This window comes from Streptomyces hilarionis (assembly GCF_024539675.1).
Lineage (GTDB): Bacteria > Actinomycetota > Actinomycetes > Streptomycetales > Streptomycetaceae > Streptomyces > Streptomyces hilarionis.
On record NZ_JAHHIT010000041.1, the window covers coordinates 1 to 109,398 of the forward strand.

Here is a 109,398-nt window from a genome sequence, read left to right on the forward strand (position 1 = left end):
TCATTGGTCTTGTAGTCCACATTGCACTGAACACCCGCCGCCTGCGCGGGAGTCGTACCGGTACTCAGCATGGCGAGGGGCAGGGCCAGTGCGGCGGCCGCGGCGGTCCACACCCGCCGAACGGTTCTGCGTTTGCGTCCGGGATCCATGAACTGGTTCCTCCTAGCGGCATACGGCTCAGGGAAGGACAAGTCTTGGCCAGTGGGAGCGCTCCCATAATGGGGACGCGGGTGGCGGCGGTCAAGCAGCTTGAAGAGTCGAAAGCACAGAAGCGTTTAGTTCAAAGGAAGTTGAGCGTTCCCTCTGGGCAACCGGGGCACTTGGCGCTAACTTCCTTCGCACCAGTGGGAGCGGTTCCATTCAGTGACGCGCCGGTGACGGCGCGCGAAACTGCGAGGAGTCGCTCATGCGACACCCCCCACCCTCACCTCACCCGCTCGCCGCAGGTGTGGACGTGGCCGCACGGGCCAGGCCCGGCACCGCGTTCACGGCCGGCGACCCGTCCCGCCGGGACGCTCCGTCGAGCCGTCCCTGACCCCGGGCCACGAGGCCGCACCGGCCTCGTGGGCGCCGAGCTGCGCGAACACCCCTGTGTGATCGATGACGTGTGCGCACCGACGTGTGCTGAACGACGTGTGCTGAACGACGTGTGGTCGACCACGTGTGCTCGACCAGTGGAGAGATCCCCAGAGCAGAAGGAACCCATTCTCATGAGTCGCACCAACATCTCGTTGCTCGCCGCGCTGGCGCTGTTGACCGGAGCCTCAGGAGCCGCGCTCCTCACGGCGCCGGCCGGGGCCGCCGCCGCTTCCGCGCCCTGCACGGTGGACTACAAGGTGCAGAACCAGTGGGACACCGGCTTCACCGCCGCCGTGACGGTCACCAACAACGGTGCCGCCAAGTCGGGTTGGTCGGTGGCATGGTCGTACGCCGGCAACCAGCGGATCACCAACGGCTGGAACGCGAAGGTCGGCCAGAGCGGGACCGCCGTGACCGCGGCCAACGAGAGCTACAACGGCACATTGGGCACCGGCGGTTCCGTCAGCTTCGGTTTCCAGGCCGCCTACAGCGGGACCAACGCCGTCCCGGCCGCCTTCAGCCTCGACGGCGTGACCTGCAACGTCGACGACGGAAGCGGATCGGGCGGCGGCACCGGCGGAGGCACGGGCGGGGGTACCGGAGGGGACACCGGCGGTGGTACGGGCGGGGGCACCGGGGGCGACACCGGCGGTGGTACGGGTGGCGGCACCGGAGGCGACGACGGCGGTGGCACGGACGGTCGCGTCGCCAACCCCTTCGTCGGCGCCAAGGGGTACGTGAACCCCGAGTGGTCGGCCAAGGCCGCCGCAGAACCGGGCGGCAGCCGCATCGCCGACCAGTCCACCGCCGTCTGGCTCGACCGCATCGCCGCCATCAACGGCGTGAACGGCGGCATGGGCCTGCGCGCCCACCTGGACGAGGCGCTGAAGCAGAAGGGCTCCGGCGAGCTCGTCGTCCAGCTGGTCGTCTACGACCTGCCGGGCCGGGACTGCGCCGCCCTGGCCTCCGCCGGCGAACTCCGACCGAACGACCTGGACAAGTACAAGAGCCAGTACATCGACCCGATCGCCTCGATCCTGTCCGACCCGAAGTACGCCGGCCTGCGGATCGCCACCGTCATCGAGCCCGACTCGCTGCCCAACCTGGTCACCAACGCCGGCGGCACCAACACCACCACCGACGCGTGCGTGACCATGAAGACCAACGGCAACTACGAGAAGGGCGTCTCCTACGCCCTCGACAAACTCGGCGCCGTCGCGAACGTCTACAACTACATCGACGCCGGACACCACGGCTGGCTCGGCTGGGACACCAACCTCGCCCCGTCGGTGCAGGAGTTCGCCAAGGTGGCCACCAGCAACGGCGCGAGCGTGCACGACGTGGCCGGGTTCATCGTCAACACCGCCAACTACAGCCCGGTCAAGGAGCCCAACCTCAAGATCACCGACACGGTGGGCGGTCAGACCGTCCGCCAGTCGAAGTGGATCGACTGGAACCAGTACGTGGACGAGCAGTCGTTCGCGCAGGGGCTGCGCGACAAGCTCGTCGCCGCCGGTTTCGACTCCGGCCTCGGCATGCTGATCGACACCTCCCGCAACGGCTGGGGCGGTTCGGCCCGGCCCGCCGGCCCCGGCCCGACGACCTCGGTCGACGCCTACGTCAACGGTGGCCGGACCGACCGGCGCCTCCACGCCGGCAACTGGTGCAACCAGAGCGGCGCCGGACTCGGTCAGCGGCCCACGGCCGCCCCGGCCGCCGGCATCGACGCCTACGTGTGGGTGAAGCCGCCGGGGGAGTCGGACGGCAACAGCGCCGCCGTCCCCAACGACGAGGGCAAGGGCTTCGACCGCATGTGCGACCCCACCTACGGCGGCAACGCCCGCAACGGCAACAACCCCACGGGCGCCCTGCCCGACTCGCCGCTCGCCGGGCACTGGTTCTCCGCGCAGTTCCGGCAGCTCATGCAGAACGCCTACCCGCCGCTGCCGTGAACCCGCTACCCGGTGACCCCCGTTACACGGTGACGTGGTGACGCGGTGACGCGGTGAACGTCCGTCGGGTCGGGCCCTCGCGGAGGACCCGACCCGACGGAACCAGACCCGTCCGGGCGCCGCGGACGCGGGGGGAACGCGGGCGCGGGGGACCGTGGGCGCGGCTCCGCCGGGGACGGCCGGGGATGCCGGGGGGACTCCTGGAGGCGGCGCTGGAAAAGGGTTTGAGCGCGGTCAAGTCCCCCTGATACTTTCGCGGCGGACCGTGAAATCGTCGTTGGGAGGTGAGCCCCGTGAACGCAGTTACCCGTGGGTGCTCCCTCAACCCGTCACGGTCCGGCGGCTGACGTTCGGTGTCGCCAGGAGCGCCTGAGATCGAGGCACTCCTGGAAAGGGACTCCGATGAACACACCCTCCTTCACCTCCAACCTGAGCGACGACGCGGTGACGATCACGCGCGTCGCGGAACGGCACTGGCACGCGCTCGACGACGACCTGGTCGTCGGCCGCGGGCATGCCGAACACCGGCCCGACGGACGCCTGTTCGTCACCGTCGACGCCTGGCACGAGGCCGTCTTCGACCGGCTCGCCGAGGCGATGCTGGCCGACCTGCCGACGCCGCTGTACACGATCGTCGACGAGGCCGACGCCGAGCTGACGGCGGGCTGGCGACGGGCCGGATTCTCGACCCGGCGCCGTGAGCGGGAGTACGTCGTGCCGACCGACCCACGGGTCACGGGGCTCGAAGGGGCCGTGCCGCCCCCGGGCGTCACGATCGTGCCCGCCGGGGAGACGGACGAGCGTCTGCTGCGTGCGGTGGACCGCGCGATCCGTGACGAGGTCGAGGCGACCGTCGGCTGGCAGTCGATGCCGGCGGAGGTCGTCCCCCGTCCCGCGGGGGAGACCATCGTCGACCCGTCGAAGTACGCGGTCGCCGCGGCGCCGGACGGCTATCTGGGCCTGATCCGGGTGGTGAGGGTGATCAGGCCGCGCATCGGGCTGGTCGCGGTCCGCTCCGGTGAGCAGCGACGCGGCATCGGCCGGGCGCTGCTCGCCCACGCGCTGGGGACGCTGCACCTCTCCGGGGCCGCCGCGGCCTGGGCCGAGGTCCAGGAGTCCAACCGAGCGGCCTGCGCGCTGTTCGAGGGCATCGGCGCCCGGCCGGCGGGCAGCAACCTCGAGCTGGTGCGGCGATGACGAAGAACAGGAACGTCATCGAGGTCGAGGGCAGGGTCGTCGAGTGTCTGCGCAGCGCCATGTTCACGGTGCGGCTCGAGAACGGCCACCAGGTGCTCGCGCACATCAGCGGGAAGATCCGCAAGAACTACATCAAGATCATGCTGGAGGACAGGGTGCTGGTGGAACTCCCGCCGTACGACCTGACGCGCGGCCGCATCGTCTTCCGCTACCGGAACTAGGGCGTGTTTAAAAAGTCCCGACCCGGCCGACAAACGCAGCCCCTTGCGGCCGGCCTGATCCGGACGAAAGACCCTGGCGGCGTCGCGGACCAGGCGGTGAGGCGGCGGGGAGAGGGCGGTGCTCTCCACCCGGAAACCGTCACAAGACCGCCCGCAGCCCGGGCCGCACCGGCCGTGACCGGGGCGGCCCAGGCTGTCCGCGGCCTCAGTGGCAGACTGCGACACGACGGGGCCTACCCTGTCTGGATCGGCCGCACCGATGACGGACAGGCCGGTTGCGTCGTCGTCGACTTCCAGCTGCGTTCCGCCGACGGGTGAGAGGAAGGAGCCGCCGACCACCGGCCCGGGGCGGCGCGCCCGGGGCAGGGACCACGCTGCCCCCGCGGTGCGTCCGGTGATCGAGCGGCGATCGAGCCACGTCGTGCGCAACGCCGCCCGGCGGCGATGCGACTTACCTCGCCGGACGGGAACAGTCGGTCCGCAGGGCGTTGTTGCCGCTGGAGAGACCGGCGGCGCGGACGGCGGGCATGGTGATCGACAGCACGTCCCGACGTGCTCCGGGGCCGGTCCGGTAACGCCCCGTCGTCCGGCGTCTGGTAGTGAGGGGCGACCCCTTCACCCCGCCGCGGACTCGGACCATGCCCTTTTCCCACAGGAGGACTGACTCATGAACGACTCGCCCTTGACGCTCATGGCGGTGCACGCCCACCCCGACGACGAGGCCACGGGAACCGGAGGCGTGCTCGCGCGGTACGCGGCGGAAGGCGTGCGCACGGTGCTCGTGACGTGTACCGACGGCGGATGCGGCGACGGGCCCGGGGGCGTCAAGCCGGGCGATCCGGGACACGATCCGGCGGCCGTCGCCCGGATGCGACGAGAGGAACTCGCCGCGAGCTGCGACGTCCTGAAGATCGACCACCTGGAGATGCTGGACTACGCCGACTCCGGGATGATGGGCTGGCCGACCAACGACGCCCCCGGATCCTTCTGGCGGACCCCCGTCGAGGAGGGCGCCGCCCGCCTGGCCGAGCTCCTGAGGCGTTACCGGCCCGACGTGGTCGTCACGTACGACGAGAACGGCTTCTACGGTCATCCCGACCACATCCAGGCCAACCGCATCACCATGGCGGCGCTGGAGATGACGGACCTGACGCCGAAGGTGTACTGGACCACGGCCCCCCGCTCGATGATGCAGCGGTTCGGCGAGGTCATGCGCGAGTTCGGCGGGGAGACGCCGGAGCCGGATCCCGCCGAGGCCGCCGCGCTGGCGGAGATCGGGCTCCCCGACGACGAGATCACCACCTGGGTGGACACGTCCGCCTTCGGCGGCCAGAAGTTCGACGCGCTGGCCGCGCACGCCAGCCAGGGCGAGAACATCTTCTTCCTCAAGATGGGCCAGGAGAAGTTCACCGAGCTGATGGGCGTCGAGACGTTCGTCCGGGTCCAGGACGCCACCGGCGCGCCCGTCCCCGAGAACGACCTCTTCGCCGGGCTGCGTTGATCCGCCGCCCCCCCCGGGCGCCCGAGGGAGCTCACGGTCCTGAGCTCCCTCGGGCGCCTGCGTCCGTCCTGCCGCCCCCCCGCGCGCCCGCGTGCTCCGGTCCGGACGCACGCGGTGCCGCTGACGACCCTCCCGGCGTCCGCTCGTCACGGGTGCCGGCCCACCGAGACGGTCCGGGGGGGTAGACCGGGCCCTGGTGGGTACTTGCGTGCGGCGTGCCTCGGTGACCGGGGTCCCGCCGCACATGGTGTTCCGAAGCATGAGGAGATGGAATGAGGCTCCGCGAGTCGGCGCTGGCGCTGGCCTCCCGGTGTACGGCCGAGGTGCTGTCCGGCCGCTACCGCCTGGACGCCCGCATCGGATCGGGCGGCGCGGCGGACGTCCATCGCGGTTACGACCTGCGGCTGCGGCGGGCGGTGGCGGTGAAGGTCTTCCGCTCCGGCGCGGGGGGCGAATCGGACAAGGGCTTCGAGAGCGAGGCCGTGATCCTCGCCCGGCTCCAGCATCCCGGGCTGGTCACCGCCTACGACGCCGGACGGCACGACGGCCGCGCCTACCTGGTCATGCAACTGATCGACGGCAGCACGCTCAAGGCCCGCATCGCCGAGGGCGCCCTGCCCTGCCGGGACACCGCGGCCCTGGGCGCCGACCTCGCCCGGGCCCTGGCCCACGCCCACGAGGCGGGGATCGTGCACCGCGACGTCAAACCGTCCAACATCCTCCTCGACGCCGCCGGCCGCCCCCATCTGACCGACTTCGGCATCTCCCGCATGGTCGACGCCACCACCCGCACCGCCACGGGCGTCCTGGTCGGCACCGCCGCGTACCTCTCCCCGGAGCAGGTGCTGGGCCATCCCGTCGGCCGCCCCGCCGACGTCTACGCCCTCGGACTCGTGCTCCTCGAATGTCTCACGGGCCGGCTCGAGTACGACGGCGGCCCTCTCGAGGCGGCGATAGCGCGGCTCCACCGGGCCCCGGTGCTGCCCGGCGGCCTTCCCGGCGAACTCGCCGCCCTGCTGCGGGACATGACCGCCCTGGACGAGCTCACACGTCCCACGGCGCTCGACTGCGCCCGCACCCTGGCGGCCTTCGCGGATTCGCCGCGCCCCGAGCCCGCCGGACCCACCGCGGCGACGACGGCGATGAGAGCGAGGACGCCTGCGGCCAGGGCGGCGGGGCCCGGGAGGACGCCGTCGGCCGGTGCCCCGGCTCTCCTGTCGGCCCCGGCGCCGAGCCGGAAATCCGTGCGGGGCGACGAGGCGACGCACCGGGGCGGGACGCCGGCCACGGAGCGCCCCGCCCCGGCGACCGTCGGCGCACGGCGCCGGGTGCTGGCGGGCGGAACCGTCGCCCTGGCCACGGTCATGGCCGCCGCCCTGGCGGTCACCGACGGCTTCTCGGAACAGGGCGGCCACGGGATCACGGCACGGGCGGCCGGCCGTCCTGCCGGGCACGGCGATCCGCAGTCGGGCTCCTCCGGCGGCGACAGCGCCTCCCCGACACCGGGGAGGCCGCCGGCCTCGGCCGGGGGCGCCTCCCACCAGCCCTCGCGGGAAGCCGCTTCGGCGCGCGGCAGCTCAGCCGCATTCGCCGGCGCGCGTCCGGACCCGGCAGGCCCGACCGGCGGGCCCGCCGACCGCGCCCAGGCCGGGCGGACGGCGGCGGCGCCCGGCCCACGGTCCGGCAAGGCGGCGAAGCCCGGAAAGGAACGGGAGGCGAAGGCGGCGCCGAAGCCCGCGGGGAAGAAGCAGCGGACTCCGGGCACGACCGACTGACCGCGTCCGGACCGGCGCGGGACGATCCGGTCCGGCGCGGGACGATCCGGTCCGGCGTCGGCCGGTGCCCGGCGCCGGCGCTCCGTCCCCCTGACCGGATGCGTCAGGCGATCCGGTCACTGACTGGCAAGGGACCCGGTAGGAAGATCCAGTGCTCCGGCGCACTCGATACATCCTATGTCTAGCGGGTTTCGCCGTCGGTGTGCTGATCTCTCCGACTCGCCCTCCTCTCGAGAATCGCCGATTTCCTGCCAGTCCAGGGCCATGCCGGGACCGTGTGGTGCCTTGCGGGGAGAGGGGCAATCTCGTCTCGGCTATAGACGCGGCGGTCGTCGATCTCCTATAAATCCATCCGATGTCTTCTCGCGTTCACGTGAGGAGACGCGGAGTGCGGGCCGCTGGGCCGGCGTTCCGGTCCTGGCGTTCTGTCATCCCCCACCTCCGACAGATGGAGCCGCACCATGTCCTCCGACGCTCTCAGCAGACGCTCGGTGATGAAAGCCGCCGCCCTTGCCGGAGGGGGCGTCGCCCTCGGGCTGCCGCAGGCCCTGTGGCCCTCCACGGCCGAGGCCTACAGCGTCCCCTCGAAGATGGACTGGTGGTACCGGGCCAGGTTCGGGATGTTCATCCACTTCGGGTCCTACTCGCAGCTCGGCCGGGGCGAGTGGGCGTTCGACAGTCAGCGGTGGAGCAAGGCCGACTACCAGGTCCGGGTCACCAAGGACTTCGCCCCGGCCCGGTTCGACGCCGACGCCATCGCCGAACTGGCCGAGCACGCCGGAATGAAGTACCTGGTGATCACCGCCAAGCATCACGAGGGCTTCGCGATGTGGAACTCCGACGTCCCCGGCTTCACCGACACCACGGGCGCCGAGCAGTACAACCTGCACGACTACAACGGCTTCCGGGGCGACCCGCTCATGGACCTCAAGTCGGCGTGCGAGAGCCGGGGGATCCGGTTCTGCCTGTACTACTCGATACTCGACTGGAACCACCCCTCCCAGACCGACCGTCACCAGGGCGGTCTCACCACGATGGCCTCGCAGGCCGCCCGCACCGCCTACATCGCGGACATGAAGGCGCAGCTCCAGGAGCTCCTGGACCGGTACGACCCGGCCCTGCTGTGGTTCGACGGCGACTGGTTCGGCGAGCCGGCCGACCCCACACTGGAGGACTGGTGGCTGTCGTCGGACGGCGTCGGCCTCTACGACTGGCTGATCGCCCGCAAGCCCGGCCTCGTCGTCAACGAGCGGGTCAAGCGGGACCACGGCCTCGGGGACTACGCGGTCGCGGAGTTCGGGATACCCGCGGAGCCGATGGGCCGCCCCTGGGAGCGGTGCTCCACCATGAACGGCGCCTGGGGCTACGACGCGTCCCGTGAGAACTCCTACCGGCCGGTGAAGGACGTCGTCCAGGAACTCGTCACGGTGGTCTCCCGGGACGGCAACCTCCTGCTGAACATCGGCCCCAGGGGCGACGGTTCGGTCACCCCGGGAACCCGGACCGTCCTCGACGGCCTGGCCGCGTGGATGTCGACGCACGGCGACAGCGTGCACGGGACCAGCGGCAGCCCGTTCGCCGCCGAACCCTCGTGGGGGAAGATCACCAAGAAGGACGGCAAGCTCTTCGCCCACGTCTTCACCTGGCCTGCGGACGGCCGGCTGCGGATCCCGGCGATCGACAATGCGATCAGCCGCGTCCATCTGATGAACGACCCGTCGGTGTCCCTGCCGTACACGGTCACCGACCAGATCGTCGTCACCGTGCCGGCCGCGGCGCCCGACGCCGCCGACTCCGTGGTGTGCGTCGAGGTCGAGGGGATGCCCGTGCGGGTCGCGGCCACGGTGTTCGGGGACGTCGGCTACGGGGGCGCCCGCGCCGTGCTGCCGCTGGGCGACTACCGGGCGTCCCAGCTGTCCGCCGCCGGTCTCGGGCCCGCCATGATCTCCTCCCTCCTGCTGCCCGACGGCTACCGGGTGACGGGCTACTCCGGCGACGACTTCACCGGCACCGCCTGGACGTTCGCCGCGGACACCCCCGACCTGCGGGCGACCGGCACCAACGACGCCATCGTGTCGCTGAGGGTGACGTTCGGCCCCGACAGGTACTTCCGCCTGGCCAACGTCACGAACCACCTGGTGCTGGACAGCGGCGGCAAGGTCGCGGGCGGCTCCCCCCTGAAGCAGTGGGAGGCGGTGGAACACACCAACCTCCAGTGGCGGGCGATCGAGCTCGGCAACGGCTACTACCGGCTCGTCAACCGCACCAACGGCATGGTCGCCGACGGCTGGGGCGCCACCGCCGACGGAGACCCGGCCCGGCAGAAGGCCTGGGACGGCGGCGACACCCAGCAGTGGCTGATCACCGACCGAGGTCAGGGCCGGTACTCCATCGCCAACCGCAGCACGGGTCTCGTCCTCGACGGCGGCGGCATGGTCGCGGAGGGGACGGTCGCCAAGCAGTGGACGTGGCAGCAGAGCACCAACCTGCTGTGGACGTTCCGTCCGGTGGCCTGACCCGCGCCGCCCCGCGGCCGCACGGCCGAAGCCGCGGCCTGCGGGCGCGCACGAGTCGGTGGGCGCCCGCCATGCCACGGCGGACGCCCGGGCCGGTCAGCGACCGAGGGCGTGCGTCAGCTCCTGTTTGTTCATCGAGGAACGACCGCTGATGCCGCGCTTGCGCGCCTCCGCGTACAACTGGTCCCTCGTCGGCCCCTGCGCGCCCCGGTGCGAGCGCTCACCGCCGCGTCGCGACGCGGACTTGGGGTCCTGGACCGACGTCCTGCTCGCCGTCCTCGACTCCCCGGAGCGGGCCCGTTCCTTGTTGACGGTGCGCGCCGCGATCTCCTTGGCCCGGCCCTTCGAGGCGCCGCGCTTCTCGGCGCCCTCCTTGATGTGCTCGTACTGGCGCTCGCGCTTCGCGCTGGAACCCTGGGGCATGACGGTCTCCTTTCGGGCGGGTGCGGCCGTGGTCGGCCGCACCCGCGTCCCGGCTGACGTTCGCGTCCCCGCCGTCCGGCGCCCGGCGCCCGGGCCGGGAACGCGCTCACCCCATCTCACGCAGGGGCCCGCGGGGTGTGCGAGCAGGCAGCCACCGAACGGATGAAGGAGCCAGGCGCCGCCGTGCGCGCGTCCGGCCCGGGCCCCGGGAGGGAGATCGGCAAAGGGGGCGCTGACCAGCCGAGACGTGACCCGTCGGGCGTTGTCAGTACACGACGGCGAAGGTGGCGTCCGCGCGGTCGGTGGCCGTGGCGATCGGGTCGATGCGCAGGACGTAGTCCGCGTGCCGGATGTAGCGGGTGGGGAAGTTGTGCGAGCGGAACGACGCCCACGTGGAGTCGGCGAGGCCGGCCTCCTGGTGGAAGGTGGCGTCCTGGGCGAACGTCCCGGTCCCGTCGTTGACGTCCAGCCTGAGCTGGTAGCTGTAGTGCCGCAGATAGCGGGTCGGTTGGGTCAGGGACTGGAAGGACACCCCGGACCCGTCGGCCAGGCCGGGGACGAGCTTCCACTGGGAGTCGGTGAACGGGTCGAAGGGATAGGCGTCGATGCGGCCGACGTAGTCCGCGTGCCGGACGTAACGTCCCGGGAAGTTGTACGACTTGATCCTGTTCCACGCCGGGGCGCCCCACTTGGCGACCATGTTGTCGTACACGGTCGAGGAGATCGGCTGGATGCCGCAGTGCTTGGAGTTGAGCGGCTGGGTGTAGAGGCGCTGGTCGAGGGCGGTCCAGGAGCCCGCCGCGAGGTCGCCGCTCTGCCAGGCGTAGAAGACGCCGTTGGGCGTGTACGTGTCGCCCCACAGGTACCAGGATCCCGAGGTGAGGGACCTGACCAGGGTCGGAGCCTCGGTGCCGCCGTGCGAGACGGCGGTGCTGAACGGCGTGAAGCTCCCCGGGTTCAGCGACGTGGAGCGGGCGCCGACGAGCGTCCCGTTCTTCTTGAAGTACAGGTAGTTGACGCCGTTCACCCCGACGGCCATGTCGCCGTCGATCACGTCGTAGCCGGGGTCGAAGAAGACCTGAGGGGCCGAGGCGGTGACGAAGTCGGTCGTGTAGTTGACCATGATGACGTTGTGACCGCTGCTGTTGACGGCGGAATAGATGAGCGCGTACTGGCCGCGGCCCGCGTCCCAGAACGCCTCCGGCGCCCAGCTGTGGGTGTTCATGTCGTGCAGTTTCAGCCGGTGGTAGCCGGTGAAGGTGCGCAGGTCGGTGGAGTTCCAGACGTGGACGTACTGGCTGACGTAGTTCCAGTCGGTGCCCTTGAGGTCGGTGGCGAGCACGACGAAGGTGCCGTCCTGCTTGCGCAGGATGAACGGGTCCCGCAGGCCCAGGGCGCCCTCGGTCGGGGTGACCACCGGCTTGTTCTGGTTCAGCGGCGTCCACTGCAAGCCGTCCCGGCTGACGGCCAGGTGCAGGCCGTAGTCGGCTTCCAGCATGGTCGTGGACTCGGTGAAGTACGCCATGGCGTACGCCGAGTCCGCGGCGTGGGCGGCGCCCGCCCCGAAGGACAGGTCGGCGGCCACGGCGGCCAGGGGGACACCGGCGGCCATGCCGAGGAACCGTCGACGGGACGGCGGGGAGTCGGGCCGGGGACCTGTGCTCATCTGCTCTCCAAGGGAGCCGTGCGGACGGGCGGAAAGCGTGTGCTCGTCCGGTATATCGGACATGGTTCGGCAGTTCGGTCAGAAGGTAGGGGTGAGGAAGGAGTGGGTCAATGGTTCTGTCGTCCGTCGCCGGACTTTGTGCCGGCGGCCCGGGACACGGAGCGGCCATTCGCCCCGCCCGCCCGGCCCCGTCCCGCCCCATCCCGTTCCGGGGCGCACCGTGTGGGCGGCGCGCGGGCGGCCGCCCGTCGCTTCTCTGGCGGTGACAGCGGGAAACCCGCTCGACCCCGGCGCCCGCCGGACGTGATCCTTGGGCATGGAGTTCTTCTGTCACCACCGCGACCGGGCCGGCTCCCTGGGACTACGCGACGAACTGCTGGAAGCGCACTGGGCCTATATGGACGGTTTCGCCAACGAGTTGATCGCCCGCGGGCCGACCTTCGCCGACGACGGCGACACGCCCACCGGCAGCGTGCACATCGTCGACCTGCCCGATCCCGCGGCGGCCCGCGCCTTCGCCTTCGACGAGCCGAACCACCAGGCGGGCGTCTACCGGGACGTGCTGCTGCGACGGTGGCGCAACACGCTGGGGCGCACCATGTGGGACTTCCCCGGCGGCCGGACCGGCGGCAACCGGTATCTGGTGCTCGGCCTGGGGGAGGGGGAGCCGGTCGACCTGGAGGCGCCGCCCGGCCGGGACGACCTGATCGCCCATGGGCCCCTGCTCTCCGACGACGGCGCCACCTGGCTGGGCACGGCGGTGCTGCTGCGGGCCCCCGACCCGCGGGCGGCGCGCGCCGTCCTGACCGTGGACCGGTACGCCGAGGTGGAGGTGCACCACTGGCAGTTCGGCGGGCGGCCCACCTGAGGAGGGACGCCCGGGCCTGCCGGGGCCCGGGCGACGTCGTTCCGTAGGTTCGGGCGCCGCCGGCGGCGCGTCGCCGGTGACGGCAGCGCTCTGCCGTTATACCGTTGTGATCAGCAGTCGTGGTTCCGAAGTCCCGTTCGCCCGTGATTGCCGTCACGGGTGTTCTTGCTGTTCAGCGTCTCTCCGGACCAGGGCGATCACCTCCCGGTCACGCAGGGTGCGTGCCGGTCTTCCCTCGAAGGAGACGGTCATGGCCAAAGGCACTGTGAAGTGGTTCAACAGCGAGAAAGGCTTCGGGTTCATCGAGCAGGAGGGCGGCGGCCCCGACGTCTTCGCCCACTACTCCAACATCGCCAGCCAGGGGTACCGCGAGTTGCAGGAAGGCCAGAAGGTCGAGTTCGACGTGACCCAGGGCCAGAAGGGCCCGCAGGCGGAGAACATCCGCCCCGCCTGACGCCCGGTTCACCAGGCCCGGCGCCCCGCACGGGGACGCCGGGCCTTCCCGTGCCCGGCGTCGCACGACGAGCGGGCGGGCGTACTCAGCCGAGGTGAGTACCCGGCCCCATGCCGGACGGACCCTCCCGACGCGAGGATCGGTGCAGCGGCGCGGACCACACGCGCCGACCGGATCCCGTTGTGACAGTTGCGGAGAATCTCATGTCCCGACGCATGGCCCTTTCCGTCGCCGCCGGCGCCGTCGTCCTCGTGGGCGCCGGCGCGTACGCCCTCGCCTACGCCGGCGAGCAGCCTCCGGCGCTGACCCACGCCACCGCCCGCTACACCGCCCCCGAGGGAGGCCGCGACGGCTCGCTGACCTTCACCGCCTTCGTCACGGCGTCCTCCGGCGTCAAGGACGTGAAGGTGCTGGCCTGGCCGCAGAACTCCTCGCTCGGGCGGGACGAGCCGACCGCGAAGGACATGGCCGCGGCGGAGCCGGCCGTCTGCAAGCCCTTCAAGAAGCACACCGCGACCTGCACCTACACCGTCCCGACCACCGCTTCCGACGCCGAGTCCGCACCGCGCGGCGTCTGGCACGTCGCCGTCCTCGCCACCGCACGCAACGGCACCATCGCCCTCGACGCCCGGGCGGCCGACTTCCTCGTCAAGTGACCGCAACGGCACGCCGCTTCGCCGGGGCGACCACGAGGGCGGGCGGTGGGGACGCCGGCCGGCGTCCCCACCACGGCGGACCGTGCTCAGCGGGTGTCGATCCAGCGCCGGACCGCGTCGTTGACGGTGTCGTCGAGGACGCTCAACGCCTCCACCGCGTGCAGGTCCCCGGCGGCGGGCGCGACTCCGGCCCGGATGAGTGCCGCGTGCAGTTCCAGACGTCGCCGGTCGGCGGGAGCCATCGCCGACGGCAGCCGCCGGCTCGGGTCGGGAGCAGGCCACAGCGGCTCCTCCTCGGCGGCCCGCCCCTGCGGCGGCACCCGCCAGTCCTCGTCCCCCCACTCCTGCGCCGACTCCGTCCCGCCCAGGGCCTCCCGCGCGTCGACACCGCAGCGGTAGGGGTCCAGGATCAGCCCGGGCACCGTCACGGCGGTCGGTGAATACTGCCAGTCCCGCATACAACCTCCAGCGTTCGGCGTTCGCTCGCAGTGCAGGAGGCGCTCAGGCCGGCCGGCAGTTGCGGGCCCGGCGGTGAACCACCCGAACGCCCCCAAACGCATCTCGTCACATCACCACGCCGCCCGGCGTCGCCGATTCGCCGCGCACACCCCGTGCGAGACGGGGAAGAAGGGCGGGGGTGCGGGCTCCCCGCCGCCATCCCCACCCCCGGTGGGGCGGCGCCGGGGGAAGGCCGCATACTCGGTGATCGTCGCGGGGCCGTGGGGCCCCGCACGCCGTGCGGTGCGAAGGGTGCTGGGGGACATGACCGACGTGAACGAGTTGGCCGCGGTGGACGTGGCCGAGGATCCTGCCGCGCCGAGACGCCAAGGCGGGGCTCTGGCGCAGTGGTTGCTGCGGCACAGGGTGCAGGCGGTCGACCCCGCGGCGGAGACCGGCGCCGGCGAGTCCCACGCCTGGTGGAAGGTGATGTGCCTGACCGGCGTCGACTACTTCTCCAGCCTGGCCTACGTACCGGCCATCGCCGCCCTCGCGGCCGGCGCGGTGTCTCCGCTGGCGACGCTCCTGCTCGTCCTGCTGACGCTGCTGGGGATGCTGCCGATGTACCGGAGGGTGGCCGGCGAGAGCCCGCACGGCGCAGGGTCGGTGGCGATGCTCGAGGACCTGCTGCCCTTTTGGCGGGGCAAGCTGTTCGTCCTGGTCCTGCTCGGGTTCGTGGTGACCTCGTGGATCATCACGATCACCCTGTCCGCGGCCGACGCCTCCGTGCACCTCGTGGAGAGCTCCTACGCCCCGCACGCCCTCCAGGGCCACGAGGTCGTCATCACCGTGACCCTCCTGCTCCTGCTCGGCGGGGTGTTCCTGCTCGGGTTCAGCGAGGCCGTGAGCGTGGCCATCCCCCTGGTCGCCGTCTTCCTGCTGCTCAACGCGGTGACCATCGGCGTCGGCCTGGTGGACGTGTTCACCGACCCGCACGCCCTCTCGGGCTGGACCGACGCGCTCACCCAGGGCCGGGGACTCGGCGGTCTGGCCGGCCCCGCGGTGCTGGCCTTCCCGCTGCTGGTGCTGGGACTGTCCGGGTTCGAGACCGGGGTGAGCATGATGCCGCTCATCTCCGCCGAGGGCCGGAGCGCCGAGCAGCGGCTGAAGTCCCGCATCCGCAACGCGCGCAGGCTGCTCACGACCGCCGCGCTCGTGATGAGCGTCTATCTGCTGGCCGCGAGCTTCGTGACCACCGTCCTCATCCCGCACAAGGAGTTCGAGGCGGGCGGCGCGGCCAACGGCCGGGCGCTCGCCTGGCTGGCCCACGAACACGTCGGGGAGGCCTTCGGCACCGCCTACGACATCAGCACCATCCTGATCCTCTGGTTCGCCGGAGCCTCCGCGATGGCCGGGCTGGTCAACATCGTCCCGCGCTATCTCCCCGGATACGGCATGGCCCCCGAATGGGGGCGTGCGGTGCGGCCCGTCGTGCTGGTCTACACCGCCCTGTGCGTCATCATCACGATCGCCTTCGACGCCGACGTCGACGCCCAGGCCGGCGCCTACGCCACGGGCATCCTCGCGATGATGGTCTCCGGCGCCTTCGCCGTCACCGTCTCCGCGCTGCGCCGCCGTCAGCGCGCCCTGTGCGGGGTGTTCGGCGTGCTCACCGCCGTCCTCCTCTACGCGCTGGTGGCCAACGTGGTCGACAAGCCGGACGGCATCACCATCTCGGCGATGTTCATCGTCGGCATCGTCATCGTCTCGCTGATCTCGCGGATCTCCCGCACCACCGAACTGCGCGCCGACGCGATCGAGTTCGACGAGACGGCCCGCCGGTTCGTGGCCGACACTCTGGCCCACGACAACGCGATCAACATCATCACCAACCGCCGCCAGGCCGGGGACGCCGCCGAGTACGCGGACAAGGAGCGCGAGCAGCGTGACACCAACCCGGTGCCCGGCCTCGCCGACGTCCTCTTCCTGGAGATCGACGTCGTGGACCCCTCCGACTTCAGCGAGACCCTCTCCGTCCGGGGCGTCGAGGTCGACGGGCACCGGATCCTGCGGGCCGAAGCCCCCGCCGCGCCGAACGCCATCGCCGCGATCCTGCTCACCCTGCACGAGACCACCGGCGTGCGGCCGCACTGCTACTTCGCCTGGGCCGAGGGCAGCCCCCTGACCCACATGTTCCGCTACTTCCTGCTCGGCCGCGGCGACACCGCCCCCGTCACCCGCGAGATCATCCGCCGGCACCAGCCCGACCCCGCCCGCCGTCCGGGCATCCACGTCGCGGGCTGACGGCGACGGGCAGACGGCGACCGGCAGACGACGGGGCGGGCGGCACCGCGCGGTGCCGCCCCCGGCGGAGAGGCCGGACCGGGGGCGCGGGCGGGCGCTACTTGCTGACGGCGAAACGCATCAGGGCGTGCTCGTCCCCCTGCTTGATCTTGCCCGTCACGTTGACCACCTCGAGTTTCCAACTGCCGCCGATCCGGACCGCCTTGGCCACGGCGCAGCCGTTGTCCTGGGTCAGCAGGCTGGGCCATATGTCGGCGACCTGCTGGGAGCTGCCGCCGGTCGCGTCGTAGACCTTGAAGCTGATGTTGCGCGCCTTCTGGAAGGAGCTGCCCTTCTTGTAGGCGGCGGCGACGAACACGATCGACGTGATCTGGGACGGGATCCGTGCGAACTCGACGGTCACCGTCTCGTCGTCCCCGTCGCCGTGGCCGGTCTGGTTGTCGCCGCTGTGCACGAGCGAGCCGTTGCCCATCGGGTCGAGCGAGTCGAGACCCGCGAGGCGCACCGGATCGCCGCCCTGCATCGCCACGGCGATCAGGTCCAGGTCGGTGCCGGACTTGCGGCGCAGCTTGCCCAGCACCCCGCCGCTGCTGCCGGCGGTGGGATCCCAAGAGACCCCGATCGTCAGGCGCGTGACTCCGTCCAGGTCGGCCGGGCCGTCTTCCTTGGTGAGGGTGATCATGTGTGGCTCATCCTTTTACGTGAAGGGACTACAACACGCAGAGCGTGTCCGAGGCCTTCCTGGTTCCCACCCCGCCCCCGGGACCGGGGGCTGTGCGCAAGCCGGATCGTCGCCGTGAATTGTCCGAATCCCTGCGTGTCCTGATCCGGGATCCTATGCTGATGTGAAATAGGACGATCTGGGGGGTTGCCTGATGCAGGCAGCAGGCAAGGCATTGAAGTCCGGGGCCCGGCGGCTCCTCGGGCGCGCCGGGTTCGACATCGTGCGCAGCGGCGACAACCGGGGCGGCGTCGACGACTTCCTCCCGTTCGAGGCCACGATGCGGGCCGCGCGGTCGTCCGGCATGTCGGTCGGCGACCACATCGACGCGGTCATGAACGGCACGCCCGGCGCCACCCAGTCGACCATCGACGAACTGCGCGCGCTCGGGGTCTACGCCGACCACCCGGCCGCGGTGCTCGAGATCGGTCCGGGGTCCGGGCGCTACCTGGAGAAGACGCTGAAGGAGTGCGCCCCCGAACGCTACGAGATCTACGAGACGGCGGCGCCCTGGGCGGGCTACCTGGTGGAGACGTTCGGCGTGGTCGCCCGGCCCACCGCGGGGTGCAGTCTGGCCCCGACGCCCGACGCCAGCATCGACCTCGTGCAGGCGCACAAGGTCTTCAACACCGTGACCTTCCTCTGCGCCTCCCGCTACTTCTTCGAGATGGCACGTGTCACGCGCCCGGGCGGACGCATCGTCTTCGACGTGATGACGGAGAACTGTCTCGACCCGCAAGCGGTGCGCGCGTGGGCGACACGGGGCGGCGAGGGCCACGGCTCCTACCCGGCCGCCATGCCCCGCACGATGTGCGTGGACCTCTTCGCGACCCTCGACTGCACCCTGGAGGCCGGTTTCCTGGCGCCCATGGGCGTCGCCTCCACGGAGGTCCTCGTGTTCCGGAAGGCGGCCTGACCCACAGCGGGGTCGCGGCCGGGACCGCCCGGCCGCGACGGGCCCACTGTGGGTCAGCGCACCCTGCCCCGGGGCTTCAGCGGCACCGAAGGGAGTTCCGGGGCGCGCAGCGGACTTCCGTCGTAGCCGGTGACCTCGCCGAAGCGGTTCCCCTTCGTCCAGTCCTCGCGGGCCTGTTCGATCTCGGCCTGGGTGCGGCCGACGAAGTTCCACCACATGACGAGCTCCTCCTCGAACGGCTCGCCGCCGAGCAGCATCAGACCCGCGTCCGACTCCGCCCGCAGGGGCAGTTCGGTGCGGCCGCAGCCGAGGTACAGCAGGGAACCGGGGAGCACGGGGACCCCGTCCACGTGCACCTCGCCGGACATCGACAGGACGCCGTACTCGAAGTCGGGCAGCAGCGGCAGCCGGACGTCGGCGCCCCGGGCGAGGGCGAGGTCGGCGCCGACGATGGGGGTGTACGCGGTCCCGGGTGACGTGGAGCCGTCGAGGTCGCCGAGCAGGACCGTCGCGGTGAGGCCGGGCGCCTCGACCGTGGGCAGGTCGGCGTGGTGCTCGAAGCGGGGGTCGGTGTGCCGGTGCGCGTCCGGCAGCGCCACCCACAGCTGCGCGCCGTGCAGGAGGCGGGCGTGCGCCCGTGGGCTCTCCTCGGAGTGGCTGATGGCGCGGCCCGAGGTCATCAGGCCGAGTTCCCGAGGCCGGATGGTCTGTAGGCTGCCGGTCGAGTCGCGGTGCAGCACCTCGCCCTCGTGCAGCCAGCTGACGGTCTGCAGGCCCATGTGGGGGTGCGGCGGGACCTGCATGCCGGGTTCGTCGGCGATGTCGTCGGGCCCGTAGTGGTCGACGAAGGCCCAGGCGCCGATCATGCGGCGGCCGAGGTTGGGCAGCAGCCGGCGCACCTCGGTCGACCCGCCCAACGTCAGACGGCGGGGGCTCAGCAGCTCGCGGACGGGTTCGGCGACGACGAATCCGCGGCCGCCGCACACACTCGGCACCGGCGAGCGGTCAAGGTTGCTCATGCGGTCAACCTAGCGCTCGTGCGGGGGTGCGCGGGACGCGGGAGCCGCCCGGCGGACCCGCGGGATCCGCCCGTCGGTTCCTGCGGACGCCCGGTCGCGGGGATGCCCAAGGCGGGGACGGTGTCCGCTCGTGCGGCGTCCGAGTAAGGGGAGCTCCGTGACGCAGCGCCCTGTCCACGGCCGCCCGTCGTGCGGCCGTCCGTCGTGCGGCCGTCCGCTGACCGGTCAGTCGGTCAGGGCGGCCGCGAGTTCCGTGCTCGCCCGCTTTATCTCGGTGTCCGGCTCTGCCAGAAGCTGGCGCAGGACGTCGCGCTGGTCGCGGACGGCGCGGCGGGCCGCGCGCTCCCACGCCACGTAGTTGTCCGGGTGGTGCAGCAGTTTGGGGTAGGCGACGGCCGTGGTCTCCCACTGCCGGGCGTCCGCGATGCTCTTCAGCAGACGCAGGATCTTCGCGCGGCAGGTGACCTGGGGGAGGCGGACGAGTTCCCAGAGGAAGGGCACCGTCGCCGCCGTTGCCTCGTCCACGACGAAGCCGAACTGGCAGATGCGCCGCCGGAGTTGACCGAACGCCGAGTCGGCGCTGTCGGCGTCGCCCCGGGCCAGGATGGTGAGCAGGACGGGGATGCCCGCGGCGGATCCGGTGGAGTCCTTGATCTCGGGCCACGGCACGTGTCCCAGGTCCGCGAGCGGTGCGGTTCTCTTCGTGGCAGTCATGTCCGGTGTCTGGTGGAGGTCGGGGATCAGGGCTGGTGGCGGGTCGGCAGCATGGCCCAGACGGTCTTGCCCACCGGGCAGCGACGGGTCCAGCCCCAGTGCTCGGAGAGGGCCTCGACGATGTGCAGTCCGCGGCCGTGCTCCAGGAGGTCGTCCCCGGTGCACGGGTAGACGGGCAGGCTGTCGCTCGGATCGGTGACGGCGCACACCAGGTGCGAGCGGCGCAGGGTGAGCCTGAGCCGTACGCGGAGCCGGTCCGCCGAGGCGTGCGGCAGGCCGTGCAGGACCGCGTTGGCGGCGAGTTCCGTGACGACGGTGACCGCGTCGTCGCGGCAGTGGTCCAGGGACCAGCAGCCGAGGGTGCGGTGGGTGAAGTCCCGTGCCCGGGCGAACTCCTCACGGCTGCCCACGAGCTCCAGGGCGGCGGTTCTGGGCGAGTCGCGGACGGAGACGGACTCGTGGCTCCGGAGCTGCGCTGGTGAGGGCACGGGGCATCTCCCTGAGACGACGTCAGGACAGTGGGCCGGAAGTGCGGTTGACGGCATGGCTATTATCCACGCTGAAGAGGTCCTCGTGCAATTTCACGGGAAATTGCGCGTACGAAGCGAGGAGAGTGCAATGCCTTCAGTGCCGAACGGAGTGCGGGCGAGCTCGCTGGGCGTCCGCTGGCTCAAGAGCAGTCACAGCAACGCCGAGGGCAACTGCGTCGAGGTCGCGGCCTTGGAGGGCGGGGGCGTCGCCCTGCGCAACTCCCGTGACCCCGACGGCCCGGCGCTGGTGTACACGCCGGCCGAGGTGGCCGCGTTCGTGGCCGGTGCGAAGGGCGGGGAGTTCGACCATCTGGTGTGAGCTCCGGATGGAGCCGCCGCGAGGGTCCGGCAGGCGCCCCGCCGGTCCGGCGGTCCCGTGCCGCCCCGAGGGGGCGCGCAGGAGGAGGGCCGGGCGCGAGGGTGTCCGACGGGGCGCGTAGGTGCTCGACGGAACCTCAATTCCCCTGCCGCGTGCGGCCGGAGGGGTTCGGATGCGATACTGCGGTCTGTCGTCTGCCGGTCCACGGGGAGTCAGGATGTCTGTCGAGTCACCTCGCGTGTCCCGCCTCGAACCGTATCTGAACCGGGCCGAGCCCGCTCCGACCTTGCTGAAAATGCTGGTCGGCGTACAGCTGGCCGGCATCCGCGAGGACGCCGGCTACTCGCAGGACCAGGCCGCGCGCGCCCTCGGGTTCAGCCCGGCCAAGCTGTCGCGGATCGAGGCGGGCAAGGGGCGCAAGCCTCCCGTCGAGACCGACGTGCGCGCCCTGCTGTCGCTGTACGGAACGGGCGAGCACGAGGCCTCCGTCCTGATCCAGCTCCTGCGGCAGGCGGGCCAGCCGGGGTGGTGGCAGCGCTACGACAAACGGCTGATGCCCGAGTGGTTCGACCGGCTGGTCGGTCTTCAGGAGGCGGCCACGGCGATCCGCACCTTCGAGATCCAGTACGTGCCCGGCCTGTTGCAGACTCCCGCGTACGCGCGTGCCGTCGTGGAGCGCGGGCTCCCGACGGCGACGGCACGCGAGGTCGAGCGCCGGGTGGAGCTGCGGACCCGGCGCGCCGAACTGCTGCGCCGACCGGACGCCCCGCAGGTCTGGGCCATCCTCGACGAGTCGGTGCTGCTGCGGGTGCTGGGCAGCCGTGAGGTGATGCGCGAGCAGCTCACCCACCTCGTGGAGCTGGCCGCGCTGCCCCATGTCACCGTCCAGGTGGTGCCGTTGGACGTCACGCACGCCTCGGCGCCGGCCATACCGGTCACCTACCTCCGCTTCGGCGGCGCCGATCTGCCCGACGTCGTCTACCTGGAGCAGATCCGCAGCGCCACCTTCCTGGAGGACCGGGACGAGACGGAGGAGTACCGGGTCGCGCTCGACCGGCTGGCCGACGAGGCGCTCAACCCGCGCGAGTCCGTGGCCCTGCTGGAGAAGGCCGTGCACGAGCGCTACCCGTGACCGGGCGGCCGTGCGAGCGCTGCTCCTGACCGGGCGCGCGAGCGTGGCCGCGGCGCGAGCGGCCGGACGCGGCTAGCCCAGGCGGCCCACGCCGCCGAACTCGATCCACTCCTGCGTGAGTTGGCGGGGCGCGACCTCGGTGTCCGGGCGCCAGGTGGAGACCTCGACGAGCCCCGGTTCGAGGATGTCCAGGCCGTCGAACAGCTCGGCGACGTCCTTCTCCTGGCGGACCCGGCCCCAGTGGCCCTGGGTGGCCTTGTCCATGAAGTCGGTGACGAACTCCCTGACCGCCGGGTCCTCGCTCACGAGCTGGCACATCAGCACGAAGCTGCCGGGCGCGAGGCGCTCGGTCACCCGGCGCACCAGCGCCTGCGGCCCGTCGGTCTCGCTGTCGGGGATGCAGTGGAACACCGAGTTGAACAGCACGGCCACCGGCTGGGAGAAGTCGATCAGGCGCTGCGTCTCCCGGTGCCCGAAGACGGTCTCGGTGTCCCGCATGTCGGCGTGGATCACGGTGGTCCGCTCGTCCTGCTGGAGCAGGGCGCGCCCGTGCACGAGGACCATGGGGTCGTTGTCCACGTAGACGACGTGGGTGCTCGGGTCGATGCGCTGGGCGACCTGGTGCACGTTGTCCTGGGTGGGCAGGCCGGAGCCGTGGTCGAGGAACTGCCGGATCCCGTACTCCTGGCTGAGGGTGCGCACCGCCCGCTGGAGGAAGCGCCGGTTGTTCAGCGCGAGGGCGCGGGTGCTGGGGACGACCTTGTCGAGCTCCTCGCAGGCGGCGCGGTCGGCCGCGTAGTTGTCCTTGCCGCCCAGGTAGTGGTCGTACATGCGCGCGGCCGTCGGCACCGTGGCGTCGATCGACGTGGACAGCTCATTGCCAGGCTGCATCTCTTCCCCCAGACCCCCGCCGTGCCACGGGCTGGCCCGACCGGCAACCCATCCTAGGGAAGCGGCAATTGACGGCACCACCCCTTGATCGACGGTTCCCCCTCCCGGTGTCCGCCCCGGGGCCGGTCCGCCGCACCGGCGTCAGTCCATTGGACTGCATGTCCAGCCGCTGGACTCCTGGTCCAATCGCTGCTCTAATGGCGCCATGGAGGCCACAGCACGGAGCCGGGGCGGGGAAGCCGAGCAGGACGCGATCCTGCGGGCGCTGACGCCGCTCGTCGAGGGCATCGCGGCGACCTTCGGCCCGCTGTGCGAGGTGGTCCTGCACGACTACCGGCGACCGGAGCGGTCCGTGGCCGCCGTCGCCGGAGCGGTGACGGGACGGGCGGTCGGCGGCGCGATGAGCGAGATCGGGATGCGCGTCCTCGCCCGCGGCGACGACGCGGCCGACGAGCTGAACTACGTCACCCGCACCGGCGGCGGCAAGCTGGTCAAGTCGTCCACGATGGTGCTGCGCGACTCCGGCGGCGCGGTGTTCGGCGCCCTGTGCGTCAACGTGGACGTCACGGAGGTCGACCGGGTGCAGGGCCTGCTGGCCGCCCTCGCGGGGGCGGCCGGAGCGCGGGCCGAGGCGCCGGTGACCGCTTTCGGCGACGACATCGACTCCGTCGTCGACGCCCTTCTCGACGCCCATCTCGCGCGGCAGGACCGGACCTGGGCCGCTCTCGACGGCCCGGGCCGGCTGGCCCTCTTCCGGGGGCTGGACGAACGCGGGGTGTTCGCCGTGCGCCGCGCCGTCGAGCAGATCGCCGCCCGCCTCGGCATCTCCCGCGCCTCCGCCTACACCTACCTGTCCCGGTCCAGGGCCGTGCGTGACGCCGACGGCCCGGACGGCACACCCCAGGGAGCACACCCGTGACGACCACACCCCCGCCGATCACCCTCGACGACGTGCGCGACGCGGCCGTCCGCCTCAAGGGCGTCGCCCACCGCACGCCGGTGCTGCGCTCCCGGACCCTCGACCGGGCGGTCGGCGCCGAAGTCCTGCTCAAGTGCGAGAACTTCCAGCGTGTCGGCGCCTTCAAGTTCCGCGGCGCCTACAACGCGGCCTCCCGGCTGACCCCCGAGCAGCTCGCCCGGGGCATCGCCGCCTACTCCTCCGGCAACCACGCCCAGGCCGTCGCGCTGGCGGCGCGCGAGCTCGGCGCCGGCGCCGTGATCGTGATGCCCGAGGACGCGCCGCGCTCCAAGCGGGCGGCGACGCAGGGCTACGGCGCCGAGATCGTGACGTACGACCGCTACACCGGCGACCGGGTGGCGATCGCCGAGGCACTGGCCGCCGACCGGGGCCTGACCCTGATCCCGCCCTACGAGCACCCGCACGTCATGGCGGGTCAGGGCACCGCCGCCCTGGAGCTGCTGGAGGAGGCCGGGGAGCTCGACGCCCTGCTGGTGCCGGTCGGCGGCGGCGGACTCCTCGCCGGCAGCGCCACCGCGGTCAAGGGCCTGCGTCCGGGTGTGCGCGTCGTCGGCGTGGAGCCGGAGCAGGGGGACGACACCAAGCGCTCGCTGGAGGCGGGCCGGCGCGTGGAGATCCCGGTGCCGCGGACCATCGCCGACGGCCAGGCCGTGCACGTCCCCGGAGAGCTCACCTTCTCGGTGGTCCGGCGGCTCGTGGACGAGATCGCCCTGGTCACGGATGACGAGATCCGCTCGGCGATGCGCTTCGCGTTCGAGCGCCTGAAGATCGTCACGGAGCCGAGCGGGGCCAGCGGCCTGGCCGCCCTGCTCGCGGGCCGGGTCCCGGTGACGGGCGGCCGGATCGGCGTCGTCGTCTCCGGCGGCAACATCGACGCGGCGCGCTTCGCCGAGCTGTGCGGCGACGCCGACTGAGGCCGGCGCCGCCCGGATGGCGGCCCCCGGTGGACGGGCGGACGATGGGGGCGTAAGGGCGCGGCTCCACCGGTGACGTCCAGGTCCGCCGGGGAGACCGGCCGCGGCCGTGGTCGAGCACGGCCGGAAGGGAGGAGCGTCATGATGGAAGTGAAGACGCTCGAAAAGCCGGACGAGCGCCGCGATTTCCCCCGCGGCCACCTCGAGGCCGTTCACATGACGGGGCTCGACTTCGCCGTGGCGACCTTCGAGCCCGGCTGGCGCTGGACCGAGTCGCTCGCGTCGATCGCGGGCACCGCCACCTGCATGATCCATCACAACGGCTATGTGGTCTCCGGACGCATGCACATCACCATGGACGACGGCGGCGAGGCCGAAGTGGGCCCGGGCGACGTCTTCGTGGTCCCGCCGGGCCACGACGCCTGGGTGGTGGGCGACGAGCAGTGCGTCGTGTACGACTTCGCCGGGGCGATGGCGAAGGACTACGCCAAGGCCGACTAGGGCGCGGGCGGCGGCGCGGCGGGCCCGGCCGGACGGGGGCGGCCAAAACTCCGCGCGTCAGACGGGAAGCAGGCGGCCGGTGAGCTCAGCGAGCTGGCGGGCGTTGCGGCACTCGTGCATCGCCACCAGCTCGGCGTACTCCGGCGCCGCCGAGTCGCCGGTGCCCCACAGTGAGCGCGGCTCCGGGTTCAACCAGTACAGCCTGCGGGACCGTTCGGCGATCTCGCGGACGGCCGCCAGGTTGGGGTCGCTCATGTTGGTGCGCGCGTCGCCGAGGACGAACACCGTCGTGCGGGGCCCGACGGCCGCGCCGTGGCGCTGCACGAACTCGCCCAGGGCGACGCCGTAGTCGCTGCTGCCGTGGTAGCCCGTCACCGTCGCCTCGGCCCGGATGCGGGCGCCGAGGCCCTCGGGGTCGGCGTGCCCGTGCTCCAGCAGGCGCGTCACCTCGTCGATCCGGTTGACGAAGGCGAACACCCTGACCTTGCTGAACTGGTCGTGCAGCGCCTGCACCAGCAGCATCGTGAAGTCGGAGAACCCCGACACCGAGCCCGACACGTCGCACAGGAGCACCAGTTCGGGGCGGGCCGGGCGACGGCGGCGCAGCACGGGCCGCATCGGCACCCCGCCCGTCGACAGGGAGCCGCGCAGGGTGCGCCGAAGGTCGATCGTGCCCCGGGCGGCCCGGCGGCGACGCGCCGCCATGCGGGTGGCCAGTCTGCGGGCCAGCGGCTGTACCGTCCGGCGGAGTTCGGCCAGCCGGTCCTTCCCCGCGTACAGGAAGTCGACCCGGTCGGCGGTCGGAGCCACCGCGCGCCGGGCGATCTCGTCACGGCCCCTGCGCTCCGCGACCCGGCGCCGTGCCTCCTGGGCGACGAGGGCGCGGAAGGCCTCGATGCGGCGCCGGATCTCGTCCTCCAGCAGCCGGTCGGCGAAGCCGGAGGCGCCGCCCCGGGACCGGACGTCGTCCCGCACGCGCGCCAACAACGTCTGCGGGCGCAGCCGTTCGAGGGTCTGGTGCGACGACCAGCCGTCCGTGCCCGGTGAGGTCCCGTAGCCGCCGAGGCCGTCGACCGCCTCGATCGCCAGGCGGCCGAGCAGCGCCTCGTCGTTCGCGGCGAGCGCGGCGGCCAGCCGGTCGCGCAGGTCGTCGCGCTCTCCCGGCTCGTCCTGCGGCGCGCCGACGCCGTAGGGGAAGTACAGGTCGAAGACGGTGTCGAACACCCGCCGCTGGTCCGGGGAGTGCAGGAGGGTCGCGGCCAGGCCTTCGCGCAGCAGGCCGCGGTCGGCGAACCCCAGGGCCGTCGCTGCCTGCGCGGCGTCGACCGTCTCACCGGTGCCGACCCGGACGCCGTGGGCGCGCAGCGCGGCGACGAAGCCGACGATACGGTCGGCCGCCTCGACGCTCATCCGGCGTCCAGGTCGAGCTTCGCGCCGGCCCTGAGGATGTCGTCCTGGTGCTTGAGGATCACGCCGAGGGTCTCGCGCACGAGGTCCTCGTCGAGGGCGTCGGCGCCGAGGGCGAGCAGGGTCCGCGCCCAGTCGATCGTCTCGGCCACCGAGGGCGCCTTGCGCAGGTCCATCGCGCGCAGCGCGCCGACCACCCGGACCACCGACTCGGCCAGCGCCGCGCCGATCCCGGGCACCTTCAGCCGGACGATGCGCCGCTCCAGCTCCTCGTCGGGGAAGCCGAGGTGCAGGAACAGACAGCGCCGGCGCAGCGCTTCGGACAGCTCCCGGCTCGCGTTGGAGGTGAGGACGACGAACGGGCGGCGGGTCGCGGTGACCGTGCCCAGCTCGGGGACGGTGATCTGGAAGTCGCTGAGCACCTCCAGGAGCAGTCCCTCCACCTCGACGTCGGCCTTGTCGGTCTCGTCGATGAGCAGGACCGTCGGCTCGTCGCCGCGGATCGCGGTCAGCAGGGGGCGCGGAAGGAGGAACTCCTCGCTGAAGATGTCGGTGCGGGTCTCGTCCCACGTCTCGTCACGGCCGGCGCTGATGCGCAGCAGCTGCTTGGCGTGGTTCCACTCGTACAGGGCGCGGGACTCGTCGACGCCCTCGTAGCACTGGAGCCGTACCAGCCGGGCCTGCGTCACCTGGGCCACGGCCTTGGCCAGTTCGGTCTTGCCGACCCCGGCGGGACCCTCCACGAGCAGCGGCTTGCCGAGCCGGTCGGCGAGGAAGACGGTCGTGGCGACGGCGGGGGAGGCCAGGTAGCCGCTGCCGGCGAGGCGGGCGCGGACATCGTCGACGGACGTGAACAACGGGGCCTCCGAGCGGTGGGCGCGGGCTGCGGACATGATCCGCTCACTATCTAAGCGCTTGTTCACCGGCTTTGTCACCCGATCGGGCGCCGTTGTCAGTGGCGGGCGGTACGTTGCGGATCATGGGTGTGTATCTGGTGAGCGTGGACGCGCGGGAATGGCTCGGGGAGCACGAGGGCGGGCACGGCGAGACCGCCGCCGCGCTGAACGAGGAGCTGCGGCGGCGCGGGCAGCCGCCGTACCTGCCGGGGGAGCTCTCGGGCTCCGCGAGCGGCTGGTTCGAGGAGAAGATGAGCCCCTCCATGGAGGGGTTCGCCGCGTTGTGCCGGGCGCATCTGACCCGGGCCGAGGAGGAGACCCTCTCCGGATGGTCGGTGCTGGTGCCGCTCTTCCTCGACCGGGAGATCGAGCTGCCCGTCGGCACGCCGTACAGCGACGAGACGCTGGTGGCGGGAGCGCCGCAGGTCCTCGCGATCGCCGAGCGGCTCGCCGCCGTCCTCGGCCTGCCGCTGGACGCGATACCGGCGACCGGCAACCTGGAACTGACCCTGTGGTTCCTGGACGGCGAGGGGAGCAAGGTCGCCGCCGCCCGCCCCGGACCGTGGGCCGAGGACCTGGACACCGCGTTCTACGTGGCGGTGTACCTGCGGGCCGCCCAGTACTCCCTGCGCCACGGGTGTCCGATGGTCTACTCCTGACAGGGCGGCCGGCCCGGCGGGAGGGGCTGGAGCGCCCCCGGCGCCGCGCGGTCGCGCCGGTGTCCGGCGACCATGCGCCGTCCCCCGGGACGAGGGGGGCAGCCGCACGCGGTATCCGCCCGGCGCACGCGCCCGGACTGCCCGGCCCGGGCCCCTCGGGCCGTGGTTCAGCCGACGAGGATCACCTCCAGCGTGCGCGGACCGTGCACCCCCTCCACCCGGTCCAGCTCGATGTCGCTGGTCGCCGAGGGACCGGAGATCCACGTCAGCGGGCGGCGCGGATCGAGCCGGTCGAGCGCCTGCGGCACGGAGGACACCACCTGCCCGGGCACCCGCACCACGCAGACGTGGTGATCGGGGACCAGGGTGATGCGCCGCCGGCCCTGGTCGGGCCCGGCGTCCAGCACGATCGTCCCCGTCTCCGCGACGGCCACCGCGCACGCCGTGACCACGCTGTCCACCACGTCGAGCTCGCGGGGGCCGCTCTCCGCCCGGTCCGCCACCCGCGTGACGTCCGACTCCGCCAGCCAGGCCGTGTCGAGGCCGGGCGGCACGAGCACGGTCGACGCCTCGCGCTCCGCGAGCAACCGGGCCAGCAGCGCCGGCAGTTCGTCTTCGTCGCACCGGTGCACGATCGCCCGGTAGTCCGCCAGGTTCTCTGCCAGGAGGTCCACGGTCTGCGCCACGTCGCGCTCGCCGTGCTCGCGCAGATACGTGCGCGTCACGGCGTCCTCGTACGGCGTGTCGTCCGCGGGGACGTCGGCCAGCGCGCGCCGCACCCGGCCCAGGATCAGTTCCCTGCTGCTCACTTCGCGGTCCTTTCCTCGGCGGAGCCGCCGTTCGTGCGCTGCCACCAGTCGCGGAACGGCTCGGCGGGCACGGTCGGCAGATCGCGTGCGGCGCTCCACGCCCTGCCGGGGCCGGGCAGGGTCCGCGGGTGCAGCCCGCGGGTGCGCGACGCCAGCCGCTGCCCGGCGCGCAGGGCGCCCGGGCGGGAGAACGCCCAGCGGGCCGCGCGCATCGCCGCGCGCTCGGCGCCGTGGCCCTTGGCGGGCTTCAGCACCACCCTGTTGCCGGCCCGTGTGACCGGACCGCCCTCGACCACGCGCTCGCGCAGATGCACCAGCACCTCCGGGATGTCGATGGCGACCGGGCACACGTCGTAGCAGGCGCCGCACAGCGAGGAGGCGTACGGCAGCGAGGCGTCGATCTCGCTCGCGGTGCCCCGCAGTTGGGGGCTGAGGATCGCGCCGATCGGGCCCGGGTACACCGAGCCGTAGGCGTGGCCGCCGGCCCGTTCGTACACCGGGCACACGTTCAGACAGGCCGAGCAGCGGATGCAGCGCAGCGCCTGTCGGCCCACCTCGTCGGCGAGGGTGTCGGTACGGCCGTTGTCCAGCAGCACGAGGTGGAACGTGCGCGGGCCGTCCCCCTCGCCCGCGTCGCCGTCCCCGGTGCCGGTCCACATCGACGTGTACGGGTTCATGCGCTCGGCCGTCGAGGAGCGGGGCAGCGTCTGGAGGAAGACCTCCAGGTCGCGCCAGGTCGGCACGATCTTCTCGATGCCGACGACCGAGATCAGCGTCTCCGGCAGGGTCAGGCACATGCGGCCGTTGCCCTCGGACTCGACGACCACCAGGGTGCCGGTCTCGGCGACCATGAAGTTCGCGCCGGAGATCCCGACCTTCGCCCGCAGGAACTTCTCGCGCAGATGCAGCCGGGCCGCCTCGGCGAGTTCGGCGGGCCGGTCCGTGAGGCCCTCGGGGGCGGGACGGCCCCAGGCGCCCATCTCGGCCCGGAAGACGTCACGGATCTCGCCCCGGTTGCGGTGGATGGCCGGGACCAGGATGTGCGAGGGACGGTCCTTGCCCAACTGCACGATCAGCTCGGCGAGATCGGTCTCGTAGGCCCGGATGCCCTCGGCCTCCAGCGCCTCGTTGAGCCCGATCTCCTGCGTCGCCATGGACTTGACCTTGACGACCTCCGACTCGCCCGTCTCCTTGACGAGCCGGGTGACGATCCGGTTGGCCTCGTCCGCGTCGGCCGCCCAGTGGACCGTGCCCCCGGCCGCGGTGACCGCCTCCTCCAACTGCACGAGGTAGTGGTCGAGCCGGCGCAGCGTGTGGTCCTTGATGAGCCTGCCCGCCTCCCGCAACTGCGCCCAGTCGGACACCTCGGCCACCGCCGCCGCGCGCTTGGCGCGGATGGTGTGCGTGGCGTGGCGCAGGTTGCCGCGCAGGGTGGCGTCGGCCACCGCCTCGCGCGCCGCCTCCGGAAACGCCGGCATCCCGACGAACGTCCCGCTCACAGCGCCGGCTCCCGTTCCGTGCTCGCCAGGATCTCCGCGATGTGCACCGGCCGCATGCCGGTGCGCAGCCGGGACATGGTCCCGCCGATGTGCATCAGGCAGGAGTTGTCGGCCGCGCACAGCACCTGGGCGCCCGTCGACTCGGCGTTGCGCACCTTGTCGGCGCCCATCGCCGCCGAGACGTCCGCGTTCTTCACCGCGAAGGTGCCGCCGAAGCCGCAGCACTCGTCAGCCCCCGGCAGTTCGACCAGCTCCAGGCCCTCGACGGCGCGGAGCAGCCGCCGGGGCCGGTCCCCGAGCCCCAGCGCGCGCAGCCCGTGACAGGTGGGGTGGTAGGTCACCGTGCGCGGGTAGTACGCCCCGACGTCGGTCACGCCGAGCACGTCCACCAGGAACTCGGTGAGCTCGTAGGTCTTCGGGACCACCGGGGCCACGGCGGCGGCCAGCGCGTCGCCGCGCCCCTCGGCCCGGGCCCGCTCGCCCATCCGCGGATACAGCTCCCGCACCATCGCAGCGCATGATCCGGACGGCGTGACGATGGCCTCGTACTCGCCGAAGACATCGGAGAAATGGCGGGCCAGCGGCTCGGCCTCGTGACGGTAGCCGGTGTTGTAGTGCGCCTGTCCGCAGCAGGTCTGGGCCATCGGGAAGTCGACCTCTACGCCCAGCCTGGTCAGCAGTTTCACCACGGCACGGCCGGTGTCCGGATAGAGCGTGTCGTTGACACAGGTCAGGAACAGGGCGACACGCATCGCGGCTCCTTGGGGTAGATCATCGGATGGGTGAAGGGTAGTCCGGCTCGGCGGTCCCGGGGAGACCCCGGCTCAGCGCGCGGCGAGCCGGGCCTCCGCCTCCCGCCATCGCTCGGCGTCCCCCCGGGGCTCGTAGCGGGTCAGCGGCTGCGTGCGGGCCAGCAGCCGGCGCATGTCGGCCCGGTCGCCGACCAGGCCGTGCGCCCGTGCCTGCACCAGCACGTTGCCGAGGGCCGCCGCCTCGGTGGGGCCGGCCACCACGGGCAGCCCGCAGGCGTCGGCGGTCAGCCGGCACAGCAGCTCGTTGCGGGTGCCGCCCCCGACGATGTGCACGACGTCGACGGGGTGGTCCGCCAGACGCTGGGCGTCGGTGACCGCCCGCCGGTGCGCGAGGGCCAGGGAGTCGAGGATGCAGCGGGTGATCTCCGCGGGCGTGCGCGGGACCGGCTGCCCCGTGGCCCGGCACGCCTCGGCGATCCGCTCCGGCATCCGCCCGGGCGCGAGGAAGACGGCGTCACCCGCGTCCACGACCGACCGCAGGGCCGGCGCCCGTGCCGCGTCCCGCAGCAGTGCGCCCAGCTCGGGGTGGCCCCAGGCCCGTACGCATTCCTGGAGCAGCCACAGGCCCATGATGTTGCGCAGGTAGCGGACGGTGCCGTCCAGCCCCAGCTCGTTGGTGAAGTTGGCGGCCCGGCCGGCCTCGGTGAGGACGGGCGCCGCGAGCTCCAGTCCGGCCAGGGACCAGGTGCCGGTGCAGATGTAGGCGAAGCGCTCGCCCGCGGCGGGGACGGCCGCCACGGCGGACGCGGTGTCGTGCGAGCCGACGGTGGTCACCGGCACCGGGCCGGTCAGTCCCGTCTCCTCCAGCACCTGCGGGCGCAGCAGCCCCGCCGGGTCGCCGGGCCGCCGCAGCGGAGCGAACAGCTCCAGGTCGATGCCGAGCCGCGCGGCGACGGCGTGGGACCAGTCGCCGGTGCGCGGGTCGATCAGCTGGGTCGTCGAGGCGTTGGTCCGCTCGGTGCCCTGCTCGCCCGTCAGCCAGTAGGACAGCAGATCTGGTATCAGCAACAGCCGGCGCGCCTGCGCCAGTTGGGCCGTGCCGGCCGCCGCCGTCAGCTGGTACAGGGTGTTGAAGGGCGCGTACTGCAGACCCGTCGCCGCGTACAGCTCGGCCGCCGGCACGGTGTTCCACACCTTCTCGGCGACGCCCTCCGTGCGCGTGTCCCGGTAGTGCACCGGGTTGCCGAGCAGGGCCCCGTCGGCGTCCAGCAGGCCGTAGTCCACGGCCCAGCCGTCGATGCCGACGGAGTCCACCGGCCCGGCGGCGCGCAGCCCGTCCAGCACGCCCGCGTACAGGGACAGCACGTCCCAGCGCAGGCCCTCGGGCAGCCGCACCGGCCGGTTGGGGAAGCGGTGGGCCTCGGTGAGCTCCAGCCGGTCCGGGCCGACGCGGCCGACCATGACGCGCCCGCTGGACGCGCCGAGGTCGACGGCGGCGTACGCCCTCACGGCCGTCACCGGAGGAACGCGGCCGCCACACCCGCGTCGACGGGGATGTGCAGTCCGGTGGTGTGGGTGAGCTCGCCGCCGGTCAGCGCGAACACGGCGTTCGCCACGTGCTCGGGCAGCACCTCGCGCTTGAGGATGGTCCGCTGGGCGTAGAACTCGCCCAGCTTGTCCTCCTCCACCCCGTACACGGCCGCGCGCTGGGCGCCCCAGCCGCCCGCGAAGATCCCCGACCCGCGCACCACGCCGTCGGGGTTGACGCCGTTGACGCGGATGCCGTGCTCGCCCAGCTCGGCGGCGAGCAGGCGGACCTGGTGGGCCTGGTCGGCCTTGGTGGCGGAGTAGGCGACGTTGTTCGGGCCGGCGAAGACGGCGTTCTTCGAGGCGATGTAGACGATGTCGCCGCCCTGCCTCTGGGCGATCATCACCCGGGCCGCCTCCCGGGAGACGAGGAAGGAGCCGCGGGCCATGATGTCGTGCTGGAGGTCCCAGTCCCGGGCGGAGGTCTCCAGCAGCGGCTTGGAGACGGAGATGCCGGCGTTGTTGACCACCAGGTCGACCCCGCCGAAGGCGAGCACGGCGGCCTCGAAGGCGCGGGCGATCTGCTCCTCGGACGTCACGTCGACGGTGACGGCGACGGCCCTGTCGGGTCCGCCGAGCTCCTCGGCGACGGCGGCGGCGTTCTCGGCGTGCAGATCGGCGACGACGACGCAGGCGCCCTCGGCGGCCAGCCGGTGTGCGATCGCCCTGCCGATCCCGCTGCCGCCGCCCGTCACCAGGGCCACCCGCGTGGCCAGGGCCTTCGGCTCCGGCATCCGCCGCAGCTTGGCCTCCTCCAGGGCCCAGTACTCGATGCGGAACTTCTCCGACTCCTCGATCGGCGCGTACGACGACACCGACTCGGCGCCCCGCATCACGTTGATCGCGTTGACGTAGAACTCGCCGGCGACCCGGGCCGTCTGCTTGTCCTTGCCGAAGGAGAACATGCCCACGCCCGGCACCAGCACGATCGCCGGGTCGGCGCCGCGCATCGCGGGGGAGTCGGTGTCTGCGTGCCGGGCGTAGTAGGCGGCGTACTCCTCGCGGTACGCGGCGTGCAGTTCCCCGAGCCGCGCGATCGCCTCCTCCAACGGGGCGGCGGGCGGCAGGTCGAGCACCAGCGGCCGCACCTTGGTGCGCAGGAAGTGGTCCGGGCAGGAGGTGCCGAGCGCGGCGAGCCGGGGGTGCTCGGCCCGCGCCAGGAAGTCGAGGACGACGTCGGAGTCGGTGAAGTGGCCCACCTGGGGACGGTCCTGCGAGGCGATCGCCCGCACGTGCGGGGCCAGCGCCGCCGCCCGCTCCCGCCGCTGGGCCTCGGGCAGCGCCTCGTGGCCTTCGAGGGCCGGCCCGAACGGATCGGCCTTCCCCTTCTGCGCGAGGAAGGCCTCGGCGGTGCGGATGATGTGCAGCGAGTTGCGCTCGCACTCCTCGGAGGTGTCGCCCCACGCGGTGATGCCGTGGCCGCCCAGGACGCAGCCGATCGCCTGCGGGTTGGCCGCCTTGACGGCGGCGATGTCGAGTCCCAGCTGGAAGCCGGGCCGGCGCCAGGGCACCCATGCGACGGTGTCCCCGAAGCACTCGGCCGTCAGCTTCTCGCCGTCGGCCGCGCAGGCCAGCGCGATCCCGGAGTCGGGGTGCAGGTGGTCGACGTGGGCGGCGTCGACGAGGCCGTGCAGGGCGGTGTCGATCGACGGCGCCGCGCCGCCCTTGCCGTGCAGGCAGTAGTCGAACGCGGCGACCATCTCGTCCTCGCGCTCGACGCCCGGGTAGACGTGGGCGAGCCCGCGCAGCCGGTCCAGCCGCAGCACGGCCAGTCCCGCCCCGGTGAGTGTCCCGAGGTCCCCGCCGGACCCCTTCACCCACATCAGCTCGACGTCCCCGCCGGTCACGGGGTCGGTGCCGGTGCCCTTGGCGGACGTGTTGCCGCCTGCGTAGTTGGTGTTGCGGGGATCGGCGCCCAGCCGGTGGGACCGACCGAGCAGAGCGGCGGCTTCGGGGTGGGTGGACATGGAGATTCCTTACTTTTCCAGGAGAGGGGGAGTGCGCCTTTTCTCAGGGGCGCGGGGAACTGCGCGGCCGGCCACGACGGGCCCGCAGTCCGTGACGGACAGGTGACGGCAGAGGCCTACGCCCCCCACCCCGCCTGCTCCCCGCCGACTCGCGAGGCGACGATCTTCTCGGCCCACCCGGACCGCCGGTACGCGGCCATCGGCTCGGGGTCCAGTCCCATCTCCTCGCGCACCTCGCGCAGCAGCGGACGCACGTCCGTGTTGTACGCGTCCATCACCACGGCGTTCGCCTCCAGGACGTCCCCCGAGGCCTGCGCGGCGGCCAGCGCGGACCGGTCGACGAGCAGCGCCTTGGCGGTGGCCTCCTGCACGTTCATCACGGACCGGATGATCGCCGGGATCTTCGCCTCGATGTTGTGGCACTGGTCGAGCATGAACGCCACCTCGGACGTGAAGCCCCCGCCGCGCACGACCTCGTACATGATCCGGAACAGCTGGAAGGGGTCGGCGGCGCCCACCATCAGGTCGTCGTCCGCGTAGAACCGCGAGTTGAAGTCGAAGCCGCCGAGCTTGCCCTCCCGCAGGAGCGTGGCGACGATGAACTCGATGTTGGTGCCGGGCGCGTGGTGCCCGGTGTCCACCACGACCTGCGCCTTGGGGCCCAGTTTGAGGCAGTGCGCGTACGCGGTGCCCCAGTCCGGCACGTCCGTGGAGTAGAAGGCCGGCTCGAAGAACTTGTACTCCAGCAGCATCCGCTGTCCGTCGCCGAGCCGCTCGTAGACCGCGGCGAGACCTTCGGCGAGCCGGTCCTGCCGCGCGCGGAGGTCGTCCTGGCCGGGGTAGTTGGTGCCGTCGGCGAACCACAGCTTCAGATCGGTGGAGCCGGTCGCGTCCATGATGTCGACGCACTCCAGCAGGTGCGCGAGGGCCTTGCGCCGCACCGCCGCGTCCGGGTGGCAGACGCTGCCCAGCTTGTACGCGTCGTCCTGGAAGGTGTTGGAGTTGATCGCCCCCAGCCGCACCCCGCGGTCCTCGGCGTGTTTCGCAAGTGCGGCGTAGTCCTCCACCTTGTCCCAGGGGATGTGCAGGGCCACGGTCGGAGCCACTCCGGTGAACGCGTGCACCTGGGCCGCGTCGTCCAGCTTCTCCTGCGGGGTGCGCGGCACGCCCTCCTGGGCGAACACCTTGAAACGGGTGCCTGAGTTCCCGTACGCCCACGACGGCGTCTCGACGGCCTGGGTCTTCAGCGCGGCCTTCACCGCGGCGAGGTCGGTCACTTCGGCTCCTGTGACATCGGTCCGGAACAGCGCCCGGATGAAACGATTCAGAACGGGAAGCTATGAGGCCGCCGGGACAGTGTCAACCCCTCCGGGCAGCTCCGTTGTTCGTGATCGCCGCGTGACCTTCGGCTATCGAAAACTTTTCGAGACGTACCCATTGACGTGACATGGCCGGGATGCCTAACGTCCCGGCAATCCAGTTGAAACCTTTCACGACGCCGTGAGGGCACGTCCCGGGCGTCGTCGAGGAGCCATCCATGACCCACCCGTCCGACGCGGGACCGGCCCCGGTGCTGGCGTTGAAGGACGTAGCCAAGTCCTTCGGCGCCGTTCGCGCCCTGCGGGGCGTCTCCCTGGAGCTGTTCCCCGGCGAGGTGCACGCCCTCGCCGGTGAGAACGGCGCGGGCAAGTCGACCCTCATCAAGACGCTCGCGGGAGTGCACCGACCCGACGCCGGTCGGGTACTGCTCGACGGCGAGCCCGTCGTCTTCCACGGTCCCGGCGACGCCCGCGACGCCGGCATCGCCGTGATCTACCAGGAGCCCACGCTCTTCCCCGACCTGTCGATCGCCGAGAACATCTTCATGGGCCGCCAGCCCCGGCGGGCCCTCGGCCGTATCGACCACAAGGCCACCCACGAGGCCACCGCCGCCCTGATGCGGCGCCTGGGCGTCGAGCTCGACCCCGACCGCCCCGCGCGCGGCCTGTCCATCGCGGACCAGCAGATCGTCGAGATCGCCAAGGCGCTCTCCTTCGACGCCCGCGTCCTGATCATGGACGAACCGACCGCCGCCCTCACCGGCAGCGAGGTCGCCCGCCTCTTCGGTGTCGTGCGCACCCTGCGCGAGCAGGGCGCGGCGGTGCTGTTCATCTCCCACCGGCTGGAGGAGATCTTCGAGATCTGCCAGCGGGTGACCACCCTGCGCGACGGCGCCTGGATCGCCAGCGAGCCGCTGGCGGACATGACCGAGGACGACCTGGTCCGCCGCATGGTCGGCCGCGACCTCGACGAGCTCTACCCCAAGCAGGACGTCACACCGGGCGAGGTCGCCCTCAGCGTCCGCCGGCTGACCCGCGAGGGTGTCTTCACCGACGTCTCCTTCGAGGTCAGGCGCGGCGAGATCGTCGGCCTCGCCGGCCTGGTCGGCGCCGGCCGCACCGAGGTCGCCCGCGCCGTCTTCGGCATCGACCGCTGGGACGCCGGCGAGGTCGAGGTGCAGGGACGACGGCTCACCAACGGAGCCCCCTCCACCGCGATGGCCGCGGGCCTGGCGCTGGTCCCCGAGGACCGGCGCGCCCAGGGCCTGGTGATGGACATGTCCATCGAGCGCAACATCGGCCTGACCGGCCTGCGCACGACCGTGAGGGCCGGTCTGATGGACCGCGGCGCCGAGCGCAGCCGCTCCCTCGACTGGGCGGTCAAGCTCCAGGTGAAGTACGCCCGGATCGCCGACACCGTCAACACCCTGTCCGGCGGCAACCAGCAGAAGGTCGTCCTCGCCAAGTGGCTGGCCACCGGCCCCCAGGTGCTCATCGTCGACGAACCCACCCGGGGCATCGACGTCGGCACCAAGGCCGAGGTGCACCGGCTGCTCGGCGAGCTGGCCGCCGACGGGGTCGCCGTTCTGATGATCTCCTCCGACCTGCCCGAGATCCTCGGCATGGCCGACCGCGTGCTGGTGATGCACGAGGGCCGGCTCGCCGCCGAGATCCCGCGCACCGAAGCCACCGAGGAAACCGTGATGGCCGCAGCCACCGGGAGGGCCGCCGCATGACGGTGACCACGTCCCACGAGGCACCCGTCGCCGAGACGCCGAGGTCCAGCGGCACCCGGCTGGTCGACCGCGTCTTCAGGATGCGCGAACTCGCCATCCTGGTCGTCTTCCTGGTGATGATCGCCGTCACCCAGGCGGGCAACAGCGAGTTCCTGTCCGAGCAGGGCATCAAGGACCTGCTGCTCAACGCGACCATCCTGGTGCTGGTCGCCACCGGCCAGTCCCTGGTCGTCATCACCCGCAACGTCGACCTGTCGGTCGGCTCCACCCTCGGCATCAGCGCCTTCGCCGCCGGCGCCTATCTGCACGGCGGCGGCAACCCGGTGATCGCGATCGTGCTGGCGGTGCTGCTCGGCATCGGCTTCGGGCTGCTCAACGGCCTCCTGGTCAGCCTCGGCCAGGTGCCCGCCCTCGTCGTCACCCTCGGCACGCTCTACATCATCCGGGGCATCGACTCCATCTGGGTCGGCTCACGGCAGATCACCGCGGCCGACCTGCCCGGCTCGTTCGTCGACTTCGGCTCCGGCGGTCTCTCCGCGGTGCCCTGGCTCGCGCTGATCGCGCTCGCCGTCCTCGTCGCCACCGCGTACTACCTCAAGCACTTCGGCAGCGGCCGCGAGCTGTACGCGCTCGGCTCCAACCCGGAGGCCGCCCGCCTGGCCGGCATCCCGGTCCGCAAGCGGATCCTCACCGCCTACACCTTCTGCGGCGGCCTCGCCGGCCTCGCCGGGGCGATGTACCTGGCCCGGTTCGGCAACGTCGACTCCGGCACCGGCAGCGGCTACGAACTGACCGTCGTCAGCGCGGTCGTGGTCGGCGGCGTCGTCTTCACCGGCGGCTCCGGCAGCGTCTACGGCGCGGCCCTCGGCGCGCTGCTGCTCACCTCCATCAACAGCGTCCTGCCCGCCCTCGGCGTGAGCTCGGTCTGGGTGCTCGCCATCAACGGCGTGCTGCTCCTGCTCGCCATCGCCGTCGACCGGGTCGTCGCCGTACGGGTGGCGTCCGCGCTCAAGAAGAAGTCGGCCGCGGCGCGCACCGCCGGCGCCCCCGCGAAGACCACCGCCCAGAAGGGAGACGCCGGCCATGCCTGAGTCCCTCACCCGCGCCGTCCGCTGGGACACGGTCGTCGGCGCCCTCCTGATCGTCCTGCTGCTGTTCTCGTTCACCTTCGTGGACGGCTTCGGCAACGCCCTCAACCTGTCCTTCCTGATCGGCAACACCCTGCCCATCGCCCTGGTCGCGCTGCCGATGACCCTGCTGGTCGTCTCCGGCGAGATCGACCTGTCGGTCGCCTCCACCGCCGGACTGTCCGGCGCGGTGATGGGCGCGCTGTGGAACCAGGGCATGACGATCGAGACGATCATCCCGATCTGCCTGCTGCTCGGCGTGGCGTGCGGGCTGGTCAACGGACTGCTCGTGACCCGGCTCGGGCTGCCGTCCCTCGCCGTCACCATCGGTACCCTCGCCGCCTACCGGGGCATCGCGCAGATCGTCCTCGGCTCCGACGCGGTCACCGACTTCCCCACCCAGTACCTGGACTTCGCGGCCGGCCGAGTGGGCGACAGCTTCCTCCCGCAGGCCTTCCTGCCCTTCGTCGTGCTCCTCGCCGTCGCCGTGGTCGTCCTGCACGCCACCCCCTTCGGCCGCTCGCTCTTCGCGATCGGCGCCAGCGAGGAGGCCGCCCGGTTCGCCGGCGTCCGGGTCAAGCGGCACAAGCTGATCCTGTTCACGGTGACCGGCCTGATGGCCTCCCTCACCGGCATCTTCTGGGCCCTGCACTACGCCAGCGCCCGCTACGACAACGCCACCGGCCTCGAACTCTCCGTCATCGCGGCCGTCCTGCTCGGCGGCATCGACTTCGACGGCGGCAAGGGCACGCTCGGCGGTGCGATCGCCGGAGTCTTCCTGCTCGGCGCCGCGCAGAACGTGATGAGCCTCCAGGACGTCTCCGCACAGTCGCAGATCGTCGTCACCGGCGTCCTGCTCGTCGTCTCCGTGCTCGGCCCCCGGGTCGCACGGCAGATCTCCGTCGCACGGGCCGGCCGCAGAGCCGCGGCCCCGACTCCGACGGCTTAACTCCGCCTCGCACACTCGTAAAGGAACCCCGTGATGCGCAAGTCATCCCTCCGTCGTGCCTGCGCGGCCCTGGCCGCCGTCTCCTCCCTCGCGCTCGCCGCCACCGCCTGCGGCGGCACGACCAAGGAGGACGTGAAGAACGAGAGCACCGGCGCCGCCGCCTCCGCCGGCAAGGCCGACCCGAACGCGGCCACCAAGAAGGGCCTGACCGTCGGCTTCCTGCCCAAGCAGGTCAACAACCCCTACTTCACCTCCGCAGACAAGGGCGGCGAGGCGGCCCTGAAGGACCTGGGCTCCGGCTACAAGGAGGTCGGCCCCTCCAGCGCCACCGACACCTCCAGCCAGGTCAGCTACGTCAACACGCTCACCCAGCAGCAGGTCGACGCGATGGCCGTGTCCGCCCAGGACCCGGGCGCCCTGTGCACCGCGCTCAAGCAGGCCATGAGCAACAAGATCAAGGTCGTCACCTACGACTCGGACACCAACCCCGAGTGCCGCAACGCCTTCGTCTCGCAGGCCTCCGCCGAGGACCTCGGCCGCACCGAGGTCCAGCTGCTCGCCGAACAGATCGGCTACAAGGGCGAGATCGCGATCCTGTCGGCCGCGCAGACCGCGACGAACCAGAACGTCTGGATCGACTTCATGAAGAAGGAGCTGGCCGACCCGAAGTACAAGGACGTCAAGCTCGTCAAGGTGGCCTACGGCAACGACGACGCCCAGCAGTCCTTCCAGCAGACCCAGGGCCTGCTCCAGCAGTACCCGAACCTCAAGGGGATCATCTCCCCGACCACCGTCGGCATCAAGGCCGCCGCCCAGTACCTGTCGGGCTCCAAGTACAAGGGCAAGGTCAAGCTGACCGGCCTCGGCACGCCCAACGACATGCGCACCTACGTCAAGAACGGCACCGTCGACGCCTTCGAGCTGTGGGACCCCGCGAAGCTCGGCGCGCTGGCCGCCCGGACGGCGGTCGCCCTCGTCTCGGGCCAGATCACCGGCAAGGAGGGCGAGACCTTCAAGGCCGGCACCACCACTTACACCATCGGCAAGGACGGCGTGATCAGCCTCGGCAAGCCGACCGTGTTCGACGCCAAGAACATCGACCAGTTCAACTTCTAGCCGCCGGTCGCCCCGACGGTCGCTTCCCCCCCCCACGAAGGAGCGGTACTTCATGCAGCGCGTCTGCTTCCTGCTCAAGGTCCGCCAGGACCGGCTCGCCGAGTACCGCGAACGCCACGCCGCCGTGTGGCCGGAGATGCTCCAGGCTCTCTCGGCCACCGGCTGGCACAACTACTCGCTCTTCCTGAGAGACGACGGCCTGCTCGTCGGCTACCTGGAGACCGAGGACTTCGCCGCCGCCCAGGCCGGCATGGAGGCCACCGGCGTCAACGCCCGCTGGCAGGCGGAGATGGCCCCCTTCTTCGAATCCCTCGACGGAGCCCGTCCCGACGAGGCGATGAAGCCCCTCACCGAGGTGTTCCACCTCGCCTGACGCTCCGGCACCGCCCCCGCCGTTCCCCGCTCCGACCGTGCCCCACGCACGCTCCCTTTCGTTCCCCGCTCTCGCAGACGATGGAGTCCTCCGAGATGAGACGACGCACCCTGCTGGCCGGCGCTCTGCTGAGCGCCGCGGCGTCCCCCGTCCTCGCCGCCGGCACCGCCCGCGCCGCCGACCCCGGCCCTTCGGTCACGAAGAAGGCCACCACGCAACTCGACGCCACCGCATTGTTCTTCGTGTCCTACGACGGCCTGGTCAACAACAACTCGTTCCAGAAGAACGGCCTGCTGACCTACAAGGGCCACCAGTACGCCACCTGGTACACCTCCACCAGGAACGCGGTCGTCGCCCGGCGCGTCCTCGGCGGCGCCACCTGGTCCACCGTCACCCTCACCCACCAGCTCAAGGCCAACGACTCCCACAACGTCATCTCCATGGGCGTGTCGAGGACCGACGGCCGCCTCCACCTCACCATGGACTCCCACAGCGACGGCTTCTTCTACGTCAAGTCCGTCGCCGGACTCCTCGACAACCCGGCGACCACCTCATGGACCTCGTCCGTCTTCGGCGCCGTGCAGACCACCCTCGACGGTCTCGCCCTCACCACGCAGTTCACCTACCCGCAGTTCGTCGCCACCCCCGAGGGCCGACTCCAGCTCGGCTACCGGGCCGGGATCTCCGGCAACGGCCGCAACGCCCTGGCCGAGTACGACGGTTCGACGTGGACGAACCTGGGGGAGTGGTCCGCCTCCACCGGCACCTACACCAGCGAGCACGGCTCCTCGACCGCCCGCAACATGTACCTGCACGGCATCGACTACGGCGTCGACGGCCGGCTGCACTCGTTCTTCACCTGGCGCGAGCAGAACAGCGCGGTGATGTGCTCCGGCGGCGGCATCACCAACCACGACACCGGCTACGTGTACTCCACCGACCGCGGCCGTACCTGGCGCAACAACGCGGGCACCGTGGTCGGCACCACCGGCAGCTCCGACACCGTCGCCGTCACCGACGCCGGACTCGTCGTGGACGCGCTCAACCCCGACCACTCCCTGATGAACCAGGAGAGCCAGGCCACCGACTCCGCCGGCCTGCCGCACGCGATCATCAGCTATGTCCCCGGCCGCTTCGGCCAGTGCACCACCGGCTACGTCGCCGACCGCACCGCCAACGGCCGCGCCTTCCACCTGCGCAAGAACTCCTCCGGGAAATGGCAGAAGACGGAGATCCCCGTCGTCCTCGGCTCCAGCCAGCGCACCAAGCTGGTCCTGGACACGTACGACAACGCCTACGCGATCTTCCCCTTCGGCCGGATCGCCGGTGCCTCGAAGGCCTCCGGGTACACCGACTGGACGGTGCTCTTCGACGGCAGCGGCCTCAACGCCTTCGGCGAGGTCGTGATCGACGAACTGCGCGTCAAGGCCGACAACACCCTGTCGTTCATGTACCAGGAGAAGTCGAGCGGGACGACCCCCTCGGCGCTCCGGGTCGTGGACTTCGCCCTGCCCGCATGACCCGTACCCGTACCCGTACCCGGACAGGGGTGCGGCGGGATGACGGTAATGTGAAGGCCGTCCCGCCGTGCCCCGTTCCCCTGGAGGTTCCCGCCTGATGGCCCAGTCGGTGGGTATCAAGGACGTCGCCCGTGCCGCCGGAGTCTCCGTCGGCACGGTGTCCAACGTCATCAACCGCCCCGACACGGTCGCCACGGAGACCCGTGCCCGGGTCCTGTCGGCGATAGACCGCCTCGGGTACGTCCGCAGCGAGTCCGCCCGCCAGCTGCGCGCGGGGCGCAGCCGGATCATGGGGCTGCTCGTCCTGGACATGGGCAACCCCTTCTTCGTCGACGTCGCCCGCGGCGCCGAGCGGGCCGCCCGGGACGCCGGCCTCGGCGTGATGGTCTGCAACAGCGCCGAGAGCGCCGGGGAGGAGGCCGAGTACCTGTCCCTCTTCGCCGAGCAGCGGGTGCGCGGCGTGCTGCTCACCCCGGCCGACGCCACCGGCCGCAACATCGCCTCCTTCCGCCGGCACGGCATCCCCTTCGTGCTGGTCGACCGGGTCTCCGAGGGCACGGCCGAGTGCTCGGTGTCGGTGGACGACGTGGCGGGCGGCGCGCTCGCCGTCCGGCATCTCGTCGACGCCGGCCACCGCTCCATCGCCTACGTCAGCGGCCCGCCCGGCTTCACCCAGGTCCGCGACCGCCGCACCGGCGCGCTGAACGCCCTCGCCGAGGCCGGCCTCGGCCCCGACAGCCTGCGCGAGCTGCCCACCGAGCGGCTCGACGTCGCCGCCGGACGTGACGCGGGCGCCCGGCTGCTCGGCCTCGCCGACCGCCCCACCGCCGTGTTCTGCGCCAACGACCTGCTCGCCCTCGGCGTCCTTCAGGCGATGTACGCGGCCGGCGTCAAGGTCCCCGACGACCTCGCCATCGTCGGCTACGACGACATCGAGTTCGCGGCCGCCGCCGCCGTCCCGCTCACCTCGGTGCGGCAGCCCGCCGTGACCATGGGCGCCCTGGCCGCCGAGATGCTGCTGGAGGAGACCGAGGAGGACGCCGCGGGCGCCGACGGCGAGAGGCGGACGCACGAGCACCGACGCGTGGTGCTCCAGCCGGAGCTGGTGGTGCGCAGGTCCAGCCTGTCCGCACGGTGAGAGCCGCGACAGGGCCCGCCCCGGCTGAACACCCGTTCAGCAGCGTACTGAGCCGCCGTTCAGCACGGGGGCGCGCGGCGGTTCTGCGCCTTTCATGATCCCCCGGGCTGTGGAGCCGCCCCGACATGTGCTGAACTGGGCCGCGGTCCGCACACCGATCGTCCCGGGAGCCCTCGTTGTCCGTCAGCTACCGTCAGCCCGGCGTCGTCCTCACCGACCGCCGGTTCACCGTGCCCCTCGACCACGCCGACCCTGCGGGGGAGACGATCGGGCTCTACGCACGTGAGGTCGTCGCGAGCGACAAGGCCGACCGGGACCTGCCGTGGCTGATCTACCTCCAGGGCGGCCCCGGCTTCGGCGCCCACCGGTTCGTCGGCCGGCCGGCCTGGCTCGGCCGCGCGCTGGAGGAGTACCGCGTCCTGCTCCTGGACCAGCGCGGCACCGGGCACTCCACCCCGGCCAACCGCCAGACGCTCCCGCTGCGCGGCGGGCCGGCCGAACAGGCCGCCTACCTCGCGCACTTCCGCGCCGACTCCATCGTCCGCGACTGCGAACTGATCCGCGCCGAGGTCACCGGCGGCGCACCCTGGACGGTCCTCGGTCAGAGCTTCGGCGGCTTCTGCGCGGTCACCTACCTCTCCCTCGCCCCCGAGGGGCTGGCCGCCGCCCTGATCACCGGCGGCCTGCCCTCGCTGGACGCCCACGCCGACGACGTCTACCGCGCCGCCTACCCGCGCATGGAACGCAAGGTCGCCGCGCACTACGCCCGCTACCCGCAGGACGTCGAACGCGCCCGCCGCGTCGCCGACCACCTCCTGCACCACGAGGTGACCCTCCCGAACGGATACCGGCTGACCGTGGAGGCGTTCCAGAGCCTGGGCATCCTGCTCGGCGGCGGCGAGGGCAGTCACCGCCTGCACCACCTCCTCGAAGAGGTCTTCGTGACCACCCCCCGGGGTCCTGAGCTGTCCGACGCCTTCCAGGAGGAAGTGCAGGGCCAGCTCTCCTTCGCGGGACACCCGCTCTACGCCCTCGTCCACGAGGCGATCTACGGGCAGGGCGCCCGTGCCACCGACTGGTCGGCCGAGCGGGTGCGCGCCGAGTTCCCGCAGTTCGACGCCGCCAAGACGCTCTCCGGGGACGGCCCGCTGCTGCTCACCGGAGAAACGATCCACCCCTGGATGTTCGACGCCGACCCCGCCCTGCGCCCGCTGCGCGAGACCGCCGAGCTCCTGGCCGCCCGGACCGACTGGCCGGCGCTGTACGACCCCGCGCGCCTGGCCGCCAACGAGGTGCCGGTCGCGGCCGCGGTCTACCACGACGACCTCTACGTCGACACCTCCCACTCGCTGCGCACCGCCCGCGCGATCCGCGGGCTGCGCACCTGGGTCACCGACGAGTTCGAGCACGACGGCGTCCGGGCCGGCGGCCCGCGCGTCCTGGACCGCCTGCTCGCCCTGTCCCGTGACGAGGTGTGACGCGGCGGTCACCCGATAGTCTGCGGGCATGACCGAGCCGACGACCCCCCAGCTCCAGCCCATGCCCGAGGACTGGCAGCGCGCCCTGGCCGTGGTGGCGCACCCGGACGACCTGGAGTACGGGTGCGCCGCGGCGATCGCCGGCTGGACCGACGCGGGCCGCGAGATCGGCTATGTGCTGGCCACGCGCGGTGAGGCGGGCATCGACACGCTCGCGCCCGCCGAGTGCGGCCCGCTGCGCGAGCGGGAGCAGCGCGCGAGCGCGGCCGTGGTGGGGGTCTCGTCGGTCGAGTTCCTCGACCACCGCGACGGCGTCGTCGAGTACGGTCCGGCCCTGCGCCGCGACATCGCGGCCGCCATCCGCCGGCACCGCCCCGAGCTCGTGATCACGCTCAACCACCGCGACACCTGGGGCGGAGTCGCCTGGAACACCCCCGACCACGTCGCCGTCGGCCGTGCCGTCCTGGACGCGGCCGGGGACGCCGGCAACCGCTGGATCTTCCCCGAACTCGCGGAGCGGGGTCTGCGGCCCTGGGACGGGGTGCGCTGGGTCGCCGTGGCCGGATCCTCGACGCCCACCCACGCCGTCGACGCGTCGGCCGGTCTGGAGCGTGCGGTGGCCTCGCTGCTCGAACACCGCGCCTACCTCGAGGCCCTGACCGACGAGGCGCCCGAGGCCTACGCGCGGGGGTTCCTGACGGGCACGACGACGGCGGCGGGGGAGCGGTTCGGCGGCCGGCCCGCCGTCGCCTTCGAGCTGTTCAACCGGTAGTCGGGCAGGTCAGTAGGCTGGCGGCATGCAAGAAGACACGGTGGACCGGGCCGACCTGCGCGGCGACTGCGAGAACTGCTTCGGACTGTGCTGCGTGGCCCTGCCCTTCGCCCGCTCCGCGGACTTCGCGATCGACAAGCCCGCCGGCAAGGCGTGCCCGAACCTGGGCGCGGACCACCGCTGCGGCATCCACGCGCGACTGCGGGAGTCCGGCTTCACCGGCTGCACCGTCTACGACTGCTTCGGCGCCGGGCAGAAGGTCTCCCAGGTCACCTTCGGCGGCCGGGACCGGGCCACGGCCCCGCGCGAGGAGGCCCGGCGCATGGCCGAGGCGTTCCCGGTGGTCCGCCAGCTCCACGAACTGCTGTGGTACCTCACCGAGGCGCTCGCCCTCCCCGCCGCCCGCCCGGTCCACGGCGAGCTGCGCCGGCTCCTCGACCGCACCGACGCCCTCACCCGGCTCTCCCCGGACGACCTGGCCGGGCTCGACGTGCCCGCCCACCGCGGGGCCGTCAACGCGCTGCTGCTGAGGACCAGCGAACTGGTCCGCTCCGGCGTTCCCGGGCGCAGGAAGGAGCGGCGGGGCGCCGACCTGGTGGGAGCCCGGCTCAAGGGCGCCGACCTGCGGGGGGCGAACCTCCGCGGCGCCCTTCTGATCGCCGCCGACCTCACGGGCGCGGACCTGCGCCGAGCCGATCTGATCGGCGCCGACCTGCGCGACACCGATCTGACGGACGCCGATCTGACCGGCGCGTTCTTCCTGACCCAGCCGCAGCTGAACGCGGCCCGGGGGAGCGCGGGCACCCGCCTGCCGGAGTCAGTCGCCCGCCCCGCGCACTGGACAGCCGGGCGCTGAGCCCGGCGTCCGGGGCTCCTCGCGCCCCTGCCGGCCCGGGCGGTCCGAGGGACCGCCGACCGGGTCACCGAGCGGGTCGCCGACCGGATCGCCGGTCGGGGAGCCGGCGGGGCCGCCGGCGCGGTCGTCGGCAGGGCTGCCGGACGGCGTCCGCGCGCGCCGCTCCAGACGCATCCGCAGGCCTTCCGGCATCAGCGTCAGCCGTTCCGTGACCCGCAGCCGGTAGGCGGGGTCCGGCCGCAGTTCGTAGCGGCGCAGCAGCAGCCCCAGCACCAGCACGGCCTCGTGCAGCGCGAACTGCCGTCCGATGCAGGCCCGGGCGCCGGTGCCGAACGGCTTGTACGTGTGCGGGGCCCGCGCGCGCACGGCCCGGGCGTCGAAGCGGTCGGGGTCGAAACGCTCCGCGTCGGGCCCCCACACCTGCGGGTCGCGGTGCAGCATGGAGGTGAGGACCAGCGCCCAGCCGCCGCGCCGCACCGGGTGCTCGCCCGCCAGCACGGTGTCCGCCCGGGCCTCGCGCGCGAAGGCCGGCGCCGTGGGCCACAGCCGCAGCGCCTCGTCGAGCACCCGGCGCACGAGGCGCAGCTTCGCGACCTGCTCGTAGCCGGGCACGGCGGCGTCCCCCCACACCCGGTCCACCTCGGCACGGGCCCGGGCCGCGAGGTCCGGGTCGAGGGAGAGGTAGTGCAGGGCGAACGAGAGGGCGCCCGAGGTCGTCTCGTGACCGGCCACCAGGAAGGTGACGACCTGGCGGCGCACGTTGAGCGCCGACAGCCGTTCGCCCGTCGAGGGGTGGGCGGTGTCGAGCATCCGGTCGAGCAGATCGCCCTGGCCGCCGCCCGCCGAACGGCGCGCCCGCACCAGATCGTCGACCGTGCGGTTGAGGAAGGCGATGTCGGCCTCGTTGCGGCGCGTGGCCCGCCGCAACAACGCGGGGGAGGGCACGGTGTTCAGGCGCTGCGCGTAGGTGAGGGTGCCCACCATCGCGGTGACGAACGGGTGCGGGCGGGCGCGTTCGAAGGAGCCGAAGTCGTGCCCGAAGCCGGTGCGCGCGATCGTCTCCAGCGTCAGTTTGGTCATGTCGCCGGGGACGTCCACCGCCCGGCCCGCGGCGAGTTCCGCGTCCCAGTGGCCGGTGAGCCGCTCCGCCACGTCGAGCATCATCGGGTGGTAGGCGGCCATGGCCTCCCGGCTGAAGCCCGGGGCCAGCACGTCGTGCGCCAACTGCCAGTTGGGCTCGTGGTTGTACGCCGTGAACAGCGCGTCGCCGACGACCGGACGCAGGTTGGCGATGCCCAGTCCCACGTGCTTGGCGAACCGCGTCTCGTCCGCCATGTCGGCGGCCAGTTGCGCGCCTCCGACGAACACGAACTCCCGGTTGAACACCTTGCGGCGGAAGATCGGCCCGAGCTCCGCGGCGTACCGCAGGGAGTCCTGCACGGGCGTGTGCCGGCTCGCGCCCAGGAGGTCGCCGAGCAGGGGGATCCGGTACGGCGGATGGGGTATGCGCCCCAGCTCGGGCCAGCCGAGCTCCGCGCTGCGGAAGCCCTTCGGCAGGGCGTCCGCGGGCGCCGCCCCGCCCACGGGGGTCGGCCGCGGAGCCGCCGTGCCGGGCGAGGACGCCGTTCCCGGCGGGACCACCGCCGCGCCCGCCGGCCCCGTGCTCCCAACCGGTCCCGCATGCCCGGCCGTGCCCGTCGTCCCCGTCTCCGCCATGACGCGATCTCCCTTGATGCAGCGGCAGGTTGAGCATGTTGTACGTGGGTTCAATAACGCGCCTCAGTCTGGTGCCGCCGTCGAACCGCCGTCAAGTAAGGTGCGGCCATGGCCGCGAAGCAGGGGGAGGGGCGCACCCGGCGCCGGCTCGGCACCGCGGAGCGCAGGGAGCAGCTCCTGTCGGTCGGGGCGCGACTGTTCTCGGAGAGCCCGTACGACGACGTGTGGATCGAGCAGGTCGCCGAGATCGCCGGGGTCTCCCGCGGGTTGCTCTACCACTACTTCCCCACCAAGCGGGACTTCTTCGCGGCGGTCGTCGAGCGCGAGAGCGAGCGGATGCTGCGCATGACGGCGGCGGTGCCCGGCGTCCCGGTGCGCGAACAGCTCGCGTCCGGCCTCGACGTCTACCTGGAGTACGTGGAGTCCCACGCGCACGGCTACCGGGCGTTCCACCGCGCGGACGCCGCCGGGGACCAGGCCGTGCGCAAGGTCTACCAGCGGGCGCTCGCGGCGCAGGAGCGGCAGATGCTGGCCGCCCTGGGCGCCGATCCCGAGTTCGGCCCGGTCTTCGAGGAGCGCCCCGACGTGCGGCTCGCGGTGCGCGGCTGGCTGGCGTTCACCACGGCGGTCTGCCTGGAGTGGCTGCGCGGATCGGAGCTGTCCCGCGAGCAGGTGCGGGAGTTGTGCGCCAGGGCGCTGCTGGGGGTCATCACGCCCGCGGGGTGATCCCCCCCCCGCGTCCCTTGTGGGGGGCGGTGTGGTTGGCGCGACCCCGGAACTCCGATAGGTTAGGCAAGCCTTACCTTAGGAGGAGTTCGGATGGGTGACAGCCACAGCTGGGCCGCCGTGCCCGCCGCCGCCGAGCGGGCCCGCTCGGTCCTGGCCACCGCATGGTCCTGCGCGGTGACCGCGGACGGCGGACGCGAGGAGTTCGTCGGCGCCCACACCGTCGACGACGACGGCCGGGTGATCCTGCGCGTGCCCGAGGACAGCGCCCTGCTCACGGCGGCGCTCTGCGCGCCCCGCGGCGAGCCGTCCGCCGTGCTGGAGTTCGCCGACGTCGCGCCGGTCCCGGTTCGCCACCGGGTCCGCGCCCGGCTCTGGCTCGCCGGCTGGTTCACCCCCGAGGAGGACCGTCTCGCCTTCCGGTCCACCCGCGTGGTCCTCGCACCGCCCACCGGCGCGGTCGTCGTCGCCCTCGACGAGTTCGCGCAGGCCCGGCCCGATCCGCTCGCCGACGCCGAGGCCCACCTGCTCACCCATCTCGCCGACGCCCACCCGGACGCGGTGGAGCGGCTCACCCGGCTCGTCCCGCCGGACGGCCTGCACGGCGCCGTCCGCGTCCAGCCGCTCGCCGTGGACCGGCACGGGCTCACGTTGCGCGTCGAGCGCGCCCGCACCCACGGCGACGTACGGCTGCCCTTCCACGCCCCCGCCGACGACGTCGGCCGGCTCACCGAACGGATGCACGTCCTGCTCCGCCAGGCGGCCGCCGCGTCCTGTCCCCAGGCCCTACAGCGGCAGCGCGCAGACGGCGACGGGTGAGGCGAACGGCTCGCCCGCGACCCGCAGTCCGCCGTTCGAGCCGTCCACCCGGAACACGCTGACCGTGCCGGAGCGCTGGTCGGCGGCGAACAGCAGCGCGCCGTCCGGCGACAGGGCGATCTGCCGCGGGAAGGCGCCCGCCACCGGCGTGGTGCCCAGCAGCCGCAGCCGGGCGCCCGCCGCCTCCACCGCGTACCGCGCGAGGGTGTCGTCGCCGCGGTTGGCGAGGAAGGCGTACGCGCCGTCCGGCGTGAGCGCCACCTGCGCCGGGTAGTTGGTCCCCGCCTTCGAGCCGGTGGACTGCGGCCGCCCGATCGTCAGCCGGCCGCTCGACGGCTCGTACGCGCACACCGCGACGGTGTCGTCCGCCTCGTTCGCCAGGTAGGCGTGCCGGCCGCCGGGGTGGAAGGTGAGGTGACGCGGACCGGCGCCCGTCCGGGTGTGCGCCTGGGCGACCTCGGTGAGGGCGCCCGTCCGCTCGTCCAGACGGTAGCTGTACACGGTGTCCGTGCCGAAGTCGACGGCCAGGACGTGTCCGCCGTCCGGAGCCGTGATGAACTGGTGCGCGTGCGGGCCCTGTTGGCCGGGCCGCGGCGCCGGGCGGGTGTGCCGGACCAGGTCGGCGCGTTCGCCGAGCGCGCCCGAGGCGTCGATCGGGTGGACGGCCACGGTGCCCGAGCCGAAGTCGGCGCTCAGCAGCCACCGCCCCCCAGGGTGGACCGACAGATGGCAGGTGGCGGCCCCGCCGGTGGCCCGGCTGCCCAGCACCGTGCCGTCGGACAGACGCACCGCGGTCACCGCGCCCCGCTCGCGTTCGTTCACCGCGTACAGGGTCGCGCCGTCCGGATGCACCGCGAGGTAGGAGGGGTCCGGCACCCCGGTGATCGTGCCCTTCGCGGTGATCCGCCCGGACGCGGTGTCGTACGAGGCGACGCCGATGCCCTTCCCGCCCCCCTCCGCGGACGTGTACGTGCCCAGGTACAGCGGGCGCGACCCGGACGGGGCCGGCGAGGCGTCGGACGGGGCCGTCGGGGCGGCGGACGACGAGGGCCGTTCAGGCGGCGCGCCCCGCCGGGCCTGCCCGGCGTCGGCCGGATCGCCGCCGTCGCCACCGCCGCAGCCGGCCAGCGCCGGCCCCGCGACCACGCCGCCGATCGCGCCGAGCGCCCCGACGAAACGGCGCCTCGTCCACGGCGCCGCCGCCCCGCCCGCCGGCGGGCCGGGGGACCCCCGGCGCGCCGCTCCCGTCCCACTGTCCATGCCCGCACCTCAGGTCCGTCGTCCGCCTCCACCGTGACAGCCACCTTGACCCGGACCGACCGGCCGGCGCAAAAGCGCCCAACGACGACGGCCGGCCGGGGGGGGGCTCGCGGACGGGTGGAGGACGACCCGTGACGCCGCCCGCGTCATCCGGCGTGGCGCTGGGCGTCGGGCCGCTTACCGCGCGCGCGGCGCGACGCGCGCAGACGCTGCCTGAACCGGTACAGCCACGGCCTGCGCTCGCGCTGCTCGTGGCTGTTGCGGTCCAGTTCCTCCAGGAGCCGGCGGGACCGGTGCTCGGTGTCCAGCTCGTCGAGGATGCGCGTGACCTCGGTCAGCACCGCGCCGTGCAGCTGCCACTGGCGGGCGTCGTGCTGGAGCTGCTCCAGCAACAGCTGCGCCAGCTTGTCGCGGGTGGTGGCGGCCTGGCGCAGCTCGGCGGTGAGCCGGGCCTCGGCGGCGTCCGCGTTCAGGCTGACGTGCGTGGTCACCAGCACCGCGAAGCTGACCACCGCGTCGGCCATCTCGGACAGCACCTGCTCCACGACCTCGCCGGTCGCGGGCGGGAACAGCGGACGCGGCTCGCGCTCCTTGGCGAGGTCGGTGAGGGACCGGGCGAGCACCCGCAGCACGACCGTGCAGATCTCCAGGGTGTCCAGACCGGTGCGCAGCACCACGCGGTGCAGCAGCCCCTCCCGGACGCGGGGGTTCAGCCGCAGGCTCTCCTCGGCCTGGCGCAGGGCCGCGTCCACCTCGACGATGTCGTGGTCCAGCCGCCGGGCCTCGTGCAGCCGTGCGGCCGCCTGCTCGACCGGGGTGCGGCCGGCGGCCTCCTCGCCGATGCGCAGCATCAGCTGGCGCAGCCGCCGGGCCAGCCCCTCGATCGACTCGCCGGCCTCCTCCACCCACACCGGCGGCGGCAGCAGGAGGTTGCAGCCGAGGCCGACGACCGCGCCGATCAGCGTCTCCACCACCCGTGCCCACGCCGTGTCGCCGACGGTGGTGACGCCCAGCACCAGCATGGCGCTGATCGCCACCTCCGGGACGTACTCGTCGACCCGGACCAGATGGCCCACGCCCAGCGAGGCCACGATCAGCAGGCCAAGGCTCCACCAGGTCAGGCCGACCAGCAGGCTGAAGACGATGGCGACGACGACGCCGGCGACCACCGCGGTCACCCGGCGCACGCCGTTGGTGAGGGTCGCGTACAAGGTGACCTGGACGACCAGCAGCGCCGTCAGCGGCGCGGTGAGCGGCAGTGCCTCGGGGCTCAGCCGCAGCGCGATGACGTAGGCGACGGAGGCCGCGGCTGCCGACCGCAGGGCCTGGACGACGACGGGTTCCCGATGGCGCCGCACCAGCCGCACGAGCGGCGCCGCACGCTGACGTACTTCTTGCATTCCCAGACGCGTTCCCCTTCCCCGGCGGGCTCGAACGTCCCGTCCGCCCCGCGATGGACCGGACGGCCGCAAGGACCCCTGGCCGCCGTCGCCGGAGGCCCGTCAGGCGTACAGCCTGTCGATGAAGGCCGACAGGTTGTCCGTGGCGCGGGCGATCTGCTCCTCCAGGGTGAGGCTCTCCTCGAAGCGGGCCCCCGGCTCCAGCGGCTTCCTGCCGCGCAGGTAGAGCGAGCAGGCCAGATCCGTGCACATGTACAGGCCGACCGAGTCGCCCTCCCGGCCGGCGGCGCCCGCCTTGCGCGCGGTCATCAGCGAGACGCCGCCACCGGGGTGGGTGGTCAGGCACAGCGAGCACATGCTGCGGTGCGTGAGCGCGCGCCGCGTGGACGCGAAGCGCAGGGCGACGCCCACCGGGGAGCCGTCGCGTTCGGCGACGAGACAGCTGCGGTCGGGTGCGCCGGGATCCCGCCAGCCGAGGAAGTCCAGGTCGGCCCAGGGCAGCCGGTCCAGGTCGCGCGGGACGGTCATCCGCGCGGCCTCCCCCTTGGAGCAGTTGACGAAGGAGCGGCGCAGGGAACGTTCGTCGAGCGGCTTCACGGGTCTCTCCTGAGGACGGGCGCGTGCGACGTGGGGACCGAAGCGATCGGACCCACAACCTAGAGGTCCTAGGTTCTGACCTAGGCTAGGTAGCCGAGTGGCGGGGATCCAGTGGATTTCCGCGAGCGCGGGTCACTCGTCGCCGGACGGGGCCGGCGGCCAGACGCCTGCCGCCAGCACCCCCAGCGCATAGGCGCGGGCCACCAGTTCGGTCCGGTTCGCCGCGTCCCAGCGGGAGGACAGCCGCCGCAGGTGGTAGGTCACCCCGTCCGGGGTGAGGCCGGTCTCGCGGGCGGCGCGGGCCGTCGTGGCGCCCCCGGCGAGCAGCGCGAGGATGCGCGCCTCCACGGGCGTCACCCGGGCCGGCGCGACGGCCGCCCGCGGGGCGGGCTCGTCGAGGACGCGCAGCATCACCAGCAGCGCGGGCGTGTCCCCGACGCTGTCGCTGACCGGGTCCGCCGTCAGCTCGCCGAGCCGCTCCCCGCCCGTGGGGCCCCGCCAGCGCACCGACACCTGGTAGCGCGAGCGGTGCCGCAGCCGCAGCGCCTCGGCGATCCGCTCCACCTGCACCGACTCCCGCGGCCGGAACAGCTCCAGCACGTCCCGCCCGCGCAGCCGCCCGGGACTCGTGCCGCACTGCGCGGCCATCGCCGGATTGGCCAGCAGGACCGCGCCGTGCACGTCGCACACCGCGACCGGCACCGACACCCGGTCGAAGAGCGTCAGCGCGCGGTTGCGCCACACCACGGCCCCGCCGCGCGCCTCCTCGCCCGGCCCGCCCCTGTCGTCCACGGCCGGGTCATCCATGGACGGGGTGTGCCGCCTGCCAGGCCAGCCGCGGATCCGCCTCCTCGCCGACGGCCGTGAGGAACTCGTCCAGGTCGAGGAACTCCTCCCAGGCCGGCCGCCCGCTCGCCCGGCACAGCTCCGCCACGACCAGGTCCTCCAGCTCGGCCACCCGCTTGTTCTTCCACACCTTGTCCGCCAGGCTCACCAGCAGATCCTCCAGCCCGGCGCCCGGGGTCCCCCAGGAGGCGTGGTTCGCGGCGAACCGGGCGAGGTGCGGGCTCACGCCATGGGCCAGCAGCAGGTCCCGCCCGGCCTCCTCGTGCCGCGAGCCGGGGCCGGACAGCTCCCCGGGATGCAGGGTCTTGCCGATGTCGTGCGTGGCCGCACCGAACAGCACCGCCCACCGGTCCACGGCCGGCGCCGGATCGCGTCGTCCCACCCGGTCGAGGAGCCGGGCCGCGACGTCGTGCACGCACCTGAGGTGAGCGACCAGCCGCAGCGGCGCGCCGACCTCGGCCAAAAGCGCCGCCACCTCCTCGGGCAGCGGACGCAGCACGGGATCCGAGGTCGCGCCGAGGGCGACCGACGGCACGGTGGGGACGGTGGTCATCCGGCAAGCCTAATGACCCGCCCGATAACCCCCGCCGGCCCGCCCCCGCAACCCCTCGCGGGCCTCGGCCACTGCACGAACGTGTAGGGCGACGGCAGGGGACGGCCCCGCGAGTGGATCACGCTGTACCGCGGTACGCCGTACACCCCCACAGCGAAAGGCAGTTGTCGCGCCATGCCCCCCACCGCGCCGCGCGCCCACCGGGCCGCCGGTTCCGTCCCCGTCGTCGACGTCAGCGCCACCGGCCCCGGCCGCACCCCCGTCCAGCAGGTCATGCACCTGATGCGCGAACACGGGCCGCTGCTCGTGCGGCGGTTGCACGGCCGCGACACCCTCTTCGTGGCCGACCCCGACCTCGTCGCCGACCTCGCCGACGAACGGCGGTTCGCCAAGCACGTCGGGCCCGCCCTGGAGAACGTCCGCGAGTTCGCCGCCGACGGGCTGTTCACCGCGTACAACGACGAGCCCAACTGGGCGAAGGCGCACGACATCCTGATGCCGGCCTTCGCCCTCGGCTCCCTGCGCGCCTACCACCCCGTGATGCTGAAGGTGGCCCGTCGGCTCGTCGACGCCTGGGACCGCGCGGCCCGCGACGGCCTGCCGGTGAACGTCCCCGACGACATGACCCGCATGACCCTCGACACCATCGGACTCGCCGGCTTCGGCTACGACTTCGGCTCCTTCGAACGGGACGAGCCGCACCCCTTCGTCGAGGCCATGGTCCGCTGCCTGGAGTGGAGCATGACCCGCCCCGCCCGCCTGCCCGGCGAGGACCACTCGGCCGCCGACGCCGCCTTCCGGGCCGACGCGGACCACCTGGCCCGCGTGGTCGACGACGTCATCGCCGCGCGCACCGCGGACGGCGGCGCGGACCCGGACGCCGAGGACCTGCTCGGCCTGATGCTCACCGCCGAGCACCCGGCCGACGGCTGCGGCCTCGACCTCGCCAACATCCGCAACCAGGTCATCACCTTCCTGATCGCGGGCCACGAGACCACCTCCGGCGCGATGTCGTTCGCGCTGTACCACCTGGTCAAGGACCCCACCGCGCTCAGGCTCGTGCAGCGCGAGGCGGACGCTCTGTGGGGCGACGCCGCCGACCCGGAGCCGACGTACGACGAGGTCGGCCGTCTGACCTACACCCGGCAGGTGCTCAACGAGGCGCTGCGGCTGTGGCCCACGGCGGCCGCCTTCAGCCGGGCGGCGCGCGAGGACACCCTGCTCGGCGGCCGGGTCCCGTTGAAGGCGGGGGAGCCCGTGGTCGTCCTCGCGCCGATGCTGCACCGGCAGCCCGTCTGGGGCGACAACCCCGAGCTGTTCGACCCCTCCCGTTTCACGCCCGAGGCGCAGGCGGCGCGCCCGGTGCACGCCTTCAAACCCTTCGGCACCGGGGAACGGGCCTGCATCGGACGGCAGTTCGCGCTGCACGAGGCGACCATGCTGCTGGCCATGCTGGCCCACCGCTACCGGCCGCAGGACCACGCCGACTACCGCCTCTCGGTGAAGGAGACCCTCACCCTCAAGCCCGACGGCTTCACCCTCACGCTCGCGCCGCGCACCGCCGCCGACCGTGTCCACCCCGAACTCCCCGGCGCGGCACGGGCCGAGACCGCGCAGGCCGACACGAGCGCCCTGCCCGCCCGGGTCCGCCCCGGCTCCGGCGCGCTCTTCCTGCACGGCAGCAACTACGGCACGTGCCGGGAGTTCGCGGCCCGGCTCGCCGAGGAGGCCGCCGCGATCGGCTGCGACACCGAGGTGGCCCCGCTGGACGCCTACGCGGGCCGGCTCCCCGCGGACCGCCCGGTGATCGTGGTCGCCGCCTCCTACAACGGCCGCCCCACCGACGACGCCACCGCCTTCGCCGCCTGGCTCGACGGCGAGCACGACCTCTCCGGCGCGACGTACGCCGTCCTCGGCGTCGGCGACCGCAACTGGGCCGCGCCACCTACCAGCAGATGCCCCTGCGCATCGACCGGCGGCTCGCCGAGCTCGGCGCCGCCCGCCTCCTCGAGCGCGCCGCCGCCGACGCCTCCGGCGACCTGACCGGCGCCGTGGACGAGTTCACCGCCCGGCTGCGCACCGCCCTGCTGGAGCGGTACGGCGACCCGGCCGCCAGGGAACCGGCCGCCGGGCCCGCGCCCGCCTACGAGGTGCGCACCCTGACCGGCGGTCCGCTGGACGCCCTCGCCGCCCGGCACGGACTGGTCGCGATGCGGGTGGCCGAGGCGCGCGATCTCACCGCCCCCGGCCACCCCCGCCGCAAGCGGTTCCTGCGCGTCGCCCTGCCCGAGGGGACCGGCTACCGCACGGCCGACCACCTCACCGTGCTGCCCGCGAACGCCCCCGGCCTCGTCACCCGGGTCGCCGCCGCGCTCGGCGTCGACCTCGACGAGGTGCTGGACATCCGCCCGGGCCGCCCGCGACGCGACGCGCTCGCCGTCGACCGCCCCCTGACCGCGCGTCAGCTCCTGACCCACCACGTCGAGTTGCAGGAGCGGCCGGGCGCGGCCCAGCTCGCCGTGCTGTCCGCCGCCAACCCCTGCCCGCCCGAGCGCGCGGCCCTCGCCGCCTTCCCCGAGGACGACCCGCGCACCCTCGTCGAGGTGCTGGAGGCCTTCCCGGCGCTGCGCGGCGCACTGGACTGGCCCCGGCTGCTGGAGCTCCTCACCCCGCTGCGCCCCCGGCACTACTCCATCTCCTCCTCGCCGGCCGTCGACCCCCGGCACGCGGACCTGATGGTCTCGCTGCTGGAGGCGCCCGCCCGGTCGGGCGACGGCGTCTACCGGGGCACGGGCTCCGGGCATCTGGCGGATCTCGCGCCGGGCGACACCGTGTACGCCCGCGTCCAGCCCTGTCGCGCGGCCTTCCGCGTCGACGACCGCACACCCGTGGTCATGGTGGCGGCCGGCACCGGCCTCGCCCCCTTCCGCGGGGCCGTCGCCGACCGCGGCGCGGCCCTCGCCGCGGGCGGCCGGCTGCGGCCCGCCCTGTGCTACTTCGGCTGCGACGCGCCCGACGCCGACTTCCTGCACGCCGACGAGCTGCGGGCCGCCGAGGACGCGGGCGCGGTCGCCCTGCGCCCCGTCTTCAGCGCGGCCCCCGAGAACGGGATGTCGTTCGTCCAGCACCGCATCGCCGCCGAGGCCGACGAGGTGTGGGGGCTGCTGGCCGACGGCGCCCGGGTGTACGTGTGCGGCGACGGCTCGCGGATGGCGCCCGGCGTCCGGGACGCGTTCCGTACCCTGTACCGGGAGCGCACCCCCGGCGCCGACGACGAGGGCGCCCGGGCGTGGCTCGACGAGCTGGTCGCGGACGGCCGTTACGTCGAGGACGTGTACGCGGCGGGCTGACCGCGGAAGCGGCGGGCCGACCGGAGGAAGGGACGGGCTGCACGTGACGGACTCCTGGGCGCGGGCCCGAGGCGTGCTGGAGGCGGCGGGCATCGCGCCCGACCGCCTCGCCCGGCTGCGCCCCCTGGGCGGCGGCACGTACAACACCGTCGAGGAGCTGGGACTGTCCGACGGCAGCCGCTGTGTGCTGAAGGTCGAGCCCGACGCGGTGGGGCTGAGCCACGAGAGCCGACTGCTGGTCGGCGAGGCGCAGTTCTGCCGGGGGGCCGCCGAAGCGGGGGTGGCCGCGCCGCGGGTCCTCGTCCTCGACGGGCCCTGTCTGCTCATGACGATGTGCCCCGGCGACCCGTGGGACGACTCGCTGTCCGCCGCCGAACAGGTCCCGCTGCGTGCGGAGTTGGGACGTCAGGTGGCACGCCTGCACGAGGTGACCGGCCCGGGGTTCGGCTGTCCGACCGGTGCGCTCGGCCCGCTCGCCCCCGACTGGCGCACCGCGTTCACGACGATGTTCGACGCCCTCCTCGACGACGCCCGTCGCTACGACCCGCCCCTGCCGCTCCCGGTCGACGAGGTGGCCGCCGTGGTCCGGACCGCCGGTGACGTCCTCGACGAGGTCGCCGTCGCGCGCCTGGTCCACTTCGACCTGTGGCCGGGCAACGTCCTCGTCGACCGCGCGGGCGGCGCGCCCCGCCTGGGCGGCCTCATCGACGGCGAGCGCATGTTCTGGGGCGATCCCCTCGCGGACTTCGTCTCCCTGGCCCTGCTCGGGGACATCGGGAAGGACGAGGCGTTCCTCCAGGGGTACCGCGAGGCCGGCGGACGGGCCGTGTTCGGGGCGTCCGCCCGCGTGCGGCTGGCCCTCTACCGCGCCTACCTGTACCTGATCATGCTCACCGAGACCGTCCCGCGGGCGGCCGGCCCCGAACACCTGCGCTGGGTGCGCGAGAAGGTCGCCCCGGAGCTGCTCGCGGCGCTGGCCGAGGTCGCCGACGCGCGCCTCTCTTAGCTCACAGCGTGAACTAAGGGTTGGAGAATGTCGCGCACGCCCTCGCGCGGAGGTATGTTGCAGGTCGGGCAGGGCTCGGAGGGGAGCGACATGACGGGGCGGAACGGGCGCACGGTACGCGACCTGAGGCGGGCCAACCGCACGGCCGTGCTGCAACGGCTCTACTTCGACGGGCCCCTCAGCCGCTTCGAGCTCGGACCGGCCACCGGCCTGAGCTCCGGCTCGATCAGCAACGTCGTCGCCGACCTGGTCGCCGACGCACTGGTGGAGGAGGCCGGCAGCGTCGACTCCGACGGCGGCCGCCCCCGCATCCTGTTGCGGGTGGCCCCCGGCAGCGGCCACATGATCGGCGTGGACGTCGGCGAGACCCGGGTGCGGATCGAGCTGTTCGACCTCACGCTCACCGAACTCGCCCGCGCCGAAAGGCCGCTGGAACAGCGCCGGTACGAGGTCGACGGGATCGTCGGCCACATCCGCGACGGCGTCGCCGAGGTGCTCGCGGCGGCCGACGTCGCCCCCGGGCAGCTCCTCGGGGTCGGCATCGGCGTCCCGGGCATCGTGGAGCACACCCCCGAGCGCGGCGCCGTCGTGCACGGCCAGACCATCGGCTGGGACGCCGTCCCGTTGGAGGCGCTGCTGCGTGAGAGCGCCCTGCTGCCCGAGAGCGTCCCGTACTTCATCGACAACGGGGCGAAGACCCTGGGCCAGGCCGAGATGTGGTTCGGCGGCGGCCGCGGCGCGCACAGCGCGGTCGTCGTCCTCTTCGGCTCCGGCGTGGGGGCGTGCCTGGTCACCCCCGAGGTGGAGCACGGCCGGGCCGTCGAATGGGGCCATCTGACGGTACGGGTCCGCGGCCGCCGCTGCCGCTGCGGAGCCCTGGGCTGCCTGGAGGCCTACGCGGGCGCGGAAGCACTGCTGGAGCGCTGGCGCGAACAGGGCGGCCGGCCGCCCGAGAACGTCGACGAGGAGAGCGCGCTGACCGCGATGCTCGCCGCCGCCTACCCCCCGGCCGCACCGGACGACGCCCGCAGCGCCGGCGACGCCCGCTCCGCCGGGGCAGGGGAGGGCCCCGGCGACGCGGAGGCCCTCGGCGGGGGCCGTACGCCGGACCCCGTCGCCCTCGCCGTCCTGGAGGAGACCGCCGAGTACCTGGGCGCCGGCCTCTCCGACCTGATCAACCTCTTCCAGCCGGAACGGATCCTCATCGGCGGCTGGGCCGGCCTCCAGCTGGGCGCGCGCTTCCTGCCCGCCGTACGCCGCCACGCCACCGCGTACGCGCTGCGCCACCCGGCCCAGAAGGTCACCGTCGACCTCGGCCGGCTCGGCCCCGACGCGGTCACCGTCGGGGCTGCGATCCTGCCGCTCGCGGACTTCTTCGGCCGCGGCGGCCGGCGCCCCGAACCCGCCCCCGCGGGCCCGGCGCCCGCCTGGCGCACCGTCCTGGAGGACCGCGCCCCCCGCTGACCGGCCCACGCGGGCCGGCCCCGCATCCGACACGCGGGCCGTCCGGCGGTTCGCCCGCCCTGCGACCGGGGTTTCGGCGCACCTGCGGGAGGTACTCGCGACTCGCCCGGGCGAACGTCGCCCCGGGGACGTCGCCCGCGTCCGGCGCGGTGCGACCGCGAGAGGAGGACGTCGTGGCCGAAGACCGTCTCCAAAGCCCCGGCGGGAACGGCGCCCCCGTCCCGCGCGACCTGCCGGACCAGCAGGCCGACGGCGGCGGCGACCGCTGGGACGCCGCCGAGCCCGAGGAGCCGGGGGAGGCCGCCCCGGACGTCCCCGACACCGACGAGGCCGGGACGGGCCCCCAGGGTGCCCCTCACGCGCAGAGCGGCCAGTCGGACAGCCCCGAGCCCGAAGAGCCGACCGCCTGACCCGAGCAGGCTCCATGGGCATGGCCGCCCCGGCGGCGCGACGCCGGACGACGAGGAGAACCACCTCGTCGAGAAGCCGGTGACCGGCCTCGGGGTGGTGCAGATGCGCAACCGGGCCCACGTCCGTCGGCCCGGCCCGGTGGCCGAGACCTGGCGCGAGGGCCGGCGCCCTGCCGCGGACCGCGCCCGTTGCTGACCACGTCGGGCGCGGGCGGCCGTGGCGTCCGTCCGGCGCGGCGGCCGTCCGGCCCGCGTTCGGCTCGCCTGCGGCCTTCAGCTCGCCTTGCGGCCGTGGAGCGGGGCGGTCGGCGCGCCCGCTCCGGCGCGCAGGCCGCGGAGGAACTCCTCCAGCACCTCGGGGGCCGTGCGCCGGGGACGCCAGCCGAGTTCCACGCGGGCCCGGGTGCAGTCCATCAGGGGGAGGCGCAGGACGGCGTCGAAGAGGTGGGGCGAAGCGGGGAGCAGACGCAGGTTCCAGGCCGCGGCGACCGCGGTGCGGGCCGCCGCGCGGGGCAGCCGCACGGGCCGGGCGTCGACCATGCGGCCGAGCAGCCCCGCGTCCACGGCCGGCTCCGCCGCCAGGTTGAACGCGCCCCGAGCCCCGGAGCGCAGGGCGAGGCGGCAGGCCTCGGCGGCGTCGTCGGTGTGCAGCGCCTGCATGCGCAGGCCCGGCACGTCCGGCAGGAAGGGCAGCAGCCCGGGGCGCACGAGCGGGCCGGGCAGGAACCTGCCGCCGAAGATGCGCCGCTGTTCGCTCGCCGACTCCCGCTTGAACAGGAACGCCGGCCGCAGCCGCACCACGCGGGTCTGCGGACGGTCGCGCTCGAAGGTGTCCAACACCCTTTCCAGGTAGGCCTTCTCCCGGCAGTAGGCGGCGTCCGGCCAGCCGTGCGTGGGCCAGGACTCGTCCACCGGCCGGTCCTTCGGGCCCGGCGAGTAGGCGCCCACCGAGGACGCGTGCACCAGGACGGGCACCTGTGCGGCGGCCACGGCCTCGAAGACCCGCAGGCTCCCCAGGACGTTCGTCCGCCAGGTCGTCGCCGGGTCGTGCGTGGGCTGGAACGCCCACGCCAGGTGCACCACCGCGTCGGCATCCCGGAACGCCGCCGCGAGGTCCGACCGGGGCGAGGCCAGGTCGACGGCCGTCCACTCGGTCCTGGGCGGCGACCAGGCGGGGATCCGCCGCGCCAGCCCGTGGACCGAGGCGACGTCCGGATCCTCGGACAGACGACGCACCACACTCGTGCCGACGTTGCCGGTGGCGCCCGTGACCACGATCCTGCTGCCCGCCTCGCTGCTCACCGTCGGCTCCTCCCGGGGTCCTCGGGGAGCCGACCGAGTACCCGGCCCGCGCCGGCCCACGCGGTCCGGGGCCCCGACGCATGACCTCGGGGGTAATCGACGGTCGCCGGGCGCGCCGCGAGCATGGACGCCGTCACCGAGCACCTGATCGCGCATCCACCGCAGGAGGACGTCCATGCCGTACTTCACGAGCCCCGTCGACGGCACCCGGCTGCACCACGTCGACTACGGACCGGCCGACGGGCCGGTGATCGTCTTCGTGAACAGCCTGTACTTCGGGTCCGAGATGTGGGAGTACCAGATGCTGCCGCTGGCGCGGGAGGGCTACCGCTGCGTGGGCTTCGACCGCCGCGGTCACGGCCGCTCCGACGACACGTGGGGCGGCTTCGACCTCGACAGCCTCGCGGACGACGTCCAGGGGCTCCTGGACCACCTCGACCTGCGGGAGGCGACCCTGGTGGGGCACTCGGTCGGCGCCGCCGAGGCCGTCCGCTGCCTGAGCCGGCACGGCGCCGACCGGGTGGCCCGGCTGGCGCTCGTCGCCGGCATGACGCCCGGCCCCGCCCGGTCGGCGAACCACCCCGAGGGAGTCGACCCGGAACGGGTGCTGGCCGGCGTCGAGGAGCTGCGCCGCGACCGCTCCGCCTTCTTCGCCGACGGCGCCCGCGCCTTCTTCGCGCTGGACCGCCCCGGCAACGACCTCTCGGAGGCGTACGTACAGGCCATGGTCCGGCGCTGCCACGGTTGCACGGCACGGGCCGCCGTCGCCGTCGGCGAGCTGATCGCCGGCCTCGACGTCGCGCCCGAACTGGCCGCGCTCGACCTGCCGGTGCTCGTCGTGCACGGCACCCACGACGCCTCCGGCCCGATCGAGCTGACCGGCCGTCGCGCCGCCGCCCTCGCCCCGAACTCCGTGCTGGAGGTGTACGAGAACGCCGGCCACGGTCTGTTCGCGACGCACGCCGACCGGCTCACGGCCGACCTGCGCGCGTTCGCGGCCGGGAAGTGAGCCGGGGTGGGGGAGTGGGCGCGCGGCGGGGCCGTGAACCGGCTATCCCCGTGTCGCGAAGGCGTTCACGCCCGTCAGCTCGGCGGACAGCTCCCACAGCCGCGCGGCCTGCTCCGGGTCCGTCGCCCAGTCCTTGACGCCGAAACGTGCGTCGCCGTCGACGGCGGGCTCGGCGACGTCGCAGTCCTCCAGGTAGAGGCCGCCCATGCCGGCCAGCTGCGGCGACGTCGCCGCCCAGACCTGGGTGGCCGCGCCCTGCCCGGGAGTCTTGAAGCCGGCCTGGTTGATCACGTTGCCGTCCTCGTCGATCCAGCCGCGCTCCACCATCTCCTCCTTGGGCAGGTGGCGCTGGAGCGGCGTCATGATGCCGCCGGGGTGCAGGGAGAAGGCCCGTACGCCGCGGTCCCGGGCGAGCCGGTCGAGGTGGACGGCGAAGAGCACGTTCGCGGTCTTCGCCTGGCCGTAGGCCTCCCACTTGTCGTAGCCGCGCTGCCAGTGGACGTCGTCCCAGCGCATGCCGGAGAAGTGGTGGCCGCGCGAGGACACCGAGACCACGCGGGCCCCGCCGGGCTCGATCGCGGACCACAGCCGGTTCACGAGCGCGAAGTGGCCGAGGTGGTTGGTCGCGAACTGGGCCTCCCAGCCGGGCCCCACGCGGGTCTCGGGGCAGGCCATGACGCCGGCGTTGCCGATGAAGAGGTCGACCGTGCGGCCGGAGGCGAGGAAGCGGTCGGCGAAGCCGCGCACGCTGTCCAGGTCGGCGAGGTCCAGTTCGTCCACCTCGACGCCGTCGAGCCCCGCCACGGCCTCGCGTGCGGTGTCGGGACGGCGGGCGGGGACGACGACCCGGGCGCCGGCCCGGGTGAGCGAGCGGGTGGTCTCCAGGCCCAGCCCGGAGTAGCCGCCGGTGACGATCGCGAGCCGGCCGCCGAGGTCGATGCCGGCGAGGACGTCGTCGGCGGTGCTGTGGGCGTCGAACCCCGAACCGATCTTGTGCTGTGCAGTGCTCATGTCCGAGACGCTACGAATTGGAGTGCGCTCGAAGTCAAGTGCGCGCCGAGGGCGGCCGCCACGACACGGGCGGGCAGCGGACGGGCGCGCCGCCGCCGGACAAGGAGAAGCCCCGACCGGACGGGGGAATCACGGTCGGGGCGGTCTGTGCGTGGGCGCGGACGGCGGTCGCCTCTCGGCGAGACGCTCCACAGGGCTTCAGCCGGACGATCGTCCCTGTGGGCAGAAGGTGAGGCCCGGGGACACTGTCCCGTCCGCACCCACGGTTGGTTCAACGGGTAACCACTTGTGCGTGTTCCCCGGTCCGCCGGGGCACGTGGTGACCTCCGTCACCTCATGCCAGCGGACTCGTCGACAGGGAGGCCAGGAGGTCGGCCGGATCGTCGTAGACCGCCTCCGCGCCCGCCTCCACCAGGTCCGCGCGCGGAATGCCGCCGCTCAGGACGCCCACGCACCGCACCCCGGCCCGACGGCCGGCCCGCATGTCCCACACGGTGTCGCCGACGAACACGGCCCGCTCGGCGGGAGCGCCGACCAGTTCCAGGGCGTGGCGCACCGGCTCCGGCGCGGGCTTGCCCTCCTCGACGTCGTCGGCGCTGGCCGTCGCGGCGATGACGTCGTCGGCGTCGATGGCGCTGCGCAGGGCCGACAGTTCGGGCCCGCTCGCCGACGTGGCGAGCACGACCGTCCAGCCGTCGTCGTGCAGCCGGCGCAGCAGCGCTCCGGCGTCCCGCAGCGGCGGCAGCCGGTCGAAGTACTGCCCGTACAGGGCCGTGTGCGCGGCGCTGAGCTCCGCGTCCGCGTCCTTGTCCCGGTCCTCGCCCAGCAGGCGCGCGACCAGGTCGTCGGACCCGAGCCCGACGGCCCGGAGCACGGCGTGCATGGGCACCCGGTGGCCCGCCTGCCGGAAGGCCTCCCACCAGGTGACGACGTGCAGGTGGTTGGTGTCGACGAGGGTGCCGTCGACGTCGAACACGGCGGCGCGTGTCATGTGCGTCCTCTCTCCGTCTGCGGGTACGTCCGCGTACCCCCGAGCGATACCCCCGGGTACCACCTCACGGGCCGGCCACGCCCGCCGGCGTCCGGCCCTCCCGCGACCAGGCCAGCAGGTCGTCCAGCGGCCACGCGGTCACGATCCGCTCCGGCGGCACCTCGCACTCCTCGGCCCGCGCGCAGCCGAGGACCTGCCAGTCCAGCTGGCCGGGCGCGTGGGCGTCGGTGTCGACCGAGAACAGCACGCCCGCCGCCACGGCCCGGCGCAGCAGCCGGCGCGGCGGGTCGAGCCGCTCGGGCCGGCTGTTGATCTCCACGGCGGTGCCCGACTCGGCGCACGCGGCGAACACCTCGTCGGCGTCGAACTGCGACTCGGGCCGTCCGCGTCCGGTCACCAGCCGGCCCGTGCAGTGGCCGAGGACGTCGGCGTTTGGATCGCGCACGGCGTTCACCATGCGGCGCGTCATCGCCCGGGAGTCCATGCGCAGCTTGGAGTGCACGGAGACCACCACCACGTCGAGCCGTTCGAGCAGTTCGGGCTCCTGGTCCAGCGACCCGTCGTCGAGGATGTCGCACTCGATGCCCGTCAGCAGCCGGAAGGGCGCCCAGGTGGTGTTGAGCTCCTCGACCACGTCCAGCTGGCGGCGCAGCCGCTCGGGGGACAGCCCGCGGGCCACCGTCAGGCGCGGCGAATGGTCGGTGAGCACGGCCCACTCGTGGCCGAGCGCGGCCGCCGTCCGGCCCATCTCCTCGATGGGGCTGCCGCCGTCGGACCAGTCGGAGTGCAGATGGCAGTCGCCGCGCAGCAGGGCGCGCAGCCGGGCGCCCGCGCCGTCGGTCAGCGGGCGGCCGGCCTCCTCCTCCAGATTCTCCAGGTAGGTCGGGGTCCGGCCGGCGAGCGCCTCGCGCGCCGCCTGTGCCGTCTTGGGGCCCACGCCCTTCAGCGACTCCAGCGTCCCGGCGGCCGCCCGCTGCTCGACCTCCGTGGAGGGCAGTCCGGCCAGCACCCGCGCCGCGGTCCGGAAGGCCCGCACCCGGTAGGTGGGCGCCAGGGACCGTTCCAGCAGGAAGGCGATCCGGTCCAGCGCCTCCACGGGATCCATCGCCACCTCCCACCTCCTGGCTCCAGGGTTTCGCACCGGAGCCCGAGACGCACGACGAGCGGCGCCGACCGCGCGCCGGGTCGATTCCTGATGATTCGCCCCGACCGGTTCCGCTCTACCCTCTATGTCATGACCGAAATCGCAGGCTTCCGCATTTCCGAGCCGCGGATCATGGTGCTCGGGGTGCAGCCGAACCCGGAGCCGTTCCGCATCGTGGAGATCGACGGAGAGGTGGTCGGCGAGGCGAGGGACGTGACCGACGTCCTCGAGATCGCCGCCGCCTTCGGCATCACGGTCCACGACCTCGACGACCCGGACGCCGTCCGCTGGGTCGGCGGGGACAGGTACACCTGGAAGCCGCACTGAGCCGGTCACGCGCCTCATCGGACGCGCAGAGCCGGACGTGCCGAGCCGGATCCCCGGAACCCCGGCCGCCGGAACCCCTGGAACGCAGGAAGCGGGAGGCGCCCGATCGGCGCTCCCGCTGTCCGTCCCGCGTAGGCCTCGGGCGCTCCCCGAGGCGTCGTTCAGGCGCGCTTCCTGCGCGCGTGCACGGCGCGGCTCACCCGGCGTCCCAGGAGCAGGTAGCCGATCAGCGCGCCCGTGGTGTTGAGGATGACGTCGTCGATGTCGAAGGCGCGTCCGGTCACCAGCGCGCCCTGGGCGAACTCCACGAGCAGCATGACGGTCGCGGTGAGCAGCAGCACGCGCAGCAGGCCGCGCGCCCGGGGCGCGACGACCGGCACGAGCACCCCGAAGGGGACGCCGAGGAGCACGTTTCCGCCGATCTGCTTCACCGCGTCGCGCAGCGCCGGCTGGTCCAGATAGGCCCGCAGCGAGTCGCCGGGCCGCAGGTTGGAGTGGACCAGCGCCGCCGACGCCGGCGACGGCTCCAGAGTGATCTTGGCGAGCACGACGGCGAAGGCCACCATGAAAGCGAAGGCCACCAGCATCGCGAGCAGGCGGAGCGGCAGCGGCAGCGGCCGGTGCTCGGCGCGGGCTTCCTCTGCCCTGGCGGCCCTGGCCGCCCGCTCCGCCTCCTTGGCCCGCTCCGCCTTGCGGGCCGCCCGGGCTTCGCCGGACCTGCCGAACAGCCCCCTCCTGGCGGGCTCGGGCGCGGGCTCGGGTGCGGCGGCCTTGGCCGGGCGCAGACGGAACGTGGCGAGCGGACGTAGCGCTGCACGGGCCATGCGGTCCTCCAGTCTTCAACTTCAAGGCGTCGTAGCGCTGTTACCCTCGAACGGCCCGGGGATGCGGGCGGACGGGCCGGGTCTGCCTCACGCGGCCGTTCCGGCCGGCGTGGCCGCCCCGGCGTCCGCCCCGCCGACCCCGGGTGTCAGGTGACGTAGGAGACCTTCACCTCCTTGAAGCCGAGGGAGCGCAGCAGCCCCTGGAGCATGCCGGTGGTGTTGCTCTCGGCGCGCGCGGTCAGCTCGCTCTCCTTCGCCGCGTCCCCGATGTGCTTGACCGCGAGTTTCTGCACGGCCTGCTCCCCGCCGGGGTTGTCGGAGAAGAGGTCGCCGAGGCGGTCCAGCAGGCCGCGCTGCTTGGACACCGCGTAGGAGTGGTCGGGGTCGAGGGCCGGCTTGCCGAGCCGGGCGTGCGGCAGCCGGAGGGTGGCCGAGGTGCGGTCGGCGTCGACCGTCACGTCCTTGTCGCCGACCTTGCCGAGGTCGACGTAGGCGTCGACGGTGCCCGCCCCGACGTACAGGGTGCGGGTGCCGCGGATGGCGTCGGGAAGGTACTTCGCGTCCTTCTCCAGGTCCACGACGACCTGGAAGTTGCCGGACGCGGCGTTGTAGCGGCTCATGTCCTGGATGGACTGGAGCAGGGTGGGGCCCGAGCGGTCGTGGGTCTCGGTGCCGAAGAAGTCGCGCAGCCCCGGCAGCAGGCTCAGCCGGATCCCCGCGAACATCACGACGAGGACGACCACCACGGCGGTCAGCGCCTTGGCCCAGAAGGGCATACGGCCGCGCGGACGCCGGGTGGGCTTGGTGTCCCTGGTGGGCTCGATCGAAGTCGTCATGCGGACGGTCCTCTCTTCCTGCTGACCGGATTCCCGTCAATCCCCGCGTCAGACCGCCCTGTTGAGGAGCTGTGACAGGACGGGGCGGCGCGGGGCGCCCGCCGGCGCCCGGCCGTGGACCGGGGCGCCCGCCGGCGAGCGGCGTCGGGCGTCCCGCGCCGGACGCCTCCCGGCGCCGGGCGTCCCGGGCTCGGCGGTCCTCTCCGCGGCCCCGGGACGTCCCTGATGGCGCCGGTCGTCCGGGTGCGGCCGGTTCTCGGCTTGCGGGGGCGCCGGAAGCCTCCGGAAGATTCCCACGGGTGGGCAAATCGGACGTGGTCCGTAGCATGAGAGGTCCCGCCCCCGGCCGGACGTGATCAGCGAGGAGCCGACCGTGCGAGACATCTCCGTGTTCAGCGGCAGTGCCCACCCCGAACTGGCGGCCGAGGTCTGTGCCCATCTCGGCGTGCCCCTGAGCCCCACCCGCCTCAGCAGGTTCGCCAACGACTGTCTGGAGGTCCAGCTCCAGGCCAATTGCCGGGAGCGGGACGTCTTCCTCGTGCAGCCCCTGGTCCGGCCCGTGCAGGAGCATCTCGTGGAGCTGCTGCTGATGTGCGACGCGGCCCGTGGGGCGTCGGCCGGACGGATCACCGTCGTCATGCCGCACTATTCCTACGCGCGCTCGGACAAGAAGGACGCCCCGCGCATCTCGCTGGGCGGGCGCCTGGTCGCCGACCTGATGGCGGCGGCCGGCGTCCACCGCGTGCTCGCCATGACGCTCCACTCACCGCAGGTGCACGGCTTCTTCTCGATGCCGGTGGACCACCTGCACGCCCACCGGGAACTGGCCGCGCACTTCCGTCGCTACGACCTCTCCCGTACCACCGTCGTCTCGCCGGACCTCGGCAACGCCAAGGAGGCCGCCGCCTTCGCGCGGATGATCGGGGCCCAGGTGGCGGCGGGGGCCAAGCAGCGGTTCGCCGACGACCGGGTCAGCATCAGCGCCGTGATCGGCGAGATCGCCGGGCGGGACGTCATCGTCCTGGACGACGAGATCGCCAAGGGCAGCACGGTCCTGGAGCTCCTGGACCGGCTGAGGGAGGCGGAGCCCCGCTCGATACGGGTGGCGTGCACGCACGGGCTGTTCGCCGCCGGAGCGCTCAAGCGGCTCAGCGAGCAGCCGGACGTCCTGGAGATCGTGTGCACCAACACGGTGCCGGTCCCGGCGGAGGAGCACACCGACAAGCTGCGGGTCCTGTCCATCGCCCCCGCTCTGGCGGAGGCGGTGCGCCGCATTCACAACGGCGAGTCCGTCAGCGCGCTGTTCGACGCGGCGCGCGGTCAGTAGGGCGTGCCGGGGAGAGCGGCGCGCGGTCAGTAGGGCGTGCCGGGGAGAGCGGCGCGCAGGCCGTCATAACGTGCCCGAGGCGGCGCCGGGCCGCTCCAGGGCGGCGTCGAGCGTCGTGGCGGGCGGCAGCAACCGCGACAGACCGGTGGCCCGCAGGATCCGCAGCGTGAGCGGGTGCGCGCAGACGAGGTGCAGATCCCCGTCGTGGTCGAGGACGCGGCCGCGCGCCCGGTACAGCAGGCGCAGCCCGGAGCAGTCGAAGAACTCGATCCGGGTCAGGTCGAGGACGACGTGCGGCGCGGGGCCGGCGGTCGCCTCGTCGAGCAGCGGGCCGATCTCCGTGGCCGCGACGAGGTCGATCTCGCCGCGGAACTCCAGCACCGTGTACCCGCGGTCCCTGCGGACGCGCAGGTGCGGGGAGTCCGCCGTGGATTCCAGCTGCACGACGACATCGCCTCCAACCCGCTCCACCGGTCGGGAGCCTCCAACGGCCGGGGACGACACAGCAGTTCCCCGCCCCAGCAAGTTACCCCCGATGGAGTGAATTCCAGCATGTTCGATTGACATATGTCTTCGAAATGCAACCCACTCTGACCGAGTTTTTTCGCGTCGTGAGCGAAGGGGGGACAAAGCGCTACGACAGCGCGTGCCACGCCTTCGAGAGGGCCGTGCGGAACTGCTCCGCCTGATGGCCGGTGAGGTCGCGGACCATGCGCTCCTCCAGCTCCCGCACCGGACCGGCGTGCCGCCGCAGCAGGTCGCGCCCCTCCTCGGTGAGCAGGATCAGCAGCTCGCGCCGGTTGCGCGGATTGCGCTCGCGGCGGATCAGGCCGCGCCCCTCCAGGGAGCGCACCAGGTCGGCGATGGACTGGGCGGTGACGAAGGAGTCCCGGGCCAGCTGGGCGGCCGACAGCCCGTCGTGCCGCTCCAGCACGGTGAGCGCGGTGTACTGCAACGCCGTGATCCCGGACGGCCTGACGAGTTCGTCCAGGTGGGAGCGGACGACCAGCTCCACCTGCTTCACCATGTAGAGCAGGGACGGGGGTGTCCTGTGCGGCGGGGGCGCGGGCGCCGCCGCCTGGGGTGTCCGAGGGCCGACCATGGGAGGCAGCGTAGACCATTGACAGGAAACCTGTCCGTAAAGAGACTGCGGACCAACAGGAATCCTGTTATTTGAAGTCTTGGCGACGATGCTGAGGAGTGGCCATGCCCGCCTACGAGATCGACCCCGGCCGACTGTTCGTCGGGGGCCGGTGGCGTGACGCCGCCGACGGGGCGCGGACCGATGTGGTCGACCCCTCCCGGGGCACGGTCCTCACCACCGTCGCCCAGGCGGGCGCGGCGGACGTGGACGCCGCCGTGCGGGCCGCACGGGAGGCCTTCGACACCGGGCGGTGGTCCGGCCTCAGCGGCCGCGAGCGCGGTCGCGTGCTGCTGCGCGTGGCCCGGCTCATCCGCGAGGAGGCCGACGACATCGCCCGGCTGGAGAGCCTCGACGTCGGCAAGCCCATCACGCTCGCGCACGCCGTCGACGTCACCAACGCGGCCAACGACTACGAGTACTTCGCCTCGCTCGCCTTCGCCCTGGACGGCGCCCACCGTGACACCCCCATGAACGCCCTCGCCTACACCCGGCGCGACCCGGTCGGCGTGGTCGCAGCGATCACCCCGTTCAACTTCCCGCTGATCCTGGCCGGTTCCAAGATCGCCCCGGCGCTCGCCGCCGGCAACACGGTCGTCCACAAGCCCGCGGACGAGACCCCGCTCAGCGCCCTGTACATGGCCGGGCTGTTCCAGCGGGCCGGCGTCCCCGACGGCGTGGTCAACGTCGTCACCGGCCTGGGCCCGGTCGCCGGCGAGGCCCTGCTGCGCCACCCCGGCGTCGACAAGATCGCCTTCACCGGCTCCACCGCCGTCGGCCGGCACGCCGCGAGCGTCGCGGGCGAGACCCTCAAGCCCGTCACCATGGAACTCGGCGGCAACGCGGCCCATCTCGTCTTCGAGGACGCCGACCTGGAAAGGGCCGTCGGCGCGGTCATCAAGGGGTTCGTCTTCAACAGCGGACAGTTCTGCATGGGCGGCCCGCGCCTGCTCGTGGCCCGCCCGGTCCACCGCACCCTGCTGGGCATCCTCGCCGAGGCCGTGCCCGGCGTCCCGGTCGGCGACCCCCGGCTGCCGGAGACCGTCGTCGGCCCGATGGCGGGGGAGCGGCACCTGCGCAAGGTCGAGGAGTACGTCGACCTCGCCCGCAAGGAGGGCGCCCGCATCGTCTGCGGCGGCGAGCGCCTCGACCTCGACGGCGGCTACTACTACAAGCCGACCGTCATCGCCGACCTCGCCCCCGACTCCCGGGTGGTCCAGGAGGAGATCTTCGGCCCCGTCCTCACCGTCCAGCCCTTCGACGACGAGGACGAGGCGGTCGCGCTCGCCAACTCCACCCCGTACGGCCTGGCTTCGGGCGTCCAGACCGGCAACCTGGCCCGCGCCCACCGCGTCGCCGACCGCCTCCAGGCCGGCATCGTCTGGGTCAACGACTGGGCGATGCTCGACCCCGCCGTCCCGTTCGGCGGCGTCAAGGCCTCCGGCTTCGGCCGCGAGTACGGCCCCGAGGCCCTCGCCGCCTACACCAGGGTCAAGTCCGTCGTCGTCTCGCTCGACTGACCGCGCCCCCTTCCGAACACCTCTGCCCGACAAGGGAGTCGCAGCGATGCCCCTCACCACCCGCGCCGCCGTCGTCGAGTCCGCCGGAGCGCCCTTCACCCTGTCCGAGGTCGTGCTCGACGACCCCGCGCCGCACGAGGCGGTCGTCCGGCTGGTCGCGGCCGGCCTGTGCCACACCGACCTCGGCGTGGCGGGCGGCGGTCTGCCCTTCCCGCTGCCCGGAGTCCTCGGCCACGAGGGCGCGGGGGTCGTGGAGGCCGTGGGCTCCGCGGTCACCGGCGTCGCCCCCGGCGACCACGTCGTGCTGTCCTTCACCTCCTGCGGCCACTGCCGCGACTGCCGTGGCGGCCACCCCGCCTACTGCGCCGCCTGGCTGCCGCTGAACCTCCTCGGCGGCCGTCGCGCCGACGGCACCGGCACCGTCAGCCGGGACGGCGCCCTTCTAGGCGGCCACTTCTTCGGCCAGTCCTCCTTCGCCGAGCGGGCGCTGGTCGACGAGCGCAGCCTCGTCAGGGTCGACCCCGACGTCCCGCTGGCGTCGATCGCCCCGCTCGGCTGCGGGGTCCAGACCGGGGTCGGCGCCGTCTGGAACGTGCTGAAGCCGACGGCCGGCGCCACGGTCGTCGTCCTCGGCGCGGGAGCCGTCGGCCTGTCGGCGGTCATGGCCGCCGCGCTGTCGCCGGCGACCACGATCGTCGCCGTCGACCGGGTCGCCGAACGCCTGCGACTGGCGAAGGAGCTGGGCGCGACCCACACCGTCGACGCCGGCCGCGCCACGCTCGGCGAGGCCGTCACCGAGATCACCGGCGGCCGGGGCGCCGACGGCGTCGTGGAGACCACGGGCGACACGGGGGTGCTGCGCCAGGGCGTCGACGCGCTCGCCGCCCGCGGCACCCTCGTCGTCGTCGGCGCCCCGCCCTTCGGCAGCGAGGTCGCCCTGGACGTCAACGGGCTGCTGGGCGGCAAGCGCGTGGTGGGCCTCACCCTCGGCGACAGTGAGACGCAGACCTTCATCCCCGCCCTGGTCGAGATGGTCAAGGACGGGCGTCTCCCGCTGGACCGCCTGATCGGCCGCTATCCGTTCGCGGACATCGACCAGGCGGTGCGGGACATGACCACGGGCAGGACCGTCAAGCCCGTGCTCGTCTTCTGACGGCCGGTCAGTCGACCGTCAGCACCAGCTTCCCCGTGGTCCGGCCGGTGTCGCCGAGCCGGTGCGCCTCGGCGGCCTCGGCCAGCGGGAAGGTCCCCGCGATCGTGGCCCGCAGCCGGCCCTCCTCGACCAGCTCGGCGATCGCGCGCATCCCCGCCCGGTCGGCGTCCACGAGCATCCGCACCGCCCGCACCCCGAGCCGCTCGGCCTCCTCGGGGAACTCGTCCGACCCCACCGGCAGGATCGACACCACGATCCCGCCCGGCCGCAGCACGCCCAGCGACTTCACCGAGGTGTCCCCGCCCAGGGTGTCCAGGACGACGTCGACGTCCTTGACGGCCTCGGCGAAGTCGGTCTCCCGGTAGTCGATCGCCTCGTCGACGCCCAGCTCGCGCAGGAAGTCGTGCTTGCCCGCGCTGGCCGTCCCGATCACGTACGCGCCGCGCGCCTTCGCGATCTGGACGGCCACATGGCCGACGCCGCCCGCCGCCGCGTGGATCAGCACCCGCTGTCCGGGGGCCAGTTCGGCGGTCTCCACGAGGGCCTGCCAGGCGGTCAGCGAGACCAGCGGCAGCGCGCCGGCCTGGACGTGGTCGACGCCCGCGGGCTTGTGCCACAGGGCGCGCACCGGCGCGATGACGTACTCGGCGTGCGAGCCGTGGCCGAAGGGGTAGGGCAGCATGCCGAAGACCTCGTCGCCGGGCGCGAAGGCGGCGACGCCGATGCCGACCGCCTCCACGACGCCCGAGACGTCCCAGCCCAGGACGAAGGGCGGCTCGCCCAGGAACCCGCCGGTGGCGCGGTGCTTCCAGTCGGTCGGGTTGACGCCGGCGGCGCGCACCCGGACCAGGACCTCGTTGGGGCGGGGCGCGGGTCGCTCCACCTCTGTCTGCTTCAGTGCCTCGGGACCGCCGAGGACGTCCTGACCGATGACGCGCATGGTCGTGCCGGTGCGCGGGGTGTTCTCAGTGCTCATGAAGAACAGCCTGCCCGGCCCGGCGCCGCCGGGAAATGGCATGATTGCCAACATCCGATAAGATCGTGCCATGCCCTCCGGAGACCAGCACCGCGTCGTCGTCCTCGCCCTCGACGGCGTCTACCCGTTCGAGCTCGGCATCCCGGCCCGCATCTTCGGTGCGGCCGACGGCCATTACGAGGTACTGACCTGCACCGTCGACGGCGGCCCGGTGCACACGAACGCCGACTTCACGGTCGGCGTCGAGCACGGGCGTGAGGTGCTGGCGACGGCCGACACGGTCGTGCTCGCGCCGGTGGCGCCCGACCGGGTGACGCGGGACCTGCCGGACGCGGTCGCCGAGGCCCTCGCCCTGATCCGCCCCGAGGCGCGCATCGTCTCCATCTGCACCGCCGCGTTCGTCCTGGCCGCGGCCGGACTGCTCGACGGCCGCCGGGCCACCACCCACTGGCATGTGACGGACCTGTTCCGCCGGATGCACCCCCAGGTCGAGCTCGATCCCGACGTGCTCTTCGTCGACGACGGCCGGGTGCTGACCTCGGCCGGAGCCGCTTCGGGCGTCGACGTCTGCCTGCACATCGTCCGCAAGGACCACGGCAGCGAACTCGCCAACCGGGTGGCGCGCAGCTGTGTGGTGCCGCCGTTCCGGGACGGCGGTCAGGCGCAGTACATCGAGCAGCCCGTGCCCGAGGCCGGAGCGGCCGGCACGGCGGCCACCCGTTCCTGGGCCCTGGAGCGGCTCGACGAGCCGCTCGCCCTCGCCGATCTCGCCGCCCACGCCCGGATGAGCCTGCGCACCTTCGCCCGCCGCTTCCGCGACGAGGTCGGCATGAGCCCGGGGCGCTGGCTGATCCAGCAGCGCGTCGCGCACGCTCGTCACCTGCTGGAGGCCAGCGACCTGTCCGTGGACCAGATCGCCGCCCGCGTCGGCTTCGCCACCGGCGCCTCCCTGCGCCAGCACCTGCACACCGCGATCGGCGTCTCCCCGCAGGCCTACCGCAGAACCTTCCAGACGGCGCGCTGACCGGACGGATGTCCTCCGCGGGGATCCCCGTCCGCCACGGCGGCCGACGGCGACGGCGTCCCGGGCGGGAGGCGGCGGTCACGGCCCGCGGGCGCTCCGGTGGGAGCCGGGGAAACGGCGCCCGGCGGGTGAGCGCCGTTCAGCGGCTCGCGTGCAGGGCGACCAGCAACTGCCAGACCTGGTCCGCGATCTCGGCCGGCGTGCCGTCGAGGTCGCCGTGCAGCCAGTCGGCGAGCACGCCGGCGAAGGTCGCGGCGACGGCCGAGGCGACCAGCGGCGCGTCCGCCGCGCCGGCCCGCTCCCGCTCTCGCAGGCTGTAGGCCCGCAGGTCCCGGTGGAGCACCCGGCCGAGCGGGCCGCCGCCGCCCGGCGCCAGCAGGGTGCGGTACAGGGCGGCGTGCGGGGCCAGCGAGCCGAAGAACCCCGCCAGCGCGGCGGGAGCGCGGACCGGGTCCGGCCGCCCCTGCCAGGCGTGCAGCGCTTCGACGGCCTCGCGCACGACGTCCGCGCAGGCGTCGACGGCGAGCGCCTCGAGGTCGGGGTAGTGGACGTAGAACGTGGCCCGTCCGACCCCCGCCCGGCGCGCCAGCGCGGCCACCCCGACCTCCTCCAGCGGCCGTTCGGCGCACTCCTGGAGCAGTGCGGTGCGCAGCTTCGCGCGGGTGCGGGCCGCTCGGGGGTCCTCGGCCTCCCCGCGGGTCACTGCGCGATCAGGACGGCGGCCAGGGCGATCGCGCCGGGCAGCGCCTGCGCGAACAGGATCCGCCGGTTCGCGGTGGCCGCGCCGTAGACGCCCGCGACGATCACGCACGACAGGAAGAAGACCTGCGCCCGGAATCCGGTCGGGTCGGCGGCGACGAGGCCCCACACCAGCCCCGCCGCCAGGAAGCCGTTGTACAGCCCCTGGTTGGCGGCCATGGGGGCGGTCCGCTTCGCCAGTTCGGCGTCGAAACCGTGGAACGACATCCCCTGCGGCTTCTGCCACAGGAACATCTCCATCACCAGGATGTAGAGGTGCAGCGCGGCCACCATCCCGACCAGCACGTTCGCCAGAATGTTCATGATCTCCCTCGACTCCTGCTTCCTGGACAGGTGTCCACTATAACGGGACACCTGTCCAGGAAGTCCAGCGCGGGTCACGGCCCGTGGGCGAGCGCACGTGTGCCGGGCCGCGGCCGGTGGCCGGCGCGAACGGGGGTATCCGCAAGGTTCCGGGACGGGACGCGCCCGCCCCGGCCCGGACCTCGCGGAGGAGACGACGACATGGCAGTGGTGAAAGCGGGCGTCGTGGTGCTCGACTGTGCCGAGCCCGAGAAGCTCGCCGAGTTCTACAAGGGGCTGCTCGACGCGGAGGAGACCCACACGAGCGCCAACCTCGTGGAGATCAGGGGCGCCGACGGCGTCCGGCTGGCCTTCCGGCGCGACGTCAACGCGACCCCGCCGAGCTGGCCCCGCCCCGAGAACTCCCTCCAGGCCCACCTGGACTTCCTGGTCGACGACCTCGACGAGGTGGAACGCCGGGTCGTGAGTCTCGGAGGCCGCCCGCTGGAGACCAAGGGCGCCCCCGGCCCGCACGAGGAACGGGGCTATGCCGACCCGGCCGGCCACTCCTTCACCCTGCGCCTCGAACCCTCCACCGCGCCGAAACAGGGCTGACGCCTTCCGGTCCGGGCTGCCGGGCCGGACGGCACCGGCGGCCGACCCGGCGCCGCCCGGCTCGCAGGGCCGCACGCACCGGGTCGACCGCCGGAAAGGGGGGCGGGCGGACGCCGCCGGGACTCAGTCCCGGCCGCTCTTGTCCTTGGCCGGCCAGACGCCGGTGGACCGTTCGATCGCCTTGGCGCCCGTGCGGTCGGCGGCGCTGCGCGCCGCGGCGAAGATCGCGCCCTGGACCGCGGCCGCCAGCAGGACCTCGCCCCAGCCGCGGTCCCGGTCCAGGGCGTCAGGGGCGTCGTCCTCGTGACGGATCGCCTTCCAGGCCTTGCGGAACGCGAGGCCCGCCAGGGCGCCGCTCGCCCAGCCCAGCGCGAAGCCCACGGGCTGGTAGACGAGGGGCAGTTTCCTCTTCTTGGACACGTCGGTCTCTCCTTGTGTGTGGGGTACGGGACTCAGGGCCGTCCCCGTTCCGGAACCTGTTCCCCGGCGCGCACCGGCCCGGGAGGAGTCCCGTCGCCGAACGGACGGCCGCCGAGCTCCTCCCGGTGGTGGGGGGAGCGCCAGCCGGACAGGTCCGGTCCGAGGGGGACGATCCGGGTCGGGTTGATGCCGGTGTGCACCTGGTGGTAGTGCCGCTTGATGTGGTCGAAGTCGACGGTGTCGCCGAAGCCGGGCGTCTGGAACAGGTCGCGGGCGTAGGCCCACAGAACCTGGTTCTCGGTCAACTTCCAGCGGTTGCATTTGAAGTGACCGTGATAGACGGCGTCGAAACGCACCAGTGTGGTGAACAGCCGGATGTCCGCCTCGGTGATCGTGTCGCCGACCAGGTACCGCTGCCCGGTCAGCCGGGACGCCAGCAGTTCCAGGCGCCGGAAGACGCCGGTGCACGCCTCCTCGTACTCCTTCTGCCCGGTCGCGAAACCCGCCCGGTACACCCCGTTGTTGACGTCCTCGTACACCCCGGCCATCACCGTGTCGATCTGGTCGCGCAGCTGTTCGGGGTACAGGTCGGGGGCGCCGGGGCGGTGCAGGGCCGACCACTCGGTGGCCAGGTCGAGGGTGAGCTGCTGATAGTCGTTGGTGACCAGCCTGCCGCTGGGCACGTCCACCAGGGCCGGCACGCTGACCCCGCCCGGCGGGTCGCTCTCGCGTCGCTCGTAGGCCTCGCCGAGGTACCGGATGCCGAGCACCGGGTCGCGGCCGTCCGGGTCGAGGGTGAAGCGCCAGCTGCGGTCGTCCTGGATCGGGTCGGCGATCGCCATCGACAGCGCGTCCTCCAGGCCGAGGAGCCGCCGGGAGATCACCGCCCGGCTCGCCCACGGGCAGGCGCGGCTGACGACCAGCCGGTATCTGCCGGCCTCCACCGGCCATCCGTCGCGGCCGTCGGCCGTGACGCGGTCCGTGAAGTGGCTCGCCGACCGTTCGAACGGCTGGTGCCCGTACGCGCTGTTGCCGTCGCCCCCGTCGCCCATGCTTCCTCCCGCCGGTAGTCGTTCCGTACGCGGCGCGCCCGTCCGTGCCGCGTCCCGCACGTCGTGCGTCAGGTACGGGGTGCATCCCGTGCGGGATGCGTTCCCTGCTCACCGCGTTCCCCGATTTCCGCCGACGGCACGGTGTGAGGCGCACCCGCGCGGGCAGTCGGCGGATGTGAGCGGGACATCTTCCACACGGAACGCCGAACGCGCAGAAGAAGAGACGAGCCGAGAGAAGGGCGAACGCGGTGCCGAAGGCCAAGCCGACCGCAAGACACGTGTCACGGTCCTGGTGGCCCTCGCCGCCAACCTGATCATCGCGGCCGCCAAGGCGGTCGGCGGTCTGCTCGCCGGCTCGCCCGCGCTGCTCTCGGAAGCCGCGCACTCCGTGGCCGACAGCCTGAACGAGGTCTTCCTCCTCGCCGCGCTGCGCCGCAGCCGCCGCCCCGCCGACCGAAAGCACCCCTTCGGCTACGGCAAGGAACGGTTCTTCTGGTCGCTGCTCGCCGCCGTAGGGATCTTCGTCATGGGCGGCTGCTTCTCCGTTTTCCAGGGCGTCGAGGCCCTGCGGTCGGGCGCGGACGAGACGATGAGCGGCTACGTGGCCGGCCTCGTCGTGCTCGGCGTCTCCTTCCTGGCGGAGGGCGCCTCGCTGCTGCGGGCGCTGCACCAGGTCCGCGGACAGGGCGGCGCCTCCGCGGGGCTGCGCGACCCCGCCCTGCGCACGGTCGTCGCCGAGGACGGCACGGCGGTGCTGGGCGTCACCCTGGCCGCGGTCGGCATGGCCCTGCACATGGTGACCGGGCAGGTCGTGTGGGAGGCGTCCGCGTCGCTCGCGATCGGCGCGCTGCTCGTCTACGTGGCCTACCGGCTCGGGCGGGAGGCGCGCGACCAGCTCATCGGCGAGGCCGCGGACCCGGAGACCGGTGCGCGCATCCGCGCTCTGCTCGACGCCCAGCCCGAGATCGACAGCGTGGAGGCGCTCTTCACGATGAAGATGGGCCTGGAATCGGCGCTGGTGGCCGCTCGCATCGACCTGATGCCGGGCCTGGACAGCGAGCGGGTCGAGGACGTCGCCGTCCGCATCAAGCGCTCGATCGCCGGGGTGGTCCCCGAGGCCGACCAGATCTTCCTCGACGTGACCGACCGCCGCGCGCGCGAGGCGGCGGAAAGCCCCGCCGCGACGGGGGAGCGCGGCGGGGCCTGACATCCGGTTGCCCGGTGCGCGCGCCATCATGCCGACGTCCGCGGAATCTCTTCCACCGGATCCACGGACCGTGGGCCCCGCGAGGAAACGCCGCCCGTGAAAGGCCCTCCGCACCTGCGGGGGGCCTTTCCGCGCCCGGGGTCGGCGGCGTGCTGCGCCGCCGCGGATCAGCCGCCCGCGGGCGGCTCCACGACGAACACCGGGATCTCCCGGTCCGTCTTCTTCTGGTAGTCGGCGTACGGGGGGTAGGCGGCGACGGCGCGCTCCCACCACTGCGCCTTCTCCTCGCCGGTGACCTCGCGGGCCGTCATGTCCTGCTTGCGCGGGCCGTCCTGGAGCTCCACGTGGGGTTCGGCCTTGACGTTGTGGTACCAGACCGGGTGCTTCGGCGCGCCGCCCTGCGAGGCGACCAGGGCGTACCGGCCGTCGTGCTCGACCCGCATCAGCGGGGTCTTGCGCAGCTTCCCGCTCTTCGCGCCCCGGGTGGTCAAGAGGATCACGGGCATTCCCGTGTCGCGCAGCGTCGTCGCCTCGGTGCCGCCGGAGCGTTCGTACTGCTCGACCTGGTCGCGCACCCACTGCTCCGGGCTGGGCTCGTACTCGCCTTCGAGAGGCATGGCATCCGTCCCCTTCGTCGTCTTCATCGGTCCCGCGTACGTCGGTCCCGCAAACGTCGGTCCCCCGTGCGGCCGCCCGTGTGCGGCTCGCGCCTGCGGCGGTCCGCCGCGCGTCGGCCGGGCGCCGCACGCGTGTCGTGCTTCAACACCGGTACCCGCCCGTTTCATCCGTACGGGGCCGTCCCGGGCGTGTCTCGCAGATCTTGCCGGGGACCGCGGGGGCCGCCGCTCGGCATCGCGGCGCCGGGCGACCCGACCCGAGCGAACGGCTCTAGGCGACCATCCGCACCGCGAGCGCCGTCATCACCGCGCTCGACACGAGCGCCGTGGCCAGCCGGCCGCGGTGGCCGGTCAGGGCGCGGCCCAGCAGCGCGCCGCCCGTGGCGAGCAGCACCTGCCAGCTCGCCGACGCGGCGAACGCCGCCAGCACGAACACGCCCTGCTGCACGGGGCGTACGGCGTCGTCGGCGCCGTCGCCCAGGACGAGCGCGGCGAAGTAGATCACGGTCGTCGGGTTGAGGAGTGTGACGCCGAGGAGACCGAGGAAGGCCCGGGCCGGGCTCGGCGGGGGCGGGTCGGAGCGGGTGCTCAGCCGGTGCGCCCGGTACTGGCGCAGCGCCGTCGCCGCGCCCCGGACCGCCAGTACGAGCAGCACCACGGCCGAGGCCCAGCGCAGGGGCGTCAGCACCGGCCGCAGCGCGGCGGCGACGGCCGCCCCGCCGACCGTGGCGAGCAGGGCGTACAGCCCGTCGGCGGTGGCGACGCCGAGCGCGGCGCACACACCGGTGCGCAGGGAGGTGCGGGCGGTGAGGGAGACGAGGTAGGTCGCGACCGCGCCGACGGGCACGGCGATGCCGTATCCCGCGACCAGGCCCGCGACGAGCGCGGCCGTCACGAGGCCGCGGTGCCGCGCCTCCGGGGGGCGCCGGGCTGCTGCTGGACCGTGGCCGGGGAGACGGCGGCGGACGTCGGCAGCGGCAGGTACGAGTCGAAGGACATGGCCGGATGGTGCGGGTGACGGCCACCGCGGGGCAACTGTTTTTCCCCAGGAGGCGCCCGCGCGGCTCCCACCACTGCCTGGTCCGCCGCACGCACGGCACACCGGAGCGAACGATTTCGGCCGTATCGCCCCATTCGTCGATCTGGCCGAACTCCGCGTCGTCTTATAGGTGCCCGGGGCATCTAATGAAGATCGGCAGGACGCACCCCTCCTCTGCGAGGTCACCATGACGGACACCAGGATCACGACGGACACCCAGGTCACGACAGGCGCGCACTGCGCCGCGGACGCCCAGGCCACCGAGGCCGCCACGGACGGCCGGATCACCACGCCCGCCCAGGTCACCACCGACGCCCGGAGCGCCACGGGGGAGCCGGGGCCGGTGGCCTTCCCCCAGGACCGCACCTGCCCCTACCGGCCCCCGGCCGCCTACGACCCCCTGCGCGCCTCCCGTCCGCTCGCGCGCGTCACGCTCTACGACGGCACCACCGCCTGGCTGGTCACCGGTCACGAGGCGGCCCGCGCCCTGCTCTCCGACTCCCGGCTGTCGACCGACCGCACCCGCCCCGGCTACCCGGCGACGTCGCCCCGGCTGCGGGCCCTGCCGGACCGCAAGGCCGCGCTGCTCAACGTGGACGATCCCGAGCACCACGCCCAGCGCCGGCTGGTGCTGGCGAACTTCACCCTCAAGCGCGCCACGGCGATGCGTCCGGCCATCCAGCGCGTCGTCGACGAGCGGATCGACGCGATGCTCGCCCAGGGGCCGCCCGCGGAACTGGTGAGCGCCTTCGCGCTGCCCGTGCCGTCCACCGTGATCTGCGAGCTGCTCGGCGTCCCGTACGCCGACCACGAGTTCTTCGAGGAGCAGTCGCGGCGTCTGCTGCGCAGCCGGGTCCAGCAGGAGGTGCGCGACGCGCGCGACCGGCTCGACGGCTACCTCGGCGCGCTGATCGACCGCAAGCTCGAGCACCCGTCCGGCGACGGCGTCCTCGACGTCCTGGTCGACCGGCAGGTGCGCGAGGGGACGGTGGACCGCCGGGAAGCCGTCGGGCTGGCCACGATCCTGCTGGTCGCCGGGCACGAGACGACCGCCAACATGATCTCCCTCGGCGTCTACACCCTGCTGCGGCACCCCGAGCGGCTGGCCGAGCTGCGGGCCGACCCGACGCTGCTCCCGGCGGCCGTCGAGGAGCTGATGCGGATGCTGTCCATCGCGGACGGACTGCTGCGGCAGGCCACCGAGGACATCGAGGTCGCCGGGACGACGATCCGGGCCGGTGAGGGCGTGGTCTTCGCGACCTCCGTCATCAACCGCGACGAGAGCGCCTTCCCCGAGCCCGACGCCCTCGACTGGAGCCGCTCCGCCCGCCATCACGTGGCCTTCGGCTTCGGCGTCCACCAGTGTCTGGGCCAGAACCTGGCACGCGCCGAACTGGAGATCGCCCTGGGGACGCTCCTCGCGCGACTGCCCGGGCTGCGCCTGGCCGTCCCGGCCGAGGAGGCGCGCTTCAAGCCCGGCGACACGATCCAGGGGATGCTGGAACTCCCCGTGACCTGGTGAGGGACCACCCCCATGGACATCCACATCGACACGGACGTCTGCATCGGCGCGGGGCAGTGCGCCCTGGCCGCCCCGGGCGTCTTCACCCAGGACGACGACGGCTTCAGCACCCTGCTTCCGGGCCGGGAGGGAGCCGGGCGCGACCCGATGCTCCGGGAGGCCGTGCGGGCCTGCCCGGTCGGCGCGATCAGACTGTCCGACCCGCCGCACTGATGCCGCAGGGCCGTCCACCGGCCGGCGGCAACCGCGCCGCCTCGCGGGGCCTCGCCGCAGGGGGCCGCGTACCCCGGCGGTCACCGCCGCGCCCCCGGGCGGGCCGGCTCGTGTCGGCCGGCGGAGCGGTCGCGCGGTCCCGGAAGGCCAGGGCAGCGCACGCGGACGCGCCGCCGCGGCGTGGCCACGCGGTCCGTCCCGAGCGCGGACACGGCGTGTTCCTCGCGCTTCAGTAGGGTGCGCGGGTGACCCCACAGGACGAACAGCAGCCGTTCCTCTACCTCGTCGTCTGCGCCGCGGGCGTCGCCTCGGGCGTCGGCGAACTGATCACGGCCGCGCACCGGCGGCAGTGGCGGGTCGGCGTCATCGCCACGCCGCCCGCCGTGAACGGCTTCTTCGACGTCGCCGCGGTGGAGGCGCAGACCGGTCGCCCGATCCGCTCCGCCTGGCGGCGGCCGGGCGATCCGCGGCCGTTCCCGGACCCCGACGCGGTTCTCGTGGCCCCGGCCACCTTCAACACCGTCAACAAGTGGGCGGCGGGCGTGGCCGACACGCTCGCGCTGGGCACCCTGTGCGAGGTCGTCGGGCTCGGCGTCCCCGTCGGCGTCCTGCCCTGCGTCAACGAGACCCTCGCCCGTCATCCCGCGTACCGGGACAGCCTGACGCGGCTGGGCGCGATGGGCGTGCGGTTCGCGGCGGCCCACGACGCGGCCGGGGGAGAGGGGTTCGGATGGGAGCGGGCGCTGGACCTGCTCGACCGGCCCGGGGCGGTGGCGGACCCGCTCGGCGCCGACCGGTCCGGGGCCGGCCGGTCCGGGGCCGGGGGAGGCCGGTGAGCCGGGCCCGCTGCGCGAGGTCCTGACGCGGACGGCGAACCACCGCTGCGACGCGTCGCGGAAAAAGGCGCCGCGGGGGACGTCCCGGACGGAATGCGCCGGGCGATTTCGCGTCCGAAAGCACTGTCGAAAGCGGGCCAAAGGGGCGTCGAAACCGTGACCGCCCCACGTCGGGATCGCGTATTGACGTTTCGTCAAGAACTCGGGGCCGGTGGGGAATGCGGGAAACCGCGCGATCTCTTGTTCCTCCTGGTCCGGCTGTGCGAAGGTGTGCCGTGTCGGCGCACGGACAACGTTTTCTGGACCGTGCGCGCGAGACGCCTCCCGTCCACACCCCCCACGCTCCAAAAGAGCCGTCCCCCCACGGACGTTCGCAGGCGTCGAACCCTGTGCGAGCCGATCCCGCTTCCCCGGCGAGATCGCATACCCGATGGTATGGACTTTATGCCGCATACCCCCGGAAGGAATGCAGACCGTGAATGACGCAGGCCTGTCGAATTCCCCTTCGGCGCGCCGCTTCGACGCGACGGACGAACAACTGAGCGCGGAGCTGAAGAAGTGGACGGGGGCGTCACCCGCGCTGCATCCCGTCGGTGAGCTGCTCGACCGGCACTGGGAGGCGGCCTTCGCCTACGCACGGCTGTGCACCGACGGCGAACGCGCCGCCGGCATGCTCACCACGGCCGCCTTCACCCGGCTGTTCGGCGAGACCCTGCGGCAGAACGGCCCGACGGCCGCCTGGCGTCCGCACCTGCTGGTCACCGTGCGCCGTGTCGCCGCCGAGTGGGACGCCGACGGCCGCCGCGACCTGCTGCACCCCGCGCTGCGCTCCCGGGCCGAGGCCGGCCGTGCCGCCGAGGGCCTCGGCGGCGACGGCGCGGCCGCCGTCATGCTGCCGCCCGTGCACCGGCGCATGCTGTCCCGGGCGTTCCAGCGCCTGCCCGAGGCCGCCCGCTGCCTGCTGTGGCACGTCGAGGTCGAAGCCGAACCCCTGGCGGTGCCGGGCGGCCTGCTGGGCATGGAGGAGGACGGCGCCCGCGTCGAACTGCGCCGGGCCCACGAGCGGCTGCGCGAGGAGTGCCTCCAGGTGCACCGCGAACTCGCCACCGAGGACGAGTGCCACCGCTACCACCGTCTGCTCGACGTCACCTGCCGCCGCGGCGGCGCCGACCTCGACCCCGACCTGCGCGCCCACCTCGAACGCTGCCGCCACTGCGCCCACACCGCCGACCAGCTCAGACAGTTCGAGGGACTGCTCGGCGCCGCCCTGGCCGAGGGGATCCTGGGCTGGGCGGCCGCCGCCTACGTCGAGGTCAGGATGGCCGGTGACGCGTGGACCGCCGGCCCGGCCGAGCCGCCCCGGGGATACGCCGGCGAGGCCTTCGGCGACGCGGACCCCGGTGCACCCGCGCCGGCGCCCGCGTCCCCGGCCTCCGCCGCGGGGCCGACGGGTGCGGACCGCCGTGCCGGATCGCGGGCGGCCGCGCTGTCCCGGATCGGGGCGCGGGCCGCGGGACTCGTCGGCAGGCCCGGCGACCCGGCCGACGCCGGTTCCGGCCCGGGCAGGAGCCGCTCCGCCCAGAAGGCGGCCCGCCGCGCCCGCCGCCGCAACCTGGCCGCGGCCGTGCTGACGGTGAGCGGGATCGTCGTCCTGCCGCTCGTGGTGTGGGCCGCTCTCGGCTCCGGGGAGGACACCGCCTCGGTCGCGGACAACGAGGCGGCGAAGGCGCCGGCCACGGAGACCGACACGGCCACCGCCGGCCCCTCGTGGACGGGCGCCGGAGACGACGCCCAGGGCGCGATGCGCGGCCGGCTGCACAACGCCGCCTCCGGGCTGTGCATAGGGATCGCCGGGGGCAGGCCCGCCGACGGCGCGGAGGCGGAACTCGCCGCCTGCTCCTCGGCGCCCGGCCAGCAGTGGTCGTACGAACCGGACGGGCTGCTGCGCAGCGCCGCCGACGCCGGCCTGTGCCTGGACTCGCGCCTCGGCTACTCGGTCCGGCTGGGCCCGTGCGCCGGCACCGGGCAACCCGAGCCCGAGAACGTGCGCTACGACTTCACCCTGCAAGGCACGCTCGTGCCGCGCTCGGGACAGAACCTGGCGCTGGCGCCGGCCGCCACCGACGGCTCGGGCGCCCTCGTGCTGAAGAACCGGGTGGACAGCGCCGCGCAGCACTGGGTGATCGACACCTCGAAGCCCGACCCGCAGATGCAGTTCGTCAACTGGGGCGCCGACAGCACCGCCTCCGGGACCCCGTCCCCGAAGGCCACTCCCAAGGCCGCCAAGTCGTCCGTGCCGGACCCGGCCGGGGGCTCCGGCCCCACCGCCGCCCCGACGACCACCGCGGCGCCCGGGTCCCGCCCCGGCTCGAACGACGCGTCCTGTTCGCCCGCCCAGCCGTCCTCCTGCGGGTGGGGCGGCGGGCACGGCGGCTACGGAGGCGGCGGGTACGGAGATGGCGGTCACGGGTACGGCGGATACGACGGCCATGGGTACGGCGGCTACGGGTACGGGGGCTCCCACGGGTACGGCGGATACGGCTCGGACGGCCGGCGGAACTGACGTCCGCCGCGGCGGACGTCGCGCCGGTCAGACGCCGATCACCTGGAGCGAGGCCCACAGCGCGGCGACCGCCGCGATCAGCGAGGCCGGCACCGTGAGCAGTCCCAGACGGGTGAACTCGCCGACGCCGACCCGCTCCTCGCGCTCCTGCACCACGCGCCGCCACAGCAGCGTCGCCAGGGACCCCGCGTAGGTCAGGTTGGGGCCGATGTTCACCCCGAGCAGCACCGCGAGCACCGCCCCGGCCCCGGCCGGGGCGGCCAGCGGCACGAGCACCAGCACCGCGGGCAGGTTGTTGATCAGGTTCGCCAGGACGGCGGCCAGCGCGGCCACCCCCAGCAGCGCGAGCAGCTCCGAGCCGCCGGGCAGGACATGGTGCAGCGCGCCGGCCAGCCCGTTGTCGACCACCGCCCGCACGACGATCCCGAGCGCCAGCACGAACGCCAGGAACCCCGGCGCGGCGGCCCGCACGACGGCGACCGGCGTCACCCGCCGCCGGACCATCGCCCGTACGGCCATGACCAGCGCGCCCGCGAAGGCGGCCCAGGCGGGTTCGATCCCGATCGCCGAGGCGACCACGAACCCGGCCAGCGTGCAGGCGACGGTGACCAGCGCGAACAGGGGCAGCTCGGGCGCGGGGCCCTCGTCGGCGCCGCCCTCGACGTCGGGCAGGTCGTCGGCGAAGAACCGCCGGAAGACCAGGTACTCGGCGCCGATCGCGACGATCCAGGGCAGCGTCATCAACGCGGCGAACCGGGTGAAGCTCAGCCCGCTCGCCTCGAAAGCCAGCAGGTTGGTGAGGTTGGAGACCGGCAGGAGCAGGGAGGCCGTGTTCGACAGGTGCGCGCACGCGTAGACGTGCGGCCGGGAGCGCACGCCCATGCGCGCCGCCGTCGCGAACACGACCGGCGTGAGCAGCACCACGGTGGCGTCCAGGCTCAGCACCGCCGTCACCACGGAGGCCAGCACGAACACCGCGACCAGCAGCCGCCGCGGGCGGCCGGCCGCCCGACGGGCCATCCACGCCCCGCACGCGGTGAACAGTCCCTCGACGTCGCACAGGTGGGCCAGCACCAGCACCGCGGCGAGGAAGCCGACGACCGGGCCGAGCCGTTCGGCCTCGGCCAGCGCGTGCTGCGGCGAGACCGCCCCGAGGACGACCGCCAGGGCCGCGGCGGGGACGGCGACCAGTGCCTCGGACCGGCCGGCGGGGCGCAGGACGGCCCACACCAGGGAAGCGGCGAGCAGGCAGACGGACAGGATTTCGGCGAGGGGGGTGTTCAGGGGAGTACTCCGGAGGCGGGGACGCGGTCGGGCCCGCCCATCGAACTGGTTCGGGTGCCCGTCCATGAAAACATGCCCGAGTAAACGCTTTCCCAACTCGTCGCGTCCGTCACACCGCCCCGGGACGGGACGCGCGAGCGGCGCGGACGAGCCCGCTCAGTCCTCGTCGAGCAGGCTCAGCTCCGCCCAGATCGTCTTGCCCTCGGGCGTGTGCCGGCTGCCCCAGCGCTGGGTGAGCTGGGCCACCAGGAGCAGGCCGCGGCCGCCCTCGTCGAAGGTCCGCGCCCGGCGCAGGTGCGGGGCGGTGTGGCTGTTGTCGGACACCTCGCAGATCAGCGTCGCCCGGTCGTGGATCAGCCGCAGCCGGATCGGGCGGGAGCCGTACCGGATGGCGTTGGTGACCAGCTCGCTGACCACCAGCTCCGTGGTGAACGACGCCTCGCTCAGCTCCCACCGCGCGAGCTGCGCCACGACCTGCCGGCGGATCGGCGCGACCAGCGAGGGGTCGGCCGGGATGTCCCACGTCGCGACCTGGGCGGCGGGCAGCCCGCGGGTGCGCGCCAGGAGCAGGGCCACGTCGTCGGCGGCGCCGCCGGACGGCAGCAGGGCGTGCAGGATCCGGTCGCAGGTCTCGTCCAGGGAGTCCGCGTGCGCCTCCAGCGCCTCGCCCAGCAGCCGGTGACCGCTGTGCGCGTCCCGTTCGCGGGACGTGATCAGGCCGTCGGTGTAGAAGGCGAGCACACTGCCCTCGGCCACCTCCAGGACGGCCGACTCGAAGGGCAGGCCGCCCACGCCCAGCGGGGGACCGGCGGGCAGCTCGATCCGCCTGGACACGCCGTTCGGCCGCAGCACCACGGGCGCGGGATGTCCGGCCCGCGCCAGCGTGCAGCGCCGGGACACGGGGTCGTAGACCGCGTACAAGCAGGTCGCGCCGACCTCGCCGGGGCTGCCCTCGTTCCCGGCCTCCTCGGAGAGGCGCACGACCAGGTCGTCGAGGTGGGTGAGGAGCTCGTCGGGGGCGAGGTCGATGTCGGCGAGGGTCCGTACGGCGGTGCGCAGCCGGCCCATGGTGGCCGAGGCCTGGATGCCGTGTCCGACGACGTCGCCGACCACCATGGCCACCCGCATCCCCGACAGCGGGATCACGTCGAACCAGTCCCCGCCGACCCCGGCGCGCGCCGCCGGCAGATAGCGGGACGCGGCGTCCACGGCGGCGGTCCGCGGCAGGGTGCGCGGCAGGAGGCTGCGTTGCAGGGCGAGGGCGGTCTCCCGCTCGCGGGAGAAGCGGCGGGCGTTGTCGATGCAGACGGCGGCGCGTGCCGTGATCTCCTCGGCGAGCAGCACGTCGTCCGGGGTGAACGGGTCGGGGCGGCGGAATCGGGTGAGGACGGCGACGCCCAGGGTCAGGCCCCGCGCCCGGATCGGCACGGACATCGTCGAGTGGATGCCGAGTTCGCGCACCCGGGCCCCGCGCGCCGGGTCCCAGGTCAGCCAGGCGTCCAGTTCGCCGCTGGGCACCGTGCCGACGATGGTGTGCCCCGCGACCAGCGAGTCGGCCTGCGGCGACCCGGCCGGGTAGCCCTGCGCCTCCCCGGGTTTGGCGACGGCCTCCGGGGTGCCGGCGTTGACGGAGCAGTGCGCGGTGCGGCGCAGGCTCAGCGGCGGCGTGAAGCGGGCCGGGAGGTCCCCGCCGTCCTGCGGGTCGAGCAGGTCGACGCTGACGAAGTCGGCGAGCGCGGGCACGCACACCTCGGCCAGCTCCTGTGCCGTCCGGGTGACGTCGAGGGTGGTGCCGACGCGCACGCTCGCCTCGTTGACCAGCTGGAGCCGCTCACGGGCGAGGTAGTTGTCGGTGAAGTCGTGGGCGGCCAGACACACGCCCCGCACCCGGCCCGCCTCGTCGGTCAGCGGCGCCATCCGGGCCAGCCAGGCGTGCGCGCGCTCCTCGCCGCCGGTGCGGGTGAACATCTGCACGTCCTGCGCCCGGCCGCTGGTGAGGACCCGCAGCATGTGCTGCTCCAGTTCCGTGCTCTGCGGCCGGCCGCCGATCTCCGACAACCGCAGTCCGCGGACCCGCCCCTCGGGCAGTCCGATCACCTGGCTCATCGCCTCGTTGATCCGGCGCAGCCGCAGGTGCTCGTCGTAGACGGCCACGGCACACGGGGACTGGACGAGGGCCGCCGAGGCGAGGGGGTCGTCGGGCCGGAGGGCGCCGTCGGGGCCGGCCACCGGGGTGACGACCAGCCACCGTCCGAGGTCGGCGTCCGGGGACTGCGTGCGGTGGGCGAGCAGCCACACCGGCATTGACCGGCCGTCACGGTGGCGCAAAGCCACCGTTCCGTCCCAGCGCAGACCGGTGAGCACGGGGGCCGGCTGGGCCAGCAGGTCCGTCGCGGGCCGGCCCACGACCTCGGCCGTCTCCCAGCCCAGCAGGGCGCGGGCGCCCTCGTTCCATCCGACGAGCGTTCCGGCGTCGTCGACGACAGCCCGGGCCGTCGCGGCCTCGTCGAACGGATACTCCGGGCTCATCTCGCCACTCCATCGCGGACACTCACCGTGAACGGGCACGTCACTTCCGTTCCAGCCTAGTGTGTTCCGCCCGGGCGCGGACGAGAACCCCCTCGGGCCGGCAGGACAACGGGTTCCCCTCCGGGTCAAGAGGCAAAACCGGACGATGTGACGGCACGCGGGCCCCCGACCGAGGCCGGGCGGCTCAGCCCGCCTGGGCGTCCCCGGCCGGCTCGAACGTCACCTTCGCCGTGTCCACGGTGCTCGCGCTGCGGCCGGGCGCGCTCTGCCCCGACCAGTACAGGTTGGTGTGGGCCATCACCTGCTCCGGGGCCGGGGCGCCGTACGCGGTGAGGTCCTCCGTGGTGTGCGCGTCGCCGACCAGCGTCACGTCGTACCCCCGTACGAAGGCGCCGTGCAGGGTCGAGCGGATGCACGCGTCCGTCTGCGCTCCCGCCACGACGAGCCGGCCCACCCCGTGCCGTGCGAGCTCCGACTCGAGTTCCGTGTCCTCGAAGGAGTCGCCGTAGGTCTTGTGGATCAGCGGTTCCGACTCCAGGCGGACCAACTCGTCGACATAGCGCCAGTCCTCGCTGCCGGACACCAGCTGGGCGTCCGAGTGCTGCACCCAGACCACCGGCACGTCCTGCGCGCGGGCCGCGTCGACCAGGGTGCGGATGTTGGCGATCACTTCGTCCCGGCGGGGCGCGCCCTCCACCACGCCGTTCTGGACGTCGACGACGAGCAGGGCGGTGCGGGGCCGGTCGGGCAGCGTGGTCATGATGACCTCCTGTTCGGCGGGTGCGCGGTGCGCCCGGCGGGCGCGCGTTCTCGCACGGCCCACCCTAGGACGCACCACCGACAACGCCGCCCGGGCCGGCCCCCGGTCCGCTCAGTCCACGTCCAGCCCCAGCGTGCGCAGCTTCGGCTCGATCACCGCACGGCAGTACGGCTCCGCACGGTTGTTGCTGTAGAAGTCCTGCTGGTCGGGATCGGCCTCGACGAACTGTCCGAACGGGCGCAGGTCGGTCACGATGTCCCGGCCGAGGCGCTGCCGGACGAGGTCCATCACCTTCTCCGAGCGCTCCCGCTGGTCGTCGTCGGCGTAGAAGATCGTCGAGTGGTAGATGGAGCCGCGGTCCGCGCCGCTCTGGTTCGGCGTCGTCGGGTCGTGGCTCTGGAAGAACAGGGTCAGGACGTCCTCGAAGGAGATCTCGTCGGGCCGGAACGTCAGCTGCACGGCCTCGACGAACTTCTGCGGGTTGAGGCCGTGGCGCTGGTAGGCCTCGTAGTCCGGCGGCGGGCCGGCGTCCCCGGCGACCCCCGCCACGCTGGAGGCGACTCCGGGGGTGCGGCGCGCCACCGCGTCGAAGGACCAGAAGCAGCCGGGGCCGAGCGTCACGGTCTCGGCCTTCCCGGTCGTGGGCATGTCCTCGGTCATGGGGTTCCTCTCCAGGATCTCGTCCGAATGGCGCGCGCGACCGCAGCGGGGGTCGCTGCCGCCTCGCACGTCCTTCAGGTGATGGGCCACGGCGCGGCGCACACCGGGTGCACGGCCGTGACGGAGTTCTCCGCCCGGCCGTGGATACAGGTGTCCCGGAATGCGCACGCAGGAATGACGCGGGTTCGGGCCGGCCGAAGCGGCCCTGCTGTCGCTCGCGACCGCGCTCGGGCGGTGCGTGCGCTGACCGGCCGGAGAATCCCGCGCCGGGCCAGGATAGTCCGACTTCCTTGTGCGCAGGGCGTGTTCCGGCCCGCCGGACGAATGGGCGAAGGCGCGGCGACGGCTTCGGGCGGGCGTTCGCCGCCGGCCCGGACGGGCCGTCCGGACGGCCGAACGGATCGTCCCACAGCCCATTCGCACCGGTGTGCGGACGGCCATTGCGCCGGAGAACCAGAAACGCCCCGAGTTCTTGGTGGCCGGTTCCCATGCCGGGAAGGGGAGGGCTCCCTAGCCTTTCTCCCAGTGGCTAGTCGAGGAGTCGATGATGGTTGCCCCGTTCGACGCGACCGAATTCCGTCGCGCACTCGGATATCTGCCGACCGGGGTGACGGTCATCACCACCACGGGGCGGTTCGGACAGCCCGTGGGCATGGCGTGCAACTCCTTCGTCTCGGTGTCGTTGCAGCCGCCGTTGGTCATGTTCTGCGCCGGAAACGGGTCGGCCACCCTGATCGATCTCCGTGAGAGCGGCCGGTTCTGCGTCAACATCCTCGGCGCGGACCAGGGGCAGTTGTGCCGTCGGTTCTCGGTCAAGGACGTCGACCGGTTCGCCGGCGTCGCGTGGACCGGGTCGGCCGCCGGACCGCAGCTGTGCGACGCGATCGCCTGGATGTCGTGCGCCATCGAGGCCGAGCACGTCGCCGGCGATCACGTCATCGTCATCGCGCAGGTGAACGGGTTGCGGGTGAACGAGGACGCGGCCGAGCCGCTGGTGTTCCACCGCGGCGGTTTCGGCTCGTTCCGCGCGGCCGCGGACCCCGTCGCCGCGGCCCCGGCACCGCTGCGGCGAGGCGACGGCGGGGGCGTGAGCGTGCTGTCGACCGCGACGAGAACGGCCAGTTGGCGGCCCTGAGGACCAGGCGTCCCGGGCGGCGCGCGCGGTATCCGTGCGGCGGACCCCACGTAATCCATCCTTCGGTGTTCGTGCCGTTCCGCGGGCGAACGTCCGGACGGAGGGGTCCTTTCCCGTCGATCGTGCCGTGTGCGACGCACGTCGCTAGGGGCCCCTATCGCCGCGCGCGCCGGTAGTGGCCCGCAACGCGGCTCCGGTAGGCTAATCCTTCCTGAGGTAATTGGAAGGAATACGTAGCCAACTTGGAGAGCCTTTGTTTCCCAAGCCAGTGCCCGGGATATTCGAAGTCTATGAGTGGAGCTTAGGCAGGGACGGTTTCGCCGTCGACGACATAGCGAACGAACTGGGATTCACCCTCGACGTGAGCGAGGGAATCGTCGCCGAGCTCCTGGAGCTCCAGCTCATCCAGCCGGCCCGCGACCAGGAGGCCTGGTTCGTTCCCGCCGACCCCGGCCTCGCCTCCTCCCAGCTTCTGAACCGGGGGGAACTGGACCTGCTCGAACGGAAACTGGCGGTGGGCCAGCTCCGCAACGATCTCGCCCGGCTCTCGTTGCTGTTCCGGTCGAGCAAGTTCAGCAGTCAGTACGCGAACTCCTTCGACGTCGTCAGAGTGCCCGAGACGGTCAGACTGCTCCTTTCCGAGGCCGCGGCGAACAGCTCCCGCGAGGTCGTCTGCATGCAGCCCGGAAGCGGATGGCAGCCCGAGGAACTGGCCGAGGCGCAGGACCGGGACTTCCAGCTGCTGGGCCGCGGGGTGCGCATGCGGGTGCTTTACCAGCACGCCGCCCGATTCGACACCCCCACCCGTGAATACGCGGGGAAACTGATCGACTCGGGCGCCGAAGTGCGCACCGCCGGCGCCCTGTTCGGCAAGATTTTCATCTTCGACCGCACCGCGGCGTACATCCCCGCCGGCGGTGAGGGCGGCGGCGCCGTCGTCGTTCAGGAGCCCTCGATCATCGAATTCCTCTACTCCTGTTTCGAGCAGGTCTGGGGAACGGCCAAGGAGTTCGACACCCGGCGGGCCGAAATCGACGTCATCAGCGGCGACATGAAGAAGGAGATCGTCAAGATGCTGATCTCCGGCGCCAAGGACGAGGCCATCGCCCGTCGTCTCGGCGTATCGGTCCGCACCTGCCGCAAACACATCGGTCAGGTCATGCAGATGTTCGGCGCGACGAGTCGTTTCCAGTTCGGCTATCTGGTCAAGGAAGCCAATCTCGAGGAAGACGTGTAGCGTCCCCCGTTCCCGCCCCCGTTCCCGTTCCCGCCCGCCCGCTCTCGCGTGGCGGATCCCACCTCCCCGGCCGGCGGCCCGCCGTCGTGCCGAGGGGGGCGCCGCGGCCTGCCCGGTGTACCCGTCTTCGCAGGTGGTCCACTGTCCCTCGACGGTTCCTCAAGTGGAAGTGCAGCTTGATGAGCGGTTGCCGGGGTGGAGAGCTCCAGCCGAATGGCGGAAACTGATGACGGCCGTTGCGCCACGCAACCGCCGAGGATTCGCCTGAACGCCAAGGGGGCCGCTTCAACATTTCCCTCCCTCGCGTCGCCGGTGATCCGAGAGGCACCTGCTGGACCTCTCCGGACCGCGACGACGAGGTGATCCATGCGTGGAGGACGGCCCTCGCGCATTCCTTTCAGGTCATCGCCCGCCGATCGGGTGCCGTCGAAGTCGTCGATGAGGACGGCCGCGCACCCGGCGTCGTGACAGGTGCAACTCGGACGGCCTGACGCCGTGTTCCCGTTTCCGCGTGTCCACGTGTCAGGTCCGGCTGTCCAAAAGCAGGATCTCCCCTTTTCCGAAGACATTCCGAGCGTGAAGCTGAGGTGCTTATGAACGGGTTCGGCCGATGACCGAAGACGGCGGCATGCAGCGGCTCGCGGTGTTCGGCGCGGGCGTGATGGGCGTCGGCATCACGACCCTCGCCGTCGGCCGCGGAGTGCCGGTCATGCTCGTGGACGTGGACCGGGCGCGACTGGACACGGCACGCGCACGGGTCCGCAGCGAACTGCGGCTGGCGCACATGACGGGAGCCCTCCCGCGGACCGGACCGGTCGGCGAGCTGGAACTCGCCGACTCCGCGATGGCGGCGGCCGACGCGACCTGGGTGATCGAGGCCGTCACCGAGGTCGCCGACCTCAAGGCCAAGGTGCACCGGGAGATCGCCTCCGTGGTCGCCCCGGGGACCCTGCGGGTCACCAACACCTCGTCCATCCCGGTCGACGAGCTGGCCGGCGAGGTGCCGGCCCCCGAGGACCTGGCCGGCATCCACTTCATGAACCCGCCCTACCTGATCGGCACGCTCGAGGTCGTCCGCGGACCGCGCACCGGCGCACGCGCGATGACGGCCGTCGACGCGCTGCTCGCCAGGCTGGGCCGCAAGGGCATCGTCGTCGGGGACGGCCCCGGCTTCGTGACCAGCCGGGTGCTGCACCGCATGATCAACGACGCGGCCAACGTCGTCGAGGAGGGCCGGGCCACCGTCGAGGACGTGGACGCGCTGATGGAGGGCTGCCTCGGACACCCGACGGGCCCTCTGCGGACCGCCGACCTGATCGGCATCGACAACCTCGTCGACTCCCTGGCGGTGCTCCACGAGCGCACCGGCGACGACAGTTACCGCCCGAGCGCGCTGCTGCTGCGCAAGGTCGCCGAGGGCGACCACGGCCGCAAGACCGGCCGCGGCTTCTACACGTACGGACCCCGCTGATGGCCGGCCAGGTGCAGGTCGACGACCGCCTGCTCGACTACGTGCGCTCGGTGTCCCTGCGCGACGACGAGATCCTGCGTGACCTGGTCGCCGAGACGGCGTCCATGCCCGCGCTGAACGCCATGGTGACGATGCCCGAGGAAGGCCAGCTGCTGGCCATGCTGGTCGGTCTCACCGGCGCCTCGCGCGTGCTGGAGATCGGCACGTTCACTGGCTACGGCACGCTGTGCATGGCCCGCGCGCTGCCGCCCGGCGGACGCGTCGTCACCTGTGACATCAGCGAGCGCTGGACCAGGATCGCGCGACGGTACTGGGAGCGCGCCGGGGTGTCCGACCGCATCGAACTGCGGCTCGGGGACGGGGCGCAGACCATGACCGAGCTGCTCGCCGAGCACGGACCGGAGAGCTTCGACCTGGTCTTCGTCGACGCCGACAAGACCGGCTACCCGCGCTACTACGAAGAGGCCCTGACCCTGGTACGGCCGGGCGGCCTCATCGTCCTCGACAACACGCTCTACTTCGGCCGGGTCGCCGACCCGGCGGCCGAGGATCCCGACACCGTCGCCATCCGCGAGCTCAACGCCTCGCTCCTCGTCGACAGCAGGGTCGAACTGTCCCTGCTCGTCATGGCGGACGGGATCACGTTGGCGCGCAAGAACAAGACGCAGTGAGGAAGGGACTTTTCATGACGGACTCGACGACCGAACTGCCGGTCACCGCCATCGAGCAGCGCATCGGCGCGTTCCTCGAGGAGAAGACCAGGACGACCTGGGAACGCGACGTGGACCTGTTCGCCTCCGGCGCCGTCTCCTCGCTGTTCGCGATGGAGCTGGTGGTGTTCGTGGAGGGCGCCTTCGGGGTCCAGGTGGAGGGCGCCGACCTCGCCATGGACAACTTCCGCACCGTGGAGCGCATGAGCGCGCTGGTGACCCGGCTGCACAGCGGAGGGGACGGTGCTTGACGCCCTCGGAGCGCTGGTGACCGAGACGGTCGCCGACGCCGCGAGCCAGTGGGACGTCGCCGGCGAGATCCCCGTCGGCGTCCTGCGCGGGCTGGGCGCCAAGGGCGTGCTGTGCGCCGAGGCCAGGCCCGAGTTCGGCGGTCTCGGACTGTCCGGCGCCGACAACGGGGAACTCACCGCGCACACCGGCGCGCTGTGCAGCTCGCTTCGCAGCGTGATGACGTCCCAAGGCATGGCCGCGTGGACGATCCAGCGGTTCGGCGACCGGGCGCAGCGCCACGAGTACATCGGCCGCCTCACCGGCGGCGACCTCGCCGCCGTCGCCTTCAGCGAACCCGGCGCGGGCAGCGACCTGTCCGCGATGACCACCACGATCCGGCGCGAGGGCGGCGAGATCGTCGTCGACGGCCTCAAGACGTGGATCACGGTGGCCGGTTACGCCGACTGGATCGTCGTCTTCGGCCGCCACGAGGGCGGCGGCGCGGTGGCGCTGGTGCCGGCCTCGGCCCCCGGCGTGCGGGTGACCCGGGTCGAGCAGCCGCTCGGCTGCCGGGCGGCCGGGCACGCCACCGTGGTCCTGGACGACGTGCGCCTGCCCGAGGCGCACCTGCTCGCGGTGGCCGGCCAGCCGGTCCTCATGCTGACCACCATCGCCCTGACCTACGGACGGCTGTCGGTGGCCTGGGGCTGTGTGGGCATCCTGCGCGCCTGTCTGACGGCCGTGGCCCGGCACGCCGCCCGGCGCGAACAGTTCGGCAAGCCGCTCCTCCAGCACCAGCTGGTCGCCCGGCACCTGGCCGAGCTCTACGCGGCGGAACGCACGGCGACGTTCGCCTGCGAACAGGCCGCCCGCAGCTGGGACGGGGGATCCCCGGAGCAGGTGCAGGCCGCCGTCCTCGCCAAGCACGTCGCGGCCGGCAACGCTGCCCGCGGCGCGGCGTCGGCGCTCCAGGTCCTCGCCTCCGCGGGCGCGTCCGGCGCACACGTGGTCGAACGGGCCTTCCGGGACGCGAAGTTGATGGAAGTCATCGAGGGCAGCAACGAGATCTGCCAGCTGATGCTCGCCGAGCACGCGGCCTCCGCGGCGCTCTGAACGGTCGTACAGAGGGGGAGCGGACATGTCCGAAGCACCACCGGTCGTGAAATGCCTGATCTGGGACCTCGACAACACCCTGTGGCAGGGCACCCTGGTCGAGGACGGCCACGTCGAGGTCGACGACGCCGTCCGCAAGGTCGTCACGGAACTCGACGCGCGCGGCGTGCTCCAGGCCGTGTCGAGCCGCAACGACCACGACGAGGCGTGGGCCAGGCTGGAGGAGCTCGGTCTCGCCGAGTACTTCGTCCTGCCGCACATCAACTGGGGCCCCAAGTCGGAGTCGGTGCGCCGGATCGCCGAGCGGCTGAACTTCGCGCTCACGACGATCGCGTTCATCGACGACCTGCCCACCGAGCGCGCCGAGGTCGCCTACCACCTGCCCGACGTCCGGTGCTACTCCGCCGACCAGGCCGCACTGCTGCTCGGCCTGCCCGAGTTCAGTCCGCCGGTGGTCACCGTCGACGCGCGACGGCGTCGTCAGATGTACCGGGCGGGCTTCGAACGCGACCGGGAGCGCGAGCAGTACCAGGGCGCCGACGAGGAGTTCCTGCGTTCGCTCGACCTGGTGATGCGCATCAGCAGGGCCAGGGACGAGGAGATCACCCGGGTCGAGGAACTGACCCTGCGCACCAGCCAGATGAACGCCACCGGCGTGCACTACTCCGACGCGGCGCTGCGCGCCCTGCTGGACGACGAGCGTCACGACGTCCTCGTGGTCTCCATGGCCGACCGCTTCGGCCCGCACGGCGCGGTCGGGGTCATGCTCATCGAGCGGACCCCGCACGCCTGGCGCATCAAGCTCCTCGCGACCTCGTGCCGGGTCGTCTCGTTCGGCGCGGGCGCGGTGCTGCTGCGCTGGCTCACCGACGCGGCCGCCCGGGCCGGGGTGCACCTCGTCGCCGACTTCCGGCGCACCGAACGCAACCGGATGATGGAGGTCGCCTACCGGTTCGCGGGGTTCACCGGCGCCGACTGCGCCTGCCTCGCCACGTTCTCGCCGGGCGAGGGCGCCGAGTGCCTGCACCTGGAGCCGGTCCGGCAGGACCCGCCGACCACCATGCGCGTGTTCGCGCCCGAACCGCACGGCACGGCGGGAGAGGCGCAGTGGACTTGAGGCCCCGTCCGTCGGATCCCGCCGGGGGCGCGGGGTCCGGCACGCACATCGGCGGCGGCGTCGGTTCGCCGACGCCGCGCATCGTCGCCCTCCCACGCCCCGCGGCTGCCCGCACCGAACCCCGCTCGGGTCCGCCGCAGGGCGCCACTCCGAGCGACCTGATCCGAGCGACCTGATCCGACAGAAAGGCCCAGCCGAGCAGCTCATCGCACGGTCGACGCTGAACACGAACGATCTTCGGGGGACCCCTTGCAGTTCTTGGTTCTTGGTCCGTTGCGACTCCTGGACGACGAGAAGCCGGTCGCGCTCGGCGGCGACCGGCGGCGCGCCACACTCGGCCTGCTCCTGCTCAACGCCAACCGCGAGGTGGCGACCAGCAAGCTCCTCGAAGGACTGTGGGGGACGGAGGAGGCGCCGGCCACCGCGCGCAAGATCCTTCAGAACGCGGTGCGCGGACTGCGCGTCACGCTGGCCGAGCACGCTCACGGCGACAGCCGCCCGCCTGCCCTGCTGACCTGCGCGCACGGCTACCAGCTTCAGGTCGACCCGGAACAGATCGACATGTTCCGCTTCCACCGCCAGGCCCAGGCCGGCCGCGCGGAGCTCGCGGCCGGCCGCCCCGCCGAGGCGGCCGCCACCCTGCGCGAGGTGCTCGCGCTGTGGCGCGGACAGGCGCTGGCCGACCTGGTGGAGACCGGGCACTCCTGGACGGAGCTGACGGCGCTGCAAAACGCCCGGCTCGACGTGATGGAGGACTACTACGAGGCCGAACTGGCCAACGGGCGCCACCAGGCGGTCCTCGGCGAACTCGAGGCGATGGTCGAGGCCGAGCCGCTGCGCGAGCGGGCCTGCCAGCAGCTGATGCTCGCGCTGTACCGCAGCGGCCGCCAGGCGGACGCCCTCGCCGCCTACCGGCGGGTCCGCGTCAGGCTGGCCGAGGAACTCGGTCTGGAACCCGGCCGGGAACTGCGTCTGCTCCAGCACGCGATCCTCGTGCACGACCCCTCCATCGCGGCGCCCGCCCGGCCCGAGCGCCCGGCGGTGCTCTCCGTGCCGGCACAGGAGCCGCGCCGGCGCCCGCGACCGCCGTCCAGACCCGTGCAGTGGGCGCCCGCGCCGGCCGTCGGCGCCCGCACCCGGGTCAGCGCCGTGCTGATCCGCGCCGACTTCGGCGCCGGCAGCCGCGTCGCCGACGTCGGCGAGGCCCTGGAGCGCACCGCGACGACCGTGCGCGAGGAGGTGGAGGAGCTCGGCGGCGTCGTCGCCGGGTCGACCGGCTCCGTCACGCTGGCCCTGTTCCGGGCCGCCCAGCCGCAGCAGGACGGCACCGACGAGGCCGCCGGACGGGCCGTGCGCGCGGCCATGTCGCTGCGCCAGCGCATCTGCTTCGACGCGGCCGACGGCGAGCGGCCCGAGCTGCGGGTGGCCGTGTCGACCGGCGAGACCCCCGTACGCCCCCGCACGACGTTCCTGGAACCGCTCCCCGTCGACGGAGCGCTCCTCGCCGACTGCGAGACCCTCCTCCGGTTCGCCGAGGACACCGAGATCGTGGTGGGCGACCGCACCCGCCTGCTCACCGGCGCCGCCGTCCGCTACGCCCGTGCGGGCGACGCGCCGACCCGCTGGACGGCCGAAGGGCGCCTCCTGGACCCCTTCGCGCCGCCGGAGGCCTGCGACCGCGAGCCCGAACTCGGCGTGCTGAACAGCCTGCTGGAGCGGGTCCGGCGGCGCGCGCGGCCGCACCTGGTGCTGGTGCTCGGCGCCCCGGGCATCGGCAAGTCGCCGCTGCTCGCGGAGTTCGAACGGCGCGTCGGGAACGCGGCGACCCTGCGACTCGACCTCGACCGTCCCACGAGCGCGCAGACCGTGGCCGAACTCGCCCGGCAGGGGCCCCTCGTGGTGTTCGCCGACGACCTGCACCGGGCCGGCAACGCGGCGCTGATGATGGTCGAGGACCTGCTGGACCAGCCGGAGCCCATGCCGCTGCTGGTGGTCGCCGCGGCCCGGCCCGAACTGTTCCGCCGACGCCCCGGCTGGGGCGCCGGGGGCCGGCACGCCAGCCGGATGACGCTCGAACCCCTCGTCGACGCGGCGCACGAGCACGCCATGCGGAGGCTCTGCCATGCCGCCGGCTGAACACGGCTCCGCCGCTTGGTCCCAGGGCCCAGATTCGGCCTCCGGTCCGGTGTTCCCGAACCCGGCTGAGCACCGCCCCCGCGAGGTTAACTGGCCGGGTTCCGAACGCGGCCCAAGGAGTGACGAGACCATGGAGAACGAGGGCAGACTGCGGAACTACCTCAAGCAGGCCGTCGGTGAGTTGCAGGACACCCGCGAGCGTCTGCACGAGCTCGAGCGGGCGGCCGGCGAGCCGATCGCCGTCGTCGGCATGGCCTGTCGCTACCCCGGAGGCGTCGACACCCCCGACGGACTGTGGGAGCTGGTGGCCGACGGCCGCGACGCGGTCGGAGAGTTCCCCACCGACCGGGGCTGGGACGTCGAGGGCCGCTACGACCCCGACCCCGGCGTGCCCGGCAGCTACTACGCCCGCGGCGGCGGCTTCCTCCACGACGCCGCCGAGTTCGACGCCGACTTCTTCGGGATCTCCCCGCGCGAGGCGCTCGCGATGGACCCCCAGCAGCGGCTCCTGCTGGAGACCTCCTGGGAGGCGCTGGAGCGCACCGGCACGGACCCGCAGACCCTGCGCGGCAGCGACACCGGCGTGTTCGTCGGGCTCATGGGCCACGGCGGTCAGCGCTACGGACACGGCGCGCAGGAGTCCGGGCAGGGCGGCGAGGGATTCGGCGGCACCGGCAGCGCGGCCAGCGTCGCCTCCGGCCGGATCGCCTACCTCCTCGGCCTGGAGGGGCCGGCCCTCACCGTCGACACGGCGTGCTCCTCGTCCCTGGTCACCATGCACCTGGCCGCCCGCGCGCTGCGGGCCGGCGAATGCTCGCTGGCGCTGGCCGGCGGCGCGGCCGTCATGTCCACCCTCGACACGTTCGTCGAGTTCTCGCGCCAGCGCGGCCTGGCCGCGGACGGCCGGTGCAAGGCGTTCTCCGCCGCGGCCGACGGCACCGGCTGGTCCGAGGGCGCCGGCATGGTGGTCCTGGAGCGGCTCTCCGACGCCCAGCGCCTCGGACATCCGGTGCTGGCCGTGATCCGCGGCAGCGCGGTCAACTCCGACGGCGCCTCCAACGGCCTCACCGCGCCCAACGGGCCCTCCCAGCAGCGCGTCATCCGGCGCGCGCTGGCCGACGCGGGCCTGACGCCGGCCGACGTGGACGTCGTGGACGCGCACGGCACCGGCACCCGGCTCGGCGACCCCATCGAGGCCCAGGCGCTGCTGGCGACCTACGGCCGCGAACGACCGCCGGGCCGGCCGCTGTGGCTGGGCTCGCTCAAGTCCAACATCGGGCACGCGCAGGCCGCCGCCGGCGTCGGCGGCGTGATCAAGATGGTCCAGGCGCTGCGCCACGGCGTCCTGCCCAGGACCCTCCACGTCGACGAACCCACCCCCGCGGTCGACTGGACCTCGGGCGCGGTGGAACTGCTGACCGAGGCCCGGCCCTGGCCCGACGCCGACCGGCCGCGCCGCGCCGCGGTCTCCGCCTTCGGCATCAGCGGCACCAACGCGCACGTCGTCATCGAGCAGGCCCCGCCGGCCCCCGCTCCCGCAGCGGCCGACAACGCGGAGCCCCCGGCCGGACGCCCGTCGCCGCCGCTGCTGCTGTCCGCCGCGTCCCCGACGGCGCTCACCGCCAGGGCGCGCCAGCTGCACGACCACCTGACGGCCCACCCCGACGCGCCCGTCGCCCACGCGCTCGCCACCCGCGCCCCGCGACTGCCCCACCGCGCCGCCGTCACCGGCGACGACCCGCTGACCGCACTGCGCGCCCTCGCCGAGGGCCGGCCCTCCCCGGACGTCCTGCTCGGCACCGCCCGCGCCCGCGGCAAGACCGTGTTCGTCTTCCCCGGCCAGGGCTCGCAGTGGTCCGGCATGGCCCTCGACCTGTACCGCGACTCCGACGTCTTCCGCGCCCACCTCGACGAGTGCGCCGCGGCCCTCGCGCCCCACGTCGAGGGGAACCTCCTCGACGCGCTCGCCGGCCCGCTCGAGCGGGTGGACGTGGTCCAGCCGGCGCTGTGGGCCGTCATGATCTCCGTCGCCGCGCTGTGGCGGCGACACGGCGTGCACCCCGACGCGGTGCTGGGGCACAGCCAGGGAGAGATCGCCGCCGCGCACGTCGCCGGCGCGCTGTCCCTGGAGGACTCCGCCGCCGTCGTCGCCCTGCGCAGCAAGGCCATCACCCGCCTGGCCGGCACCGGCGGCATGGCGTCCGTGCAGCTCCCCGCGGCCGACACCGCCCTGCGCGTCGAGCGCTACGCCGGCGCCGTGGAGATCGCCGCGGTCAACGGGCCCGCCAGCACCGTCGTGTCGGGCACCCCCGCCGACCTCGCCGACCTCGTCGCCTCCTGCGCCGCCGACGGTGTCCGCGCCCGGATCATCCCGGTGGACTACGCCTCCCACTCCGCCCACGTGGAGGCACTGCGCGACGAGATCCTCACGTCGCTGTCCGGCATCGCGCCCCGGCCCGCCCGGATCCCCTTCCACTCCACCGTCACCGGCGAACTCCTCGCCGGCCCGGAACTGGACGCCGGCTACTGGTTCGCCAACCTGCGCCGCACCGTCGGCTTCGCCACGGGCGCCCGCACCCTGCTCGACCAGGGCCACCGGGTGTTCGTCGAGGTCAGCGCGCACCCCGTGCTCACCAACGCCCTCGCCGAGACCGTCGAGGAGAGCGAGACCCCCGACGCGGTCGTCCTGGACTCGCTGCGCCGGGACGACGGCGGCCCGGCCCGGTTCCACACCGCCCTGGCCAAGGCGCACGTGCACGGCGTCGACGTCGACTGGCGCCTGCCGCGCGTCGACGCCGAACTGCCGACCTACCCCTTCCAGCGCCGCCGCTACTGGCTCGAGGAGCCCACCGCGACCGGCGACACCTCCGCCCTCGGCCTGCGTCCGGCGGATCATCCGCTGCTCGGCGCGAGCCTGCGCACCGCGGACGACGGCACGCTCGTCCTCACCGGACGGCTGTCCCGCACCGCCCACCCGTGGCTGGCCGACCACCGCGTCGGCGCGTCGGTGCTGCTGCCCGGCGCCGCACTGGTCGAACTCGCCCTGCACGCCGGGGACCGGATCGGCCACGGCAGGCTCGCCGAACTGACCCTGCGGGAACCGGTCGTCCTCGACGCCGACCTGGACCTGCAACTGCTCATCGGCCCGGACACGGGCGACGGGCGGCCGGTGGGCGTGTACACCAGCCCGGCCGGGAGCGAGGAGTGGACCGCGCACGCCGACGGCCTGCTGACCGCCGCCGCCCCCGAGACGCCCGACGACCTCGCCGCCTGGCCGCCCCCCGGCGCGGTCGCCGTGCCGGTGGACGGCTTCTACGACTCGCTCGCCGAACTCGGCTACGCCTACGGCCCCGCCTTCCGCGGGGTGCGCGCCGCCTGGCGGGACGGCGACGTCGTCTACGCCTCGGTCGAACTCCCCGACGGCCACGAGGTCGACGGCTTCGCCCTGCACCCCGCGCTCCTGGACGCGTCGCTGCACGCGGCCGGCCTGGACGGCGCGGACGCCCTGCGGCTGCCGTTCGGCTGGACCGACGTCCAGGTGCACGCCACCGGCGCCCGCACCCTGCGGGCCCGCCTGTCCCCGGCCGGAACGGACGCCCTCGCGGTGCTGCTCACCGACGAGGACGGCCGGCCGGTCGCCTCGGTGGGACAGCTGGCGCTGCGCCCGGTCGACCCGGACGCCCTCGGACGGCGCACCCGGGCCGACGCCTCGGCCCTCTTCACGGTCGACCTCGTCCCGGTCGACCTGCCCGAGCCGCCCGCCGGACAGAGCCCGCACACGCTCCCGGCCGACCCCCACGACGCCCCGGCCCCGCCCGTGTCGGCGACGGCCGTCGTGTGGGAGTGCCCCGCCGGCGAGACCGAGGACGTCGTGGCGCGCACCCTGCACGTGGTGCGCGACTGGCTCACGCGGGACCACCCCGCCGACGTGCCGCTCGTCGTCCTCACCCGCGCGGACGAGCTCGCGCACCGCGCGGTGGCCGGACTCCTGCGCACCGCGCGCACCGAACACCCCGGCAGGCTCCGCCACATCGACGCCGACGACCATCCGCACACGCGGGACGCGCTGCCCGCCGCGCTGGCCGCCGACCACCCGGAACTGGTCCTGCGCGCCGGCCTCGCCGCGGCGCCCCGGCTCAGCCGAGCGGCCGCGTCGCCCGCCCTGACCGCCCCGGCGGACGGACCCTGGCGACTGGCCCTCACCTACCGCGGCGACCTCGACGGACTGTCGCTCACCCCCTGCCCCGAGATGCTGCGTCCGCTCGAAGCCGGAGAGGTGCGCGTCGCCGTGCGGGCCGGCGGCCTGAACTTCAAGGCCGTCCTGCTCGAACTGGGCATGGTGGCGCGCGACGAGTGGTCCTCGCTGGGCGAGGGCGCCGGGATCGTCCTGGAGGTCGGCGCCGACGTCACCGGACTGGCCCCGGGCGACCGGGTGATGGGCCTGTTCACCGGTGGGCTGGGCACCGTCACGATCTCCGACCGGCGCCTGGTCGCCGCGATGCCCGAACGCCTCTCGTTCGCCCAGGCGGCCGGCATCCCCGTGGTGTACCTGACGGCGTACTACGCCCTCGCCGACCTCGCCGGGCTCCGCGTGGGCGAGTCCCTGCTGCTGCACGCCGCCACCGGCGGCATGGGCTTCGCGGCCCTGCAACTCGCCCGGCACTGGGGAGCCGAGGTGTTCGGCACCGCCAGCGCCGGCAAACGCGAGGCGCTGCACGCCTGGGGCTTCGACGACGAGCACCTCGCCGACTCCCGCAGCCTGGGCTACGCCGACCGGTTCGCGAACGCCACCGGCGGCCGCGGCGTCGACGTCGTGCTCAACTCGCTGGCCCACGAGCACGTGGAGGAGTCGCTGGCCCTGCTGCCGCGCGGCGGACGGTTCATCGAGATGGGCAAGACCGACATCCGCGACCCGCAGGAGATCGCACGCCTGCACCCCGGCGTCCACTACCGGGCGTTCGACGTGATGGAGGCCGGGTTCGACCGCCTCGGCGAGATGCTCGAGGAGATCCGCACCCTGTTCGACCAGGGCGCGCTGCGACCGATGCCGCTCACCGCGTTCGACGTCCACCGCGCGCCGGAGGCGTTCCGGCACCTCAGCCAGGCACGCCACATCGGCAAGATCGTCCTGACGCTGCCCGCGCCGCCCGACCCGGACGGCACGGTGCTGATCACCGGCGGCACGGGCGTGCTCGGCGGACTCGTCGCCCGCCGACTGGTCGCCGAACACGGCGTGCGCAGACTGCTGTTGACGAGCAGGAGCGGACCCGCCGCCGAGGGCGCGGACGCCCTCCTCGACGAGCTGCGGGCGGCGGGCGCCGAGGCGACCGTCGTGGCCTGCGACGCGGCCGACCGGACGGCGCTGGCCGAACTGATCGCCTCCGCACCCCGGTTGACCGGGGTGATCCACGCGGCGGGGGTGATCTCCGACGGGACGCTGGAAGCGCTCACCCCCGAGGACCTCGACGCCGTGCTGCGCGCCAAGGCCCGCTCGGCGCACCACCTGCACGAGCTGACGCTGCGTCACGACCTGTCCTTCTTCGTGCTGTTCTCCTCGCTCGCCGGAGTGCTGGGCAGCGCCGGCCAGGGCGGCTACGCCGCCGCCAACGCCTACCTCGACGGCCTCGCGGAACACCGGCGCGCCCACGGACTGCCGGGCGTCTCGATCGCCTGGGGCCTGTGGGCGCGGGAGAGCGCGATGACCGGGCATCTCAGCGAGGGCGACCGGGGCCGGCTCGACCGGATGGGGCTCGGAGCCCTCTCCGACGAGCAGGGCGTGGCCCTGTTCGACGCGGCGCAGCGGCTGCACCGGCCCGTGGTGGTCGCGGCGCCGATCGACGTGACCCGGCTGCGCGACGGCGGACAGCCGGTGCCCGACATCCTGTCGGGACTGGACCGATCCGGCCCCGTCCGGCGGCGGGTCGTGGCCTCGGCGCCCGCCTCGCAGGCGGACCGCCTCGTCGAACTGCCCCCGCACCGGCGGCGCAAGGAACTCCTCGAACTGGTACGGGAGGCCGCGGCGGTCGTGCTCGGCCACACCACGGCCGGCGCCGTCGACGCCGACAGTGCGTTCAAGGAGCTCGGGTTCGACTCGCTCACCGCGGTGGAACTGCGCAACCGGCTCGGCGCCGCCACCGGGCTGCGCCTGCCGCCGACGGTCGTCTTCGACCACCCCACCCCGGCCGAGCTCGCCGCGCACCTGGACGACCTGCTGGCGCCCGCCGAGGACACGACCGTACGCACCCTCGCGACGGAACTCGACCGGCTGCCCGTAGCGGAACTCGACGAGAGCGAGCGGGAACTGCTCGCCAAGCGACTCCAGGAGGTGCTCAGCCGGCTCGCCGCGCCCGCGGCCGACGCCGGCGGGGAGCGCGACTTCACCGCCGCGTCCGACGACGAAATCTTCGACTTCATCGACGGCGAACTCGACACCGCCTGACCACGCCCGATCTCGCCTGTCCGAACGGAAGGGGGCTGCCCGGATGTCCACCAACGAGCAGAAGCTTCGAGAGTATCTGCGGCGCGCCACGACGGACCTCCAGCGAGCGCGGCGGGAACTGCGCGACGCGGAGGCCGCCGCCCGTGAGCCCATCGCGATCGTCGGCATGGCCGGCCGCTTTCCCGGCGACGCCGACACCCCCGACCGGCTGTGGGAACTGCTCCGCGACGGCCGGGAGGCCCTGAGCGACTTCCCCGCCGACCGGGGCTGGGACCTCGACCGGCTCTCCGACCCGGACCCCGACGCGCCCGGCACCACCTACCTCACGCGAGGCGGCTTCCTGGCCGACGCCGGCGGCTTCGACGCCGAGTTCTTCGGCATCTCACCGCGCGAGGCGGTGGCCATGGACCCGCAGCAGCGCCTGCTGCTCGAAACCTCCTGGGAAGCCCTGGAGAGCGCCCGCATCGACCCCGCGTCGCTGCGCGGCAGCTCCGGCGGCGTGTTCGTCGGCGTCATCCCGCAGGAGTACATGCCGCGCGCCGGGGAGACGCCGGAGGACCTGGAGGGATTCGTCCTCACCGGCGGCACCACCAGCGTCGCCTCCGGCCGGATCTCCTACGTGCTGGGCCTGGTGGGGCCCGCGGTGACCGTGGACACGGCGTGCTCGTCCTCACTGGTCTCGATGCACCTCGCCGAGCAGTCGCTGCGCAGCGGGGAGTGCGACATCGCCCTGGCGGGCGGCGCGACCGTGATGTCGGGCCCCAGCGTGTTCGTGGAGTTCTCGCGGCAGCGCGGGCTGGCACAGGACGGTCGCTGCAAGGCGTTCGCCGCGGCGGCCGACGGCACCGGCTTCTCCGAGGGCGCCGGCGTGCTGGTGCTGACCCGGCTGTCGGTGGCGCGGGAGCGCGGTCTGCCCGTGCTGGCGGTGATCCGGGGCAGTGCGGTGAACTCGGACGGGGCGTCGAACGGGTTGACGGCGCCGAACGGTCCGTCGCAGCAGCGGGTGATCCGCAAGGCACTGGCGAACGCGGGTCTGTCGCCGGCCGAGGTGGACGTGGTGGAGGCGCACGGCACGGGCACCCGGCTCGGCGACCCGATCGAGGCCCAGTCGCTGCTCGCCACCTATGGACAGGCGCGCGCCGTCGACTCCGACGAACACCCCCTTCTGCTGGGGTCGTTGAAGTCGAACATCGGTCACACGCAGGCCGCGGCGGGGGTGGCCGGGGTGATCAAGATGGTGATGGCGATGCGGCACGGTGTGGTGCCGGCGACGTTGCATGTGGACGAGCCGACGCCGGCGGTGGACTGGTCGTCCGGGTCGGTGGAGTTGGTGACCGAGGCGCGGCCGTGGCCGCGCACGGGTCGGCCGCGCCGGGCGGCGGTGTCCTCGTTCGGCATCAGCGGCACCAACGCCCACGTCGTCCTGGAGCAGGCGCCCGCCCTCGACCCCGTGGCCGACGCGTCACAGGCCGACGAGCCGGCCTGCGACGTTCCCGTTCCGGTGTTGGTGTCGGGGGGGTCGGTGGAGGCGTTGCGGGTGGGTGCGGGGCGGTTGGCGTCGGTGGTGGAGGGG

The 109,398-nt window shown here is 73.3% G+C and carries 95 protein-coding genes and 1 pseudogene; 55 read left to right on the top strand and 41 right to left on the bottom strand.

Annotated features, from left to right (window positions below):
• Positions 1 to 710 precede the first annotated feature (710 nt).
• The 6 genes from KMS84_RS08745 to KMS84_RS08770 all read left to right on the top strand — a co-directional run bounded on the left by KMS84_RS08745 (position 711) and on the right by KMS84_RS08770 (position 9,741).
• Positions 711 to 2,531: a glycoside hydrolase family 6 protein gene (locus KMS84_RS08745; protein WP_256915523.1), complete on the top strand. Its 1,821-nt coding sequence runs from the start codon at positions 711 to 713 to the stop codon at positions 2,529 to 2,531.
• 402 nt (positions 2,532 to 2,933) lie between these two features.
• Positions 2,934 to 3,728 carry a GNAT family N-acetyltransferase gene (locus KMS84_RS08750; protein WP_256915524.1) on the top strand — a complete coding sequence of 265 codons (795 nt, stop codon included), beginning with the start codon at positions 2,934 to 2,936 and terminating at the stop codon, positions 3,726 to 3,728.
• On the top strand, positions 3,725 to 3,949 hold the full coding sequence (gene infA / locus KMS84_RS08755; protein WP_256915525.1) for a translation initiation factor IF-1: 225 nt from the start codon (positions 3,725 to 3,727) through the stop codon (positions 3,947 to 3,949). Before KMS84_RS08750 ends, infA begins: the two co-directional genes overlap by 4 nt.
• Before the next feature lie 667 nt (positions 3,950 to 4,616).
• Positions 4,617 to 5,450 (top strand): PIG-L family deacetylase, encoded by an 834-nt coding sequence (locus tag KMS84_RS08760; RefSeq protein WP_256915526.1) that lies wholly within the window; start codon positions 4,617 to 4,619, stop codon positions 5,448 to 5,450.
• A 272-nt stretch (positions 5,451 to 5,722) separates the two neighbouring features.
• The gene (locus tag KMS84_RS08765) at positions 5,723 to 7,225 is read left to right on the top strand and encodes a serine/threonine-protein kinase (protein ID WP_256915527.1); all 1,503 of its coding nucleotides are present in this window, start codon (positions 5,723 to 5,725) and stop codon (positions 7,223 to 7,225) included.
• A gap of 461 nt (positions 7,226 to 7,686) precedes the next feature.
• The gene (locus KMS84_RS08770; protein ID WP_256915528.1) at positions 7,687 to 9,741 is read left to right on the top strand and encodes an alpha-L-fucosidase; all 2,055 of its coding nucleotides are present in this window, start codon (positions 7,687 to 7,689) and stop codon (positions 9,739 to 9,741) included.
• A gap of 96 nt (positions 9,742 to 9,837) precedes the next feature.
• Here KMS84_RS08770 and KMS84_RS08775 read toward each other — a convergent pair whose 3' ends face one another.
• Positions 9,838 to 10,164: a plasmid stabilization protein gene (locus KMS84_RS08775; RefSeq protein ID WP_256915529.1), complete on the bottom strand. Its 327-nt coding sequence runs from the start codon at positions 10,162 to 10,164 to the stop codon at positions 9,838 to 9,840.
• Positions 10,165 to 10,429: 265 nt separating this feature from the next.
• Positions 10,430 to 11,830, bottom strand: a complete 1,401-nt coding sequence (locus KMS84_RS08780) for a glycoside hydrolase family 43 protein (protein WP_256915530.1) — start codon at positions 11,828 to 11,830, stop codon at positions 10,430 to 10,432.
• Positions 11,831 to 12,146: 316 nt separating this feature from the next.
• Here KMS84_RS08780 and KMS84_RS08785 point away from each other — a divergent pair, with 316 nt between their 5' ends.
• From KMS84_RS08785 to KMS84_RS08795, 3 genes are all read left to right on the top strand, one after another.
• Positions 12,147 to 12,698: a YciI family protein gene (locus KMS84_RS08785; RefSeq protein ID WP_256915531.1), complete on the top strand. Its 552-nt coding sequence runs from the start codon at positions 12,147 to 12,149 to the stop codon at positions 12,696 to 12,698.
• 250 nt (positions 12,699 to 12,948) lie between these two features.
• Positions 12,949 to 13,152 carry a cold-shock protein gene (locus KMS84_RS08790; protein ID WP_014670069.1) on the top strand — a complete coding sequence of 68 codons (204 nt, stop codon included), beginning with the start codon at positions 12,949 to 12,951 and terminating at the stop codon, positions 13,150 to 13,152.
• A 203-nt stretch (positions 13,153 to 13,355) separates the two neighbouring features.
• Positions 13,356 to 13,808: a DUF5707 domain-containing protein gene (locus KMS84_RS08795; RefSeq protein ID WP_256915532.1), complete on the top strand. Its 453-nt coding sequence runs from the start codon at positions 13,356 to 13,358 to the stop codon at positions 13,806 to 13,808.
• An 86-nt stretch (positions 13,809 to 13,894) separates the two neighbouring features.
• Here the strand turns inward: KMS84_RS08795 and KMS84_RS08800 are convergent, their stop codons facing one another.
• Positions 13,895 to 14,266, bottom strand: coding sequence for a hypothetical protein (locus KMS84_RS08800; RefSeq protein WP_256915533.1), 372 nt, complete (start codon positions 14,264 to 14,266; stop codon positions 13,895 to 13,897).
• A 304-nt stretch (positions 14,267 to 14,570) separates the two neighbouring features.
• Between KMS84_RS08800 and KMS84_RS08805 the strand changes: the two genes are divergently transcribed.
• Entirely contained in the window at positions 14,571 to 16,550 is a 1,980-nt protein-coding gene (locus KMS84_RS08805) for an APC family permease (RefSeq protein WP_256915534.1), read from the top strand.
• 97 nt (positions 16,551 to 16,647) lie between these two features.
• Here KMS84_RS08805 and KMS84_RS08810 read toward each other — a convergent pair whose 3' ends face one another.
• Complete coding sequence (locus KMS84_RS08810) at positions 16,648 to 17,232, bottom strand: TerD family protein (RefSeq protein WP_256915535.1); 585 nt, start codon at positions 17,230 to 17,232, stop codon at positions 16,648 to 16,650.
• A gap of 193 nt (positions 17,233 to 17,425) precedes the next feature.
• Here KMS84_RS08810 and KMS84_RS08815 point away from each other — a divergent pair, with 193 nt between their 5' ends.
• Entirely contained in the window at positions 17,426 to 18,187 is a 762-nt protein-coding gene (locus tag KMS84_RS08815; protein ID WP_256915536.1) for a methyltransferase domain-containing protein, read from the top strand.
• A 53-nt stretch (positions 18,188 to 18,240) separates the two neighbouring features.
• Here KMS84_RS08815 and KMS84_RS08820 read toward each other — a convergent pair whose 3' ends face one another.
• The 3 genes from KMS84_RS08820 to KMS84_RS08830 all read right to left on the bottom strand — a co-directional run bounded on the left by KMS84_RS08820 (position 18,241) and on the right by KMS84_RS08830 (position 20,408).
• The gene (locus KMS84_RS08820) at positions 18,241 to 19,206 is read right to left on the bottom strand and encodes a pirin family protein (RefSeq protein ID WP_256915537.1); all 966 of its coding nucleotides are present in this window, start codon (positions 19,204 to 19,206) and stop codon (positions 18,241 to 18,243) included.
• Positions 19,207 to 19,431: 225 nt separating this feature from the next.
• Complete coding sequence (locus KMS84_RS08825; RefSeq protein ID WP_256915538.1) at positions 19,432 to 19,920, bottom strand: hypothetical protein; 489 nt, start codon at positions 19,918 to 19,920, stop codon at positions 19,432 to 19,434.
• A gap of 26 nt (positions 19,921 to 19,946) precedes the next feature.
• Positions 19,947 to 20,408 (bottom strand): ATP-binding protein, encoded by a 462-nt coding sequence (locus KMS84_RS08830; protein WP_256915539.1) that lies wholly within the window; start codon positions 20,406 to 20,408, stop codon positions 19,947 to 19,949.
• A gap of 130 nt (positions 20,409 to 20,538) precedes the next feature.
• Between KMS84_RS08830 and KMS84_RS08835 the strand changes: the two genes are divergently transcribed.
• Both KMS84_RS08835 and KMS84_RS08840 read left to right on the top strand, forming a co-directional pair.
• A complete protein-coding gene (locus KMS84_RS08835) occupies positions 20,539 to 20,769 on the top strand; it encodes a DUF397 domain-containing protein (protein WP_190149123.1) in 231 nt (76 codons plus the stop codon).
• Positions 20,770 to 20,986: 217 nt separating this feature from the next.
• The gene (locus tag KMS84_RS08840) at positions 20,987 to 21,901 is read left to right on the top strand and encodes a helix-turn-helix domain-containing protein (protein WP_256915540.1); all 915 of its coding nucleotides are present in this window, start codon (positions 20,987 to 20,989) and stop codon (positions 21,899 to 21,901) included.
• Positions 21,902 to 21,973: 72 nt separating this feature from the next.
• Here KMS84_RS08840 and KMS84_RS08845 read toward each other — a convergent pair whose 3' ends face one another.
• Positions 21,974 to 22,792, bottom strand: a complete 819-nt coding sequence (locus KMS84_RS08845; protein WP_256915541.1) for an SAM-dependent methyltransferase — start codon at positions 22,790 to 22,792, stop codon at positions 21,974 to 21,976.
• A gap of 205 nt (positions 22,793 to 22,997) precedes the next feature.
• Here KMS84_RS08845 and KMS84_RS08850 point away from each other — a divergent pair, with 205 nt between their 5' ends.
• The 3 genes from KMS84_RS08850 to KMS84_RS08860 all read left to right on the top strand — a co-directional run bounded on the left by KMS84_RS08850 (position 22,998) and on the right by KMS84_RS08860 (position 25,186).
• Complete coding sequence (locus KMS84_RS08850; protein ID WP_256915542.1) at positions 22,998 to 23,711, top strand: helix-turn-helix transcriptional regulator; 714 nt, start codon at positions 22,998 to 23,000, stop codon at positions 23,709 to 23,711.
• Positions 23,708 to 24,685, top strand: coding sequence for a threo-3-hydroxy-L-aspartate ammonia-lyase (locus tag KMS84_RS08855; RefSeq protein WP_256915543.1), 978 nt, complete (start codon positions 23,708 to 23,710; stop codon positions 24,683 to 24,685). The genes KMS84_RS08850 and KMS84_RS08855 overlap by 4 nt, the downstream gene beginning before the upstream one ends.
• Before the next feature lie 141 nt (positions 24,686 to 24,826).
• Positions 24,827 to 25,186: a cupin domain-containing protein gene (locus tag KMS84_RS08860; protein ID WP_256915544.1), complete on the top strand. Its 360-nt coding sequence runs from the start codon at positions 24,827 to 24,829 to the stop codon at positions 25,184 to 25,186.
• 57 nt (positions 25,187 to 25,243) lie between these two features.
• Here the strand turns inward: KMS84_RS08860 and KMS84_RS08865 are convergent, their stop codons facing one another.
• On the bottom strand, positions 25,244 to 26,596 hold the full coding sequence (locus KMS84_RS08865; protein ID WP_256915545.1) for a vWA domain-containing protein: 1,353 nt from the start codon (positions 26,594 to 26,596) through the stop codon (positions 25,244 to 25,246).
• Positions 26,593 to 27,450 (bottom strand): AAA family ATPase, encoded by an 858-nt coding sequence (locus KMS84_RS08870; protein WP_256915612.1) that lies wholly within the window; start codon positions 27,448 to 27,450, stop codon positions 26,593 to 26,595. Before KMS84_RS08870 ends, KMS84_RS08865 begins: the two co-directional genes overlap by 4 nt.
• Before the next feature lie 122 nt (positions 27,451 to 27,572).
• Between KMS84_RS08870 and KMS84_RS08875 the strand changes: the two genes are divergently transcribed.
• On the top strand, positions 27,573 to 28,148 hold the full coding sequence (locus tag KMS84_RS08875; protein ID WP_256915546.1) for a hypothetical protein: 576 nt from the start codon (positions 27,573 to 27,575) through the stop codon (positions 28,146 to 28,148).
• A gap of 167 nt (positions 28,149 to 28,315) precedes the next feature.
• On the opposite strand, the gene KMS84_RS08880 is transcribed toward KMS84_RS08875, so the two are convergent.
• The 6 genes from KMS84_RS08880 to rhaI form a co-directional block, all read right to left on the bottom strand.
• Positions 28,316 to 28,957 carry a LutC/YkgG family protein gene (locus tag KMS84_RS08880; RefSeq protein WP_256915547.1) on the bottom strand — a complete coding sequence of 214 codons (642 nt, stop codon included), beginning with the start codon at positions 28,955 to 28,957 and terminating at the stop codon, positions 28,316 to 28,318.
• Positions 28,954 to 30,456: a LutB/LldF family L-lactate oxidation iron-sulfur protein gene (locus KMS84_RS08885; RefSeq protein WP_256915548.1), complete on the bottom strand. Its 1,503-nt coding sequence runs from the start codon at positions 30,454 to 30,456 to the stop codon at positions 28,954 to 28,956. Before KMS84_RS08885 ends, KMS84_RS08880 begins: the two co-directional genes overlap by 4 nt.
• Positions 30,453 to 31,208, bottom strand: a complete 756-nt coding sequence (locus tag KMS84_RS08890) for a (Fe-S)-binding protein (RefSeq protein WP_256915549.1) — start codon at positions 31,206 to 31,208, stop codon at positions 30,453 to 30,455. Before KMS84_RS08890 ends, KMS84_RS08885 begins: the two co-directional genes overlap by 4 nt.
• 72 nt (positions 31,209 to 31,280) lie before the next feature.
• On the bottom strand, positions 31,281 to 32,717 hold the full coding sequence (locus KMS84_RS08895; RefSeq protein ID WP_256915550.1) for a rhamnulokinase: 1,437 nt from the start codon (positions 32,715 to 32,717) through the stop codon (positions 31,281 to 31,283).
• 5 nt (positions 32,718 to 32,722) lie between these two features.
• Positions 32,723 to 34,762, bottom strand: coding sequence for a bifunctional aldolase/short-chain dehydrogenase (locus KMS84_RS08900; protein ID WP_256915551.1), 2,040 nt, complete (start codon positions 34,760 to 34,762; stop codon positions 32,723 to 32,725).
• A 116-nt stretch (positions 34,763 to 34,878) separates the two neighbouring features.
• On the bottom strand, positions 34,879 to 36,039 hold the full coding sequence (rhaI, locus tag KMS84_RS08905) for an L-rhamnose isomerase (RefSeq protein WP_256915552.1): 1,161 nt from the start codon (positions 36,037 to 36,039) through the stop codon (positions 34,879 to 34,881).
• Between the two features lie 260 nt (positions 36,040 to 36,299).
• Between rhaI and KMS84_RS08910 the strand changes: the two genes are divergently transcribed.
• The 10 genes from KMS84_RS08910 (at position 36,300) to KMS84_RS08955 (ending at position 47,146) form a co-directional block, all read left to right on the top strand.
• Entirely contained in the window at positions 36,300 to 37,817 is a 1,518-nt protein-coding gene (locus KMS84_RS08910; RefSeq protein WP_256915553.1) for a sugar ABC transporter ATP-binding protein, read from the top strand.
• Positions 37,814 to 38,908 carry an ABC transporter permease gene (locus tag KMS84_RS08915; protein WP_256915554.1) on the top strand — a complete coding sequence of 365 codons (1,095 nt, stop codon included), beginning with the start codon at positions 37,814 to 37,816 and terminating at the stop codon, positions 38,906 to 38,908. Before KMS84_RS08910 ends, KMS84_RS08915 begins: the two co-directional genes overlap by 4 nt.
• Positions 38,901 to 39,893: an ABC transporter permease gene (locus KMS84_RS08920; RefSeq protein ID WP_256915555.1), complete on the top strand. Its 993-nt coding sequence runs from the start codon at positions 38,901 to 38,903 to the stop codon at positions 39,891 to 39,893. The genes KMS84_RS08915 and KMS84_RS08920 overlap by 8 nt, the downstream gene beginning before the upstream one ends.
• Positions 39,894 to 39,926: 33 nt before the next feature.
• Entirely contained in the window at positions 39,927 to 41,009 is a 1,083-nt protein-coding gene (gene rhaS / locus KMS84_RS08925; protein WP_256915556.1) for a rhamnose ABC transporter substrate-binding protein, read from the top strand.
• Between the two features lie 52 nt (positions 41,010 to 41,061).
• A complete protein-coding gene (locus KMS84_RS08930) occupies positions 41,062 to 41,382 on the top strand; it encodes an L-rhamnose mutarotase (RefSeq protein ID WP_189924428.1) in 321 nt (106 codons plus the stop codon).
• A gap of 95 nt (positions 41,383 to 41,477) precedes the next feature.
• Positions 41,478 to 42,902 carry a BNR repeat-containing protein gene (locus KMS84_RS08935; protein ID WP_256915557.1) on the top strand — a complete coding sequence of 475 codons (1,425 nt, stop codon included), beginning with the start codon at positions 41,478 to 41,480 and terminating at the stop codon, positions 42,900 to 42,902.
• A 97-nt stretch (positions 42,903 to 42,999) separates the two neighbouring features.
• Positions 43,000 to 44,040 carry a LacI family DNA-binding transcriptional regulator gene (locus tag KMS84_RS08940; protein ID WP_256915558.1) on the top strand — a complete coding sequence of 347 codons (1,041 nt, stop codon included), beginning with the start codon at positions 43,000 to 43,002 and terminating at the stop codon, positions 44,038 to 44,040.
• Between the two features lie 176 nt (positions 44,041 to 44,216).
• A complete protein-coding gene (locus tag KMS84_RS08945) occupies positions 44,217 to 45,518 on the top strand; it encodes an alpha/beta fold hydrolase (RefSeq protein ID WP_256915559.1) in 1,302 nt (433 codons plus the stop codon).
• 28 nt (positions 45,519 to 45,546) lie between these two features.
• Entirely contained in the window at positions 45,547 to 46,290 is a 744-nt protein-coding gene (locus tag KMS84_RS08950; protein WP_256915560.1) for a PIG-L deacetylase family protein, read from the top strand.
• A gap of 25 nt (positions 46,291 to 46,315) precedes the next feature.
• The gene (locus KMS84_RS08955) at positions 46,316 to 47,146 is read left to right on the top strand and encodes a pentapeptide repeat-containing protein (protein ID WP_256915561.1); all 831 of its coding nucleotides are present in this window, start codon (positions 46,316 to 46,318) and stop codon (positions 47,144 to 47,146) included.
• Here the strand turns inward: KMS84_RS08955 and KMS84_RS08960 are convergent.
• Positions 47,108 to 48,862, bottom strand: coding sequence for a cytochrome P450 (locus tag KMS84_RS08960; RefSeq protein WP_256915562.1), 1,755 nt, complete (start codon positions 48,860 to 48,862; stop codon positions 47,108 to 47,110). The genes KMS84_RS08955 and KMS84_RS08960 overlap by 39 nt on opposite strands.
• A 108-nt stretch (positions 48,863 to 48,970) precedes the next feature.
• Here KMS84_RS08960 and KMS84_RS08965 point away from each other — a divergent pair, with 108 nt between their 5' ends.
• Both KMS84_RS08965 and KMS84_RS08970 read left to right on the top strand, forming a co-directional pair.
• On the top strand, positions 48,971 to 49,588 hold the full coding sequence (locus KMS84_RS08965) for a TetR/AcrR family transcriptional regulator (protein ID WP_256915563.1): 618 nt from the start codon (positions 48,971 to 48,973) through the stop codon (positions 49,586 to 49,588).
• A gap of 93 nt (positions 49,589 to 49,681) precedes the next feature.
• The gene (locus KMS84_RS08970; RefSeq protein ID WP_256915564.1) at positions 49,682 to 50,407 is read left to right on the top strand and encodes a DUF2470 domain-containing protein; all 726 of its coding nucleotides are present in this window, start codon (positions 49,682 to 49,684) and stop codon (positions 50,405 to 50,407) included.
• Here the strand turns inward: KMS84_RS08970 and KMS84_RS08975 are convergent.
• The 5 genes from KMS84_RS08975 to KMS84_RS08995 form a co-directional block, all read right to left on the bottom strand.
• Positions 50,375 to 51,667: a lactonase family protein gene (locus KMS84_RS08975; RefSeq protein ID WP_256915565.1), complete on the bottom strand. Its 1,293-nt coding sequence runs from the start codon at positions 51,665 to 51,667 to the stop codon at positions 50,375 to 50,377. The genes KMS84_RS08970 and KMS84_RS08975 overlap by 33 nt on opposite strands.
• Before the next feature lie 146 nt (positions 51,668 to 51,813).
• A complete protein-coding gene (locus KMS84_RS08980) occupies positions 51,814 to 53,067 on the bottom strand; it encodes an FUSC family protein (RefSeq protein ID WP_256915566.1) in 1,254 nt (417 codons plus the stop codon).
• Positions 53,068 to 53,169: 102 nt separating this feature from the next.
• Positions 53,170 to 53,664 (bottom strand): FBP domain-containing protein, encoded by a 495-nt coding sequence (locus KMS84_RS08985; RefSeq protein ID WP_256915567.1) that lies wholly within the window; start codon positions 53,662 to 53,664, stop codon positions 53,170 to 53,172.
• A gap of 132 nt (positions 53,665 to 53,796) precedes the next feature.
• Positions 53,797 to 54,471 carry a PAS domain-containing protein gene (locus tag KMS84_RS08990; RefSeq protein ID WP_256915568.1) on the bottom strand — a complete coding sequence of 225 codons (675 nt, stop codon included), beginning with the start codon at positions 54,469 to 54,471 and terminating at the stop codon, positions 53,797 to 53,799.
• Positions 54,464 to 55,063, bottom strand: coding sequence for an HD domain-containing protein (locus tag KMS84_RS08995; protein WP_256915569.1), 600 nt, complete (start codon positions 55,061 to 55,063; stop codon positions 54,464 to 54,466). The genes KMS84_RS08990 and KMS84_RS08995 overlap by 8 nt, the downstream gene beginning before the upstream one ends.
• A gap of 174 nt (positions 55,064 to 55,237) precedes the next feature.
• Between KMS84_RS08995 and KMS84_RS09000 the strand changes: the two are divergent.
• The 4 genes and pseudogenes from KMS84_RS09000 to KMS84_RS09015 all read left to right on the top strand — a co-directional run bounded on the left by KMS84_RS09000 (position 55,238) and on the right by KMS84_RS09015 (position 61,293).
• Positions 55,238 to 58,413: pseudogene (locus KMS84_RS09000) on the top strand (bifunctional cytochrome P450/NADPH--P450 reductase).
• 43 nt (positions 58,414 to 58,456) lie between these two features.
• Positions 58,457 to 59,419 (top strand): phosphotransferase family protein, encoded by a 963-nt coding sequence (locus KMS84_RS09005; protein ID WP_256915570.1) that lies wholly within the window; start codon positions 58,457 to 58,459, stop codon positions 59,417 to 59,419.
• Positions 59,420 to 59,509: 90 nt separating this feature from the next.
• On the top strand, positions 59,510 to 60,883 hold the full coding sequence (locus KMS84_RS09010; protein ID WP_256915571.1) for an ROK family protein: 1,374 nt from the start codon (positions 59,510 to 59,512) through the stop codon (positions 60,881 to 60,883).
• A gap of 173 nt (positions 60,884 to 61,056) precedes the next feature.
• Complete coding sequence (locus KMS84_RS09015) at positions 61,057 to 61,293, top strand: hypothetical protein (RefSeq protein WP_256915572.1); 237 nt, start codon at positions 61,057 to 61,059, stop codon at positions 61,291 to 61,293.
• Positions 61,294 to 61,566: 273 nt separating this feature from the next.
• On the opposite strand, the gene KMS84_RS09020 is transcribed toward KMS84_RS09015, so the two are convergent.
• Positions 61,567 to 62,595: an SDR family oxidoreductase gene (locus KMS84_RS09020; protein ID WP_256915573.1), complete on the bottom strand. Its 1,029-nt coding sequence runs from the start codon at positions 62,593 to 62,595 to the stop codon at positions 61,567 to 61,569.
• Positions 62,596 to 62,770: 175 nt separating this feature from the next.
• Here KMS84_RS09020 and KMS84_RS09025 point away from each other — a divergent pair, with 175 nt between their 5' ends.
• Entirely contained in the window at positions 62,771 to 63,604 is an 834-nt protein-coding gene (locus KMS84_RS09025; RefSeq protein ID WP_256915575.1) for an alpha/beta fold hydrolase, read from the top strand.
• A 42-nt stretch (positions 63,605 to 63,646) separates the two neighbouring features.
• Here KMS84_RS09025 and KMS84_RS09030 read toward each other — a convergent pair whose 3' ends face one another.
• The 3 genes from KMS84_RS09030 to KMS84_RS09040 all read right to left on the bottom strand — a co-directional run bounded on the left by KMS84_RS09030 (position 63,647) and on the right by KMS84_RS09040 (position 66,711).
• Entirely contained in the window at positions 63,647 to 64,615 is a 969-nt protein-coding gene (locus KMS84_RS09030) for an SDR family NAD(P)-dependent oxidoreductase (RefSeq protein WP_256915576.1), read from the bottom strand.
• A 334-nt stretch (positions 64,616 to 64,949) separates the two neighbouring features.
• Positions 64,950 to 65,606: an HAD family hydrolase gene (locus KMS84_RS09035; protein ID WP_256915577.1), complete on the bottom strand. Its 657-nt coding sequence runs from the start codon at positions 65,604 to 65,606 to the stop codon at positions 64,950 to 64,952.
• Positions 65,607 to 65,670: 64 nt separating this feature from the next.
• Complete coding sequence (locus KMS84_RS09040; RefSeq protein WP_256915613.1) at positions 65,671 to 66,711, bottom strand: PHP domain-containing protein; 1,041 nt, start codon at positions 66,709 to 66,711, stop codon at positions 65,671 to 65,673.
• 129 nt (positions 66,712 to 66,840) lie between these two features.
• On the opposite strand from KMS84_RS09040, the gene KMS84_RS09045 reads away from it, so the two are divergent.
• Complete coding sequence (locus KMS84_RS09045; RefSeq protein ID WP_256915578.1) at positions 66,841 to 67,077, top strand: hypothetical protein; 237 nt, start codon at positions 66,841 to 66,843, stop codon at positions 67,075 to 67,077.
• Between the two features lie 161 nt (positions 67,078 to 67,238).
• On the opposite strand, the gene KMS84_RS09050 is transcribed toward KMS84_RS09045, so the two are convergent.
• Positions 67,239 to 67,901, bottom strand: coding sequence for a VanZ family protein (locus KMS84_RS09050; RefSeq protein WP_256915579.1), 663 nt, complete (start codon positions 67,899 to 67,901; stop codon positions 67,239 to 67,241).
• A 146-nt stretch (positions 67,902 to 68,047) separates the two neighbouring features.
• Complete coding sequence (locus KMS84_RS09055; protein WP_256915580.1) at positions 68,048 to 68,737, bottom strand: DUF4230 domain-containing protein; 690 nt, start codon at positions 68,735 to 68,737, stop codon at positions 68,048 to 68,050.
• A gap of 373 nt (positions 68,738 to 69,110) precedes the next feature.
• Between KMS84_RS09055 and KMS84_RS09060 the strand changes: the two genes are divergently transcribed.
• Positions 69,111 to 70,064: a ribose-phosphate diphosphokinase gene (locus KMS84_RS09060; RefSeq protein WP_256915581.1), complete on the top strand. Its 954-nt coding sequence runs from the start codon at positions 69,111 to 69,113 to the stop codon at positions 70,062 to 70,064.
• 63 nt (positions 70,065 to 70,127) lie between these two features.
• On the opposite strand, the gene KMS84_RS09065 is transcribed toward KMS84_RS09060, so the two are convergent.
• Together KMS84_RS09065 and KMS84_RS09070 are read right to left on the bottom strand one after the other, a co-directional pair.
• Positions 70,128 to 70,508, bottom strand: a complete 381-nt coding sequence (locus tag KMS84_RS09065) for an anti-sigma factor antagonist (protein ID WP_256915582.1) — start codon at positions 70,506 to 70,508, stop codon at positions 70,128 to 70,130.
• A gap of 190 nt (positions 70,509 to 70,698) precedes the next feature.
• Complete coding sequence (locus KMS84_RS09070; RefSeq protein ID WP_438818915.1) at positions 70,699 to 71,166, bottom strand: MarR family winged helix-turn-helix transcriptional regulator; 468 nt, start codon at positions 71,164 to 71,166, stop codon at positions 70,699 to 70,701.
• Positions 71,167 to 71,270: 104 nt separating this feature from the next.
• Here KMS84_RS09070 and KMS84_RS09075 point away from each other — a divergent pair, with 104 nt between their 5' ends.
• Together KMS84_RS09075 and KMS84_RS09080 are read left to right on the top strand one after the other, a co-directional pair.
• Positions 71,271 to 72,725, top strand: a complete 1,455-nt coding sequence (locus KMS84_RS09075; RefSeq protein ID WP_256915583.1) for an aldehyde dehydrogenase family protein — start codon at positions 71,271 to 71,273, stop codon at positions 72,723 to 72,725.
• 46 nt (positions 72,726 to 72,771) lie between these two features.
• On the top strand, positions 72,772 to 73,878 hold the full coding sequence (locus tag KMS84_RS09080; protein WP_256915584.1) for an NAD(P)-dependent alcohol dehydrogenase: 1,107 nt from the start codon (positions 72,772 to 72,774) through the stop codon (positions 73,876 to 73,878).
• A 7-nt stretch (positions 73,879 to 73,885) separates the two neighbouring features.
• On the opposite strand, the gene KMS84_RS09085 is transcribed toward KMS84_RS09080, so the two are convergent.
• On the bottom strand, positions 73,886 to 74,854 hold the full coding sequence (locus KMS84_RS09085; RefSeq protein WP_256915585.1) for an NADP-dependent oxidoreductase: 969 nt from the start codon (positions 74,852 to 74,854) through the stop codon (positions 73,886 to 73,888).
• Between the two features lie 70 nt (positions 74,855 to 74,924).
• Here KMS84_RS09085 and KMS84_RS09090 point away from each other — a divergent pair, with 70 nt between their 5' ends.
• On the top strand, positions 74,925 to 75,878 hold the full coding sequence (locus KMS84_RS09090) for a GlxA family transcriptional regulator (RefSeq protein WP_256915586.1): 954 nt from the start codon (positions 74,925 to 74,927) through the stop codon (positions 75,876 to 75,878).
• Positions 75,879 to 76,017: 139 nt separating this feature from the next.
• On the opposite strand, the gene KMS84_RS09095 is transcribed toward KMS84_RS09090, so the two are convergent.
• Together KMS84_RS09095 and KMS84_RS09100 are read right to left on the bottom strand one after the other, a co-directional pair.
• Positions 76,018 to 76,581, bottom strand: coding sequence for a TetR/AcrR family transcriptional regulator (locus KMS84_RS09095; RefSeq protein ID WP_256915587.1), 564 nt, complete (start codon positions 76,579 to 76,581; stop codon positions 76,018 to 76,020).
• On the bottom strand, positions 76,578 to 76,940 hold the full coding sequence (locus KMS84_RS09100; protein WP_256915588.1) for a DUF1304 domain-containing protein: 363 nt from the start codon (positions 76,938 to 76,940) through the stop codon (positions 76,578 to 76,580). Before KMS84_RS09100 ends, KMS84_RS09095 begins: the two co-directional genes overlap by 4 nt.
• A 201-nt stretch (positions 76,941 to 77,141) precedes the next feature.
• On the opposite strand from KMS84_RS09100, the gene KMS84_RS09105 reads away from it, so the two are divergent.
• A complete protein-coding gene (locus KMS84_RS09105; protein WP_256915589.1) occupies positions 77,142 to 77,534 on the top strand; it encodes a VOC family protein in 393 nt (130 codons plus the stop codon).
• 123 nt (positions 77,535 to 77,657) lie between these two features.
• Here the strand turns inward: KMS84_RS09105 and KMS84_RS09110 are convergent, their stop codons facing one another.
• Together KMS84_RS09110 and KMS84_RS09115 are read right to left on the bottom strand one after the other, a co-directional pair.
• Positions 77,658 to 77,954 carry a DUF4235 domain-containing protein gene (locus KMS84_RS09110; protein ID WP_256915590.1) on the bottom strand — a complete coding sequence of 99 codons (297 nt, stop codon included), beginning with the start codon at positions 77,952 to 77,954 and terminating at the stop codon, positions 77,658 to 77,660.
• A 32-nt stretch (positions 77,955 to 77,986) separates the two neighbouring features.
• A complete protein-coding gene (locus tag KMS84_RS09115; RefSeq protein WP_256915591.1) occupies positions 77,987 to 79,006 on the bottom strand; it encodes a glutathione S-transferase family protein in 1,020 nt (339 codons plus the stop codon).
• A 175-nt stretch (positions 79,007 to 79,181) separates the two neighbouring features.
• On the opposite strand from KMS84_RS09115, the gene KMS84_RS09120 reads away from it, so the two are divergent.
• Positions 79,182 to 80,213, top strand: a complete 1,032-nt coding sequence (locus tag KMS84_RS09120; RefSeq protein ID WP_438818916.1) for a cation diffusion facilitator family transporter — start codon at positions 79,182 to 79,184, stop codon at positions 80,211 to 80,213.
• Positions 80,214 to 80,380: 167 nt separating this feature from the next.
• On the opposite strand, the gene KMS84_RS09125 is transcribed toward KMS84_RS09120, so the two are convergent.
• Both KMS84_RS09125 and KMS84_RS09130 read right to left on the bottom strand, forming a co-directional pair.
• Positions 80,381 to 80,830, bottom strand: coding sequence for a nitroreductase family deazaflavin-dependent oxidoreductase (locus KMS84_RS09125; RefSeq protein WP_256915592.1), 450 nt, complete (start codon positions 80,828 to 80,830; stop codon positions 80,381 to 80,383).
• A gap of 271 nt (positions 80,831 to 81,101) precedes the next feature.
• The gene (locus KMS84_RS09130; protein WP_256915593.1) at positions 81,102 to 81,725 is read right to left on the bottom strand and encodes a LysE/ArgO family amino acid transporter; all 624 of its coding nucleotides are present in this window, start codon (positions 81,723 to 81,725) and stop codon (positions 81,102 to 81,104) included.
• A 331-nt stretch (positions 81,726 to 82,056) separates the two neighbouring features.
• Between KMS84_RS09130 and KMS84_RS09135 the strand changes: the two genes are divergently transcribed.
• The 4 genes from KMS84_RS09135 to KMS84_RS09150 all read left to right on the top strand — a co-directional run bounded on the left by KMS84_RS09135 (position 82,057) and on the right by KMS84_RS09150 (position 87,003).
• Complete coding sequence (locus tag KMS84_RS09135) at positions 82,057 to 83,391, top strand: cytochrome P450 (protein ID WP_256915594.1); 1,335 nt, start codon at positions 82,057 to 82,059, stop codon at positions 83,389 to 83,391.
• Between the two features lie 12 nt (positions 83,392 to 83,403).
• Positions 83,404 to 83,604 carry a ferredoxin gene (locus KMS84_RS09140; protein ID WP_256915595.1) on the top strand — a complete coding sequence of 67 codons (201 nt, stop codon included), beginning with the start codon at positions 83,404 to 83,406 and terminating at the stop codon, positions 83,602 to 83,604.
• A 245-nt stretch (positions 83,605 to 83,849) separates the two neighbouring features.
• Positions 83,850 to 84,440, top strand: coding sequence for a flavoprotein (locus KMS84_RS09145; protein WP_256915596.1), 591 nt, complete (start codon positions 83,850 to 83,852; stop codon positions 84,438 to 84,440).
• A 466-nt stretch (positions 84,441 to 84,906) separates the two neighbouring features.
• Positions 84,907 to 87,003 carry an RICIN domain-containing protein gene (locus KMS84_RS09150; RefSeq protein WP_256915597.1) on the top strand — a complete coding sequence of 699 codons (2,097 nt, stop codon included), beginning with the start codon at positions 84,907 to 84,909 and terminating at the stop codon, positions 87,001 to 87,003.
• Positions 87,004 to 87,030: 27 nt separating this feature from the next.
• Here the strand turns inward: KMS84_RS09150 and KMS84_RS09155 are convergent, their stop codons facing one another.
• The 4 genes from KMS84_RS09155 to KMS84_RS09170 form a co-directional block, all read right to left on the bottom strand.
• A complete protein-coding gene (locus tag KMS84_RS09155) occupies positions 87,031 to 88,353 on the bottom strand; it encodes an SLC13 family permease (protein WP_256915598.1) in 1,323 nt (440 codons plus the stop codon).
• A gap of 90 nt (positions 88,354 to 88,443) precedes the next feature.
• Positions 88,444 to 90,816, bottom strand: coding sequence for a SpoIIE family protein phosphatase (locus KMS84_RS09160; RefSeq protein ID WP_256915599.1), 2,373 nt, complete (start codon positions 90,814 to 90,816; stop codon positions 88,444 to 88,446).
• 184 nt (positions 90,817 to 91,000) lie between these two features.
• Positions 91,001 to 91,576 (bottom strand): cysteine hydrolase family protein, encoded by a 576-nt coding sequence (locus tag KMS84_RS09165; protein WP_256915600.1) that lies wholly within the window; start codon positions 91,574 to 91,576, stop codon positions 91,001 to 91,003.
• A 111-nt stretch (positions 91,577 to 91,687) separates the two neighbouring features.
• Positions 91,688 to 92,236: a peptide-methionine (S)-S-oxide reductase gene (locus KMS84_RS09170; RefSeq protein WP_256915601.1), complete on the bottom strand. Its 549-nt coding sequence runs from the start codon at positions 92,234 to 92,236 to the stop codon at positions 91,688 to 91,690.
• 544 nt (positions 92,237 to 92,780) lie between these two features.
• Between KMS84_RS09170 and KMS84_RS09175 the strand changes: the two genes are divergently transcribed.
• From KMS84_RS09175 to KMS84_RS09220, 10 genes are all read left to right on the top strand, one after another.
• Positions 92,781 to 93,371, top strand: coding sequence for a flavin reductase family protein (locus tag KMS84_RS09175; protein WP_256915602.1), 591 nt, complete (start codon positions 92,781 to 92,783; stop codon positions 93,369 to 93,371).
• A 268-nt stretch (positions 93,372 to 93,639) separates the two neighbouring features.
• Entirely contained in the window at positions 93,640 to 94,608 is a 969-nt protein-coding gene (locus KMS84_RS41225) for a helix-turn-helix transcriptional regulator (protein ID WP_256915603.1), read from the top strand.
• A gap of 610 nt (positions 94,609 to 95,218) precedes the next feature.
• Positions 95,219 to 96,079 (top strand): 3-hydroxyacyl-CoA dehydrogenase family protein, encoded by an 861-nt coding sequence (locus tag KMS84_RS09185; protein WP_256915604.1) that lies wholly within the window; start codon positions 95,219 to 95,221, stop codon positions 96,077 to 96,079.
• Positions 96,079 to 96,750: an O-methyltransferase gene (locus tag KMS84_RS09190; RefSeq protein ID WP_256915605.1), complete on the top strand. Its 672-nt coding sequence runs from the start codon at positions 96,079 to 96,081 to the stop codon at positions 96,748 to 96,750. Before KMS84_RS09185 ends, KMS84_RS09190 begins: the two co-directional genes overlap by 1 nt.
• 14 nt (positions 96,751 to 96,764) lie before the next feature.
• Positions 96,765 to 97,040: an acyl carrier protein gene (locus KMS84_RS09195; RefSeq protein ID WP_256915606.1), complete on the top strand. Its 276-nt coding sequence runs from the start codon at positions 96,765 to 96,767 to the stop codon at positions 97,038 to 97,040.
• Positions 97,033 to 98,133 carry an acyl-CoA dehydrogenase family protein gene (locus tag KMS84_RS09200; protein WP_256915607.1) on the top strand — a complete coding sequence of 367 codons (1,101 nt, stop codon included), beginning with the start codon at positions 97,033 to 97,035 and terminating at the stop codon, positions 98,131 to 98,133. The genes KMS84_RS09195 and KMS84_RS09200 overlap by 8 nt, the downstream gene beginning before the upstream one ends.
• Before the next feature lie 25 nt (positions 98,134 to 98,158).
• A complete protein-coding gene (locus tag KMS84_RS09205) occupies positions 98,159 to 99,250 on the top strand; it encodes an HAD-IIIC family phosphatase (protein WP_256915608.1) in 1,092 nt (363 codons plus the stop codon).
• A 273-nt stretch (positions 99,251 to 99,523) separates the two neighbouring features.
• Positions 99,524 to 101,386 (top strand): AfsR/SARP family transcriptional regulator, encoded by a 1,863-nt coding sequence (locus KMS84_RS09210; protein ID WP_256915609.1) that lies wholly within the window; start codon positions 99,524 to 99,526, stop codon positions 101,384 to 101,386.
• Positions 101,387 to 101,516: 130 nt separating this feature from the next.
• Positions 101,517 to 107,825, top strand: a complete 6,309-nt coding sequence (locus tag KMS84_RS09215; RefSeq protein WP_256915610.1) for a type I polyketide synthase — start codon at positions 101,517 to 101,519, stop codon at positions 107,823 to 107,825.
• 43 nt (positions 107,826 to 107,868) lie between these two features.
• A partial coding sequence (locus KMS84_RS09220) for a type I polyketide synthase (protein WP_256915611.1) occupies positions 107,869 to 109,398 on the top strand: 1,530 nt, incomplete at its 3' end.

What these genes read in the sequence shown, in the direction of transcription:
- KMS84_RS08785 (WP_256915531.1), top strand. Translation starts at nt 12,147, where the DNA reads ATGGAGTTCTTCTGTCACCACCGCGACCGGGCCGGCTCCCTGGGACTA.
- KMS84_RS09085 (WP_256915585.1), bottom strand. Translation starts at nt 74,854, where the DNA reads ATGAGCACTGAGAACACCCCGCGCACCGGCACGACCATGCGCGTCATC.
- KMS84_RS08920 (WP_256915555.1), top strand. Translation starts at nt 38,901, where the DNA reads ATGCCTGAGTCCCTCACCCGCGCCGTCCGCTGGGACACGGTCGTCGGC.
- KMS84_RS08780 (WP_256915530.1), bottom strand. Translation starts at nt 11,830, where the DNA reads ATGAGCACAGGTCCCCGGCCCGACTCCCCGCCGTCCCGTCGACGGTTC.
- KMS84_RS09195 (WP_256915606.1), top strand. Translation starts at nt 96,765, where the DNA reads ATGACGGACTCGACGACCGAACTGCCGGTCACCGCCATCGAGCAGCGC.
- KMS84_RS08840 (WP_256915540.1), top strand. Translation starts at nt 20,987, where the DNA reads ATGTCTGTCGAGTCACCTCGCGTGTCCCGCCTCGAACCGTATCTGAAC.
- infA (WP_256915525.1), top strand. Translation starts at nt 3,725, where the DNA reads ATGACGAAGAACAGGAACGTCATCGAGGTCGAGGGCAGGGTCGTCGAG.
- KMS84_RS09070 (WP_438818915.1), bottom strand. Translation starts at nt 71,166, where the DNA reads ATGGTCGGCCCTCGGACACCCCAGGCGGCGGCGCCCGCGCCCCCGCCG.
- KMS84_RS08750 (WP_256915524.1), top strand. Translation starts at nt 2,934, where the DNA reads ATGAACACACCCTCCTTCACCTCCAACCTGAGCGACGACGCGGTGACG.
- KMS84_RS08810 (WP_256915535.1), bottom strand. Translation starts at nt 17,232, where the DNA reads ATGATCACCCTCACCAAGGAAGACGGCCCGGCCGACCTGGACGGAGTC.
- KMS84_RS08770 (WP_256915528.1), top strand. Translation starts at nt 7,687, where the DNA reads ATGTCCTCCGACGCTCTCAGCAGACGCTCGGTGATGAAAGCCGCCGCC.
- KMS84_RS09185 (WP_256915604.1), top strand. Translation starts at nt 95,219, where the DNA reads ATGACCGAAGACGGCGGCATGCAGCGGCTCGCGGTGTTCGGCGCGGGC.
- KMS84_RS08825 (WP_256915538.1), bottom strand. Translation starts at nt 19,920, where the DNA reads ATGACTGCCACGAAGAGAACCGCACCGCTCGCGGACCTGGGACACGTG.
- KMS84_RS08965 (WP_256915563.1), top strand. Translation starts at nt 48,971, where the DNA reads ATGGCCGCGAAGCAGGGGGAGGGGCGCACCCGGCGCCGGCTCGGCACC.
- KMS84_RS08890 (WP_256915549.1), bottom strand. Translation starts at nt 31,208, where the DNA reads ATGCGTGTCGCCCTGTTCCTGACCTGTGTCAACGACACGCTCTATCCG.
- KMS84_RS08935 (WP_256915557.1), top strand. Translation starts at nt 41,478, where the DNA reads ATGAGACGACGCACCCTGCTGGCCGGCGCTCTGCTGAGCGCCGCGGCG.
- KMS84_RS09075 (WP_256915583.1), top strand. Translation starts at nt 71,271, where the DNA reads ATGCCCGCCTACGAGATCGACCCCGGCCGACTGTTCGTCGGGGGCCGG.
- KMS84_RS09215 (WP_256915610.1), top strand. Translation starts at nt 101,517, where the DNA reads ATGGAGAACGAGGGCAGACTGCGGAACTACCTCAAGCAGGCCGTCGGT.
- KMS84_RS08960 (WP_256915562.1), bottom strand. Translation starts at nt 48,862, where the DNA reads ATGGCGGAGACGGGGACGACGGGCACGGCCGGGCATGCGGGACCGGTT.
- KMS84_RS08835 (WP_190149123.1), top strand. Translation starts at nt 20,539, where the DNA reads ATGCCTTCAGTGCCGAACGGAGTGCGGGCGAGCTCGCTGGGCGTCCGC.
- KMS84_RS09025 (WP_256915575.1), top strand. Translation starts at nt 62,771, where the DNA reads ATGCCGTACTTCACGAGCCCCGTCGACGGCACCCGGCTGCACCACGTC.
- KMS84_RS09100 (WP_256915588.1), bottom strand. Translation starts at nt 76,940, where the DNA reads ATGAACATTCTGGCGAACGTGCTGGTCGGGATGGTGGCCGCGCTGCAC.
- KMS84_RS08900 (WP_256915551.1), bottom strand. Translation starts at nt 34,762, where the DNA reads ATGTCCACCCACCCCGAAGCCGCCGCTCTGCTCGGTCGGTCCCACCGG.
- KMS84_RS09105 (WP_256915589.1), top strand. Translation starts at nt 77,142, where the DNA reads ATGGCAGTGGTGAAAGCGGGCGTCGTGGTGCTCGACTGTGCCGAGCCC.
- KMS84_RS08845 (WP_256915541.1), bottom strand. Translation starts at nt 22,792, where the DNA reads ATGCAGCCTGGCAATGAGCTGTCCACGTCGATCGACGCCACGGTGCCG.
- KMS84_RS09010 (WP_256915571.1), top strand. Translation starts at nt 59,510, where the DNA reads ATGACGGGGCGGAACGGGCGCACGGTACGCGACCTGAGGCGGGCCAAC.
- KMS84_RS09055 (WP_256915580.1), bottom strand. Translation starts at nt 68,737, where the DNA reads ATGACGACTTCGATCGAGCCCACCAGGGACACCAAGCCCACCCGGCGT.
- KMS84_RS09205 (WP_256915608.1), top strand. Translation starts at nt 98,159, where the DNA reads ATGTCCGAAGCACCACCGGTCGTGAAATGCCTGATCTGGGACCTCGAC.
- KMS84_RS09175 (WP_256915602.1), top strand. Translation starts at nt 92,781, where the DNA reads ATGATGGTTGCCCCGTTCGACGCGACCGAATTCCGTCGCGCACTCGGA.
- KMS84_RS09040 (WP_256915613.1), bottom strand. Translation starts at nt 66,711, where the DNA reads ATGGATCCCGTGGAGGCGCTGGACCGGATCGCCTTCCTGCTGGAACGG.
- KMS84_RS08915 (WP_256915554.1), top strand. Translation starts at nt 37,814, where the DNA reads ATGACGGTGACCACGTCCCACGAGGCACCCGTCGCCGAGACGCCGAGG.
- KMS84_RS08850 (WP_256915542.1), top strand. Translation starts at nt 22,998, where the DNA reads ATGGAGGCCACAGCACGGAGCCGGGGCGGGGAAGCCGAGCAGGACGCG.
- KMS84_RS09165 (WP_256915600.1), bottom strand. Translation starts at nt 91,576, where the DNA reads ATGACCACGCTGCCCGACCGGCCCCGCACCGCCCTGCTCGTCGTCGAC.
- KMS84_RS08930 (WP_189924428.1), top strand. Translation starts at nt 41,062, where the DNA reads ATGCAGCGCGTCTGCTTCCTGCTCAAGGTCCGCCAGGACCGGCTCGCC.
- KMS84_RS09050 (WP_256915579.1), bottom strand. Translation starts at nt 67,901, where the DNA reads ATGGCCCGTGCAGCGCTACGTCCGCTCGCCACGTTCCGTCTGCGCCCG.
- KMS84_RS08815 (WP_256915536.1), top strand. Translation starts at nt 17,426, where the DNA reads ATGCAGGCAGCAGGCAAGGCATTGAAGTCCGGGGCCCGGCGGCTCCTC.
- KMS84_RS09125 (WP_256915592.1), bottom strand. Translation starts at nt 80,830, where the DNA reads ATGCCTCTCGAAGGCGAGTACGAGCCCAGCCCGGAGCAGTGGGTGCGC.
- KMS84_RS08795 (WP_256915532.1), top strand. Translation starts at nt 13,356, where the DNA reads ATGTCCCGACGCATGGCCCTTTCCGTCGCCGCCGGCGCCGTCGTCCTC.
- KMS84_RS09170 (WP_256915601.1), bottom strand. Translation starts at nt 92,236, where the DNA reads ATGACCGAGGACATGCCCACGACCGGGAAGGCCGAGACCGTGACGCTC.
- KMS84_RS08790 (WP_014670069.1), top strand. Translation starts at nt 12,949, where the DNA reads ATGGCCAAAGGCACTGTGAAGTGGTTCAACAGCGAGAAAGGCTTCGGG.
- KMS84_RS09035 (WP_256915577.1), bottom strand. Translation starts at nt 65,606, where the DNA reads ATGACACGCGCCGCCGTGTTCGACGTCGACGGCACCCTCGTCGACACC.
- KMS84_RS08745 (WP_256915523.1), top strand. Translation starts at nt 711, where the DNA reads ATGAGTCGCACCAACATCTCGTTGCTCGCCGCGCTGGCGCTGTTGACC.
- KMS84_RS08865 (WP_256915545.1), bottom strand. Translation starts at nt 26,596, where the DNA reads ATGAGCGTCGAGGCGGCCGACCGTATCGTCGGCTTCGTCGCCGCGCTG.
- KMS84_RS08990 (WP_256915568.1), bottom strand. Translation starts at nt 54,471, where the DNA reads ATGGATGACCCGGCCGTGGACGACAGGGGCGGGCCGGGCGAGGAGGCG.
- KMS84_RS08765 (WP_256915527.1), top strand. Translation starts at nt 5,723, where the DNA reads ATGAGGCTCCGCGAGTCGGCGCTGGCGCTGGCCTCCCGGTGTACGGCC.
- KMS84_RS08950 (WP_256915560.1), top strand. Translation starts at nt 45,547, where the DNA reads ATGACCGAGCCGACGACCCCCCAGCTCCAGCCCATGCCCGAGGACTGG.
- KMS84_RS09080 (WP_256915584.1), top strand. Translation starts at nt 72,772, where the DNA reads ATGCCCCTCACCACCCGCGCCGCCGTCGTCGAGTCCGCCGGAGCGCCC.
- KMS84_RS08980 (WP_256915566.1), bottom strand. Translation starts at nt 53,067, where the DNA reads ATGCAAGAAGTACGTCAGCGTGCGGCGCCGCTCGTGCGGCTGGTGCGG.
- KMS84_RS09140 (WP_256915595.1), top strand. Translation starts at nt 83,404, where the DNA reads ATGGACATCCACATCGACACGGACGTCTGCATCGGCGCGGGGCAGTGC.
- KMS84_RS09090 (WP_256915586.1), top strand. Translation starts at nt 74,925, where the DNA reads ATGCCCTCCGGAGACCAGCACCGCGTCGTCGTCCTCGCCCTCGACGGC.
- KMS84_RS08805 (WP_256915534.1), top strand. Translation starts at nt 14,571, where the DNA reads ATGACCGACGTGAACGAGTTGGCCGCGGTGGACGTGGCCGAGGATCCT.
- KMS84_RS09030 (WP_256915576.1), bottom strand. Translation starts at nt 64,615, where the DNA reads ATGAGCACTGCACAGCACAAGATCGGTTCGGGGTTCGACGCCCACAGC.
- rhaS (WP_256915556.1), top strand. Translation starts at nt 39,927, where the DNA reads ATGCGCAAGTCATCCCTCCGTCGTGCCTGCGCGGCCCTGGCCGCCGTC.
- KMS84_RS09155 (WP_256915598.1), bottom strand. Translation starts at nt 88,353, where the DNA reads ATGGACGGGCACCCGAACCAGTTCGATGGGCGGGCCCGACCGCGTCCC.
- KMS84_RS08800 (WP_256915533.1), bottom strand. Translation starts at nt 14,266, where the DNA reads ATGCGGGACTGGCAGTATTCACCGACCGCCGTGACGGTGCCCGGGCTG.
- KMS84_RS09135 (WP_256915594.1), top strand. Translation starts at nt 82,057, where the DNA reads ATGACGGACACCAGGATCACGACGGACACCCAGGTCACGACAGGCGCG.
- KMS84_RS08970 (WP_256915564.1), top strand. Translation starts at nt 49,682, where the DNA reads ATGGGTGACAGCCACAGCTGGGCCGCCGTGCCCGCCGCCGCCGAGCGG.
- KMS84_RS09115 (WP_256915591.1), bottom strand. Translation starts at nt 79,006, where the DNA reads ATGGGCGACGGGGGCGACGGCAACAGCGCGTACGGGCACCAGCCGTTC.
- KMS84_RS08820 (WP_256915537.1), bottom strand. Translation starts at nt 19,206, where the DNA reads ATGAGCAACCTTGACCGCTCGCCGGTGCCGAGTGTGTGCGGCGGCCGC.
- KMS84_RS09150 (WP_256915597.1), top strand. Translation starts at nt 84,907, where the DNA reads ATGCAGACCGTGAATGACGCAGGCCTGTCGAATTCCCCTTCGGCGCGC.
- KMS84_RS08775 (WP_256915529.1), bottom strand. Translation starts at nt 10,164, where the DNA reads ATGCCCCAGGGTTCCAGCGCGAAGCGCGAGCGCCAGTACGAGCACATC.
- KMS84_RS08995 (WP_256915569.1), bottom strand. Translation starts at nt 55,063, where the DNA reads ATGACCACCGTCCCCACCGTGCCGTCGGTCGCCCTCGGCGCGACCTCG.
- KMS84_RS08955 (WP_256915561.1), top strand. Translation starts at nt 46,316, where the DNA reads ATGCAAGAAGACACGGTGGACCGGGCCGACCTGCGCGGCGACTGCGAG.
- KMS84_RS08875 (WP_256915546.1), top strand. Translation starts at nt 27,573, where the DNA reads ATGGGTGTGTATCTGGTGAGCGTGGACGCGCGGGAATGGCTCGGGGAG.
- KMS84_RS09190 (WP_256915605.1), top strand. Translation starts at nt 96,079, where the DNA reads ATGGCCGGCCAGGTGCAGGTCGACGACCGCCTGCTCGACTACGTGCGC.
- KMS84_RS08760 (WP_256915526.1), top strand. Translation starts at nt 4,617, where the DNA reads ATGAACGACTCGCCCTTGACGCTCATGGCGGTGCACGCCCACCCCGAC.
- KMS84_RS09160 (WP_256915599.1), bottom strand. Translation starts at nt 90,816, where the DNA reads ATGAGCCCGGAGTATCCGTTCGACGAGGCCGCGACGGCCCGGGCTGTC.
- KMS84_RS08910 (WP_256915553.1), top strand. Translation starts at nt 36,300, where the DNA reads ATGACCCACCCGTCCGACGCGGGACCGGCCCCGGTGCTGGCGTTGAAG.
- KMS84_RS08975 (WP_256915565.1), bottom strand. Translation starts at nt 51,667, where the DNA reads ATGGACAGTGGGACGGGAGCGGCGCGCCGGGGGTCCCCCGGCCCGCCG.
- KMS84_RS08860 (WP_256915544.1), top strand. Translation starts at nt 24,827, where the DNA reads ATGATGGAAGTGAAGACGCTCGAAAAGCCGGACGAGCGCCGCGATTTC.
- KMS84_RS08940 (WP_256915558.1), top strand. Translation starts at nt 43,000, where the DNA reads ATGGCCCAGTCGGTGGGTATCAAGGACGTCGCCCGTGCCGCCGGAGTC.
- KMS84_RS09045 (WP_256915578.1), top strand. Translation starts at nt 66,841, where the DNA reads ATGACCGAAATCGCAGGCTTCCGCATTTCCGAGCCGCGGATCATGGTG.